Annotated in this window: 85 protein-coding genes; 52 read left to right on the top strand and 33 right to left on the bottom strand. The window is 70.9% G+C overall.

Annotated features, from left to right (window positions below):
- Nucleotides 1–84 precede the first annotated feature (84 nt).
- The 3 genes from AUV07_RS09490 (at nt 85) to thrC (ending at nt 3,356) form a co-directional block, all read left to right on the top strand.
- Nucleotides 85–1,278: a sensor histidine kinase gene (locus AUV07_RS09490; RefSeq protein ID WP_231868234.1), complete on the top strand. Its 1,194-nt coding sequence runs from the start codon at nt 85–87 to the stop codon at nt 1,276–1,278.
- Nucleotides 1,275–1,877 carry a response regulator transcription factor gene (locus AUV07_RS09495; protein ID WP_062635637.1) on the top strand — a complete coding sequence of 201 codons (603 nt, stop codon included), beginning with the start codon at nt 1,275–1,277 and terminating at the stop codon, nt 1,875–1,877. The genes AUV07_RS09490 and AUV07_RS09495 overlap by 4 nt, the downstream gene beginning before the upstream one ends.
- Before the next feature lie 75 nt (nt 1,878–1,952).
- Nucleotides 1,953–3,356: a threonine synthase gene (gene thrC / locus AUV07_RS09500; protein ID WP_062635639.1), complete on the top strand. Its 1,404-nt coding sequence runs from the start codon at nt 1,953–1,955 to the stop codon at nt 3,354–3,356.
- Between the two features lie 85 nt (nt 3,357–3,441).
- Here thrC and AUV07_RS09505 read toward each other — a convergent pair whose 3' ends face one another.
- The 6 genes from AUV07_RS09505 to AUV07_RS09530 form a co-directional block, all read right to left on the bottom strand.
- The gene (locus AUV07_RS09505; protein ID WP_062635641.1) at nt 3,442–3,852 is read right to left on the bottom strand and encodes a VOC family protein; all 411 of its coding nucleotides are present in this window, start codon (nt 3,850–3,852) and stop codon (nt 3,442–3,444) included.
- A gap of 44 nt (nt 3,853–3,896) precedes the next feature.
- The gene (locus AUV07_RS09510; protein WP_062635643.1) at nt 3,897–4,655 is read right to left on the bottom strand and encodes an SDR family oxidoreductase; all 759 of its coding nucleotides are present in this window, start codon (nt 4,653–4,655) and stop codon (nt 3,897–3,899) included.
- Nucleotides 4,656–4,665: 10 nt separating this feature from the next.
- Nucleotides 4,666–4,941 carry a hypothetical protein gene (locus tag AUV07_RS09515; RefSeq protein WP_062635645.1) on the bottom strand — a complete coding sequence of 92 codons (276 nt, stop codon included), beginning with the start codon at nt 4,939–4,941 and terminating at the stop codon, nt 4,666–4,668.
- A 145-nt stretch (nt 4,942–5,086) separates the two neighbouring features.
- Nucleotides 5,087–6,256: an RtcB family protein gene (locus AUV07_RS09520; protein ID WP_062635647.1), complete on the bottom strand. Its 1,170-nt coding sequence runs from the start codon at nt 6,254–6,256 to the stop codon at nt 5,087–5,089.
- A 274-nt stretch (nt 6,257–6,530) separates the two neighbouring features.
- Nucleotides 6,531–6,932, bottom strand: a complete 402-nt coding sequence (locus tag AUV07_RS09525; RefSeq protein ID WP_025104493.1) for a VOC family protein — start codon at nt 6,930–6,932, stop codon at nt 6,531–6,533.
- Between the two features lie 31 nt (nt 6,933–6,963).
- Nucleotides 6,964–7,731, bottom strand: a complete 768-nt coding sequence (locus tag AUV07_RS09530; protein WP_062635648.1) for a siderophore-interacting protein — start codon at nt 7,729–7,731, stop codon at nt 6,964–6,966.
- A gap of 100 nt (nt 7,732–7,831) precedes the next feature.
- On the opposite strand from AUV07_RS09530, the gene AUV07_RS09535 reads away from it, so the two are divergent.
- From AUV07_RS09535 to AUV07_RS09550, 4 genes are read left to right on the top strand one after another with little or no spacing between them, the layout of a single operon-like run.
- Nucleotides 7,832–8,827: a siderophore ABC transporter substrate-binding protein gene (locus AUV07_RS09535; protein WP_062635650.1), complete on the top strand. Its 996-nt coding sequence runs from the start codon at nt 7,832–7,834 to the stop codon at nt 8,825–8,827.
- Nucleotides 8,828–8,876: 49 nt separating this feature from the next.
- Entirely contained in the window at nt 8,877–9,863 is a 987-nt protein-coding gene (locus AUV07_RS09540; protein ID WP_062635652.1) for an ABC transporter permease, read from the top strand.
- 7 nt (nt 9,864–9,870) lie between these two features.
- Nucleotides 9,871–10,899 (top strand): iron chelate uptake ABC transporter family permease subunit, encoded by a 1,029-nt coding sequence (locus AUV07_RS09545; protein WP_062635653.1) that lies wholly within the window; start codon nt 9,871–9,873, stop codon nt 10,897–10,899.
- Nucleotides 10,896–11,651, top strand: coding sequence for an iron ABC transporter ATP-binding protein (locus AUV07_RS09550; RefSeq protein ID WP_062635655.1), 756 nt, complete (start codon nt 10,896–10,898; stop codon nt 11,649–11,651). Before AUV07_RS09545 ends, AUV07_RS09550 begins: the two co-directional genes overlap by 4 nt.
- A 6-nt stretch (nt 11,652–11,657) precedes the next feature.
- On the opposite strand, the gene AUV07_RS09555 is transcribed toward AUV07_RS09550, so the two are convergent.
- The 3 genes from AUV07_RS09555 to AUV07_RS09565 are packed head-to-tail and all read right to left on the bottom strand — an operon-like array spanning nt 11,658 to nt 13,620.
- Nucleotides 11,658–11,855, bottom strand: a complete 198-nt coding sequence (locus AUV07_RS09555) for a hypothetical protein (protein WP_025104487.1) — start codon at nt 11,853–11,855, stop codon at nt 11,658–11,660.
- A 38-nt stretch (nt 11,856–11,893) separates the two neighbouring features.
- A complete protein-coding gene (locus AUV07_RS09560; protein WP_062635657.1) occupies nt 11,894–12,853 on the bottom strand; it encodes a DNA-3-methyladenine glycosylase family protein in 960 nt (319 codons plus the stop codon).
- Between the two features lie 53 nt (nt 12,854–12,906).
- Entirely contained in the window at nt 12,907–13,620 is a 714-nt protein-coding gene (locus tag AUV07_RS09565) for a winged helix-turn-helix domain-containing protein (protein ID WP_060921402.1), read from the bottom strand.
- 330 nt (nt 13,621–13,950) lie between these two features.
- On the opposite strand from AUV07_RS09565, the gene AUV07_RS09570 reads away from it, so the two are divergent.
- From AUV07_RS09570 to AUV07_RS09585, 4 genes are all read left to right on the top strand, one after another.
- Nucleotides 13,951–14,259: a GNAT family N-acetyltransferase gene (locus AUV07_RS09570; RefSeq protein WP_025104484.1), complete on the top strand. Its 309-nt coding sequence runs from the start codon at nt 13,951–13,953 to the stop codon at nt 14,257–14,259.
- A gap of 52 nt (nt 14,260–14,311) precedes the next feature.
- A complete protein-coding gene (locus AUV07_RS09575) occupies nt 14,312–14,794 on the top strand; it encodes a DIP1984 family protein (RefSeq protein ID WP_062635659.1) in 483 nt (160 codons plus the stop codon).
- Between the two features lie 255 nt (nt 14,795–15,049).
- A complete protein-coding gene (locus AUV07_RS09580) occupies nt 15,050–16,219 on the top strand; it encodes an exonuclease SbcCD subunit D (protein WP_062635661.1) in 1,170 nt (389 codons plus the stop codon).
- Nucleotides 16,219–19,212 carry an AAA family ATPase gene (locus AUV07_RS09585; protein ID WP_062635663.1) on the top strand — a complete coding sequence of 998 codons (2,994 nt, stop codon included), beginning with the start codon at nt 16,219–16,221 and terminating at the stop codon, nt 19,210–19,212. The genes AUV07_RS09580 and AUV07_RS09585 overlap by 1 nt, the downstream gene beginning before the upstream one ends.
- A gap of 2 nt (nt 19,213–19,214) precedes the next feature.
- On the opposite strand, the gene AUV07_RS09590 is transcribed toward AUV07_RS09585, so the two are convergent.
- The gene (locus AUV07_RS09590) at nt 19,215–19,772 is read right to left on the bottom strand and encodes a phosphorylase family protein (RefSeq protein ID WP_062635665.1); all 558 of its coding nucleotides are present in this window, start codon (nt 19,770–19,772) and stop codon (nt 19,215–19,217) included.
- A 110-nt stretch (nt 19,773–19,882) separates the two neighbouring features.
- Between AUV07_RS09590 and nadE the strand changes: the two genes are divergently transcribed.
- The 3 genes from nadE (at nt 19,883) to AUV07_RS09605 (ending at nt 25,070) form a co-directional block, all read left to right on the top strand.
- Nucleotides 19,883–20,701 carry an ammonia-dependent NAD(+) synthetase gene (nadE, locus tag AUV07_RS09595; RefSeq protein WP_062635667.1) on the top strand — a complete coding sequence of 273 codons (819 nt, stop codon included), beginning with the start codon at nt 19,883–19,885 and terminating at the stop codon, nt 20,699–20,701.
- Nucleotides 20,702–20,787: 86 nt separating this feature from the next.
- Nucleotides 20,788–24,270: a TM0106 family RecB-like putative nuclease gene (locus tag AUV07_RS09600; RefSeq protein ID WP_062635669.1), complete on the top strand. Its 3,483-nt coding sequence runs from the start codon at nt 20,788–20,790 to the stop codon at nt 24,268–24,270.
- Nucleotides 24,267–25,070: a GNAT family N-acetyltransferase gene (locus AUV07_RS09605; RefSeq protein ID WP_102208041.1), complete on the top strand. Its 804-nt coding sequence runs from the start codon at nt 24,267–24,269 to the stop codon at nt 25,068–25,070. Before AUV07_RS09600 ends, AUV07_RS09605 begins: the two co-directional genes overlap by 4 nt.
- Nucleotides 25,071–25,094: 24 nt before the next feature.
- Here the strand turns inward: AUV07_RS09605 and upp are convergent, their stop codons facing one another.
- Nucleotides 25,095–25,727: a uracil phosphoribosyltransferase gene (gene upp, locus AUV07_RS09610; RefSeq protein ID WP_025104476.1), complete on the bottom strand. Its 633-nt coding sequence runs from the start codon at nt 25,725–25,727 to the stop codon at nt 25,095–25,097.
- Nucleotides 25,728–25,808: 81 nt separating this feature from the next.
- Here upp and AUV07_RS09615 point away from each other — a divergent pair, with 81 nt between their 5' ends.
- Nucleotides 25,809–26,264 carry a nucleoside deaminase gene (locus AUV07_RS09615; protein ID WP_062635671.1) on the top strand — a complete coding sequence of 152 codons (456 nt, stop codon included), beginning with the start codon at nt 25,809–25,811 and terminating at the stop codon, nt 26,262–26,264.
- Between the two features lie 4 nt (nt 26,265–26,268).
- Here the strand turns inward: AUV07_RS09615 and AUV07_RS09620 are convergent, their stop codons facing one another.
- The gene (locus AUV07_RS09620) at nt 26,269–27,240 is read right to left on the bottom strand and encodes a cation diffusion facilitator family transporter (protein ID WP_062635673.1); all 972 of its coding nucleotides are present in this window, start codon (nt 27,238–27,240) and stop codon (nt 26,269–26,271) included.
- A 59-nt stretch (nt 27,241–27,299) separates the two neighbouring features.
- On the opposite strand from AUV07_RS09620, the gene proC reads away from it, so the two are divergent.
- Entirely contained in the window at nt 27,300–28,139 is an 840-nt protein-coding gene (gene proC / locus AUV07_RS09625; protein WP_062635675.1) for a pyrroline-5-carboxylate reductase, read from the top strand.
- Between the two features lie 318 nt (nt 28,140–28,457).
- On the opposite strand, the gene AUV07_RS09630 is transcribed toward proC, so the two are convergent.
- The 4 genes from AUV07_RS09630 to AUV07_RS09645 are packed head-to-tail and all read right to left on the bottom strand — an operon-like array spanning nt 28,458 to nt 32,960.
- The gene (locus AUV07_RS09630; protein ID WP_062635677.1) at nt 28,458–30,050 is read right to left on the bottom strand and encodes a hypothetical protein; all 1,593 of its coding nucleotides are present in this window, start codon (nt 30,048–30,050) and stop codon (nt 28,458–28,460) included.
- Nucleotides 30,032–30,808, bottom strand: coding sequence for an ABC transporter ATP-binding protein (locus tag AUV07_RS09635; protein ID WP_062635679.1), 777 nt, complete (start codon nt 30,806–30,808; stop codon nt 30,032–30,034). Before AUV07_RS09635 ends, AUV07_RS09630 begins: the two co-directional genes overlap by 19 nt.
- Nucleotides 30,809–30,865: 57 nt before the next feature.
- Nucleotides 30,866–31,537: a potassium channel family protein gene (locus tag AUV07_RS09640; protein ID WP_062635680.1), complete on the bottom strand. Its 672-nt coding sequence runs from the start codon at nt 31,535–31,537 to the stop codon at nt 30,866–30,868.
- Nucleotides 31,530–32,960, bottom strand: coding sequence for a TrkH family potassium uptake protein (locus tag AUV07_RS09645; RefSeq protein WP_025104469.1), 1,431 nt, complete (start codon nt 32,958–32,960; stop codon nt 31,530–31,532). The genes AUV07_RS09640 and AUV07_RS09645 overlap by 8 nt, the downstream gene beginning before the upstream one ends.
- Before the next feature lie 104 nt (nt 32,961–33,064).
- Between AUV07_RS09645 and AUV07_RS09650 the strand changes: the two genes are divergently transcribed.
- On the top strand, nt 33,065–33,481 hold the full coding sequence (locus AUV07_RS09650) for an ArsR/SmtB family transcription factor (RefSeq protein ID WP_025104468.1): 417 nt from the start codon (nt 33,065–33,067) through the stop codon (nt 33,479–33,481).
- A 180-nt stretch (nt 33,482–33,661) separates the two neighbouring features.
- Here AUV07_RS09650 and AUV07_RS09655 read toward each other — a convergent pair whose 3' ends face one another.
- A complete protein-coding gene (locus AUV07_RS09655) occupies nt 33,662–34,489 on the bottom strand; it encodes an ABC transporter permease (RefSeq protein ID WP_082802904.1) in 828 nt (275 codons plus the stop codon).
- Nucleotides 34,486–35,388 (bottom strand): ATP-binding cassette domain-containing protein, encoded by a 903-nt coding sequence (locus AUV07_RS09660; RefSeq protein WP_062635682.1) that lies wholly within the window; start codon nt 35,386–35,388, stop codon nt 34,486–34,488. The genes AUV07_RS09655 and AUV07_RS09660 overlap by 4 nt, the downstream gene beginning before the upstream one ends.
- Nucleotides 35,389–35,490: 102 nt before the next feature.
- On the opposite strand from AUV07_RS09660, the gene AUV07_RS09665 reads away from it, so the two are divergent.
- The 10 genes from AUV07_RS09665 (at nt 35,491) to AUV07_RS09705 (ending at nt 41,247) form a co-directional block, all read left to right on the top strand.
- Nucleotides 35,491–36,423, top strand: coding sequence for a TetR/AcrR family transcriptional regulator (locus AUV07_RS09665; protein ID WP_062635684.1), 933 nt, complete (start codon nt 35,491–35,493; stop codon nt 36,421–36,423).
- A 26-nt stretch (nt 36,424–36,449) separates the two neighbouring features.
- Nucleotides 36,450–37,253 (top strand): cyclase family protein, encoded by an 804-nt coding sequence (locus AUV07_RS09670; RefSeq protein WP_062635686.1) that lies wholly within the window; start codon nt 36,450–36,452, stop codon nt 37,251–37,253.
- Between the two features lie 75 nt (nt 37,254–37,328).
- Complete coding sequence (locus tag AUV07_RS09675) at nt 37,329–37,520, top strand: helix-turn-helix domain-containing protein (protein WP_025104463.1); 192 nt, start codon at nt 37,329–37,331, stop codon at nt 37,518–37,520.
- A 114-nt stretch (nt 37,521–37,634) separates the two neighbouring features.
- Nucleotides 37,635–37,733, top strand: a complete 99-nt coding sequence (locus AUV07_RS17350; protein WP_003792170.1) for a 30S ribosomal protein bS22 — start codon at nt 37,635–37,637, stop codon at nt 37,731–37,733.
- 79 nt (nt 37,734–37,812) lie between these two features.
- On the top strand, nt 37,813–38,115 hold the full coding sequence (locus tag AUV07_RS09680) for a rhodanese-like domain-containing protein (protein WP_025104462.1): 303 nt from the start codon (nt 37,813–37,815) through the stop codon (nt 38,113–38,115).
- Complete coding sequence (locus AUV07_RS09685) at nt 38,112–38,408, top strand: glutaredoxin family protein (RefSeq protein ID WP_025104461.1); 297 nt, start codon at nt 38,112–38,114, stop codon at nt 38,406–38,408. Before AUV07_RS09680 ends, AUV07_RS09685 begins: the two co-directional genes overlap by 4 nt.
- Complete coding sequence (locus AUV07_RS09690; protein WP_062635688.1) at nt 38,405–38,707, top strand: Dabb family protein; 303 nt, start codon at nt 38,405–38,407, stop codon at nt 38,705–38,707. Before AUV07_RS09685 ends, AUV07_RS09690 begins: the two co-directional genes overlap by 4 nt.
- A gap of 143 nt (nt 38,708–38,850) precedes the next feature.
- The gene (locus tag AUV07_RS09695) at nt 38,851–39,663 is read left to right on the top strand and encodes a basic amino acid ABC transporter substrate-binding protein (protein ID WP_062635689.1); all 813 of its coding nucleotides are present in this window, start codon (nt 38,851–38,853) and stop codon (nt 39,661–39,663) included.
- 34 nt (nt 39,664–39,697) lie between these two features.
- Nucleotides 39,698–40,495, top strand: coding sequence for an amino acid ABC transporter permease (locus AUV07_RS09700; RefSeq protein ID WP_060921705.1), 798 nt, complete (start codon nt 39,698–39,700; stop codon nt 40,493–40,495).
- Nucleotides 40,492–41,247: an amino acid ABC transporter ATP-binding protein gene (locus tag AUV07_RS09705; RefSeq protein ID WP_025104457.1), complete on the top strand. Its 756-nt coding sequence runs from the start codon at nt 40,492–40,494 to the stop codon at nt 41,245–41,247. Before AUV07_RS09700 ends, AUV07_RS09705 begins: the two co-directional genes overlap by 4 nt.
- Before the next feature lie 99 nt (nt 41,248–41,346).
- On the opposite strand, the gene AUV07_RS09710 is transcribed toward AUV07_RS09705, so the two are convergent.
- The 5 genes from AUV07_RS09710 to AUV07_RS09730 form a co-directional block, all read right to left on the bottom strand.
- The gene (locus tag AUV07_RS09710; RefSeq protein ID WP_062635691.1) at nt 41,347–42,438 is read right to left on the bottom strand and encodes an ABC transporter ATP-binding protein; all 1,092 of its coding nucleotides are present in this window, start codon (nt 42,436–42,438) and stop codon (nt 41,347–41,349) included.
- Nucleotides 42,435–43,226 (bottom strand): ABC transporter permease, encoded by a 792-nt coding sequence (locus tag AUV07_RS09715; protein WP_062635693.1) that lies wholly within the window; start codon nt 43,224–43,226, stop codon nt 42,435–42,437. The genes AUV07_RS09710 and AUV07_RS09715 overlap by 4 nt, the downstream gene beginning before the upstream one ends.
- Nucleotides 43,223–44,161, bottom strand: coding sequence for an ABC transporter permease (locus tag AUV07_RS09720; RefSeq protein ID WP_082802905.1), 939 nt, complete (start codon nt 44,159–44,161; stop codon nt 43,223–43,225). Before AUV07_RS09720 ends, AUV07_RS09715 begins: the two co-directional genes overlap by 4 nt.
- Nucleotides 44,158–45,297, bottom strand: a complete 1,140-nt coding sequence (locus AUV07_RS09725; RefSeq protein WP_062635697.1) for an ABC transporter substrate-binding protein — start codon at nt 45,295–45,297, stop codon at nt 44,158–44,160. The genes AUV07_RS09720 and AUV07_RS09725 overlap by 4 nt, the downstream gene beginning before the upstream one ends.
- Nucleotides 45,298–45,432: 135 nt before the next feature.
- Entirely contained in the window at nt 45,433–45,948 is a 516-nt protein-coding gene (locus tag AUV07_RS09730; protein WP_062636062.1) for a GNAT family N-acetyltransferase, read from the bottom strand.
- 105 nt (nt 45,949–46,053) lie between these two features.
- On the opposite strand from AUV07_RS09730, the gene AUV07_RS09735 reads away from it, so the two are divergent.
- Nucleotides 46,054–46,827 carry a sulfite exporter TauE/SafE family protein gene (locus AUV07_RS09735; RefSeq protein WP_060921721.1) on the top strand — a complete coding sequence of 258 codons (774 nt, stop codon included), beginning with the start codon at nt 46,054–46,056 and terminating at the stop codon, nt 46,825–46,827.
- Nucleotides 46,828–46,928: 101 nt separating this feature from the next.
- On the opposite strand, the gene aspS is transcribed toward AUV07_RS09735, so the two are convergent.
- Complete coding sequence (gene aspS / locus AUV07_RS09740) at nt 46,929–48,707, bottom strand: aspartate--tRNA ligase (protein ID WP_060921711.1); 1,779 nt, start codon at nt 48,705–48,707, stop codon at nt 46,929–46,931.
- 132 nt (nt 48,708–48,839) lie between these two features.
- Between aspS and AUV07_RS09745 the strand changes: the two genes are divergently transcribed.
- The 6 genes from AUV07_RS09745 (at nt 48,840) to ccsB (ending at nt 54,221) form a co-directional block, all read left to right on the top strand.
- The gene (locus tag AUV07_RS09745; RefSeq protein WP_062635699.1) at nt 48,840–49,229 is read left to right on the top strand and encodes a DUF5684 domain-containing protein; all 390 of its coding nucleotides are present in this window, start codon (nt 48,840–48,842) and stop codon (nt 49,227–49,229) included.
- Between the two features lies 1 nt (nt 49,230).
- The gene (locus tag AUV07_RS09750) at nt 49,231–49,872 is read left to right on the top strand and encodes a histidine phosphatase family protein (RefSeq protein ID WP_025104448.1); all 642 of its coding nucleotides are present in this window, start codon (nt 49,231–49,233) and stop codon (nt 49,870–49,872) included.
- A gap of 126 nt (nt 49,873–49,998) precedes the next feature.
- Nucleotides 49,999–50,649, top strand: coding sequence for a TlpA family protein disulfide reductase (locus AUV07_RS09755; RefSeq protein ID WP_082802906.1), 651 nt, complete (start codon nt 49,999–50,001; stop codon nt 50,647–50,649).
- A 16-nt stretch (nt 50,650–50,665) separates the two neighbouring features.
- Nucleotides 50,666–51,433, top strand: a complete 768-nt coding sequence (locus AUV07_RS09760) for a cytochrome c biogenesis CcdA family protein (protein WP_062635703.1) — start codon at nt 50,666–50,668, stop codon at nt 51,431–51,433.
- A gap of 16 nt (nt 51,434–51,449) precedes the next feature.
- Nucleotides 51,450–53,231 carry a cytochrome c biogenesis protein ResB gene (resB, locus tag AUV07_RS09765; protein WP_062635705.1) on the top strand — a complete coding sequence of 594 codons (1,782 nt, stop codon included), beginning with the start codon at nt 51,450–51,452 and terminating at the stop codon, nt 53,229–53,231.
- Nucleotides 53,232–53,240: 9 nt separating this feature from the next.
- Complete coding sequence (gene ccsB, locus AUV07_RS09770; protein WP_062635707.1) at nt 53,241–54,221, top strand: c-type cytochrome biogenesis protein CcsB; 981 nt, start codon at nt 53,241–53,243, stop codon at nt 54,219–54,221.
- Between the two features lie 106 nt (nt 54,222–54,327).
- Here ccsB and AUV07_RS09775 read toward each other — a convergent pair whose 3' ends face one another.
- The 3 genes from AUV07_RS09775 to AUV07_RS09785 form a co-directional block, all read right to left on the bottom strand.
- Complete coding sequence (locus AUV07_RS09775) at nt 54,328–54,918, bottom strand: 2'-5' RNA ligase family protein (protein WP_231868235.1); 591 nt, start codon at nt 54,916–54,918, stop codon at nt 54,328–54,330.
- Nucleotides 54,919–55,042: 124 nt separating this feature from the next.
- Entirely contained in the window at nt 55,043–57,010 is a 1,968-nt protein-coding gene (locus tag AUV07_RS09780; RefSeq protein WP_062635709.1) for a YhgE/Pip domain-containing protein, read from the bottom strand.
- Nucleotides 57,007–59,793 carry an MMPL family transporter gene (locus AUV07_RS09785; protein WP_062635711.1) on the bottom strand — a complete coding sequence of 929 codons (2,787 nt, stop codon included), beginning with the start codon at nt 59,791–59,793 and terminating at the stop codon, nt 57,007–57,009. The genes AUV07_RS09780 and AUV07_RS09785 overlap by 4 nt, the downstream gene beginning before the upstream one ends.
- Nucleotides 59,794–59,922: 129 nt before the next feature.
- On the opposite strand from AUV07_RS09785, the gene AUV07_RS09790 reads away from it, so the two are divergent.
- Entirely contained in the window at nt 59,923–60,549 is a 627-nt protein-coding gene (locus tag AUV07_RS09790; protein WP_062635712.1) for a TetR/AcrR family transcriptional regulator, read from the top strand.
- On the opposite strand, the gene AUV07_RS09795 is transcribed toward AUV07_RS09790, so the two are convergent.
- Nucleotides 60,546–61,532 (bottom strand): o-succinylbenzoate synthase, encoded by a 987-nt coding sequence (locus tag AUV07_RS09795; protein WP_062636066.1) that lies wholly within the window; start codon nt 61,530–61,532, stop codon nt 60,546–60,548. The genes AUV07_RS09790 and AUV07_RS09795 overlap by 4 nt on opposite strands.
- Before the next feature lie 112 nt (nt 61,533–61,644).
- On the opposite strand from AUV07_RS09795, the gene AUV07_RS09800 reads away from it, so the two are divergent.
- The 12 genes from AUV07_RS09800 (at nt 61,645) to AUV07_RS18180 (ending at nt 72,844) form a co-directional block, all read left to right on the top strand.
- On the top strand, nt 61,645–62,883 hold the full coding sequence (locus tag AUV07_RS09800; protein ID WP_082802907.1) for a Fic family protein: 1,239 nt from the start codon (nt 61,645–61,647) through the stop codon (nt 62,881–62,883).
- A 142-nt stretch (nt 62,884–63,025) separates the two neighbouring features.
- Nucleotides 63,026–63,358 carry a PadR family transcriptional regulator gene (locus AUV07_RS09805; protein WP_029989612.1) on the top strand — a complete coding sequence of 111 codons (333 nt, stop codon included), beginning with the start codon at nt 63,026–63,028 and terminating at the stop codon, nt 63,356–63,358.
- Between the two features lies 1 nt (nt 63,359).
- On the top strand, nt 63,360–64,319 hold the full coding sequence (locus tag AUV07_RS09810) for a permease prefix domain 1-containing protein (RefSeq protein ID WP_062635717.1): 960 nt from the start codon (nt 63,360–63,362) through the stop codon (nt 64,317–64,319).
- 5 nt (nt 64,320–64,324) lie between these two features.
- On the top strand, nt 64,325–65,266 hold the full coding sequence (locus AUV07_RS09815; RefSeq protein WP_062635719.1) for a 1,4-dihydroxy-2-naphthoyl-CoA synthase: 942 nt from the start codon (nt 64,325–64,327) through the stop codon (nt 65,264–65,266).
- A gap of 15 nt (nt 65,267–65,281) precedes the next feature.
- On the top strand, nt 65,282–66,433 hold the full coding sequence (locus AUV07_RS09820) for an AMP-binding protein (RefSeq protein ID WP_062635721.1): 1,152 nt from the start codon (nt 65,282–65,284) through the stop codon (nt 66,431–66,433).
- A 105-nt stretch (nt 66,434–66,538) separates the two neighbouring features.
- On the top strand, nt 66,539–67,330 hold the full coding sequence (locus tag AUV07_RS09825; RefSeq protein WP_062635723.1) for a class I SAM-dependent methyltransferase: 792 nt from the start codon (nt 66,539–66,541) through the stop codon (nt 67,328–67,330).
- Nucleotides 67,331–67,384: 54 nt separating this feature from the next.
- The gene (locus AUV07_RS09830; RefSeq protein ID WP_062635725.1) at nt 67,385–68,566 is read left to right on the top strand and encodes a sensor histidine kinase; all 1,182 of its coding nucleotides are present in this window, start codon (nt 67,385–67,387) and stop codon (nt 68,564–68,566) included.
- Entirely contained in the window at nt 68,563–69,198 is a 636-nt protein-coding gene (locus tag AUV07_RS09835) for a response regulator (RefSeq protein ID WP_025104430.1), read from the top strand. The genes AUV07_RS09830 and AUV07_RS09835 overlap by 4 nt, the downstream gene beginning before the upstream one ends.
- 168 nt (nt 69,199–69,366) lie before the next feature.
- The gene (locus tag AUV07_RS09840) at nt 69,367–70,128 is read left to right on the top strand and encodes an ABC transporter ATP-binding protein (protein ID WP_025104429.1); all 762 of its coding nucleotides are present in this window, start codon (nt 69,367–69,369) and stop codon (nt 70,126–70,128) included.
- The gene (locus AUV07_RS09845; RefSeq protein WP_060922341.1) at nt 70,125–71,585 is read left to right on the top strand and encodes an ABC transporter permease; all 1,461 of its coding nucleotides are present in this window, start codon (nt 70,125–70,127) and stop codon (nt 71,583–71,585) included. Before AUV07_RS09840 ends, AUV07_RS09845 begins: the two co-directional genes overlap by 4 nt.
- Nucleotides 71,586–71,603: 18 nt before the next feature.
- Entirely contained in the window at nt 71,604–72,263 is a 660-nt protein-coding gene (locus tag AUV07_RS09850) for a 2-phosphosulfolactate phosphatase (RefSeq protein WP_062635727.1), read from the top strand.
- Nucleotides 72,264–72,289: 26 nt separating this feature from the next.
- Nucleotides 72,290–72,844, top strand: coding sequence for a DUF3054 domain-containing protein (locus AUV07_RS18180; RefSeq protein ID WP_082802908.1), 555 nt, complete (start codon nt 72,290–72,292; stop codon nt 72,842–72,844).
- Nucleotides 72,845–72,869: 25 nt separating this feature from the next.
- On the opposite strand, the gene AUV07_RS09860 is transcribed toward AUV07_RS18180, so the two are convergent.
- From AUV07_RS09860 to AUV07_RS09875, 4 genes are all read right to left on the bottom strand, one after another.
- The gene (locus AUV07_RS09860) at nt 72,870–73,358 is read right to left on the bottom strand and encodes a SprT-like domain-containing protein (RefSeq protein WP_062635729.1); all 489 of its coding nucleotides are present in this window, start codon (nt 73,356–73,358) and stop codon (nt 72,870–72,872) included.
- Nucleotides 73,359–73,402: 44 nt separating this feature from the next.
- Entirely contained in the window at nt 73,403–73,930 is a 528-nt protein-coding gene (locus tag AUV07_RS09865) for a hypothetical protein (protein WP_025104424.1), read from the bottom strand.
- Between the two features lie 81 nt (nt 73,931–74,011).
- Nucleotides 74,012–74,872 carry a spermidine synthase gene (locus AUV07_RS09870; RefSeq protein ID WP_062635731.1) on the bottom strand — a complete coding sequence of 287 codons (861 nt, stop codon included), beginning with the start codon at nt 74,870–74,872 and terminating at the stop codon, nt 74,012–74,014.
- A gap of 30 nt (nt 74,873–74,902) precedes the next feature.
- Complete coding sequence (locus AUV07_RS09875) at nt 74,903–76,168, bottom strand: LCP family protein (protein WP_062635733.1); 1,266 nt, start codon at nt 76,166–76,168, stop codon at nt 74,903–74,905.
- A 147-nt stretch (nt 76,169–76,315) separates the two neighbouring features.
- On the opposite strand from AUV07_RS09875, the gene AUV07_RS09880 reads away from it, so the two are divergent.
- Genes AUV07_RS09880 through AUV07_RS09900 form a run of 5 tightly spaced genes read left to right on the top strand, consistent with a single transcriptional unit; the run spans nt 76,316 to nt 81,820 of the window.
- A complete protein-coding gene (locus tag AUV07_RS09880; protein ID WP_025104421.1) occupies nt 76,316–77,605 on the top strand; it encodes a sugar ABC transporter substrate-binding protein in 1,290 nt (429 codons plus the stop codon).
- Nucleotides 77,606–77,620: 15 nt separating this feature from the next.
- Complete coding sequence (locus tag AUV07_RS09885) at nt 77,621–78,595, top strand: carbohydrate ABC transporter permease (protein ID WP_025104420.1); 975 nt, start codon at nt 77,621–77,623, stop codon at nt 78,593–78,595.
- Entirely contained in the window at nt 78,592–79,425 is an 834-nt protein-coding gene (locus AUV07_RS09890) for a carbohydrate ABC transporter permease (RefSeq protein ID WP_025104419.1), read from the top strand. Before AUV07_RS09885 ends, AUV07_RS09890 begins: the two co-directional genes overlap by 4 nt.
- Nucleotides 79,422–80,930 carry a glycoside hydrolase family 3 protein gene (locus AUV07_RS09895; protein WP_062635735.1) on the top strand — a complete coding sequence of 503 codons (1,509 nt, stop codon included), beginning with the start codon at nt 79,422–79,424 and terminating at the stop codon, nt 80,928–80,930. Before AUV07_RS09890 ends, AUV07_RS09895 begins: the two co-directional genes overlap by 4 nt.
- Nucleotides 80,931–80,944: 14 nt before the next feature.
- The gene (locus AUV07_RS09900) at nt 80,945–81,820 is read left to right on the top strand and encodes a MurR/RpiR family transcriptional regulator (protein ID WP_062635737.1); all 876 of its coding nucleotides are present in this window, start codon (nt 80,945–80,947) and stop codon (nt 81,818–81,820) included.
- 12 nt (nt 81,821–81,832) lie between these two features.
- Here AUV07_RS09900 and AUV07_RS09905 read toward each other — a convergent pair.
- Nucleotides 81,833–82,137, bottom strand: a 305-nt coding sequence (locus tag AUV07_RS09905) for a PfkB family carbohydrate kinase (protein ID WP_231868236.1), incomplete at its 5' end; no start/stop codon positions are given.

An 82,137-nucleotide genomic window follows, 5' to 3' on the forward strand; every position in this document is an offset into this window, starting at 1 on the left:
GACGGCAGTGCCGCCGCGTCACCGCTCTCCGTGCGGTTCGCACCCGGATCCCGTGACATGTGTCACGCCTCTATCGTGGGGAGCGTGAGCAGTCCTTCCCCCGCCCTCTCCGATCCCGGTCCCGGTGCCCGCCAGCTCGCGCGGGGCATCACCGCCACCTGGTGGTACACGGTGACGGCCATCCTCTTCATCGAGCTCATGCTGGTCGGGGCGTGGACTGGCATCGCGGTGGCCCGTGACTTCTCCGGCGTGTCACTCCTCGTCGTGGGCGTCGGCGGCATCGTCTGGACCGCATCCACCCTTCCGCTGCTGATCGACTACCGTCATCGTGTCGACGCCGGGCCGGGAGTGGCATGGCCTCGACTGCTCGTGGCGGTCGTGGTCGCGCTCGCATACGGCGGTGTCGCGGGTGCCATGATCGGCTCCTGGCAGCTCGCCGCGATGCCCGTGGTGCAGGTTTTCGTGCTGTTGAGCTGGCCGCGCGGGGTCCGCGTGCGGGTCGTCGTGGTCGCGACGGTCATCCTCGTCGCTCTCGCCCTGGTCGACTCGGCCATGGCCTTCGCCGCCGGCATCCCGTGGTGGGTCCCGGTGATATACGGCGCCATGCTCCCGGGGATCATCGTGAGCTCGCTGTGGTGGTGGGACGTGCTCGTGACCCTCGATCGGGCACGCGCCTCGGAGGCGCGACTGGCGGCGACGCAGGAGCGCCTGCGCGTGGCGACCGACGTGCACGATCTCCAGGGGCATCATCTCCAGGTGATCGCCCTGCAGCTCGAACTGGCGGAGCGCCTGCTGCCCACCGATCCGCAGGCGGGGATGGAGCAGCTCCGCGCCGCCAGGGCGAGTGTGGACGACGCGCGACAGGGCACCAGGGACCTCGCCACGCGGTTCCGGTCCGTGCCCCTCGGAGACGAGCTGGCGAACGCCCGAGACCTGCTCGCGGCGGCAGGGCTGACGGTGGAGGCGCGGATCCACCCGGATGCGGACGCGGCACCCGCGGCCGACCTCGGCCCGGTGATCCGGGAGACGACCACGAATGTCCTGCGGCACGGACGCGGCGGTCACGCGCGCCTGATCCTCGACCGGACGGCGGACGCCTGGCGGTACGAGGTCGCCAACGACGCCGACCCCGCGGCCGAGGACGGGGCGGGCGGCTCCGGGCTCGAGGGCGTCCGCCGACGGATCGGCGAGGCGGGCGGCACGTTCGAGCAGCGGCGGGACGCCGACGAGTTCGTCGTGACGGTCACCGTGCCCGCGCGGGCGGAGATCGTCCGATGATCCGGGTGCTGCTCGCCGACGACGAGGGCATGATCCGCTCCGCGCTCGCCGCCCTGCTGCGCCTCGAGGCCGACATCGACGTCGTCGCGGAGTGCGCGGACGGCGAGGAGGCCGTCGCCGCCGCCGTCCGGCTCGAACCCGACGTGTGCCTGCTCGATCTGGAGATGCCGGGACTCGACGGCGTGCAGGTCGCCGAGAGGCTCCACCGCACGATCGCGACCCGCTGCATCGTCGTCACCCGGCACGCCCGCCCCGGGGTGCTCCGGCGGGCGCTCGCCTCCGGCGTCTCCGGGTTCGTGCCCAAGTCGCGAGGAGCGGACGAGCTCGCCGCGATCATCCGCCGCGTCGCGGCCGGCGCCCGGTACGTCGATCCGGAGATCGCCGCGGATGCGCTGAGCGACGAGCGGTCGCCGCTCACCGATCGGGAGCTGGATGTGCTCCGCGCCGGGCGTCGAGGGGAGACCACGGGACAGATCGCGCGGGCGCTCGCGCTGGCGCCGGGGACGGTGCGCAACCACATCTCCGTCATCCTCGGGAAGCTCTCGGTGAGCACCCGTCAGCAGGCCGTGCTCGTCGCCGAGGAGCGCGGCTGGATCTGAGCATCGTCACGCGTCCGATTCGGTCGTCACGGCCTGCGAGAATGGAGGCGCCGAGTCCCGAGCCGAGGAGCACACGTGCCGTTCATCTCCACCCGCGGCGGCATGCAGCCGCAGTCGTTCAGCGAGACGCTGCTGGAGGGCCTGGCGCCCGACGGCGGCCTGGCCGTCCCCGACGTCATGCCCGAGGTCGACGGCGAGACGCTCGAGCGCTGGCGAGCCCTGACCTATCCGCAGTTGGCGACCGAGGTGCTCGGCCTCTTCGCGACCGACATCCCGCGGGAGGACCTCGCCCGGATGACGGCGGCGGCGTACGCGGACTTCCCGGACGGCGTCGTCCCGCTGCGTCGCGTGGACGATGACCTCACGCTGGTCGGTCTCTCCGAGGGCCCGACGCTGGCGTTCAAGGACATGGCCATGCAGTTCCTCGGGCAGGTGCTGGAGTACACGCTCGAGCGCCAGGGCTCGGTCCTCAACATCCTCGGGGCGACCTCGGGTGACACCGGCTCGGCCGCGGAGCACGCCCTGCGCGGCAAGGAGCGCGTCGCGGTGTTCATGCTGTCGCCGCAGGGCCGGATGAGCGCGTTCCAGCGGGCGCAGATGTTCTCGCTCGACGACGCGAACGTGCACAACATCGCGGTGGAGGGCGTCTTCGACGACTGCCAGAACCTCGTGAAGAAGCTCGCCGGCGACCTCGACTTCAAGCGCGCTCAGCACCTGGGCGCCGTGAACTCGATCAACCTCGCCCGCATCACCGCGCAGACGGTCTACTACTTCTGGGCGTGGCTGCGCGCGACCGACGCCGGCGGCTGGGCCGAGGTGTCGTTCACCGTCCCCTCGGGGAACTTCGGCAACATCCTCTCCGGATTCTTCGCGAAGCAGATGGGGCTGCCGATCCGGCGCCTCGTCTTGGCCGCGAACGAGAACAACGTGCTCGACGAGTTCTTCCGCACGGGGGTGTATCGCCCCCGCAGCGCCGCCCAGACGCTGGCGACCTCGAGCCCGTCGATGGACATCTCGAAGGCATCGAACCTCGAGCGCTTCATCTTCGAGCTCGTCGACCGCGATCCGGCGCGAGTGGTCGGTGCGTGGGACGACCTGGAGGCCCAGGGCTTCTTCGACTTCTCGGCCGAGCAGCCGCGCTTCGCGGAGGAGTTCGGCATCGTGAGCGGCACCTCGACGCACGAAGATCGGCTCGCGACCATCCGCGACGTGTACGAGGCCTCCGGCGAGGTGATCGACCCGCACACCGCCGACGGCGTGAAGGTCGCGCGGGAGTATGTCGAGCCCGGAGTGCCGATGCTGGTGCTGGAGACGGCCAAGCCCGAGAAGTTCGCCGAGACGATCCACGAGGCCATCGGGGTCGAGCTGGCGTACGCCCCCGAGCTGCGCGCCATGCTCGACGCCCCCCAGCACGTGACCGAGATGCCCGACGACGAGCACGCTCTCCGTGCCTTCATCGAGGAGAACGCCCTCCACTGACCCGCGAGACCCCGCTTTCGCGCCGAAACCCCCTGTCCCGGACGCCGGAGACAGGGGGTTTCGACGTGAACCCGGGGGCTCGGCGTCACTCGGGGTCGCCGTGCAGCATCCAGGCGATCCCGAAGCGGTCGACGAGCATCCCGAACGTCCCGCCCCACGGCGGCACATCGAGCGGCATCGTGATCGTGGCGCCCTCGGAGAGGCGGTCCCACACCTGCCGGGTCACCTCCTGGGTGTTGCCGCTCAGGGACACGGAGACGCCCTGCGGCTTCTCGTAGGTCATGCCCTCCGGGGTGTCCGAGGCCATGAGCACGAGGCCGTCGGGGGTCGTGAGCTGCGCATGCATCACGAGGTCCTTCTGGCTCGGATCCTGCACCATGTCGGGGAAGTCGCCGAAGACCGTGATGTCGAGATCTCCGCCGAGGACTCCCCGGTAGAACTCCATGGCATCGCGGGCCTCGGTGCGGAAGGACAGGTAGGGATTGAGGTTCGCCATGCGTGCTCCTGGTCGCTCGACTGCTGGAAGACCCCCGCCCCTCCTCAGTCTGCGCGCGCCGGCACCGCCTCGGCAAGCCATTCTGCGAACGTCTGCGTCCCGCGCACGGCCTCCGGTCCCGGCAGCGCCTTCCCCGCGCGCATCCCCGCCATCTGCGGGCCGGGCACGTTCAGCGCCGGGATCCAGCCGCGGTACCCGATGCGCCGCGCGTACGCCCGCACCATGTCGGCGAGCTGCTCTTCGCGGGGGCCGGCGAAATCAGGCACTCGACCCTGCGCGTCCCCGGTCGCGAGCGTGACGAGCCGTTCCGCGACCTCGCGGGCCGCCACCGGCTGCGTGCGCGCACGCGGAGCGAGATGCAGCGGCCCCGCCTTCGCGCGCGCGAACATCTGGGCGGCGAACTCGTGGAACTGCGTGGCGCGGAGGATCGTCGAGGGGACGGCGGCCGCGGAGACCAGTTTCTCCTGGGCCACCTTTCCCGCGTAGTAGTCGTAGGGGATCCGGTCGATGCCGACGATGGAGAGCAGGACGACGTGTCCCACGCCGGTGTCCGCGGCGGCGGCGAGGAGGTTCCCGGTGGCGGCGGTGAAGAACTCGATCGCCGTGCTCGCCTTCAGGGTCTCGACGCTCACGACATCGATCACGGCATCGGCTCCGGTCAGCGCCGCCTCCAGCCCGCGCCCGCTGACCAGGTCGACGCCGTGTGAACGACTGAGCACGACGGCCTCATGACCGGCGCTCCGGACGGCCTCCACCGTGGGCGTGCCGACGACGCCTGTCCCTCCTGCGACGACGATCCTCATGCGTCGATCCTCACTCCCGATCCAGCCCGAACGTGCGCTTCACGAGCGCCTGCACATGAAGGTCGAGCCCGTCGATGCGGGTGTTGACGCCGTCGATGCGTGTGCCGACCGCGTCGAAGCGGGTGTTGACCGCATCGAAGCGCGCGGTCATCTCGTTGCGCAGGCCGCCGATCTCGCTGCGGAGGACGCGGATGAACAGCGTCGAGACGACCGTGAGCATGCCCATCATCAGCGCCGTGAACGCGCCGATCATGGTCCAGACCTGCGCACCGTCCATGGTTTCCATCCCCTCATCGTGGCACCGGATCCTTCAGCCTGCCAGCATCCTGGCGGACGCCACGCCCGGCCACTCGCGCTCTGTGGAGACACCGGAGATCGCGGGGATCGGGGAGGAAGGGCCGGGTGAGGATCCCTCCTCACCCGGCCCTCGGTCAGTCGCCCTTCACGTTCACGAGCTGTCGCAGCGTGTGCCGGATCCGCACGAGGCTCGCCGCATCGTCCATCACCCGATCGATGGGCTTGTAGGCCTGAGGGATCTCGTCGATGAAGGCGTCGGTGTCCCGGAACTCGATGCCGGCCATGGCCTCCCGCAGCTGCGCGTGGGTGAACGTCTTCCGCGCCGCGGACCGCGAGTACTCCCGCCCGGCGCCGTGCGGGGAGGAGTTCAGCGACAGCGGGTCGCCGAGCCCCTCCACCACGTACGATGCCGTGCCCATCGACCCGGGGATGAGTCCGGGCCGACCCGCGTCCGCCTGGATCGCGCCCTTGCGGGACACCCAGACGCGCTTTCCGAAGTGCATCTCCGACTCCGTGAAGTTGTGGTGGCAGTTGATCCGCTCCTCCTCCTCGACCGGGGCGCCGAGGAAGTCGGAGAGCTGCCGGATGACGCGGTCCATCATCTCCTCGCGGTTCAGCAGCGCGAAGTGCTGCGCCCACCGGAGCTCGCGGATGTAGCGCGTGAACTCCGGCGTGCCCTCGACGAGGTAGGCCAGGTCGGCGTCGGGCAGGTCGATCCACCACTGCTTCGCCAGCCGCTGCGCGACCGCGATGTGGTGCCCGGCGATCTTGTTGCCCACGCCACGGGACCCGGAATGCAGGAACAGCCAGACCCGGTCGAGCTCGTCCACCGACACCTCGATGAAGTGGTTCCCCGAGCCGAGCGTGCCGAGCTGGAGCCGCCAGTTCTTCGCGTAGCCCTCGGGGTCGAACTCGGCCGCACGGGCTCGCTCCTCCAGCTCGGCGATGCGCGGTGCGGCCGTCGCCACGACCTTGTTGTTGTAGCGCCCGGCGGACAGCGGGATCGCGCGCTCGATCTGCTCCCGGAGCGCGGCGAGGTCGCGCCCGTCGAGGTCGTCCTTCGTGAACGGCGTGCGGACGGCGATCATGCCGCAGCCGATGTCGACGCCGACTGCCGCGGGGATGATCGCGCCGAGCGTCGGGATGACCGACCCGACGGTTGCGCCCTTGCCGAGGTGCGCATCCGGCATCAGCGCCAGGTGCGGGTGGATGAACGGCATGCGTGAGGTGGTGCGGGCCTGATCGAGGGTCTTCTCATCGATCAGGGACGCCCACGACAGCAGCCGCGCGGAGAGCCTCTCCATGATTCCCTTCCTTGTGGTGGTGTCCGGCCACAGGTCAGGGAGTCTTCCGACGGAAAACGCCCCGGACCTGACGGTGCGGGGCGTTGCGAGAGCGGATGCTGTCACACGGCGCGCGCCGGAGGGTACGACTCGTCGCGGTCATTGCGCTTCTGCGGAAGGGGCAATGCCACGTTCTGGGGAAGATTCCGCGGGGCGGTCATCCGTCGTCTCCTCGGCTGGTGTGCGGCGCCGGTCGGCGCAGCCTTGCCATCCTAGGCGGCGACACGCCCGGGCGTCAAGCGTCCTTCGGCGGGTTGTACATGAACTCGAGCCGGATGCCGTCGGCGTCCTCGACGAAGGAGGCGTAATACCGCTCGCTGTACCGCGGATACTCCTTCGGCTCGCGCACCGCGGTCCAGCCGGCGTCGAGAGCGAGGTCGTGGAGTCGGTCGACCTCGGCGCGCGACGGCACCGCGAAGGCCATGTGCTGCCAGCCGACGCGGCCGTGGCGGTGGGGGGTGGAGTCGTCGTCCCACGTGTAGAGGATGATCTCGGTTTCGTCGCCGGTGTGCCAGGAGATCGAGTGATCGTCCTCCCCGCCGAGCTCGTAGCCGAGCGCGGTGAGCACGGGATGGAACTGCGCGCGTCCGCGCTCCAGGTCGGCGACGGTGATGCCCAGGTGATCGAGGAGAGCCATGCGCCCAGTCTGTCAGCGCACCGGTCGCCTGTCAGTGCGGAGCATGGTATTCGGCTTCGCCGCGCTTCCAGTAGCCCTTCACGACGGCGTTCGCGCTGTCCACGCCCCAGCGTGCAAGCAGGGCACGGCCGGGCTTCACGATGGACTGCTCGGCGGCGATGAAGACGAACGGGTCGTCTCCGACGACTTCGTCCGCGGTCAGCGCGTCGAGGAAGGCGATCAGCGCGGAGCCGGCCGGCGCGTCGCCGCGGTGCAGCCACTCGACAGGCACCGGAGCGTCGATCTCGACCTCGCGGCCGGCCGACACCGTCTCGATGACGATGCGTGCGGGGGTGCCGGCGGGGATGAGGGCGGCGAAGCGACGGATCGCGGGGATGGCGGTCTCGTCGCCGACGAGGAGCCAGGATCCCGGCTCTCCGGTGAGGACGGCGGCGCCGCGTGGCCCGCCGACGCCGATGGTCGACCCGAGCGGGGCGTTCGCGGCCCACGGGGCGGCCACGCCCTGATCGCCGTGCACGGCGAACTCCACGTCGAGCCAGTCGTCACCCCAGGCGAGGGGCGTGTACTCGCGGCTCGGGGAGGCCCGCAGCTCCTCCACCGAGTCCACGGGGCCGCTCGGGAAGAAGAGCCGCATGTGGTCGTCGGAGCCCGGGGAGTCGAAGCCGGCGAGGTCGGGCCCGGACAGGCGGACGCGCACGAAATCCGGAGCGAGCCATTCGCGGGCGCTCAGCGTGACGTTGCGGAAGCGCAGCTCGAGGCCGCGACGCTCGATCGAGAAACCGGATTTCGTATCGCTCATAAAGTAAGGCTAACCTAAAAACCGACGCGGTCGGCTCGCCCGCCCGTCGGACCGGCGCCCCGCGAGGGCGCACACATCCCCGCAGAACAGGAGTCTCTCCATGTCCGTGCCCAGAACCCTCACCGCCACGAGCGTCGCTCTCGTCGGCCTGCTCGCCCTCTCCGGCTGCGCGTCCGGCGGCGAAGCCGAACCCGAAGAGACGACGGCGGAATCGGGGACCGTGACCATCGAGGACAACACCGGCACGCACGAGATCACCACGCCGCCGGCCTCGGTCGTCGCTCTGGACAACCGGACCTTCCAGACCCTCTCCGACTGGGGCATCGAGCTCTCCGCCGGCGCGGTCTCCCTCATGCCGGAGACCGTCTCCTACGTGAAGGACGAGGACATCGTCGACATCGGCCTGCACTCCGAGCCCGACCTCGAGGCCATCGTCGCCGCCGACCCCGACCTCATCATCAGCGGCCAGCGGTTCACGCAGCACAACGAGGCCATCGCCGAGCTCGTCCCTGACGCCACGATCATCGACCTGGAGCCGCGGGACGGCGAGCCCTTCGACGAGGAGCTCAAGCGGCAGACCATCGCCCTGGGCGAGATCTTCGGCAAGCAGGACGAGGCCCAGAAGCTCGTCGAGGAGTTCGACGCCGCTGTGGACCGCGCGAAGGCGGCCTACGACGACGCCGACACCGTCATGGCGGTGAACACCTCGGGCGGGCAGATCGGCTACCTCGCTCCGACCGTCGGCCGCTCGCTGGGACCGATCTACGACATGCTCGGCCTCACGCCGGCACTGCAGGTCGACGACGCGACCGACGACCACCAGGGCGACGAGATCTCGGTCGAGGCGATCGCCGCCTCGAACCCCGACTGGATCCTGGTGCTCGACCGGGATGCCGTGTTCGCCGCGGAGACGCCGGACTACGTGCAGGCGGCGGAGATCATCGAGAGCTCCGAGGCGCTCGCCGGCGTGACCGCCGTGAAGGACGACCAGATCGTCTACATGCCCACGGACACCTACCTCAACGAGAGCATCCAGACGTACACGACGTTCCTCAACGACCTCGCCGACGCGCTCGAGAAGGGCGCCGACAAGTAAGGGCTGTGCGGCGGCGTTTCGACCGGGGCGCCGCCGCCGGCATCCCCTCATGACCTCTCCTCTCCTCACATCGACACCGCGATCGTCCGCACGGCTGTTCGACCCGAAGCTGCTCATCGGTCTCCTCGTCGTGGCGGCACTCCTGGTGATCTCGCTCTTCACCGGCGTGTACGACATCGCCGGTGCGGACGACGGCGCGCAGATGTTCCAGATCACTCGCGTCCCCCGCACGATGGCGCTCGTGCTCGCCGGCGCGGCGATGGCGATGGCCGGCCTCGTGATGCAGCTGCTCACGCAGAACCGCTTCGTCGAGCCGACCACCACCGGGACCACGGAGTGGGCGGGACTCGGGCTCCTCGCCGTGATGGTCCTCGTGCCGCAGCCCTCCCTTCCGCTGCGCATGGCCGGAGCCGTGCTCGCCGCGTTCGTCGGCACGATGGTGTTCTTCGCGTTCCTCCGCCGCGTCGCGTTGAAGTCGTCGCTCATCGTGCCCATCGTCGGCATCATGCTGGGCGCGGTGGTCGGCGCCATCACGACCTACTTCGCCCTCGCCACGAACTCGCTGCAGATCATCGGCGTCTGGTTCGCGGGCAGCTTCACGTCGGTCATGCGCGGCCAGTACGAGATGCTGTGGATCGTCGCCATCATCGGCGTCATCGTCTTCCTCGTGGCCGACCGGCTGACCATCGCCGGGCTGGGGGAGGAGGTCGCCACCAACGTCGGGGTGAACTACAACCGGATGATCCTGCTCGGCACCGCCCTCATCGCGGTGACGACCGGCGTGGTCACCGTCGTCGTCGGCAACCTCCCCTTCCTGGGGCTCATCGTCCCGAACATCGTCTCGATGGTCCGCGGCGACGACCTGCGCAGCAACCTGCCGTGGGTGTGTCTTCTCGGCATCGCGATCGTCACCGTCTGCGACATCATCGGGCGGACGATCATCATGCCGTTCGAGGTGCCGGTGTCCCTGATCCTCGGTGTCGTCGGCGCCGTCGTGTTCGTGCTCCTCCTCCTTCGGCAGCGTCGTCGTGGCTGAGGCGACGATGACGGCGACCCCCGCCCCGCGGACGACGCGGTCGGCCGGGGCGTTCACGACCCCACGGGCGCGCCGCCGCTACATCGTCGTGCTGGTGGTGCTCGGCGTGATCGCCCTCGGTTCCGCCTTCGGTCTCCTCGCCTGGGACAACCCTCTCCCCGTCGGCACCCCCGGTTTCTGGCGCATCGCGCAGCACCGCGCGACCGCCGTGGTCGTGATGGCGCTCGTCGCGGTCGCCCAGGCCGTCGCCACGGTGAGCTTCCAGACCGTCACGAACAACCGGATCATCACTCCCTCGATCATGGGTTTCGAGTCGTTGTACCGCGTCGTGCAGACCACGACCGTGTACCTCTTCGGGGTCGCGGGGCTGGTGGCGATCCAGGGCGTCGGTCAGTTCGCCCTCCAGGTGCTCGTCATGGTCGGGCTCGCCGTCGTGCTCTACGGGTGGCTGCTCTCGGGCCGATACGGCAACCTCCAGATCATGCTGCTCGTGGGCATCGTGATCGGGGGAGGCCTCGGGGCGATCGCCACCTTCATGCAGCGTCTGCTCACCCCCAGCGAGTTCGATGTGCTCGCCGCGCGGCTGTTCGGCAACGTCTCCAACGCCGACCCGTCGTACCTCCCGCTCGCGGTCCCGCTCGTGATCGCAGCGTCCGCCCTCCTATGGCTGCGGTCCCGGCGGTTGAACGTGCTCGCGCTCGGTCCCGATGCCGCGCGATCGCTGGGGCTCGACCACCGCAGGGAGCAGTTCCTTGTCCTGACGCTCGTCGCGGTGCTGATGGCCACCTCCACCGCCCTGGTCGGACCGATGACGTTCCTGGGCTTCCTCGTGGCGACGCTCGCCTACCAGTTCGCCGACACGCACGACCATCGGCTGATCTTCCCGGTCGCCGTCCTCACCGCATTCTCGATCCTGGCGGGGGCGTACTTCGTCATGAAGAACGTCTTCTACGCGCAGGGCATGGTGTCGATCCTCATCGAGATCGTGGGCGGCACCGTGTTCCTCATCGTCATCCTCCGAAAGGGCAGACTGTGATCGCACTCGACGGCGTCCGCCGTGACTACAGCAGCGAGGTGGCGATCGGCCCCGTCGACCTCCGTATCCCGACCGGCGGCATCACCGCCCTCATCGGGCCGAACGGTGCGGGCAAGTCGACGCTCCTGACCATGATCGGCAGGCTGAACGGGATGGACGCCGGAGCCATCGAGATCGCCGGGCTCGACGTCGCCTCCACGAAGTCGAAGGATCTGGCCAAGGTGGTCTCGATCCTCCGCCAGGAGAACCACTTCGTGACCAGGCTCACCGTGCGCCAGCTCGTGGGCTTCGGCCGCTTCCCGCACTCCCAGGGGCGGTTGACGAGGGCCGACGAGGAGGTCATCAGCCAGGCGATCGACTTCCTCGATCTGGGGGCGCTCGAGGGGCGCTACCTCGACGAGCTCTCCGGAGGACAGCGGCAGCGGGCCTACGTGGCCATGGTCCTCGCGCAGGACACGGAGTTCGTGCTGCTGGACGAGCCCCTCAACAACCTCGACATGCGGCACGCCGTGCAGATGATGAAGCACCTGCGGCGGGCGGCGGAGGAGCTCGGGCGCACGATCGTCATCGTGCTGCACGACATCAATTTCGCCGGGCACTACGCCGACCACATCTGCGCCATGAAGGACGGCCGGGTGGTGGAGTTCGGCCCGCCGGCGGAGATCATGACGGACGACGTGCTGAGCCGGGTGTTCGACACCCCGGTACAGGTCGTGGAGGGCCCGTCCGGCCCCCTCGCCGTCTACTACTGACGGGCGTCAGAGCTCGACGCCGTGGTCCTCGTCGTTCACGCCCGCGTTGTGACCGCGGCGGGACTCGTAGCCGAGGAACCAGCCGAACCACACGATCGCGGCGAGCAGCACGCCCAGCCAGACGTTCTGGAAGATGAGGCCGAGGACGACACCGGCGATCAGCAGGCCGACCGTGACGAAGATGCGCAGGGCGGTACGGGACATGCGCTCAGCATACGTCGGTCGCTGTGATCACAGACCGATCAGCGTCGGCGGTGGTCCTCCGGGGCGAGCCGGGGTCCGCGCCGCGCCTCGGCGACGCCGCTCGCGAAGATGAGCCGGATGACGCGCTGCCGGTGGCCGGCCCAGGGGGCGAGCAGCTCGATCATGCCGGCATCGTCCGTGCGGTGCCCGGTCAGGGCATGCCCGACCTCGTGTGCCAGATGGTAGTCGCCGACACTGACGGCATCGGGGTCGCCCAGCGCGCGGATCCGGGTCTCCGCAGCGGTCCAGACGCCGACCCCGGGCAGGCTCGTGAGCACGCGGTCACGGTCAGCGCCGGTCGTGGCCGCTCGGACGGCAGCGGCGATGCGGTCGCCGCGCTCCGCCGCCCGCACGATGGTCTTCGACTGGGGCGGCTCCACTCCGGCGCGATGCCACGCCCAGGACGGGATGCGTCGCCACTGCGCCGCCGTGGGAGCGACGGCCATCGGTCGCGGCGTCGGCCCCGGTGCCGGGTCGCCGTAGCGCGACACGAGGTACCTCCAGGCGCCGAAGGCCTGCATGGAGGTGACCTTCTGCTCGAGGATGCCGCAGGCGAGGGCATCGAAGACCTCATCCGTCCGCGCGAGCCGGATGCCGGGGTGTCGCCGGGCCGCCTCGGCGATGAGGGGGTGCAGGGAGGGATCGAAGCCGGTCGGGTCGTCGCCGGCACCGCACAGCGCCGGCACGAGGGCGAGGGCGTGCTCGGCACCCGGACCCCAGGCGGTCGCCTTGACCTCGTTCCCCGACATCCGCAGGGCGAGCGTCGACGGACCCTGCGGCGTGCGGACCGCGCGCCAGATGACCGGGCCGTCGAAGACCGTCGTCGGATCGGTGCCGCCGCGGCGCAGCATGCCGACGGTGCGCCGGAGATCGAGCGGATGCGGCGGGCGGTACGTCGTCTCCCGCGGAGGGTCCGCGTGGACGGCGCCCGCCGTCGCGGGGGCGGCGGCGAGGGTCATGCGCCCACCCTACGCGCGGCTCCTGACACCGGCCTCCCGGCGAGGGGAGCGCGTCAGAAGCGGTCGGGCGACGGGGTTCCGTGGCCGTAGCGGATGACGACGTCGGCGTGACGGTCGAACCGGTAGCCGATGCCGCGCACGGTGCGGACGATGTCCTCGTACCGGCCGAGCTTCGCCCGCAGCCGGCGCACGTGCACGTCGATCGTGCGCTCGCCCGGCGTCTCGTCGTCCTGGGCCTGCCAGAGGGCGGCGACGAGCTCGCTGCGCTCGATCGTGCGGCCCTCGCGGAGGACGAGGTACTGCAGCAGCTCGAACTCCTTGTAGGTGAAGGCGGCGGATTCGCCGTCGATGAGCACGCGCTTGCGGGAGATGTCGACCGTGACGCCGGACTCCTCGGGCGTGGTCTCCTCCTCGGCAGCGGCCTTGGTGCGGGCGATCGCGCCGGGCTCCTGCAGGGCGAGACGCACGACGTCGAGGTCTCGGCCGCCGGAGCCGTGCGGGGCGAGGGCGACGGTGGCGTGGGTCTCGGCGCCGGGCGCGAGCTCGGCCAGCGTGCGGCGGAGGGCGTCGACGAGCAGCGGAAGGCTCACACCGGCTTCGGCGGCCTTGATCTCGTCCAGGCCGACGTAGAGGGCGAAGCCGCGGGGCGAGCGGACGGCGGGGAGATCGGCGCCGGCCGGGGCCAGCGGGGCCGACGACTCGGCGGGTCGGACGGTGCGGTTCGGGGCGGTGACGGCGGGACGCTCGAGAAGGGCGGAGTTCGACATGATGATGGGTCCTCAGGACGTGAGCCCGACGGGAGGGGGCTCGGATGCGTTGCACGAATGACCGGCGGAGCCGGGGAAGCGAGCACGGGTGTGTGCTCGGGACGCTGCTCTCGCAGATGGCGAGGAGTCAGGTCAGGCGAGGTGGCTGTTCGTTCAGCGACACATTCGGCAACACATGTCAACGCGACCGGGCATCATCATCCCGGCAGTCCCGTTCGCCTCCTGGGCGGACAAAGGGCGTGCGTTGATGGTCATGGGGGGATTATGTCCGATCGTGACGGGACATGTCAAAACGCCCGGGCGCGTCGCAAGAGGCGTAACGTGACACGGATGACGATCTCGCACACCGTCGGCGGCTTCATCCTGACCGACGAGAAGGACGCATCGCGGTACACCCTCACGCGCGACGGGAAGCTCGTCAGCGTGCTCGACTACCGGGACGACGGCCACACGGTCGCGCTCACCCGGGCCTACACGGTCCCGGCATTCCGCGGGAACGGGTACGCCGGGAAGGTGGTCGAGGGGGCGGTGGCCGACATCGCGGAGCGCGGCGACCGCAAGGTGGACGCCGTGTGCTGGTACGTGGCGGAGTGGTTCGCCGCGCACCCCGAGCAGTCGGGTCTGCTCCGCACGCGCTGACCTTCCGCCTGTATGACGAACTGTTACGGCCGCCGCCTGCGAGGATGAGGGCATGAGACTCGCCGAAGCCCTCGCAGCCCGCGCCGACCTGCAGCGCCGCATCGAGCAGCTGCGAGCGCGCATCGTCGGGAACGCCCGGTACCAGGAGGGCGAGGAGCCCGCCGAGGACGCGACGGCGTTGATCGAGGAGGCGGAGGCCGCGTTGACCCGGCTGCAGAGCCTCATCCGCCGCATCAACGTCACGAACGCCCGGCTCGACCTCGGCCCGGACGGGACGATGACCGATGCGCTGGCCGCCCGGGACGTGCTGCGCCTGCGTCACGCCGTGCTCACGGAAGCGGCGGCCGCGGCCTCGGGGGCGAACGAGCAGTACCTGCGGCAGATGCGCTCGGAGCTGCGGCAGGTGTCGGCGCTGCCCGTCGCCGCGCTGCGTGCGCGGGCGGATGCGGTCGCCCAGGAGCTCCGAGAGCTCGACAACCGGATCCAGCAGGCGAACTGGTCGCACGACCTCGAGGAGGAGAGCGGAAGTCGGTAGTCGCGACGGAGCGGGCACAACCCTCAGCCGGCGGGGCAAGCCCGGCTCCTGTGGGCGGAGGGCAGCCCTGATCTCGCATCGCGCAGCCCCGCACGCCGCACAGGTGAAGGTGCACAGCGCATCTCGCATCACCGCGTGCCGGTCGCCGCGACGAGGGTGGGTCAGGGGACCTTCCGCTTCCTCCTCATGACTCGGGAGATGGCGCTCCCGGCACGCCTCGGAGGGAATGTCCGAGGGTCTTCGTACCGTGGGGGTATGCGGATCCTGCACACCTCGGACTGGCACATCGGCCGGACGTTCCATGGCAACTCCACCATGGATGCGCTCGCCGAGGTGCTCGCCGCCCTGACCACGCAGGTCAGGGAGCACGAGGTGGACGTCGTCATCGTCGCGGGCGACGTGTTCGACTCCGCCACGCCCTCGGCCGCCGCCTACACCCTGCTCGGAGACGCTCTCGTCGGTCTGCACGAGACGGGCGCGCGGGTGGTCGTCACCAGTGGCAACCACGACTCCGCCGCGCGGCTCGGGTTCCAGGCCCGACTGCTGCGCGACGGCATCCACGTGCTCACCGATCCCCTCGCGGTCGGTACGCCCGTCACGATCGACGATGCCCACGGTCCCGTGCACTTCTTCGGTATCCCGTACCTGGAGCCCGCGATCGTCCGCCAGCACTGGCCGGAGGGCGACGCCGAGGGGCGGCAGCTGCGCACGCAGGCCCAGACCATGACGCACGCGATGACGCTCGTCCGCGCGGGCATGCAGGAGCACGAGGGCCGGTCGGTCGCCATCGCCCACTGCTTCGCCGCGGGCGTGGAGCCGACGGAGGGTCTGGAGCGCGAGGTGCGGCAGGGTGGCCTCGACGTCGTCCCCCTCCGCGCGTTCGACGGCCCCGACTACGTCGCACTGGGCCACATCCACGGTCGCCAGCAGGTGAGCGAGCGGGTGCGGTACGCCGGCGCTCCGCTGCACTACAGCTTCGGCGAACAGCACAAGCCGCGCGGCTCCTGGCTCGTCGACCTGGATGCCGACGGCCTTGCGGGCGTCGAGTGGCTCGAGCTTCCGGTTCCGCGGCGACTGGTCACGCTGACCGGCACCTTCGAGGAGATCCTCTCCGCAGGGAGCGTGGCCGCGCACGCCGACGCCTGGGTGTGCGCCGTCTATACCGACGCCGTGCCGCAGACCGAGCCCATGCGACGGCTCCGCGAGGCGTACCCGCACTGTGCCATGGTGCAGCATCAGCCCGCTGCGACGGGAGAGGAGCGCGAGCGCTCGTACGGTGAGCGGCTGCGGTCCGCGGTGACCGATGCCGACCGCATCGAGGCGTTCCTCGAGCACGTGCGCGCCGGCCAGGGAGCCACCGAGGTCGAACGCGAGCTGATCCGCGAGGTGCTCGACGACCGGGTCCGCGCGGAAGCTCTCGTCTAGTGCGGCTGCATCGTCTGGAGGTCGAGGGGTTCGGCCCGTTCCGTGCGCGGCAGACCGTGGACTTCGACGCCTTCGCCGACGACGGGATCTTCCTCATCGCCGGCCGCACCGGAGCGGGGAAGTCGAGCATCCTCGATGCGGTCTGCTTCGGGCTGTACGGCGGGGTGCCGCGGTACGACGGCGGGGAGAAGAGGCTCCGCAGCGACCACAGCGAACCGGACGACCCCTCCGAGGTCGTCGTCGAGTTCAGCACGCCGTCCGGCCGCTACCGGGTCACGCGTTCCCCCGAGTACCTCCGGCCGGCCCGGCGGGGAGGAGGCCTGACGAAGCAGGCGGCGGCGGTCTCCCTGGAGGAGCTCACGGATGACGGCTGGGTCGGGCGCGCGGCGCGGGCCGTCGACGTGGCGCACGAGCTCGACGACATCCTCCAGCTCAGCCGCGAGCAGTTCCTGCAGGTGATCCTGCTGGCCCAGAACCGGTTCTCGGAGTTCCTGCTCGCAGGCAGCAGGGACCGGCAGGCGCTGCTGCGCCGGCTCTTCGGCACCGAGCGTTTCGAAGACGTGCAGGCGCGGTTCGACGAGCGGCGGCGCCACGCCGAGCAGAGCCTCGGGGCGCGTCTCGCCACGGTGTCCGCCCGGCTGGACGAGGCCGAGCGCCTCGTGGCGGATGCCGACCTCGGGCGCGACGCCGGCGACGCCGACGGTGAGGTCGGACCGGAGGCGCAGGGGGATGGCGTCACGACGGCCGATCGCCTCGCGGAGCTGGAACGGGCGCAGGCTCGCGCTGCGTACCGGGCGGAACGGCGCGCTGCCGAGCGTCAGGAGGCGGAGAAGCGGTTCGAGGCCGCCGATGCGGTTCTGGCCGCCGCCCGGGAGGATCGACGTGCCCAGAGCGAGCGCGACCGTGCCCGTGCGGCGATGGCGCGTCTGGACGCCGAGGAGGAAGCCATCGCCGAGGCGAAGGCGGAGCTCGCCAGGGCGCGAGCGGCCGAGGTGCTGCGGTCCTCGATCACCGCGGCCGACCGTGCCCTGACAGCGGCTGATGACGCGGTGGCTGCGGAGAAGCGCGCACGCGCGGACTGGGATCAGCTCGGTGTCGAGACCGACGACCTCGATGCGTGGATCGCCGACCGGACACGGGCCTCCGGGGTCTGGGAGCGCGCCGTCGTGCTGGAGGCCGAGGCGCCGCGCCGCGCCGCCGAGCGCGTCAGCGCAGAGGAGGCCGTCGCCACCGCCGAGCGCCAGTGCGGCGACGGCGAGGCGGAGCGCGCGGCGCTGCCCGGACGGATCGCCGCCGTCACCGCGGAGCGGGATGACGCCCGTCGGCTCGGCGACCGGCTCCCCGCCATGGAGAGCGCGCGTGTCGCTGCCGAGCTCCGCCGGGAGGCGGCGGAAGAGGCGGCACGTCTGCAGCAGGAGTGCGCCGCGGCCGACCGGGTCCTCGCCGAGGCGACGTCCGCGCAGGCCGCCGCGCAATCGGCTCTAGCCGATCTGCGCCAGCGCCGGATCGACGGCATGGCCGGGGAGCTGGCGTCCGCTCTGATCGAGGATCACCCCTGCCCGGTGTGCGGGGCGCGGGAGCATCCGGCGCCGGCAGACCACAGCGCCGCGGTCTCCGTGGAGGACATCGCGGCTGCGGAGACCCGGAGGGACGAGGCGGCTCGCCGGGAGCAGCAGGCGAGCTCGACCTGCACGTCGCTGCAGGTCGAGCTCGCTGCGGCTCTGGCGCGCGCGGACGGACGAGACGTCGAGACGGCGAAGGCCGAGCTCGATGCCGCCGTGGCCGCCGAGAAGGAGGCGCTCGGCGCGGCCGAGGCCGCGCGGCTGCGCGACGGCGAGCTCGTCGAACTCGGTGCCCAGCAGGGCGCGCTCGACGGGCGGCGCGTCCAGGACGAGGCGGCCCTCGCCGAAGCCCGCGAGCAGCTCGCCCTGGTCGTCCAGCGCGACGAGGCCGCCCGTACGGCGATCAACGAGGCGCGAGGGAGCTACGCGTCGGTGGCTGAGCGCATGACGGAGGCCACCGCCCACCTCGCCGTCGCACGCCGCCTCCTCGACGCCGAAGCCGAACGGGCGCGGAGGCAGCAGGCGGCCGCGGAGGCGGCTGCCGAGAGGGATGCCGCCCTCGACGCCTCCGAGTTCTCCGACGTCGAGGCCGCCACCGCGGCGCTGCGTCCGCCGGCGGTGCAGACGGAGCTGGACGAGCGGGTGACGACGCACGCCGTGCAACGGGAGAAGGAGCGCGCCCTGCTCTTCGACCTCGAGCTGCGCACGCTGCCGGAGGAGCCGATCGACCTCGCGCCTCATGAGCAGGCGGCGCTCGACGCCAGAGCGGCGTGGTCCGCCGCCGTCGACGAGGCCACCAGGGCGGCGGGCGACGCGGTGCGGCTGGCCGGCCTCATCGACGCCGCGAAGGACGAGCACGCCCGCACGGCGGAGGATGCCGCGGCGTTCGAGGTCCTCCAGGCCCTCGCCGACACGATCGCCGGACGAGGGGCGAACACCCGCAAGATGACGCTGGAGACCTTCGTGCTGGCGGCGGAACTCGAGGAGATCGTCGATGCCGCCAACCGCCGCCTCCATGACATGTCGGAGGGGCGCTACCGCCTGCAGCACTCCGACGCCCTGGCTGCGCGCGGTGCCGCGTCCGGGCTGGGCATCGTGGTCGCCGACGCCTTCACCGGGCAGACCCGTCCGCCACAGTCGCTCTCGGGCGGCGAGACCTTCCTCACCTCCCTCGCGCTCGCCCTCGGACTGGCCGAGGTCGTGACGGCCCGCGCGGGGGGCATCCGCCTGGACACGCTGTTCATCGACGAGGGATTCGGGTCGCTCGACGGCGACACGCTCGACGTCGCGATGCGCACGCTCGACGAGCTGCGGCAGGGCGGTCGCACGGTCGGCGTCATCAGCCACGTCGAGGCGATGCAGGAGCAGATCCCGGCGCAGCTCACGGTCCGTGCGCTGCCGAACGGACCGAGCGTCATCGAGACGCGCTGAGGTCAGACCCCGTACTCGGCGCGGATCACCTCGCGCAGCTCGATGCTGCACCGGGCGATGGCCTCGCGGAAGTCGGCCAGGGCACCATCCTCCGCCTGGTCGGAAACGGCGCGGAAGGCGCGGATCGGCACGCCGAACTGCCCCGCCACCCAGATGTAGGCGTAGGTCTCCATGTCCACCAGGGCGGCACCCATCGGCCGGATCACGGCGGTGACCTCGGCGTCGTTCACGAAGTGGTCACCCGTGGCGATCACGACGCCCTCGCGGCCTGTGGTCACCTGCGGCGGAAGCGAGACGTGCCGTCCGACGACGCCGTCCAGGTCGATCACGTCGTGCTGAACCGCGGTCGCGATCTCGTGCACCGCGTACGCACGCCCCTTCTCGATGGAGCCCGCGGTGCCGACGACGACGACCTCCTCGTAGCTCTTCGCGTCGAGGGCGCGGGTCAGGGCGTACGTCGCCGGCAGCTTTCCCGGGCCGGTGACCAGCCGGTCGAAGCCGTCGAGCTCCTCGGGGAAGGCGGACAGTTCGGACTCGAGGGCGGCGACGAGGAGCTTCACCGCTTCAGTCTCTCAGGTCGCGGCCGGATACCGCGTCCCGGCGCAGTGGCGTGACCCGCACGAAACACGGAAGGGGGATACTGGAGCCGAACCGATGAGCGGAGGACAACGTGTCGTTGCAGAAGCAGATCGCGGAAGACCTGGGCGCCCGGCCCGACATCGATCCTGAAGCGGAGGTGGAGCGTCGCGTCGGCTTCCTCGCGGACTACCTGCGCACGACCGGCGCGAAGGGCTTCGTCCTCGGCATCTCCGGCGGACAGGACTCGACGCTCGCGGGGCGCCTCGCCCAGCTCGCGGTGGAGCGCGTGCGTGCGGAGGGCGGGGAGGCCACCTTCCTCGCGGTGCGCCTGCCCTACCGCGTCCAGCACGACGCCGACGATGCGCAGGCCGCGCTGGACTTCATCGCCCCGGACTCGTCGATCGAGGTGAACATCCAGAACGGCGTCGAGGGCGTAGAGAAAGACATCGAGTCCGCCGTCTCCAGCGACATCTCCGACTTCAACCGCGGCAACATCAAGGCTCGCCTCCGCATGGTTACCCAGTACGCCCTCGCGGGGCACGAGGGGCTCATCGTGATCGGCACCGACCACGCCGCCGAGGCCATCACCGGCTTCTACACGAAGTTCGGCGACGGAGCGGCTGACGTGCTCCCGCTGGCCGGTCTCACGAAGCGACAGGGCCGCGCCCTGCTCCAGTTCCTCGACGCTCCGGAGCGCCTGGCCTTCAAGGTCCCCACCGCCGACCTCCTCGACGACCAGCCGGGGCGCACCGACGAGGATGAGCTGGGGCTGACGTACGAGCAGATCGACGATTTCCTCGAAGGGCGGGAGGTCGACCCCGAGGTCGCCGGCCGCATCGAGGCGCGGTACCTCGCGACCCAGCACAAGCGTCACCTGCCGGTGACCCCCGACGACACCTGGTGGCGCTGACCGCGACCCCTGGTGCGGGACCGCCCGCTTTTCGCCGTGTCGGATGCCGCGGATAGTGTCGAAGCAGCCGACAGAACGGGAGAATCGTGCGGATCGACACAGAGGCGCAGCGGGTCATCTGGAGCGCGAGCGACCTCAAGGCGGCCGCCGAGTGCGAGTTCGCGTGGTCCCGGGCGATCGACGCGAAGCTGGGTCGGGTCCCCGCGGTCGAGGAGCCGGAGGACGCGACGCTCCTCCGCGCCGCCCAGCTGGGAGACGTGCACGAGCAGAACGTGCTCGACCGCTACATCCGTGAGCTCGGCGACGAACGGGTGCATCGGATCGCCAAGGTCTCCTCGAGCGATCCTGAGGCGCTCGCGGCCGCCGTCGACGAGACGCTGAGCGCTCTGCGGTCCGACGCGCTGGTCGTCTTCCAGGCGGCTTTCGCCACCGACGAGTTCGTCGGGTTCGCCGACTTCCTCCGCCGGGATGCGGACGGGCGCTGGCGGGTGCAGGACTCGAAGCTCGCGCGCAAGGCTCGGGTGATCGCGCTCATGCAGCTCGCGGCATATGTCGATCAGCTCGACCGACTCGGCATCCCCCGCGCGGACGAGGTCGACCTCATCCACGGCGACAACAGCGTCAGCACGCACGCGGTCGACGACCTCCTTCCGCTGTTCCGGGTGCGCCGGTCGCGGCTGCGCGCTCTCATCGCGGACCGCGCCGTGGCCGATGGCACCGCTGGGGCGCCCCTCGCGTGGGGTGACGACCGCGGCGACCTGCGCGTGGTCGCCTGCGGGCGCTGCGCCACCTGCGAGGAGCAGGTGCTGGCCCACCGGGACCTCCTCATGGTCGCCCGCATGCGTCCGGTGCAGCGGGCCCGTCTCCGCGCCGCCGGGATCCTCACGATCGACGACCTGGCTGCAGCGACGCAGGCCCCCGAGGGCATGAACGTCGACACCTTCGAGAACCTCCGCGCCCAGGCCCGCGTGCAGCTGCGGGCGGATGCCGAGGGCGCGGCGACGTACGACGTGCACTACGCCGCGGCGATCCACACCCTCCCGGTGCCCAGCCACGGCGACATCTTCTTCGACTTCGAGGGCGATCCGCTGTACACCGAGCCCGCCCCCGATGGCGAGGCGGAGTGGGGCATCGACTACCTGTTCGGCTGGGTCGACAACGCCGACCAGTACACCGCTCTCTGGGCGCACTCGTTCGCGGAGGAACGCCAGGCGCTGGAGACCTTCCTCGACTTCGTGAAGGTGCGTCGAGCCGCCCACCCCGGCATGCACATCTACCACTACGCCCCCTACGAGACCTCGCATCTGGTCGCGATGGCCGCCCGCCACGGCGTGCGCGAAGGCGAGGTAGACCGCCTCCTCCGCGAAGGCGTGTTCGTCGACCTGTACCCGCTGGTGCTGCGCACCGTGCGGGTCGGTTCGCGGTCCTACTCCATCAAGAAGCTCGAGCCGCTCTACATGGGGGAGGACGTGCGCACGAGCGACGTCCAGAAGGGCGACGACTCCATCGTGCAGTACGTTGCGGCGCGGGAGCTCGCCGCAGCGGGCGCGCAGGCCGAGGCCGACGCCGTGCTCGCCGACCTCGCCGACTACAACCGCTACGACTGCGTCTCGACCCGCCGGCTGCGCAACTGGCTCATCGAGATCGCGCGCGCAGAGGGCGTGACGCCGGCCCCACCGGACGATGCGGACGAAGTCATCTACGAGCCGTCGCCGCGTTCGCTCGCTCTGCTCGGCGATGCGGAGCGCGCGGTGGAGGCCGGTGACGACGGGCTCGTGCACCGGATCGCGGCGGCCGCCATCGACTACTTCCCGCGTGAGGCGAAGAGCTTCTGGGTCGCGCACTTCCAGCGGCTGCGGGAGCCGGTCACCATGTGGGACGGCACGCGCGATGTGGTGAAGGTCGATGCGACCCGCTCGCGGGTGCGCCGCGACTGGAGCATCGGCGAAGGCCGCCGGGTGCTGTCGCGGGAGCTCGAGATCCGCGGCGAGGTGTCCCCGGGCACGACGCTCGGCCCCGGCGCGCAGCCGTTCGCGCTCTACGACGTCCCGGCCCCGTTCGACACCGACGTCCCGTCGCGGGCCGTGCACGTGCCGCACGGGGTCACAGTCGTCGAGGTGCTGGACGACGGATACCTCGTGGTCGAGTCCGCCGTGCAGGGACAGACCTGGGACGACCTCCCCGTCGCGCTGACCCCTGCGGCGCCGCCTCGCGTGGTGTCGCTGCAGCAGGCGATCGACGAGTGGGCGGACGCGGTGCACGCGGCCGCCCCGGACTTCCCCGAGGACGCGGCCACCGACATCCTCCGCCGCCTGCCTCCGCGCACGGTGTCGGGGAACGCGCTTCCGGCCGCCGGTGACGATCCGATCGACGCGATCGTCCGCGGAGTCCTCGACCTCGACCGCAGCTACCTCGCGGTGCAGGGGCCTCCGGGCACGGGGAAGACCTACACCGGCTCGCAGGTGATCGCCCGGCTCGTCAACGAGCACGGCTTCCGCATCGGCGTCGTCGCGCAGTCCCACGCGATCATCGAGACGCTCCTGGAGCGCGTCGTCGCCGACGGTGTCGCCCCGGGTCAGGTGGCGAAGTGCCCCAAGGATGCCGATGCCGATCCCGGCTACACGGTGATCCCGAAGACCGGGATGGCCGCCTTCCTCGCCGAGCACGAGAACGAGGGTGCCGTCGTGGGCGGCACCGCGTGGGACTTCAGCAACACGCAGCGGGTCGCCAGGGGAGAGCTCGACCTGCTCGTGATCGACGAGGCCGGACAGTTCTCGCTCGCCTCCACCATCGCGGTGGCCGCCGGTGCGCAGCGGCTCCTGCTCCTCGGTGACCCTCAGCAGCTGCCCCAGGTCAGCCAGGGCGCCCACCCGGAGCCGGTGGATACCTCTGCGCTCGGCTGGGTGATGGACGGCGATCCCGTCGTGCGTCCGGAGTACGGCTACTTCCTCGCCCGCTCCTGGCGCATGCACCCGTATGTCGCGGCTCCGGTGTCGAAGCTCGCCTACGCCGGGAAGCTCGCGTCCGCTCCCGGTACCGAGCGGCGCGCGGTCGAGGGCATCGACCCGGGCCTGCACGTGGTGCCGCTGCGGCACCGCGGCAATGCGACCCAGTCCCCGGAGGAAGCCGCCGAGGTGGTGCGTATCGTCCGCGACCTCGTCGGCCGCACCTTCCACGACAACGACGCGGAGGGCACCGTCCGCCCGCTGACGCCGGAGGACATCATCGTGGTGGCGCCGTACAACGCGCAGCGGCAGCTCGTGCACGATGCGCTCGCGGCGGCCGGGTTCGGCGGGGTCCCGGTGGGGACCGTCGACAACTTCCAGGGCAAGGAGGCGGTCGTCTCTATCACGACGCTCGCCGCGTCGAGCGGTCGGGATGCCCCGCGGGGCCCGGAGTTCCTGCTGCTGCAGAACCGGCTCAACGTGGCGATCTCCCGCGCGCAGGTCGTGGCCTACCTCATCTACTCGCCGGCGCTGCTCGACGATCTGCCGTACACGCCCGAGGGCGTCGCGAGGCTCAGCGCCTTCGCCCGCCTGGTGGGCGCGGCTGAAGAGGAGGAATCATGATGTCGTCCGTCCCCCGGTCTGCTTCCGTCGAGACACCGACGGCCGATGAGATCCTGCGCGCCGCCGCCGCATGGGCGTGGTTTCCTCGCGGCAGCGAGGACGTCCGCGACGATCTGCTGCTCGTGCGCTACCCGGAGCGGTTCGGAGGCGGCGTCCGCGGCTCCCAGGTGACGTCGACGCGGCCCGCCGCCGAGGTGCTGGACGGAGCACTGGAACGCACCAGAGCCTGGGGCGAGAACGTCTTCACGTTCTGGACCAACCCTGCGGACGACCCGGACCTCGAGGACGAGCTCCAGCGCCGCGGTGCGGTGCACTTCGACACCGTCACGGTGTTCGCGCGTCCGACCATCGGAGCCGCGGTCGACGTGCCGCCCGGGGTCACCGCCGAGGTCGTGCGCACGAGGGACCAGCTCCGCGAGGTCGACGCGATCAACGTCCCCGTCTGGGAGCAGCAGCCGCTGGACGAGGACGGTCTGGACGCCGAGTTCGCCGAACTCACCGCAGCCCTGTCCGCGGGGGAGGGCTTCCGGGTGCTCGGCCGCATCGACGGCCGCGCGGTGAGCACCGGCGGCTGCACGATCGTCGACGGGTTCACCCGCCTGTGGGGAGCGGCGACACTCGAGGCCGACCGCGGGCGCGGTGTCTATCGGGCGGTCCTCGCGGAGCGCCTGCGACAGAGCGCCGCGCGCGGGGCCGCAACGGCGCTCGTCAAGGGCCGCGTCTCGACCTCGGCGCCGATCCTCGCGAGGGCCGGCTTCACGCGTTACGGCGAGGAGCGCGGCTACCGCCTGACCCTCTGACGCGAGTCGAGAGCGCGAGCGAGGTCAGACGGTGCCGTAGAGGCGGTCGCCCGCATCGCCGAGGCCGGGCACGATGTAGCCCTTCTCGTCGAGGCGCTCGTCGAGCGCTCCGAGGACGAGGGTCACATCGCGGTCGCCGGCCATCGCCTCGATCGCTGCCACGCCCTCCGGGGTGCCCAGCAGGCAGATCGCGGTGACGTCCTTCGCGCCGCGGTCGAACAGGAACTGGATGGCCGCGGCCAGCGAGCCGCCGGTCGCCAGCATCGGGTCGATCGCGAAGCACTGACGGTCGGAGAGGTCGTCCGGAAGCCGCTCGGCGTAGGTGGTGGGCTCGAAGGTCTCCTCGTCGCGGACCATGCCGAGGAAACCGACCTCCGCGGTGGGGAGGAGCTTGACGAGGCCTTCGAGCATGCCGAGACCGGCGCGCAGGATGGGGACGACGATGGGCCGCGGCTCGGAGATCTTCACGCCCGTGGTCGTGGTGACCGGCGTCGTGATCTCGATCGGCGTGACCTTCACATTCCGCGTCGCCTCGTACGCGAGGAGCGTCACGAGCTCTTCGGTCAGCTGGCGGAAGACCGGCGACGGGGTGCGCGCGTCGCGCAGCACCGAGAGCTTGTGGGTGATGAGAGGGTGGTCGGCGACGTGAACACGCATGGATACAGGCTAATGCGCGCCGCGTCCGCGCACGACATCGGGCGCCGTGGCGGCCGCCCCGCGCTGCCGTAGGCTCGGGGCATGACCGCCGCCGACCGTCTCGCGATGCAGCGCGCACTCGAGCTCGCCGCCGAGGCCGCGGACGCCGCGGAGATCCCCGTCGGCGCCGTCGTGCTCGACGCGGATGGCCGTGTCCTGGCCGAAGGGCGGAACACCCGGGAGGCCACGCACGACCCGACCGGGCACGCCGAGATCGAGGCGATCCGCGGCGCGGCATCGGTCCGCGGGTCGTGGAACCTCGACGGCTGTACGCTCGTCGTCACCCTCGAGCCCTGCGTGATGTGCGCCGGCGCGATCCTCCAGGCACGCATCGGCCGTGTGGTCTTCGGCGCGTGGGACGACAAGGCGGGAGCGGCCGGCTCGATGTACGACGTGCTGCGTGACCGCCGCCTGCCCTATCGCGCGGAGGTGATCGGCGGCGTGGACGAGCACGCGTCCATCGCTCTGTTGCGCGCCTTCTTCGAGGACCGTCGCTGAACGCTCAGTCCGAGGACTTGAGGACGAACACGTCCGTCGAGGGCTCCGGATCGATCGCGGGACGGTAGACGTCTGGCTCGATGTAGACGACCCGGGCGACCGGCACGGCGGCGCGGATGCGGGCCTCGATCTCGTCGATGTCGTCGGCGACCTCGCGCAGCGGCTTGTCGGCGTTGAGCGCGATCTTCGCGGCGACCATCAGCTCGTCCGGCCCGAGGTAGAGGGTCTTCATGTGGATGATCTTCTCGATCTCCGGACCGTCGTTGATCGCGTCCACGATGCGGTCGTAGTCGGCGGGGGTCGCGCCCTCGCCGACGAGCAGGCTCTTGGTCTCCACACCCAGCACGATCGCGATGAGCACGAGCAGGACGCCGATCATCACCGTGCCGAGGGCGTCGAAGACGGGGTTGCCGGTGAGGAGCGTGAGGCCGACGCCGAGCAGGGCGAAGGTGAGGCCGGTGAGGGCCCCGACGTCTTCGAGGAGGACCACGGGGAGCTCCGGCGCCTTGGACCGCCGGACGAAGGAGAACCAGGACTGGCCCTTCTCGCGGACGACGTTGCTCTCGCGCACGGCGGTGCGCAGCGAGAACGACTCCAGGCCGATCGCGATGAACAGCACGACGAGCGGGAGCCACCACCAGGTCTGGTCGATCTCATGCGGGTGGGTGAGCTTCTCCACGCCCTCGTAGATCGCGAAGAGCCCGCCGACGGAGAAGAGGATGATCGACACGACGAACGCGTAGACGTAGCGCTCGCGGCCGTAGCCGAACGGGTGCGCGCGGTCCGCGTGGCGCTTCGCCTTGCGGCCGCCGAGCATCAGCAGCAGCTGGTTCCCCGAGTCGGCGACGGAGTGGATCGCCTCGGCGAGCATCGAGGCCGAGCCGGAGAGGGCCCACGCGAGGAACTTCGCGAGAGCGATGCCCAGGTTCGCCAGGAACGCCGCGACGATGGCCTTGCTGCCTCCGGATGCACTCATGCGACGAGTCTAGGACGGGAGTCCGAGCGGCACAGGAGCGCCCGCCGTAGGATGACGACATGGCTGATGCGCTCCCGTCCCTCGCGTTCCTCGGTGCCGGATCCATGGGGGGAGCGATCCTCCGCGGCGTGCTCGCCTCCGGCGTCCCGGTGGACGGAGGGATCACCGCGACGAACCGCACGCCGGAGAAGGCGGAGGCGTTCGCGGGCCTCGACGGCGTCACCAGCATCGCGCTGTCCGAGCGGCCGGAGGGCAATGCCGAGGCCGTGGCCGGCGCACGGGTGGTCCTGGTCGGGGTGAAGCCGGCGATGGTCCCGGACCTGCTCCGCGAGATCGCGCCGCACCTCAGCCCGGAGACCGTCGTGGTGAGCCTCGCCGCGGGGGTCACGCTGCAGACCTTCGCGGATGTCCTCGGCCCGGAGACCCGCGTCATCCGCTCGATGCCGAACACCCCGTCGACGATCCGCAAGGGGGTCACCGGGCTCGCGGCCGGCGCCGCGGCGACCCCCGATGACCTCGCGCTCGTGCGCCGTCTGTTCGAGACGGTGGGGGCGGTGGTGGAGGTCCCCGAGTCGCAGATCGATGCGCTCTCGACGATCTCGGGCTCCGGTCCCGCCTACGTCTTCCTCCTCATCGAGGAGTTCACCGCGGCCGCGCGGGAGATGGGCTTCGCCGACGCGGACGCCCGGCTGCTGGCCGAGCAGACCTTCATCGGGGCGACCGCGCTGCTGGACTCGACGGGGGAGGACCCCGCCGAGCTGCGCCGCCGGGTGACGAGCCCGAAGGGGACGACGGAGCGCGCCGTCGCCGTGCTCCAGGACGCGCATCTGTCCGACACCTTCGCCGCCGCTGCCGCCGCCGCCCTCGCTCGCGCGAAGGAGCTCGCCGCCGGCGCCTGATCTCGCCTGTTCTCGCGCGCTTCCACCTCGCGGAAACAGGCGATCACGCGAGTTCAGGCAGCCAGCACCCCTGGAGCCTGAACGCGCGTGAGTGCCTGTTGCGGCGAGGTGTCGCGGGAGCAGGCGGCCACGCGGAGACAGGCGATCACGCGAGCTCAGGCAGCCCGTGCCCCCGGAACCTGAACGCGCGTGAGTGCCTGTTGCGGCGAGGTGTCGCGGGAGCAGGCGGTCACGCGGGAGCAGGCCGCCACGCGGGTTCAGGCAGCCCGTGCCCTTGGAGCCTGAGCGCGCGCGAGTGCCTGTCGCGGCGAGGTGCGGCTAGGCCTCGCTGGCGACCTCGGCGAGCACCTCGGGCCAGCGCCGCTGCAGGGTGCGACCGCCGAGCACCGTGCCGCCCCACAGCGCGACCCCACCGAGGACGACGGCGGCCGCGAGGCTCGCCCAGCCCAGGGGCGGGATCCAGATCGACGCGATCGCGAAGCCGAGGGCGGGGCCGCCGAGCAGCAGGGTGATCGGCGACATGATGAGCATCGCGAGGAAGGACTGCGCGCCCCCGGAGGAGCCGCGTCCGAACGGGTTGGCCTCCGGCGCCGGAGCTCGCCCCGGCAGGAACGCGCCCACCCAGGAGCCCGCGCCCGCCGACACCGCCATGAGTCCGAGAGCAGCGCCCAGGCTGCCCGGAAGCAGATCCGGACGCCCGGCCAGCAGACAGGTCACGACGCACAGGAGGATCGTGATCGGCACCGCCACCAGCGCGAACCCGAGCAGGCGTCCGACGCGGTCGGCCGTCCCGCTCACCCCGGTGAGGATGTGCAGTGCGACGGCGTCGTTGTCGTAGGCGATCGCCATCTGCACGATGCTGCCGGCGAGGAGGGCGTTGATCGCGGGGATGAGGGTGATCGCGGGCGCGAAGCCGGTACTGTCCTGCTGCAGTCCGTTCATGAGCGCGAGCCCGAGGAAGATCGCGGGGAGCAGCATGAGCATCACGATGTTGACGACCTGACGCGGGTCGCGGCGGAAGTAGCGGAGGGTCCGTCCCGCGATGGCGCCGACGGGCCCTGCGGGAAGAAGACGGTCGAGCACGCCTCCCGAGCGCACGCGTCCGCCCCCGCTCGACTGCAGCGGGGCGACGAGGCGCGCAGCGAGCATCCGGCGCGCGGCGACCCAGAAGACGACGAGGGTGGCGGCGGCGATGAGCAGCCGCAGGACGGCGGTGACGACGTCGCCCTGTGCCATGGCGGCGGGAACTCCGAACACGGCGGCGACCGGCGTCCATGCGGCGATCTCGGCGACCGCGGTGAAGGCGCCACCGACGTCGCGCACGGTCGACAGCGCCTGCAGCCCGATGTTGAGGAGGAGGCCGGAGGAGGCCAGCAGCACCACGCCGAGGGTGAGGACGAGGTCGCGCGTCCGCCGACGGGCGAGCCATCCCGCGAGCAGCCCGCTCACGACGCGGGCGCCGAGGACGCAGGTCGCGAGGGCCACCGGGACCATGAGCACCGCGACGAGGAGGGCCGGAACGCTGACCGACCATCCCACGAGCATGAGCAGCAGTGCCAGGGCGGTGCCGATGCCGCCGATCGTCGTCATCCCCGCCACGACCAGTCCGGGGAGGAGAGCCCGGGCGGTCACCGGGAGCAGGGCGAAGCGCTCGGGGGCCAGCGAGTCGTCCGCGCTGACGAGGATCGACCCGATCCACCACCCGAGCACGATGATGGCGCCGGTGAGCACCATCGCGGTCACGGCGGCGTCCGGAGCGCCCACCCGCAGCGCGATCAGACCCACGGTCAGCAGCCCCAGCATGCTCAGCGCGATGAGACCCACGATCACGAGGGTCACGATCATCCAGGGGTTGCGCCGGAGCTGATGTCCGAGCTGTCGCAGCCGCAGGCCTACGAGGAGCGCAACCACGCGAGCGTCTCCGTTCCGAGGTCGTGCGCGCCCACGAGGGTGAGGAAGCGCTCCTGCAGTGTGAGCCCGGCCCGCACCTCGTCGAGGGCGCCGTGGGCGAGCAGACGCCCCTCGGCGACGATGGCGACGCGGTCGCACAGCGACTCGACGAGCTCCATGACGTGGCTGGAGAGGACGACCGTGCCGCCGCCGTCCACGAAGGAGCGCAGGATCTGCCGGATCGTCTGTCCGGAGACCGGGTCGACGGCCTCGAGGGGCTCATCGAGGATCAGCAGCCGGGGCGCGTGGATGAGCGCGCAGGCCAGGCCGATCTTCTTCTTCATGCCGGCCGAGTAGTCGACGACGAGGGTGTCACCCGCCTCCGTCAGGCCGAGCGCGTCGAGGAGCTCGCCGGAGCGGGAGACGACCTCGGCCTCCGGCATCCCGCGCAACAGGCCGGTGTAGCGCAGCAGCTCGGCGCCGCTGAGCCGGTCGAGCATCCGGATGCCGTCGGGGAGCACACCCATCCGCGCCTTCGCGGCGGCAGGGTCCTGCCAGACGTCGGCGCCGAGCACCCAGGCCGTCCCGGCGTCCGGGCGCAGGAGCCCGGTGGTCATCGCGAGCGTCGTCGTCTTGCCGGCACCGTTCGGGCCGAGCAGCCCCAGCATCGAGCCCGCGGGGACGTCCAGCGACAGCGCGTCGACGGCGAGCTTCTGGCCGAACTGCTTCCGGAGCCCGCGGAGGGCGAGGACGGGCGGTGCGGGGGCGTGATCGCTCATGCCCCCATCCCACCACGCCCGCCGCGGCCGGCGCATCCGCCGCGGGGAGGACCCGGCTCAGCGGTCGAGGGCGGCGAAGCGCTCGATGTCGCTGTTCGTCCCGGAGACGATGATGAGGTCGTGGTTGGTCACGATCGTGTTGGCCTCCGCGTAGCGGAACGGCTTGCCCGGGCTCTTCACGCCGACGACGGTGACCTTGTACTTCGAGCGCACACCGGATTCGTTCAGGCCGACGCCGCGGATGAACTTCGGCGGGTACATCTTGGCCAGGACGAAGTCGTCGTCGAAGCGGATGAAGTCGAGCATGCGCCCGCTCACAAGGTGGGCGACGCGCTCGCCGGCCTCGCGCTCGGGGTAGATGACGTGGTTGGCGCCCACGCGGGCCAGGATCTTGCCGTGCGACTGGGAGACCGCCTTCGCCCAGATCTGCGGCACCTTGAGGTCGACGAGGTTCGCCGTGATGAGCACGGACGCCTCGATCGAGGAGCCGACGGCGACGACCGCGACCTGGAAGTCCTGGGCGCCGATCTGGCGGAGGGCGTCGATGTTGCGGGCGTCGGCCTGCACGGTGTGCGTGACGCGGTCCGACCACTTCTGCACGAGCTCGAGGTTGTCGTCGATCGCGAGCACCTCGCGGTCGAGGCGGTCGAGCTCGCCGGCGCACGCGGCGCCGAACCGGCCGAGACCGATGACGAGGACGGGAGCGTCCCCCCGAAAGACTTCAACCAACGATCGGCCTTTCCACGGGCAGTGAGTAGTACTGCGTGCGCGATGTCGCGGCGACTGCCGCAGCGAGAGTCACTGTACCAACGCGGCCCATGAAGATCGTCGCGGCCATGACGTACGAGGCGGAATCCGGCAGCTCCCCGGTGAGACCCGTCGAGAGCCCGACCGTGCCGAACGCGGAGATGACGTCGAAGAGCACGTGGCTGATGTCGGCCTTGGTGATCTGCGCGATCACGATGGTCGACAGCGCGACGATGGTGGCGCCCCAGGCGACGACGCTGAGGGCGACCCGCTGCACGTCGCTGGGGATGCGGCGGCCGAACGCCTCGACGGACTGGCGGCCCTTCGCCTCGGACCAGACGGCGATCGCGAGGACCGCGAGCGTGGTCACCTTGATGCCGCCCGCCGTCGACGCGGACCCGCCGCCGACGAACATGAGCATGCTGGCGGCGAGCAGCGACGAGCCGTTGAGGTCGTCCATCTCGATGACGTTGAAGCCGCCGGAGCGGGTCATCGCGGAGAGGAAGAACGCCTGGAAGGTCGTGTCGGCCGCGTCCATGGAGCCGAAGGTCTTGGGGTTGTCGTACTCGAGGATGAGGAAGGCGGCCGCGCCGAGGATGAAGAGCAGAACCGTGGTGACGATGGTCAGCTTCGAGTGCAGCGACCAGCGCTTGACGTGCCAGACGTGCTTCGCGAGCGTGTAGATCACCGGGAAGCCGATGCTCCCGAGGAACACGCCGACCATGAGCAGCGACAGCACGAGGTAGTCGTCGGCGAAGACGGCCACTCCGCCGTCGTTCGGGGCGAAGCCGGTGTTGGTGAACGCCATCGCCGAGAAGTACGGGGCCTCCCAGAGCGCGGCGATCGGGTCGACCCCCGCCATCACCAGCGCCGGATACAGGAGGGCGGCGAGGGCCGCTTCGATGAAGAGGGCGGAGAGGGCGACCGTGGTGAGCAGCTGGCCCACCTCGCCGAGGCGCACCGTCTGGCTCTCGTTGACCACGCCGCCGTGCGCGCGGAGCGGGTTCGTGTCGCCGGCCGCCATGAGCTTGGCCCGCAGCCCGAGGCGCTTCGAGATGAGCATCCCCATGAGGGAGGCGAGGGTCAGCACACCGAGGGCGCCGATGTTGACCCCGATGAACACGACGACGTGCCCGAACGGCGACCAGTGGTTGGCCATGTCGACGGTCGCCAGGCCCGTCACGCAGATCGTGGAGACGGCGGTGAAGAGCGCGTCGCTGAGCGGTGTCACCGTGCCGCTGGCGGACGCGATCGGCAGCGAGAACAGCACCGTGAACACGAGGATCAGTAGCGCGAAGACGGCGATGGCGAACCGGGACGGCGACGAGGTGATGAGGTGCTTCACCCGGCCGGCGGCTCCGGGAAGACCGGTGCGAGGAGACGACGCCGAAACGATGCCCGACATCGCTGCCCCCTTCTTCCGCGCCGTCCGTTCCACGGCCGCAGCACGGCGCCTCTCGCCGAGCCTTCGTCATGGTACTCCGTGCCGGGGCGCACTACCCTGATCACATGACGGACATCTTCGACGTGATCGCAGACGGTACGAGGCGCGACATCCTCCAGCTCCTGCTCCGACGCACGTCCGAAGGCGAGTCCGGGACGAGCGTGAGCCAGATCGTGGCCGACCTCGGCATCAGTCAGCCCACCGTCTCGAAGCACCTCAAGGTGCTCCGCGACGCCGAGCTCGTCACCGTCCGCGAAGACGGGCAGCGCCGCTTCTACAGCCTGTCCGTCGCGCCGCTGGAGGCCGTCGACGACTGGCTGGTCCCGTTCCTCGTCGATGCGTTCGGCGATGCGGCACCGGACATCGCCTATCCGGGCGCCCCGATCCCCGACGGTGCCGCGCACGCGGCCGAGGTCGTCGGGCGTGCGGCCGCCTCCGCCAAGCACGTGGTCACGAACGCGCTGAAACGTCTCGGCGCCTGATTCCGCGCCCCGCACAGACGGAGAACCGCCCCCGACGGCAGGGGGGATGCCGTCGGGGGCGGTGTGCGGACCCCAGATCCGCGCGGACTCGGCAGGTGCCGGCACGGGTCCTGCACCCGACCCTGGCAGGGCTGTCTGAGCGATCGGACAATGCGGGCTATGCGCGGGCTGGGTGTCGGCTCATCGTCGTCCGGCCTTTCGTCGAAACAGCCACGCGCCCCACAACGCCGCCACGAGGAGGATCGCCACGCACCAGCCGATCGCCCACCATGCCTCCGCCTGCATCGGGGTGTCCATCAGGAGAGCGCGGATGGTCTCCACGATGGGCGTGATCGGCTGGTGGGCGGCGATCGGCTGGAGCCAGTCGGGCATGCTCGCGACGGGGACGAAGGCACTGGAGAGGTACGGCAGGAACAGCAGGACGAAGCCATAGCCGCTCGCTGCTTCGGGGCTGCCGGCGGCGAGCCCGATCGCGGCGAACAGGTAGGTGATCGCGAGGATGTAGAGCGCGATCATGCCGGCCAGGGCGACCCACTCGAGCGGAGTGGCCGATGGGCGGAATCCGACCAGTACCCCGACGCCGATCACGACGGCGGTCGCCACGAGGTTGCGGAGGACACTGGCGACGACATGCCCGGTGAGCACGGCGCCGGCGCGCAGGGGCATGGTACGGAACCGGTCGATGATCCCCGTGCGCATGTCGTTCGCGACGTACACGGCGGTGGAGGAGGCGCCGAAACCGGCGCACGTCAGGATGATGCCGGGGACCACGTAGTCGACGTAGGCGCCGGAGGGATCGATGGCCCCGCCGAACACCCACGTGAACATCAGCATCAGCATGACGGGGAGCAGGATCGCCATGAGGAGGGACTCGCCGTCCCGGAGGGAGTGGCGGAGGCTGCGCCCGACGAGGACGGTCTCGGCGGTGAGGCCGCGGAGGGGTGGCCGCGGGGCGGGGGCGGCAGCGGGCCCGGAGGTTTCGGGCACAGTGGCGTGGGCGATGTTCATGCGAGCTCCTTCCCGGGCGCGGCGCCTGCGGTCGCGGCGTCGGGGGCGGTGACGGCGAGGAAGACGTCGTCCAGGGTGGGGCGACGGAGCGTGACGGTGCCGGCGCCGCCGTCCTCATCCAGGAGGTCGAGCGCTCGGCGGAGACCGCTCACCGAGCCGTCGGTCGGGATCTCCCGCTGAAGCTCCCCGCGGTCGTCGCGGAGCTCCACCGTGTCGCCGCCGACCCGGGCCTTCAGCGCCGGGGCCGTTCCGAGCGCCGCGATGCGACCGTCGTGGAGCACGGCGATGCGGTCGGCGAGCTGATCCGCCTCCTCGAGGTACTGCGTCGTGAGGAACACCGTCGTGCCGCCGTCCGCGAGGACCCGGATGATGTCCCAGAGCTCACGCCGACTGCGGGCGTCGAGCCCTGTCGTCGGCTCGTCGAGGAAGAGGACCTCCGGGGTCACGACGAAGCTGAGGGCGAGATCGAGACGCCGACGCATGCCGCCGGAGTAGGTGCGGACGGCGCGGCCGGCGGCCTCGCCGAGATGGAAGCGATCGATGAGATCCGCGGCGCGACGCCGCGCGCCGGCACGACCGAGTCCGGACAGACGGGCGAACATCACCACGTTCTCGGTCGCGCTGAGGGCGTCGTCCACGGCGGCCGACTGGCCGGTGAGGCTGATCCGTCGCTGCACCTCCCGCGGGTGAGTCCGCACATCCCAGCCGGCGACGCGCGCCGTGCCTCGATCCGCCACCGTGAGGGTGGTGAGGATATTGATCGTCGTCGTCTTGCCAGCGCCGTTGGGCCCGAGCAGAGCGAACACCTCGCCACGGGCGACGGTGAGGTCGAGATCACGAATGACGGTCTTCGCGCCGAAAGCCTTGTGCAGGTCGTGGACGTCGATGGCTCTGTCCATCAGGGTTCCCTTCTGTGTATCCCAAAAACTGTGTATGGGCAACGCAAGTGTGTATGACCGTAACACACTGTTTAAGGAATAAACAGAAGTAGGATGAAAGCCATGACCGAGAAGGAGCCGCCCGAGCTGCCGCGCGGGATCGCGCTCGCCTGGGGTGTCGCGGCCGATCCGCAGCGCGGCCCGAAGCGGGAGATGAGCGTCGAGAAGATCGTGGAGGCGGCGGTCGCCCTCGCCGACGCCGAGGGGCTCGGTGCCGTCTCGATGGCTGCGGTCGCCGCGCGTCTGGGATTCACGCCCATGTCGCTCTACCGGTACGTCTCCGCCAAGGACGACCTCCTGCTCCTCATGCAGGAGGAGGCGACGGGCCTGCCGCCGGAGAGCCATCTCGAGGTCGAGGGGTGGCGCGAGCGGCTGCTCGCCTTGTACGAGGCGCAGATCCTCGTGTATCTGCGGCATCCCTGGATGCTCTCGCTGCCGATCTCGGGTTCACCGATCACACCGAACAGCTCCGCCTGGCTGGATGCGGGCCTCGCCGCCCTCGATGGCACCCCGCTCACGGCAGAGGAGCGGATCGCCGTCGCACTCGCCGTCACCGGCCATGCCCGCTGGTGCGGGATCGTGCAGGCCGGATACACCGAGCAGTCGCGGTCGTCCGGTCTGAGTCCGGACGAGGTCGCGGCCCGTGAGGCCTCGCTGTTCGACCGGGTCATCACCGCTGACGAGTTTCCCGCCCTGCGGCGGGCTATCGAAGACGGCGTCTTCCTGTCGTCGGCCGACCCGTTCCGCTTCGCGGTGGAACGCACCCTCGACGGCGTCGCCGCGTACATGGCGGGCCTCGAACGCGGGGAGCGGCACATCGTCGCGGAGGAGTGGGTCGATCTCGACGTCGCCGAGCTCGCGGGAGACAAGCGGCTCAAAGAGGCGCAGAAGGCCAGCCGTGAGGCGGAGAAGGCCCTTCGCGCCGCGCGCAAGGTCGAGCGGCAGGCCCTACGGGATGCGCGCGAGCGGATCGCTAAGGCGAAGAGATCCGCCTGAGTCCTCCGGTCCGGCAGGATGGCTCCATGACGGACGAGTACCGCGCGCATTTCGACTTCGCGATCACCTTCGCCAACGGCGGCGGGCTGCAGGGGCAGGGGTTCCGACTCGATCTGCCACGGGAGGACGTGACCGCGGACGAGGTCGCAGCCCTGCTCATCGCCCATCTCGGCCTGGCGCTCGTGGGCGAGGTCGAGCTCAGTGATCTGCGGATCGTCGCCGAGCCGCACCGGGGCAGCCGTGGTGTCGCGGCTCCGGCTCGTGGAGACCGCACCGAACGGGTCGTGGACCTGAGCCACCCGATCGCGGAAGGCATGGTCACCTATCCCGGGCTGCCGGCGCCGACCATCACCCCGCACCTCACCCTGGCGTCGCTCGACCTCGACACCCTCGTGGACCTGCCCGCCGAGGTCTTCCACCTCCGCGACGCGTGGACGCCCGAACGGCGGGGTATCAGGGCGGCGACGCTCGCCGATCGCGAGCTCCGCGGCAGCGCGGTGCTCCTGGACACCGGCTGGAGCCGGCTGTTCGGCACGCCCGCCTACGGCACCGGCTCGCCCTTCCTCACCGAGGACGCGGCGCGCTTCCTCGTGGACGCCGGGGTGCGCCTGGTCGGCATCGACGCGCTCAACATCGACGACACGGAGAGCGGCGGGGAGCGACCGGCGCACAGCATCCTCCTCGCGGCGGGCGTGCACGTCGTCGAGCACCTCACCGCTCTCGATCGCCTCCCCGCGCGCGGGGCGCGGTTCACCGCGGCTCCTCCGGCGATCCGCGGGTTCGGGACGTTCCCGGTCCGGGCGTTCGCGATCGTGCCGACATCCCACTGATCACAACAGCCACGCGGGTTTACACGCGTCCCAGCGACCCCATAGAGTGTGCTCATCGAGAAAGGGGTACGTGGGATGCCCGAGGTTCCAGACGTCCGATTCCTGACGGTGGCCGAAGTCGCCGAGCTCATGCGCGTGTCCAAGATGACCGTGTACCGGCTCGTGCACGCCGGTGACCTCCCCGCCATCCGATTCGGACGGAGCTACCGCGTGCCGGAGTCCGCCGTCGCGGAGGCTCTGCAGCGGCCCATCGCCGACGCCGGCTGACGGAGGGCGCGGGGCACCCTCCTGAGTTTGCTAGGATGATCCGAGGCATTTTTCGTGCTCGTACCCGGGTGTCCGATTCCGGCGACACCCAGCCCCTGACTTAGTGAGGTTTCCGTGGGTTCTGTCATCAAGAAGCGCCGCAAGCGCATGGCGAAGAAGAAGCACCGCAAGCTGCTTCGCAAGACTCGCCACCAGCGCCGCAACAAGAAGTAAGCGGCCAGACACCGAGCGCCTGTCTTCGGACGGGCGCTTTGTGTCTCTGCCCGCCGTTCCGCACCGCCGAGAGGATGTCATGAAGTCGATCACCGTCGCCGAACTCGCCGAGCGCTCCGGCACGCCCCTCATCGATGTCCGGGAGGTGCACGAGTTCCAGGCCGGCCACGTCCCCGGCGCCGTGAACATCCCGATGTCCGAGATCGGCAACCGCCTGGACGAGCTCCCGGCCGAGTCGTTCGACGTGATCTGCCAGGCCGGCGGTCGCTCGGCCCGCGTGGTCGAGGCGCTCGAGGCCCGCGGCTACGACGCCACCAACGTCGAGGGCGGTACCGGCGAGTGGATCGCCCAGGGACGCGAGGTGGAGGTCCCGTCGTCGTGACGACGCTGACCCTCATCGGCAAGCCCGACTGCCATCTGTGCGCCGTGGCCTCCGAGGTCGTCGACGCGGTCGTCGCCGAACTGCCGGACGCCGCCGCAGAGCGCATCCAGATCGTCGAGGCGTCGATCCAGGACGACCCCGCCCTGTACGAGCAGTGGTGGGAGAAGATCCCCGTCGTCCTCATCGACGGACGACTGCATGCGCACTGGCGCGTGTCCCCCGACCGGCTGCGCGAGGCGCTGGAGGAAGCCGTCGACGCGGAGGCCCGTGCCGACCAGAAGGAGCTGCGATGACCATCCGCCATGTCGTGACCTGGAAGCTCGCCGCGGAGGACGCGGCGGAGCGGCAGGAGCAGGCGGCGGAGGTCGCCCGGCGACTGAATGCCCTCGACGGTGTCGTACCCCAGCTCCGCAGCATCTGGGCCGGTGCGAACGACGTGTACCCCGACGCGAACTGGGACGTGACCCTGGTCGCGGACTTCGACTCCGTCGCCGACCTCGAGCAGTATCAGGTGCACCCCGCGCATGAGGAGGTCGCCGGGTACATCCGCTCGGTCGTCTCCGGCCGTGTGGCGGTCGACGCCGAGCTCTGAGCATCGAGCGTCGTCCCCGCGGCACCGAAACACAAACGTAATGCGGCGCGAGGGGATGTCATTGGTCACGCGACGAGCCGCATGTTTAGATGAACTCCTACCCGTCCGTGGGCTCACCCGCCCCCCGACTCCCAGGAGCCGACATGTCCCGTCGTAACCTCTTCGCCGGCCTCGCGATCGCGGCCACCGCCACCCTCGCGCTCGCCGGATGCGCCACCGGCTCCTCCGACGCGGGCAGCGGCGGCGAGTCCGCTGCCGGTGACGAGTACGGACTCATCGAGGCGGGCAAGCTGACCGTCTGCTCCGACATCCCCTACCCGCCCTTCGAGTTCGAGGGCGACGACGGTGAGTACACCGGCTTCGACATCGACCTCCTCGGTGCGATCGCCGAGCAGCTCGACCTCGAGCTCTCCGTGCAGGATGTGGGCTTCGATGCGCTGCAGTCCGGCACGACTCTCGCCGCCGGCCAGTGCGACATCGGTGCCTCGGCCATGACGATCACCGACGAGCGCAAGGCCAACATCGACTTCTCCGACCCGTACTACGACTCGCTGCAGTCGCTCCTCGTGCGCACCGACTCGGGGATCAAGTCCATCGACGACCTCGACGGCAAGAACGTCGGCGTGCAGCAGGGCACGACCGGCGAGGCCTACGCGACCGAGAACGCGAAGGGCGCGCAGCTCGTGCAGTACCCGTCGGACGGCGAACTGTGGCCCGCGATGCAGGCCGGGCAGATCGACGCCATCCTGCAGGATCAGCCCGTCAACCTCGAGCACGAGAAGGCTGACTCCGCCTACGAGATCGTGGAGACCTACGAGACCGATGAGTCCTACGGCTTCGCCTTCGCCAAGGGGGAGAAGGACGAACTCCGCGAGGCCGTGAACGGGGCTCTGCAGGAGCTCCGGGACAACGGCGAGTACGACACCATCTACAACGAGTACTTCACGGCCAACTGAGTCGAGAGCTGAGTCGGTCGGGAGGACCTTGACAATGGCGTTGAGGCGCACCACGAAACAGAAGCTGTACCGGTACTCGATCTACGCGGTGCTGCTCGCGATCGTCGTCTGGGCGATCGTCAGCACCGACTGGGCGAGGATCGCGCAGCTCTACTTCAACCCCGAGGTCGCGGCGAAGATGCTCCCGGGCATCATCACCACGGCGCTCGTCAACACCCTGTGGTTCACGGCGGTGGCATTCGCCGGCGGCTTGCTGCTCGGCATCCTGCTGGCGCTGATGAAGCTCTCGGTGATCGCGCCGTTCCGGTGGATCGCGACGGCGTGGATCGAGCTGTTCCGCGGTCTGCCCGCGATCCTCACGATCTTCGCGATCGCGTTCATCCTGCCGATCGGTCTCGGTGTGCCGGCGACCCGCCTCGGCGGGCCGGTGGTCCTGGGCCTGATCGGTCTCATCCTCGTGGCCTCCGCCTACATGGCAGAGACCATCCGAGCCGGAATCCAGGCGGTCCCGAAGGGACAGACCGAGGCGGCGCGTTCGCTCGGTATGTCGCCCATGAAGACGACCTTCTGGATCGTGGTCCCGCAGGGCTTCCGGATCATCATCCCGCCGCTGACGAACGAGTTCGTGCTGCTGCTGAAGGACACCTCGCTGCTGTTCGTCGCCGGCTCCTTCATCTGGTCGAAGGAGCTCACGAACTTCGCGCGCGACGCAGCGACGCAGAACGCCAACGGAACGCCGCTCATCATGGCGGCGATCCTCTACCTGATCGTGACGATCCCGCTCACGCGTCTCAGCGCGTGGCTGGAGCGTCGGATGGCGAGGACACGATGAGCACCGACCTGATCGACGTGCAGGCCCCGGCGATCGCTATCCAGGACCTGCACAAGAGCTTCGGCGACAACGAGGTGCTCAAGGGCATCGACCTGACGGTTCTGGCCGGCGAGGTCGTCTGTGTGATCGGACCGTCCGGTTCCGGGAAGTCGACGCTGCTCCGCTCGGTGAACCTCCTGGAGGAGCCCACGGGCGGCAAGGTGCTCATCGAGGGCATCGACATCACCGATCCCGACATCGACATCGACCGCGTGCGCACCCGCATCGGGATGGTGTTCCAGAGCTTCAACCTCTTCCCGCACCTCAGCGTGCTCGGCAACCTCACGATCGCGCAGCAGCGGGTGAAGAAGCGCTCGAAGGCCGAGGCCGACAAGGTCGCGCGCGCCATGCTCGAGCGCGTCGGTCTCGCGGAGAAGGCCGACGCGTACCCCGGGCACCTCTCGGGTGGGCAGCAGCAGCGCGTGGCCATCGCCCGGGCGCTGTGCATGAACCCCGACATGATGCTGTTCGACGAGCCGACGTCGGCCCTCGACCCGGAGCTCGTCGGCGAGGTGCTGCAGGTCATGCGGTCGCTGGCCGACGAGGGCATGACGATGCTCGTGGTCACGCATGAGATGGGCTTCGCGCGCGAGGTCGGTTCGCGGCTGATCTTCATGGACGGTGGACACATCGTCGAGGAGGGCGACCCCCGCGAGGTGCTGGCGAATCCGCAGCACCAGCGCACGAAGGACTTCCTCTCCCGCGTCCTCTGACTCTCTCCTCCCGGTGTCGCCGAGACCCCGGGCATTCGCCGAGACCCCCGGCTGCAGACGTCTGCAGCCGGGGGTCTCGACGTGAACCCGGGGTCTCGGTCAGCCGCGGGGGCGCGCGACCACAGGGGCGGGGGTCACCGCGATGCGGACGCGGTCGCCGAACGACGGGTGCACGGTGGGATCGTGCTGCACGCGGACGAGCTCGCCCGACTCCGTGCGCACGAGGGTCCGCCGCATGCTGCCGAGGAACGTGCTCTCCTCCACGAGGGCATCGGTGGCGGCGTCCTCCGCGGAGGTGAAGCGGACGTTCTCCGGACGGAGGTACACGTCGACGGGGCCGTCGGCGGGGGTCTGCAACGGGAGACGCTGCCCCCACACGACGACGTGCTCGCCGTCCGCGACGCCGGACACGACGCTGGAGAGGCCCACGAACGCGGCGACCTCGGCGGTCGCGGGAGTCGTGTACAGCTCTTCCGGGGAGCCGATCTGCTCGATGCGACCGGAGTTCATGACCGCGATCCGGTCCGACACCGCGAGGGCCTCCTCCTGGTCGTGTGTGACGAAGACGGTCGTGATGCCCAGCCGCAGCTGGATGCGCCGGATCTCGTCGCGGAGCTGCACGCGCACCTTGGCGTCGAGAGCCGACAGGGGCTCGTCGAGCAGCAGCACCCGGGGTTCCGTGACGAGGGCGCGAGCCAGGGCGACTCGCTGCTGCTGTCCGCCGGAGAGCTGGTGCGGGAACCGGTCGGCGAGGTCGGCGAGGCCTACGAGGGCGAGCGCATCAAGGGCACGCCGCGCCGCCTCGGGCGTGCCGACACCCCGACGACGGAGCCCGAAGGCCGTGTTGTCGACGACGCGGAGGTGCGGGAACAGTGAGTACGACTGGAACACCATCCCGATGTCGCGCCGGTTCGTCGGCACCCGCGAGACGTCCCCGCCGCCGAGGAGCACCGTCCCCTCCTCGGCGCCCTCGAGTCCCGCGAGCACGCGGAGCAGTGTCGTCTTGCCGCAGCCGGAGGGACCGAGCAGCGAGACGAACTCCCCGCGGGCGATGTCGAGGTCGACGCCGTGCAGCACCCTCGTGCCGCCGTAGCTCTTGACGATGCCGTGGAGCTCGACCCGCGTGCCGTCGCCGGCCTGGGCGAGCAGCAGGTTGTCCTTGGTGCGCGGGAGCGCGTGATCGAGGGTCATGAGCGGGCCTTTCGCGGACCGCGGGCGACGCGGCCGATGAGCAGGAGCAGGAGGAAGACGAACGACAGGGCGAGCAGCGTGAAGATCGCGGGGGCATACGGGTCCTGCTTCTGCACCACGACCATCGCCGTCTGGAACACCTGCCGGTTGAGGAGGGACGCGATCGTGAACTCCCCGAGCACCACTGCGATGGAGATCAGCGAGGCGGCGAGCAGGCCCTGGCGGAGGTTCGGCGCGAGCACGCGGAGCACGACCGTCGGCCAGCCCGCCCCGAGCGAGCGCGCCGCTTCGGACAGCGTGCGCAGGTCTGCCGCATCGATCGACGCCTGGATCGAGCGGAAGGCGAAGGGGAGGACCGTGATGCCGTAGGCGAAGGCGAGGGTCCAGGTGCCGGTGCCCACGGTCCGACCGATCTGCAGGTAGATCGGCGTGAGCCCCACGACGAGCACGATCGCGGGGATCGAGATCGGCAGGAGCGCGACGAACTCGAAGGCCGCCTTCAGCCGCGGGAAGCGGAGGTTCACGAGGATCATCGTGGGGGCCAGGAGGAGCAGCACGATCGCCACGGTCACCACCGCGAGGATCAGCGAGTTCCCGAGCCCCGTCCAGAGAGGCTTCAGGGCCGCCGACGCCGCGGGGTCGAAGAGGGCGGTCCAGTGCGCGAACGAGAGGCCGTCGGTGTCGCGCAGCGTGAAGAGGAACGTCGACACGAGGGGCACCGCGAAGAACGCCCCGACGACGATGCCGATCACCGCACGGGTCGCGCGGGACGGGGCGAGGCCGTTCATGCCTGCCACCGCGAAGCCCGGCGCTGGATGAGGGAGTACAGCGCCATCACGACCCCGACCACGATGATCATGCCGAGGGCGAGAGCGCCGGCGAGGTTCTCCCGACCGAGCAGGGTCTCGCTCGTGAGCGCCGTGCGGATCTGCAGCGGGACGATCTGCGAGCCCTGACTCGCGAGCGCCGCGGCCGTGGCGTACGAGGAGAACGCGTTCGCGAAGAGCAGCAGCAGACTGGCGAGGAACGACGGCGCCAGCACCGGGAGGCCGATCCGCAGCCAGAAGCTCGCTCTGCTGCCCCCGAGGGTGAGGTTCGCCTCGACCCACTGCGGCTTCAGCGCGGCGAGGGCGGGCAGGAAGGTGATGACCATGAGCGGCACCTGGAAGTAGATGTACGGGAGGACGAGGCCGGGAAGCTCGTACAGCCACGTGCCCTCGGCGAAGATGTCGATGCCGAAGGTGTCGCGGAGGAAGACCGTGACCACGCCCTGGATGCCGATCGTGGCGATGAAGGCGAACGCGAGCATGACGCCGCCGAACTGCGCGAGGACCCCGGCGGCCGCGTCCACGGAGCGGCGTACGACACCGTCCGGGTTCATGCCGAGCAGGGCATAGGAGACGAGGGCGCCGACGAGGGCGCCGACCGCCGCGGTGAGCAGCGACAGCCCCGCCGAGTTCGCGAAGGTCGTCAGCACGACCGGGTCGCCGAGGGCGGCGACGTTCGTCCAGGTGAAAGCACCGTCGCCGTCGAAGAACCCGGAGCCGATCGCGAGCACGGTCGGCACGGCGAGGAAGAGCAGCACGTAGGCGGCGAACGGTATGAGCCCCAGCCACGCCACGGACGGCGCCGACCGCCGGGCCCGCGTGTGCGACGCGGGTCCGGCGGCGGTGGCGGGGGCGGACGCCGCGGCATCCACCCCCGGGGCGACGACGGTGGTCACTGGACCGCCGCTGCCCACTTCTCGCCGAGCAGCGTGCCGGCGTTCTCGGACTGCTCCTCGGTCGGCACGACCGTCTCCTCCGGGGCATCGGGGAGAGCGGCCGCGAGCTTCTCGTCGATCGTGCCGGCCTCGGTCATCGCCTCCATGCGCACCGGACGGGCGCCGCCCTTCAGCCACAGGTTCTGCACCTCGTCGCTGTAGAGGAACTCCTGCCACAGACGCGCGGCGGCCGGGTTCGGAGCGTCGACGTTGATGGCCTGGTTGTAGTAGCCCGCGTAGCCGGTGCCGTCGAAGACCACGACCTTCCAGTCCGGGTTGTCGGCCGTGTGCGCCGCGTTCAGGTAGTCCCAGTCGAAGACCACGGGGGTCTCGCCGCTGGCGACGGTCGCGGTCGTGACGTCGACCTTGAGGAGGTTCCCGGCCTTCTGCAGCTCGGAGAAGAAGTCGATGCCCGGCTGGAAGTCGTCGAGCGTGCCGTCCGACTGCACGGTCGCCAGGCCCACGGCGGCGAAGGCCGCTCCGGCCTGCGTCGGGTCGCCGTTGATGGCCACGGCGCCCTTGTAGTCGGCGGAGAGGAGATCGGACAGCTCGGCCGGCGCCTCGAAGGCCGAGGAGTCGTAGCCGATCGACATGTAGCCGCCGTAGTCGCCGACGAAGAGGCCGGTGGGCTCCTTCAGCTCGTCGGGGATGTCGTCCCAGGTCTGGACCTTGTACGGGGCGAAGGTGTCGGTGTTCTGCAGGGCGACGGTCAGGCCGAGGTCGAAGACGTCGGGAGCGGTGTCGAGGCCCTTGTTCGTCTCGGCCGCCTGGATCTCCTCGGCGCTGGAGACGTCGGGTGAGGCCTCGTTGATGGTGATCTCGGGGTACTTCTCCGCGAACAGGTCGAGGATCTCGCCGTAGTTCGCCCAGTCGCGGGGGAGGGCGATGACGTTGAGCTGACCCTCCTCCTTCGCGGCCGCCTCCAGGTCGGCGAACGAGCCGAAGTCCTCGACGGAGGTCGCGCTCGCCGCGTCCACGGCGTCGTCACCGGCGGCCGGGGTGTCGGTCGCGGAGGCGCAGGAGGTCAGAGCGATGACGGCCGTGGTGGCCAGGGCGATGCCGGCGCCGATGCGTGCGCGGCGGATGGAGCGTGCCATGAGTGTCCTCTCGGTGTCCGGCGCTGTGAGCCGGTGTCGGGTTGCGAGAGGACACTATGAGTCCGAGGTAGCCACGCGGAGCGGTGCGGGTGAACGGTCGGTGTCGGGCGGGTGGCGCGGGGATGCGCTCCGGATTCAGCGCTGCGGGACGGTGTACTTGAAGCCGCGGTGCGAGCCCACGTAGCCGAGGCGCTCATAGAACCGGTGCGCGTCGGTGCGGGCGGCGTCGGAGGTGAGCTGCACCATGGCCGCACCGAGGGCGGGCGCCGCGGTGTCGCCGACCCAGCGCATGACCGCGGAGCCGATGCCCGAGGACCGGAGGTCGCTGCGCACCCGGACCGCCTCGACGAGCAGCCGCCGAGCGCCGCGGCGCGCCATTCCGGGGATCGAGGTGAGCTGGAGGGTGCCGACCACGGCGCCGTCGAGCTCGACCACGAGGAGGTCGTTGGAAGGGTCGGCCAGGATCTCGCGGAGGCCGCGTTCATACGCCGGCCGGTCCTCATCGGACGCCACGTCGCCGCGGGCGGCGCTGATCGGGTCGTCGGCGAGCAGCGCGATGACGGCGTCGGCGTCGGCCTCGGTCGCACGCCGGAGCACGGCGTCCCCGCTCCTCGACGCGAACGGATGCGGAAGCGGGAGAGCGGCGAGCATGAGCCCAGTCTGCCAGCGGAGGATGCGGGACGGCGCCCGCGGGTCTGGAATCATGGCGGAGTGGATATCGGCAGCCTCCTCGGACTCGAGCAGCTCACCTGGGGGATGCTGATCCTCATCATCGTGGCGGCGTTCAGTGCCGGGTGGATCGACGCGGTCGTCGGCGGCGGAGGGCTGCTGCAGCTCCCGGCGCTGCTCCTCATCCCCGGTATCGCCCCGGTCCAGGCGCTCGCGACGAACAAGCTCGCCTCCGTGTTCGGGACCGCGACCAGCAGCATCACCTACTACCGCCGGGCCAAGCCCGATCTCCGCACAGCTCTGCCGATGGCGGTGATCGCGTTGATCGGCTCGTTCGGGGGCGCGGCGGTCGCCACGGTGCTGCCCCCGGCCGCCTTCAAGCCCATCATCGTGATCGCGCTGCTGGCGGTGGCCCTGTTCACGGCGCTCCGGCCGCAGCTCGGGGCGGCGACGCAGCTGCGCTTCCACGGGCACAAGCACCACATCATGGCCGGGCTGGCCGGGCTCGGCATCGGGTTCTACGATGGGATGATCGGTCCGGGCACGGGCACCTTCCTCGTGATCACCCTCGTCGCGCTGCTGGGCTACGACTTCCTGCAGGCGAGCGCGAAGGCCAAGATCGTCAATCTCGCGACGAACGCGGGGGCGCTGCTCCTCTTCATCCCGCACGGCTCGGTGCTGTGGCTGCTCGGGGGCATCCTCGCGGTCGCGAACGTCGGCGGCAGCTACCTGGGCTCGCGGATGGCCATCTCCCGCGGCACGACGTTCATCCGCGTGGTGTTCCTCGTCGTCGTGGTGGCTCTCATCGCGAAGCTCGGCGTCGACGTGTGGAACGAGAACCTCGCCCCCCTCTTCGCCTGATTCTCATTCTTTCTTCGCCGAGACCCCGGGTACGCGACGAGACCCCGGGCTGCCGGCGGCAGTGTCCCGGGGTCTCGGCGGAAAGACGGGGTCTCGGCGGGTCAGGCCTCGTCTTCAGGAGTGAAGTCCACACCGGCCTCGGCGCGCTGCTCGGGGGTGATCGGCGCGGGAGCGGAGGTGAGGGGATCGAAACCGTTCCCGGACTTCGGGAAGGCGATGACGTCGCGGATGGACTCGGTCTTCGTCAGGTGCTGGAGCACGCGGTCCATGCCGAGTGCGATGCCGCCGTGCGGCGGAGCGCCGAACTTGAACGCGTCGAGGAGGAAGCCGAACTGCTCCTGCGCCACCTCGTCGCTGATGCCCATGACCTCGAAGACCCGCTTCTGGATGTCCTCGCGGTGGATGCGGATGGACCCGCCGCCGAGCTCCGAGCCGTTGCACACGATGTCGTACGCGTAGGCGAGGGCCGATCCAGGGTCGGTGTCGAACGTGTCCTCGAACTCGGGCTTCGGGCCCGTGAACGCGTGGTGCACGGCCGTCCAGGCACCCGCGCCGACCGCGACGTCTCCGGAGGCGACCGCGTCGGCGGCCGGCTCGAACATGGGGGCGTCGACGACCCAGGTGAAGGCGAACTCGTCCGGGTTCAGGTACCCGAGGCGACGGCCGATCTCGACCCGCGCGGCGCCGAGCAGCGCCCGGCTCTCCTTGGTGGCACCGGCGGCGAAGAACACGCAGTCGCCCGGCTCGGCGCCCACGAACTCCGCCAGGCCCGCCTGCTCGGCCTCGGACAGGTTCTTCGCGGCGGGCCCGCCCAGGGTGCCGTCCTCGTTGAACAGCACGTAGGCGAGACCACGGGCGCCGCGCTGCTTGGCCCAGTCCTGCCAGGCGTCGAGCTGCTTGCGTGGCTGGCTCGCACCGCCGGGCATGCGCACCGCACCGACGTACTCGGCCTGGAACACGCGGAACGGGGTGTCCTTGAAGTACTCGGTCGCCTCGACGAGCTCGAGTCCGAAGCGGAGGTCGGGCTTGTCGGAGCCGTACTTCGCCATGGCGTCGGCGTACGTCATCCGCGGCAGCGGGGTCTGCACCTCGACGCCGATCGTCTTCCACATCGCCACGATGAGCGACTCCATGAGGGCGATCACGTCCTCCTGGTCGACGAAGCTCATCTCGATGTCGAGCTGCGTGAACTCGGGCTGACGGTCGGCGCGGAAGTCCTCATCGCGGTAGCAGCGGGCGATCTGGAAGTACTTCTCCACACCGCCGACCATGAGCAGCTGCTTGAAGAGCTGCGGCGACTGGGGCAGGGCGTACCAGCTGCCCGGGTGCAGACGGGCCGGGACGACGAAGTCGCGGGCGCCCTCCGGCGTGGAACGGGTGAGGGTCGGGGTCTCGACCTCGGTGAAGTCCTCGGCGTGCAGCACGTCCCGGATCGCCTTGTAGACGTCGGACCGCAGGCGCAGCGCGGAGGCGGCGGCCGGGCGGCGGAGGTCGAGGTAGCGATACTTCAGGCGCGCCTCCTCCCCGACGGTCTCGGTGTCGGCCAGAGCGGTCGAGACCTGGAACGGCAGCGGCGCCGACTCGTTCAGCACCTCGACGTCGGCCGCGATGACCTCGATCTCGCCGGAGGGGAGGTTCGGGTTCGCGTTGCCCTCGGGGCGCCGCGACACCTCGCCGGTGACCTTGAGGACGAACTCGTTACGCAGCGGGTGGGCGATCTCCTCGTCGCGGATGACGACCTGGGCGATGCCCGACGCGTCCCGCAGATCGATGAAAGCGACGCCTCCGTGGTCACGACGACGATCGACCCACCCGGTGAGGGTGACGGTCTGACCGATGTTCTCGGCGCGCAGGGAGCCTGCGGAGTGGGTGCGCAGCACGGAGGATTCCTCCTGATCCGGGGAAAGATGAACCCGCCCAGTCTACGCGGGCCTCCCGGCCCTTCCCGGCCGGGTCGCCAGCGCGGAGCAGCGGCACCTCAGTAGGATCGCCACGACGAAAGGCGGACCCCCATGCACCTCTCCATCTCGGACGGCAACGGCCTTCCCGACCTGTTCGCCGCGATCTTCTCCGGCACGACCGGACTCATCGCCCTCATCTTCTACATCCTCGTCGTGGTCGGACTGTGGAAGGTCTTCACGAAGGCGGGGTACCCCGGCATCCTCGCGATCATCCCGATCGTGAACGTCGTGTTCCTCGTGAAGATCGCCGGGATGTCGGGCTGGTTCGCCCTGCTCTACCTCGTGCCGATCGCGAACTTCATCCTCGGGGTCATCGTCGCGTTCAAGCTCGGCGCGCGCTTCGGCAAGGGCGGGGTGTTCTCCTTCTTCCTCCTGTTCCTGTTCCCCTACATCGGCTATCTGATCCTCGGGTTCGGCGACTCCCGCTACCGCGAGGTCTGACGTGGCGGCATCACTTCTGCACCTCGTTCGCCACGGTGAGGTGCACAATCCGTCCCGTGTGCTCTACGGACGGCTGCCCGACTACCACCTCAGCACCGCGGGGGAGGAGATGGCCCAGGCGGCGGCGGAGCACGTGGCGGGGCTCGGCGATCCGGTGACCGCGCTGTTCGCGTCGCCGCTGGAGCGTGCGCAGGAGTCGGCCGCCCCGTTCGCGGAGGTGTTCGACCTCGAACCCGAGACGGACATCCGTCTGATCGAGCCGACGAACGTGTTCGAGGGCACCCGGATGCGGCGGTCGCTCATGAACCCGATGAACTGGTGGCACCTGCGTCAGCCGTCGCTCCCGAGCTGGGGGGAGCCGTACGCCTCGATCGCGGAGCGCATGCTCGGGGTGATGGACGAGGCATGGACGGCCGCGGCCGAGATCCCGACCGCGGGGGACATCGTGATGGTGTCGCATCAGGCGCCGATCTGGATCACGCACCTCCGCGTCGCCGGCCTGCCGCTGCAGCACGACCCGCGGACCCGCCGCTGCGCCTTGTCGAGTGTGACCTCGTTCGCGCGCGTCGGCGACGTCTGGCGCGAGGTCTCGTACGCCGAGCCCGCTGCGACCGGCGGTGCTGTCGACGTCGGGGCCGTCTGACCCCCGTTCGAATCGCCTGAATGGCCCCATCCGGCCCGGAAATGGGACCAATCGGCCGATTCGAAGTCTGACTCCCCCCGGGGGTACCCGGCCGATGCATAGGAAGCTCTGCGTAAACTCGGAGACGTGTCCCGCGCTTCCAGGATTCACCCGATCCGCAACGGCCGCCCCTCCCGTCTTCGGCCCCTCGGCCGCCTGGGCGGAGCCGCGCTCGCTGCGGTGCTCGCCGTCGGTCTGAGCGCCTGCGCCCCCGATGCCGTGAGCGAGTCGTTCCTGAACGGCGAGAACACCGGCTACGTCGCCGCCGACGGCGCGATCGTCGAGATCCCCGTCGCCGAGCGCGGGGAGCCGGTCGAGTTCGCCGGGGTCACGGAGCACGGCGAGGACTTCGACAGCGCCGACATCGCCGGGAAGGTCGCGGTCGTCAACTTCTGGTACGCCGGCTGCGCCCCGTGCCGCGTCGAGGCCCCCGACCTGGAGGCCGTCTGGCAGGCGCACAGCGACGCGGACGTGCAGTTCATCGGCATCAACACGCGCGACCAGGCCGACACGGCTGTCGCGTTCGCCGACGAGTTCGGGATCACGTACCCGAGCCTCATCGACGTCGACACCGCCCAGGCCAAGCTCGCCTTCGCCAAGGTCGTGCCGATCTCGGCCACCCCCACCACGCTCGTGCTCGACAAGCAGGGCCGCGTCGCCGCGAAGATCATCGGGCCGATCGACGGCACTTCCGTGCTCTCCACGCTCGTCAAGGACGCGCTGGCGGAGGACTCCTGATGTCCGCGAGGTCGTCGTGAACCCCGACGCGATCATCGGATCCGGAGCCCTCTGGATCGCGGTCCCGGTGGCGATGCTCGCCGGACTCGTCTCGTTCCTCTCGCCGTGCGTGCTCCCGCTCGTTCCGGGCTACCTCGGCTTCCTCGGGGGAGCCGTCACGCCGCGGAACAGCTCGACGACCGGCGACGGCGCCACCCAGACCGCGACGCGCAGCCGCCTGGTCCTCGGCGTGCTGCTGTTCATCCTCGGCTTCACCGTGGTCTTCATCCTCTACACGGTGCTCGGCGGCACCGCCGGCGTGTTCCTGCTCCAGTGGGGCGACCTCATCACCCGCATCCTCGGCGTCGTCATCATCGCGATGGGCCTGGTCTTCCTCGGGCTCTTCGGGTTCGCGCAGAAGGAACTCCGCTTCCACGTCGACTCGAAGGCCGGGATGGTCGGGGCTCCGCTCCTCGGCGTCGCGCTCGGCATCGGCTGGGCGCCCTGCATGGGCCCCACGCTGGCCGCCATCCTCGCGCTCTCCTTCAACGCGGGCGACCCCGTGCGCGCGGGCTTCCTCGGCCTCGCGTACTCCCTGGGCCTCGGCATCCCGTTCCTGCTCGTCGCCCTCGGCTTCGGCTGGGCGACCAAGGCGATCGGGTTCCTGCGCCGCCACATCCGGGTCGTGAACATCCTCGGCGGCGTGCTGCTGATCCTCCTCGGTGTCCTGATGGTCACCGGCCTGTGGACCGACATCATGTCGCGACTGACGGCGGTGATCGGCAGTGTCATCCTCCCGCTCTGACCGCTCCGAGACGACCATGACGAAGAACAAGAGTGCCGTGACCACCGACTCCAGCGATCCGCTCCGCCCGTCCGACCACGTCGACGGCGACGACACGATCACCCAGCCGCGGCTCGGGTTCGTCGGCTGGCTCCGATGGGGGTGGCGTCAGCTCACCTCGATGCGCACGGCGCTCGTCCTGCTGCTCGTGCTGGCGATCGCGGCCATCCCCGGATCGATCTTCCCGCAGCGGATGGCCGACCCGAACGGCGTGACGCAGTGGGAGCGCGACAACCCCGACCTGTTCCCGGTGCTCGACGCGCTCAAGCTCTTCGACGTGTACCTGTCGCCCTGGTTCTCGGCGATCTACCTGCTGCTGTTCACCTCGCTCGTGGGCTGCGTCATCCCGCGCATCAAGCACCACGCCAAGGCGCTGCAGGCCCGCCCGCCGCGCACGCCCGCGCGGCTGCGCCGCCTGGAGGACTACCGCGCCGTCACCCGCGACACCGTCGCCGACTCCGGCACGCGCACGGGGGACGCCGCCGCGGAGGCCGCCGCCTCGATCGACGTCGCCACGAAGCAGCTCAAGGCTCTCGGCTACCGCGTGGAGCGCTACGACCGCGGCCGCACGTACTCGGTGTCCGCCGAGCGCGGCTACTGGCGGGAGACGGGCAACCTGCTCTTCCACCTCGCCCTCGTCGGCGTGCTCGTGACGATCGGCGTCGGCGGCGGCTTCGCGTACACGGGCCAGCGCGTGCTCGTCGAGGGGGAGACCTTCGCCAACACGCTGCTCGACTACGACTCCATGAACCGCGGGCGCTTCGTGGCCGACGACTCCTTTGCGCCGTACTCGATGCGGCTGGACTCCTTCGACGTCACGTATCAGCCGTTCGGTGAGCCCGGCTCCGGCCAGGCCGGGAACTTCTCCGCGAACATGACCATCCAGGAGAACGGCGAGGAGCGCGAGGGCGCCGTCAAGGTCAACGAGCCGCTGGGCGTGGCCGACGACGACGTGTTCCTGCTCGGCAACGGGTACGCCCCGACGGTCACCGTGCGCGACCCCGAGGGCAACGTGGTGTTCCACAACAGCACGCCGTTCCTCCCGCAGGACAACAACATGACCTCGCTCGGCGTGCTCAAGGTGCCGGACGGCCTGGCCGAGCAGGTGGGCCTCGTCGGCTTCTTCTACCCGACCACCGGCGTGCTCGACACGGGCGCCTTCTTCTCCGCCTACCCCGACCTCACCAACCCGACGCTCACGCTCGACGTGTACACGGGCGACCTCGGGATCAACGACGGCGTGCCGCGCTCGGTCTACGTGCTCGACACCTCCGACATGACCAAGCTCACCGGACGCAGCACCGACGTCGAGTCGATCGAGCTGTCCCCGGGTGAGACCGCGCAGCTGCCGAACGGCCTGGGCTCGGTCACCTTCGACGACGAGTCGCCCGAGGGCGCCACCGACGCCTCGGAGTCCGTCAAGCGCTTCGCCTCCCTGCAGATCCACCGCGACGAGTCCGGGGTGTTCGTGCTCGGGTTCGCACTGCTGGCGCTCGGCGGCCTCATGCTCGCCCTGTTCGTGCCGCGTCGGCGCGTGTGGGTGAAGGCCACCGCGGCGGACGGCGCGGTCGACCTCGAGTACGCGGCCCTGGCCCGAGGGGAAGACCCCACGCTCGCCCGCGCCGTCGACGACCTCCGTGCCGGCCACGCCCGGCTGCTCGACGCCGCGGGCGGCACGATCGCCCGTACCCCTGAAGACGCCGACGAGGATGCCGCGGACGCCGCCGCGGACCCTGCGGCCCCGGCACCCGGAAAGTAGACTGACACCATGCTCGAGCTCACCGTGATCTCGCCCGTCCTGCTGTGGACGGCGATCGCGATCTACGCGGCGGCCTTCGTGGCCTACGCCTTCGATCTCGCGCGCCGCTCGCAGGCGACGGCCGACGCCCACACCGTCCGCGAGGGCGAGCTCGTGGCCGCCGGTCGTTCCGGTGGCGTCTCCGCTCCGCTCGATGCGACCGGAGCACCGACGGCGGCGCCGCAGCGGTTCGTCATGGCGCGAATCGGCACCTCGCTCACGGTGCTCGGCTTCGTGTTCCACCTCGCGGCGACCCTCACCCGCGGTATCGCCGCGGGACGGGTGCCCTGGGCGAACCTGTACGAGTTCGCGATGGTGGGGACGCTCCTCATCATCGCCGTCTACCTCGTGGTGCTGACCCGCCTCGACCTGCGCTTCCTCGGCACCTTCATCACGGGCCTCGTAGTGGTCCTCCTGGGCCTCGGCGCGACGAACTTCTACGTCGAGGTCTCCCCGCTGATGGACCCGCTGAAGAGCGTCTGGCTCATCATCCACGTGTTCGTCGCCTCGCTCGCGACCGCGTTCTTCGCCCTCGCCTTCGCGCTCTCGGTGATCCAGCTCATGCAGGCGCGACGCGAGCGGCTGCTCGGCGAGGGCGCGGCGAAGACCGGCCCCGGATTCCTGCGCACCTTCCCGCCGGCGGAGCGCCTGGAGAGCCTGGCGTACCTGTTCACGATCATCGGCTTCATCCTCTGGACCTTCACGCTCATCGCCGGGTCCATCTGGGCGTACTACGCGTGGAGCCGCTTCTGGGGCTTCGACGTGAAGGAGACCTGGACCTTCGTGATCTGGGTGCTCTACGCCGGGTACATCCACGCCAGGGCGACGCGCGGCTGGCGCGGCAACCCCTCGGCCTGGCTGTCGATCGTCGGCTTCACCGCCGTGATCTTCAACTTCACCATCGTCAACGTCTTCTTCAAGGGCCTGCACGCCTACTCCGGCCTGAGCTGAGCCCGCCGAGCACAGCTTCGGAGATCGCGAGGGACACGCCGACGGGCGGGGCTCGGTCACGGCGTGCTGTCCGCCATCTCCGAAGTCGTGCCCGCCGGAGCAGGGCTCAGCCGCCGAGGGGGATGACCTCGGCGTGCTCGACGCCGCCCTCGTACCAGACGAACTCGACCTCGGTGACGACCTCCGTCGGGGCGGGTGTGAGCGGACGAGCCTCGGTGGCGGCGAGCTGCTGCCATGTCTCGGGATTCAGCGTCTTGCCGTAGAGCACCGAGAGGTGGAAGGTCCAGTCCTCGACGGAGAGCTCGTCGAGGCGGCGGAAGTCCGTCGGCCGGAGCACCTCCGTCAGCGAGGCGTAGGCCTGCACGAGCGCGGGCGTGCGGGCGAGGCGCAGGATCACGATCTGCCACGGCGCGGGGAAGACGTCCACGGCGTCGGCGGTGAGCTCGAGAGGACCCTGTTCCGTGGCCCAGGCCCGGATCACGGCCCGCAGCTCCTCCCGACGCTCCGGCTCGAAGAAGCCCCGAAGCGTCACGTGCTCCGTGTGCGGATGCCGGAGCGGCGTGTCCAGACGACCGAGCGCGGCCTCCTGGATGGCCCGGTATGCTGCGGCGACGGCCCCGGTCGGCCGGAGGACGAGATACTGCTGCCCGTCGAGGCTCGCGAGCTGGTCCGGAGTGTCCATGAACGGTCGGCGCATGGCACGAGGGTACGGGGTACCGTCGTCGCGTCCGGGCACTCTTTCGGAGATCGCCACACGACACGCCGCCGGAGCGGGGTGCCCGGCGGCGTGTCGTGCGTGATCTCCGCAGCTGTGCCCGGGGTCAGGCGGTGACGACGGCGCGGGCCGTGGTCGTGCGGCGGACCGCGACGACCACCGTCGTGGCGACGAGCGACAGCACGCCCCAGACGACGAGGGCGGCGACGGCGGCCCCGCTCGCCTCCACGAGACCCGCGAAGGCCGGTGCGGTCGGGAGGGCGGCCCCGATGCTCGCGAGCCAGTCGGGCACGGTCGAGATGAGTCCCGTCGCGACGGCGATGACACCGATCAGTGCGGCGATCCAGCGTCCGATGCCACCGAACACCGCGACGAGGGCCTGGTTCACGGCCGCGAACACCATCCCGGCGAGGACGGCGGTCCCCGCGAACGCCCACCACTCCGCCACGTCGTAGTCGGCCACGATCTGCACGATGAGCGAGACGAGCAGGCCCTGTGCCGCGCCGATCGCCGCGGCCGGCCAGAACGCGCGGAGGGTGAGGGAGGCGGAGGAGCGTCGCGAGGTGAGCGTGCGCGCCGTGTGGGCACGGAGCACGAGGAACGACGCGAGACCGCCGAACCACAGCACCACCGCGGTGAGCAGCGGGATCGCGGTGGGGCCGAAGAGCGAGCCCATCGAGGAGTCGGTCGCCACCGGGTCGGCGATCACCGACGCCAGCGATGTCGACTCCTCGTCGGTGAAGGAGGGAAGGGAGTCCGCCGCGGTGCGCAGTCCGCCCGCGAGGTCGCCGGTGCCGGTCGCGAGGGTGTCGAGGCCGGTGGCGAGCTCCGTGCTGCCGTCGGCGAGCTGGGTCGCGCCGTCGGCGAGCTGCGCCGCGCCGGACGACAGCGCCCGCGCTCCCGCGGCCGACTGATCCACACCCTCGGTCGCGAGACGGTTGAGCCCGCCGGCGAGCTCGGTCGCCCCGGCACCCGCCTCGCCGAGCTGGGTGGCCAGCGTGGAGAAGGATCCGGGAAGTGCGGCGATTCCGCCCGCGACCTGGGGGCTGTTGAGGATGCCGGAGGCGGTCCCCGCAGACTTCGCCGCTGCTTCGGCCTTCGAGGCGAGGTCGGAGAGCTGCCTGCACTCCGACGAGTACTGATCGGCGGTGCACGCGGTGGTCGCCATCTTGCCGAGCGTCTGCGCGACCGCGGCCGAGTCCGTTGCGGCCGATCCCGCCGACGCGGCTGCCGACTGGATCCCGCCCGTGAGCTGCTGCACGCCCGCGACCCGGCCCTGGAGCTCGGTCGCCCCGGAGCTGAGTCCCGCCCCGATGGTGCCGGCCCCGGTCGCCGCCTGCCGCGTCTGCCCCGCGATCGTGTCGAGGCCGGACGCGAGGGTCGAGGCCCCGGTGCCCAGCTCTCCGGCACCCGCGGCGAGCTGCGTCGCACCCTCCGGGAGGGCCGCGGCGCCGGTCGCCGCGTCACGCGCCCCCTTTGCCAGCTCCAGGGCCCCGTCCGCCGCATCGCCGATCTGATCGCCGATGGTGGTGAAGCCGACGAGGATGTTCTCGGTCGTGGCCTCGGACAGCGTGGTGCCGAGCGTCGAGGCCGCCACATCGGCGATCTGCCCGGTGATGAGGTCGTCGGCCACGAGGCCGTCGTCGGGCGTCGTCACCTGGATCGTCGCCTGCTCCGCGTCCCCGCCGCCGTCCGCGACCGCCTGACCCGCGGAGGTCGCCGCGGCCGAGAAGTCCTCGGGGATCGTGATGACGGCCTGGTAGGTGCCGTCGGCGAGCCCGTCGGCGGCGTCCTCCTCGTTGGAGATGACCCACGTGAGGTTCGAGTCGAGATCGTCCGAGCCCTCGACGAGCCCGGAGGCGAGCTGCCGCCCGAGGGGAGCGGTCTGGCCGTCGATCTCGACGGGTTCGTCGAGGTTCACGATCGCCGCGGTCATGGAGTCGAGACGCTCGGTCGGGTTGTAGAGCGCCGCCATGAGGATGCCGCCGATCGCCGCCGGCAGCAGCAGCACGCCGAGGACGGTGAGCCAGGTGATGGGCTTGCGTGAGCGGGCACGCTCGAGGGGGAGGGTCATGCGGGCACCTCGGTCGTTTCTGCGGCGCTCGGGCGGGGCGCGCGCGTGTCGAGTACGTCGGCGGACGGCCATCCGGCGTCCGCGAGGAGGGAACGGGCCGCGTCGGCGTCGACGGCGGTGGCGAAGACGGCGAGCTCTCGGCGCGCCTTCGCGTCGCGCAGCATCGCGGCGACCTGGTCGCGCTCGCCGCCGCGGAGCCGGTCCGCGCCGTCGATCACCACGAGCTCGGAACGACCGCGGAGGGCTTCGCGGAGGTCGGCGAGCACCGGGGCGTCGTCTTCCGCGAGCACGCAGCCCACGTGGGAACGGACCCAGGCCGCACGACCGGGGAGCAGGTGTCCGGCGACGCGGAGGCGTCCGTCGGTCGGGGGGATGCGGGCGCCGACGGTGAGAGCGAGGGCCCGCAGCGTCCCGGCGTCCGCGCCGCTCGCGACCAGGGCTGCGCCGGGAGCGAGCCGCAGCGACAGTCGCTCCGTCGCCGCGGCGCCCGCGCCGAGCTCCAGGTCATCGGCCGCGACGAGCGAGCCGTCGCCCGGCCACGCCTCGAGGTGCCGTTCGCGTTCCACCGCCTCGCCTTCGATGTCCACCCGGGGGAGGATCCGCTCGAGCCAGGACGGGATCTCCCAGGCGCGCTCGCCGAGGATCGCCATGAGCGCCGGGATCAGCGTCATGCGCACGAGGAAGGCGTCGAAAGCGATGCCGGCGGCGAGTCCGAGGGCGATGGGCTTGAGGGAGGAATCGCCCTCCGGCACGAAGGCGACGAACACCGCGAACATGATGAGGCCGGCGGCCGTGACGACCTTCGCCGAACCGGTGAACCCGCTCCGTACGGCGCGCAGAGCTGCGGCCCGCCGGGTGGCGCGGTTCACCGATCCCGCACCCGGGCGGAGGTCGGGATCGTGCACGAAGTCCTCGCGCATCCGCGACACGAGGAACACCTGGTAGTCCATCGCCAGGCCGAAGAGCACGCCCATGAGGATGATCGGCATGAAGCTGATGATCGGGCCGACCTTTGCAACGTGCAGGAGGTCGGCGAACCAGCCCCACTCGAAGACCGCCCCGACAACGCCGAAGGCGGCGACGATCGACAGCAGGTAGCCTGCCGCGGCGGTGATCGGCACCCAGAGGGAGCGGAACACGATGGTGAGGAGGATCAGCGAGAGGCCGATCACGAAGATCCCGAACGGCAGCAGAGCCGCCCCGAGCTGATCCGAGATGTCGATGCCGACGGCGGTGAAGCCGGTGACCTTGAGGTCGATGCCGAACTCGTCCAGCCACTCGTCGTGGTGGCTGCGGAGCTCGCGCACGAGGTCGGCCGTCGCGGGGTCGTCGGGAGCCGTCTCCGGGATGATCTGGACGATGCCGGTGTCGGCGGTCTCGTTCGGCGTCGCGAGGGCGACCTCCTTCACGCCGGGAACCTCGGCCACCGCGTCTCCGAGGTCTTCCATGAGACCGAGCGGGTCGGTGGAGGTGACGATGGTGCCGGTGAGGATGAGGGGGCCGTTGAAGCCGGGGCCGAACTGCTCGCCGACGAGGTCGTAGTTCTGTCGCGCCTCGGAGTCCTTCGGCAGGACGCCGGCGTTCGGCAGGGCGAGGTCGAGGCTGAGAGCGGGGACGGCGACGATGCCGAGGCCGAGGACGACCGCGAGGGAGACGAGGACGGGGTGCTTCGTCACGCCCTCCACCCACCGACGGCTGCCGCGGGGCTTCGTGACGGCGTCCTTCGCGGCCGCCTTCTTCGGGGCCTTCGCGCTCTTCGGCCGTCCGGCCACGCGGCCCTTGAGGAATCCGAGCAGCGCAGGGGTCAGGGTCACCGCGATCGCCACGGCGACCGCGACGGCCACCGACGCCGCGACGCCCATGGTGGTGAGGAACGGGATGCCCGCGAAGCCCAGGCCGATCAGTGCGATGAGCACGGTGACGCCGGCGAAGACGACCGCCGATCCGGCGGTGCCGACCGCGCGGGCGGCCGACTCCTCGGGCTCCACGCCGTCCCGGACCTGGTCCTGGTGGCGCGCGACGATGAAGAGCGCATAGTCGATCCCGACCGCGAGCCCGAGCATCAGGGCGAGCAGCGGCGTGGTGGAGGAGACGGTCGCGAAGGCGGTCGCCGTGAAGATCCCGGCCATGGAGATGCCGACGCCGAGGATGGCGGTGAGCAGGGGGAGCCCGGCGACGACGAACGAGCGGAACGTGACGATGAGCACGAGGAGCGCGATGAGCAGGCCCACGGCCTCGGTGAGCGTGACGCCGGGGATCGAGATCGCGAAGAGGTCGCCGCCGAGAGAGGCCTGCGCACCGTCGGGGAGGTCGGCCGCGAGCTCGTCGACGGTGGAGCGCAGGGCGTCCTTCGTCTCCTCGGAGACGTCGGTGGACTCGCCGTCGAACTGCAGGCGCACGATGGCCGCCGTGTCGTCGTCGTTGATCATGCCGTTGACCATCTCGTCGTACGGCGAGGTGGCGGCGAGGACCTCGTCGAGGTCGCCGAGCTCCGACACGGCATCCTCGATGGGCTCGCGGTACGCGTCATCGGTGATCTCGTCGCCGTCCGCGGCTACGACGATGAACTGGGCGTTCGTGCCGCTCACCTGGGGGAAGGAGCGGGAGAGCTGCTCGAGGCCGGCCTGGGACTCGGTCCCGGGAATGGAGAACGTGTTGTCGGTGCCGGCGCCGAGGACCACGGCTCCGGCTCCGGCGATGCCGAGGGCGAGGAGCCAGGAGACGAGGACGCGCCACGGGTGGCGGAAGGACCAGCGTCCGAGGGACGAGAGGAGTGTGGACACGCGAATCTCCGTGAGGTGCCGGGTGGATACACAGGTGTATCCGATACATAGATGTATCGTAAGGTCATCCGCTATCCGGAGTCTGTGCACCGGGTGTGAATCATCGAGAGGGAAGGCCAGGAGGTTCCGATGTCGACAACCGCCACCCGCAGCCGGGAGAACACGAAGGCGCGGCTGCTCGAGGCCGCCGCGCAGGTGTTCGCCGAGGTCGGCCTGGACGGGGCCTCGGTCGAGGCGGTCTGCGAGCGCGCCGGGTTCACGCGCGGGGCGTTCTACTCGAACTTCGACTCGAAGGACGAGCTGTTCCTGACCCTCGCGGCCGGGGTCGCCGACGCGAGGGTGGCAGCCGTGCGGACTCGCGTGGAGCAGATGCGGGCGGACGGCGAGCTCGCCGATGACTGCGACCCGAAGGATCTCGTCCAGCAGATCATGGAGCTCGGCAGCGACGACCGCCTGGGCGTGATGCTGATGAGCGAGATCCGGATCCGCGCCCTGCGCGACCCGCAGTTCGGCGAGGCCTACCTCACCCAGGAGCGCGAGATGGTGGCGAGCATCGCGCGCATCGTGGAGGACATCGTGGAGGCGGCGGGCACGCTGCGTCTCCGGCTGCCCGCGACCGATGCGGCGCGCATGCTCATGATCCTCTGGGAGGGCATGACGGTCCGCGGTGCCATGGCCGGTCGTGACGACGCGGCCCTGCGGCACTCCGGCGGCGAGGAGCTCGGGCGGCTCGTGGAACTCCTCGTCGAGTCCTAGGCGCTGCGGGCTGCGAGCAGCTCGTGGTGGCAGCGGGCCAGTCGGGCCAGCCACCACTCCCGACGCTCGTCCGCGGCGGCGAGACGGGTGAGCGCTGCCGGGTCGGGGGACAGGCGCCCCACCGGGATCTCTCCGTCCACGGGGCGGAGGTCGGCGACGTCGTCCTGGAACAGGGAGGCCGTGCCCAGACCGCAGTCGTAGTCGAGGGTGGGGAGCGCGGCGGCCAGCGCGGCCCCCTGCGACAGGCCGATCGCGGTGTCCAGGGCGCTGGAGACGACCGCCGGGAGGCCGGCCGCGGTGACGATCTGCAGGGCGTGGGTGAGGCCGCCCAGCGGCTGGGCCTTGATGACGACGATGTCCGCCGCGCCCGCGCGTGCGACGGCGAGGGGGTCGCCGGACTTCCGGATGCTCTCGTCCGCCGCGACCGGGATGCCCATGTAGGCGATGCGCCCGCGCAGCTCGACGAGCTCGGGCACCGACGCGCAGGGCTGCTCGACGTACTCCAGGTCGAAGGCGGCGAGGGCGTGCACGGCGTGCTCGGCCTCGTCGACGTTCCAGAGACCGTTCGCGTCGATCCGGATGCGACCCTCCGGTCCGAGCGCCTCGCGGACGGCCTGGACCCGGGCGACGTCGTCCGCCAGCACCTGTCCCGGCTCGGCGACCTTGACCTTCGCGGTCCGGCACCCCGAGAACCGCGCGAGGACCTCGGGCACGCGGGCGGCGTCGACGGCGGGCACGGTGGCGTTGACGCCGACCCGCTCCCGCAGCGGCGCGGGCTGCGGCGCGTAGGCGTAGTCGATCGCGGCGGCCAGCCAGGTCGCGGCCTCGGCATCGTCGTACTCGACGAACGGCGAGAACTCCGCCCAGCCCTCCGGCCCCTCGAACAGCAGGGCCTCCCGGGTGTCGACGCCGCGGAAGCGGGTCTGCATCGGCAGGGCAACGACGCGGGCGGAATCGAGGAGCTCCGTGACGGCGGGGATCATGACCCCATTGTGCGCCACGACCACCGTGATGATGCCGCACGCGGGTTTCGTCCCGATGGTTCGACGTCGCGCAACCAACAGATAGTGCAGTAAGCGTTGGTAAGCTTGGTGAATGGCAACAGAAGCTGCCCCTGCACCCATTGTGATTGAACCCGTCTCGCACGAGCCCTTCGAGTGGGTGCCGCGCGCCCCTGAGATGTTCTCCCGCGCCGAGGTGTCGCGCCAGACGGGTCGGTACGACGCCACCGTCACGGCGCCGATCGCTCAGTGGCATCCCCTGCTATCCGGTGAAGACTCGGCCGACGTCGAGGATGCCACCCGTCAACTGGTCGAGTTCGATCAGCACGCGCAGAAGAAGCTCGGTACGGACCACCCCGCTCTCGGCCCGATGACGGCGATACTGCTTCGCACAGAGTCGGCCTCGAGCTCGCAGATCGAGCAGCTGACGACCTCGGCGAAGCAGCTCGCCCTGGCCGAGATCGAAGAGGGCGACAAGGCGAACGCGCTGACAGTCATCGGCAACGTCCGCGCCATGGAAGCCGCGCTCCAGATGGCTGACGACATCAACGAGGACTCCATCCTCGCCATGCATCGCGCGCTGCTCACGCATCAGCGCGGTCTCGAGCACGAAGCCGGCCGCTACCGCCAGGAGCAGGTCTGGATCGGGACCGGGAACGCCGGCCCCCGCTTCGCGACGTTCGTCGCTCCACACCATGACCGCATCCCCGGTGCGATCGCGGATCTGGTCTCCTTCATCGACCGTGAAGACGTGTCGGTTCTGGTGCAGGTGGCCGTCGCACACGCCCAGTTCGAGACCATCCATCCGTTCGTCGACGGCAACGGTCGCACCGGGCGCGCCCTGGCGCAGTCGATCCTGCGCAACAAGAAGCTCGTCGGGTCCACCGCGGTGCCGATCTCCGCGGGACTTCTCGTGGATACCGAGCGCTACTTCGCAGCCCTCGGAGCGTTCCGCGACGGCGACGCCGGCCCGATCGTCCGCGAGTTCGCGATGGCCAGCCGCATCGCTGCGAAGACGGGCACCTGGCTGGTCGATGGCCTGGTGGAGCAGCTCGACGAGTCGCGTCAGGAGATGAAGGGCATCCGTGCGGATGCCGCGGCGTGGAAGGTGCTCCCCTACCTCGTCGGCCAGCCCGCCGTGAACACGAAGTACCTCATGGCGGAGCTCGGTCTCGGAGAGATGGCGGCGCTGCGCGCGCTCGACGCGCTGACGGAGCGAGGAGTCCTGACCGAGACCTCGGGAAAGAGCCGAAACCGCGTCTGGCAGCACCGCGGCATCTTCGGCGTGCTCGACGCCTACGCCGCCGAGATCCGCCGCATGACCGTCCGCTGAATCGAGAGGCAGCGCTGAAGCTCGTCGACTACCCCGGTCGCGCAACAGGACCAGTGCACGCGGGCGCTCGGGGCGGGTGAAAGACGTGTCGCGCGATATGTGTCGTTGACAATGGTGTGTGACGCACACTACTGTGATCGACATGAACGAGACGCTCGACACGCATCTGCAGGAACTGCGCCGCGGCACCGTGGTGCTCGCCTGCCTGCAGCTGCTGCGCACGCCGGAGTACGGGTACGCGCTGCTCGAGCAACTCGAGAGCCGCGGGTTCGCCACCGACGCGAACACGCTCTATCCGCTGCTCCGCCGTCTGGAGAAGCAGGAGTACCTGACGAGCGAGTGGAACACCGACGAGGCCCGGCCCCGCAAGTTCTACCGCACCTCGGAGGCCGGGACCCGGCTGGCCGACACCCTCACCGACGAATGGCGCGCGCTCACCACCGCGATCGCCTCCCTCACCCCCGAGGAGAACTGACATGACCGCGAGCACCCTCACCGAGCGCTACATCAGCGCCACGATCCGCAGCCTCGCGCCGGAGGCGCAGAGCGAGGTCCGCGCCGAACTCGAAGCCGCCATCGCCGATGCCGTCGACGCGCGGCGGGAACAGGGCGAGAGCCAGGAGGAGGCGGAGCGCGCCGTCCTCACCGACCTCGGTGACCCGGGCATCCTCGCCGCCGGATACGCCGACCGCCCGCTGCACCTCATCGGCCCTCGGTACTACCTCACCTGGTGGCGGCTGCTGAAGCTGCTCCTGTTCATCGTGCCGCCGTTCGCCGCGGTGGGCGTCGCGATCGGGCAGCTGATCAACGGCGGCGGACCCGGTGAGGTCATCGGCGCGGTCGTCTCGGTCACGCTGTCGGTGATCGTGCACCTGTGCTTCTGGGTCACGCTCGTCTTCGTCGTGCTGGAGCGCACCGGCGCGGACACCGGCGTGCGATGGAACGTGGATCAGCTTCCGGAGCCGACGGAGCACGGGGCCGCCCGCGCCGACGTGATCGCCTCGCTCGTGTTCCTCCTCGCCGGCATCGGCGCGATCGTGTGGGACGCGACGCTCGGATTCTTCCCGACGGGCGGCGACTCCATCCCGATCCTGGCGCCCGCGCTCTGGCCGGTGGGCATCGGCATCCTCCTCGCGCTCATGATCGCGGAGGCCGTCCTGGCCGTCGCCGTGTACGCGCGTCGGCGGTGGACCGTCGCCGCCGCCGTCGTGAACACCGTCCTCGCCGTCGCCTTCGCGGTGTGGGCCCTCACCCTGCTCCTGCAGGGCGAGCTCCTCAACCCGGCCTTCCTGGAGTTCGTGTTCACGGACAACGGGGTGGATGCCGGCACGATGCGCGTGCTCACGGTGATCACCGGCATCGGCCTCGTGGCCTTCCCGGCCTGGGACATCGTCGACGGGTGGATGAAGACGGCGCGTGCCCGGGGAATAGGCTGAAGACCGTGACCGATGCCTTCGTCTCCGACCTGTTCGATCCCGCCGAGTGGGAGCTGGCGCCCGGCGCCGAGCACTACACCGACATCACGGCGCACGTGAGCCGCGACGGCGGGGTCGCCCGCATCGCCTTCCACCGGCCCGAGGTGCGCAACGCCTTCCGCCCGCACACGGTCGACGAGCTCTACCGGGCGCTCGACATCGCGCGACAGGACGCGCGGATCGGGGCGGTGCTGTTGACCGGCAACGGACCGAGCCCGAAGGACGGCGGGTGGGCGTTCTGCTCCGGAGGGGATCAGCGCATCCGCGGCCGGGACGGGTACCAATATGCTTCGACAGGCTCAGCAACCCAGGGGAAAGGCTCAGCAACCCAGGGGGAAGGGGCCGCGGCGGCTGTCGGGCGGCTGCACATCCTCGAGGTGCAGCGGCTCATCCGGTTCATGCCGAAGGTCGTCATCGCCGTGGTCCCGGGATGGGCGGCGGGTGGCGGGCACTCGCTGCACGTGGTGTGCGATCTGACCATCGCGTCGGCCGAGCACGCGCGCTTCAAGCAGACGGACGCCGACGTCGGCAGCTTCGATGCCGGGTACGGCTCCGCCTACATGGCCCGGCAGACAGGACAGAAGTTCGCGCGGGAGGTGTTCTTCCTCGCCGAGGAGTACTCGGCGCAGCGGGCCTACGAGGCGGGAGCCGTGAACCGCGTGGTGCCGCACGCCGAACTCGAGCGTGAGGCGCTGAAGATGGCGCGCACCGTGCTGACGAAGTCGCCGACGGCGATCCGGATGCTCAAGTTCGCCTTCAACGCCGTCGACGACGGGCTCGTGGGGCAGCAGGTGTTCGCGGGCGAGGCCACCCGTCTCGCCTACGGCACGGACGAGGCGGTGGAGGGGCGGGATTCGTTCCTCGAGAAGCGCGCCCCCGACTGGTCGTCCTTCCCCTGGCACTACTGAGCCGGAGAGACGATCGTGACCGCCCTCATCCCGACCGACGCGGAAGACACCGTGCTCCTGCGGGAGGCGCTGCTCCGAGCTCTCGACGAGGGACCGGCTCTCGGCTTCGGCATGCTCGCCGACGCTCCGGCGGAGGTGGACGACGGCATCGCCGCAGTGATCGCGACCTCCGGATCCAGCGGCGTCCCGAAGCGGGTGGCGCTGAGCGGCGAGGCACTGCGGGCGAGTGCGGAGGCCACCTGCGCCCGGATCGGCAGCGGTCGCTGGCTGCTCGCCCTGCCGGCCGGCTACGTCGCGGGGCTGCAGGTGATGGTGCGCTCGATCCTCGCGGGCACGGAGCCGACCCGGATCGAGGGACGGTTCACACCGCGGGCGTTCGCCGAGGCCACGCGGAGCATGCGGCACGCCACGACCGCGGGCGTCCTCCCCGCCCTGTACACCTCCCTCGTCCCGGCGCAGATCGCGACGCTGCTCGACGCGAGTGCCGAGCCGGGAGTGCTCGCGGCGCTGCAGGCGTATGAGGCCATCCTCGTCGGGGGCCAGGCGCTCCCGGAGCCGCTGCGGGAGCGGGCGGCTGACCTCGGGGTGCGTCTCGTCCGCACCTACGGCTCGACGGAGACCAGCGGCGGCTGCGTGTACGACGGCGTCCCGCTCGACACCGTGAACGTCCGGGCGGTCGACGGCGAGCTGCGGATCGCCGGCCCCATGCTCGCGGAGGGCTATCTGGGCGACCCGGCGCTGACCGCGCGCACCTTCGCGCGGGACGAGCACGGAATCCGCTGGTACCGGACGGGCGACCTCGGGCTCCTCGAGGACGGCGTGGTGCGCGTGCACGGTCGCGCGGACAACGTGATCGTGTCGGGCGGCATCAACATCTCGCTCGACCGGGTGGAGCGCATCGTCCGCGCTGTGCCCGGGCTGCATCAGGCCGTGGTCGTGGCTGTCGACGATGAGCGCTGGGGGGAGGCCTCGGTCATCGTCGCGGCGCGCGGCGAGGCCCTGCGGCGCAGCGAGTCCGAGCAGCTCGCCCAGGCCAGGGAGGCGGTGGCCGGCGAGATCGGCGTCCACGCGCGTCCGTCCCGCCTGATCCTCGTGGACGAACTCGCCGCCCTCTCCTCCGGCAAGCCCGACCGCGAGGCGATCCGCCGCATGGTCGCCTCGCTCTAGCCCGTCGACCCACCCCTTTCGCGCAGACCCGGCCCTTTGCGGGCGTCCGGAAGGGGCCGGGACACACGGAAAGGGGTGGGTCGGCGGGAGTGCCAGACTGAGCGCATGGCCTCGTACACGCATGGACACCACGAATCCGTCCTCCGCTCGCACAGTGTGCGGGACATCGCGAACTCGGCGGCCTACCTTCGACCGCACCTCACGGCAGAGACCCGGCTCCTCGACGTGGGAGCGGGACCCGGATCGATCACGGTGGACTTCGCGGGAGTGGTCGCGCACGTCACGGCGACCGAGATCGACGACGCCGCGCTGTCCCTCTCCCGCGACCTCGCCGCCGCGCGAGGCGTCACGAACATCGCCTTCTCCGTCGAGGACGTGCACGCGCTGAGCTTCGCCGACGACTCCTTCGACGTCGTGCACGCGCACCAGGTGCTGCAGCACGTCGCCGATCCGGTGCAGGCACTGCGGGAGATGCGCCGGGTCGCGAAGCCCGGGGGACTCATCGCCGCCCGCGACGCCGACTACGCGGGCTTCCTGTGGTTCCCGGTGCTCCCGGAGCTCGACCGGTGGCTCGCGCTGTACCGCGCCGCCGCCCGGGCGAACGGCGGAGAGCCGGATGCCGGCCGCCGCCTCCTGGCCTGGGCACGCGCCGCGGGCTTCGAAGACGTCACGGCGACCGCGTCGACCTGGTGCTATGCGACGCCGTCCGAGCGCGCCTGGTGGGGCGGGATGTGGGCCGACCGCATCCTGGAGTCGGCGCTCGCCCGGCAGCTCGTGGACGAGGGGATGGCATCGGCGGCCGACCTGCAGGAGATCAGCGACGCCTGGAAGCGCTGGGCCGACGACGGCGACGGCTGGTTCCTCGTGCCGCACGGGGAGATCCTCGCCCGCGCCTGACGGATACATCCCGCGACGGATGCCGCGCCCGAGTTGCTCGCGTAGCGTGGGGGAGTGATCCGTCCGCTGTCCCGTACCGGCCTCGTCCTCGACATCGTCGGGGCGGTGCTGCTGTTCGCGCTCCTCACGCCGCTCGGTGTCGTGTTCTATGCGCCCCAGCCGGACGTGGCCGGGTCCTCCGCGGTCAACGTCATCGGTCTGATCTCGTCGTCGGTGTTCCTGTTCGGCGGTGTCGCGATCGGACGTCTGGCCCCCGGCCTCGCGCTCGCCGCGGCCTGGGCCGGAGCCATCGTGCAGATGCTCGCCGGATTCGGGCCGCTGCCGACCGACTTCGCGATCCTCCTCGTGCTGTACGCGACCTCCGCGTGGGGATCGCGTCGCGTGCTCTGGTGGGGTTTCGGGTCGGTGATCGTCGGCGGCATCGTCGCCTCGCTGTACATGGTCGTCATCGGGGGCGTCATGTTCGGCTCCGGCAGCGGCTGGGAGCTCGTGACCGGAGGCACCCTGCTCGTCGCGGCCTCCATCATGGCGCTGGGGTTCGCGTGGGTGTGCGGCCTCCTCTGGCGGGTCGTGCTGCGCAACCGGCGCACGCGTTCGGCGCAGCTGCAGGCCGAGGCCCTGGCCGCCGAGGAGCAGGAACGGGTGCGCATCGCGCGGGACATGCATGACGTCGTGGCCCACTCGCTCGCGGTCGTCATCGCCCAGGCCGACGGTGCCCGCTATGCCGCGGCCGTGAAGCCGGAGATCGCGACGGAGGCCCTCGGCACGATCGCGCAGACCGCCCGCGGAGCACTGAGCGACGTGCGGATGCTCCTCACCCAGCTCCGTCATCGGCAGGGCGACGGTCCGCAGCCGACCCTCGCCGATCTCGAGACGCTGTTCGCCCAGGTGCGCCAGGCCGGCATCGAGCCGCGGGTCACGGTCGACCCGATGCCGCCGGGGGAGCCGCCGGGGGCCATCCAGCTCGCCGTCTACCGGATCCTCCAGGAGGCGCTGACGAACGCGATCCGCCACGGCGACGGCGCGGTGGACGTGCATCTCGCGTGGCTGCCCGATCGCGTCGACATCGAGGTCCGCAACACCGTCTCGCCGGAGTCGACGCCGGGGACCCCCGGGGGACACGGGCTCATCGGCATGCGCGAGCGGGCCCAGCTCGTGGGCGGTAGTCTGCAAGCCGAGCGCCGTGGTGCGCAGTTCGTCGTCCAGAGCAGCCTTCCGATCGGAGCCCCGCAGTGATCAGAGTCGTGCTGGTGGACGACCAGGCGCTGTTCCGGGCGGGGATCCGCATGCTCGTGGCCTCCCAGCCGGACCTCGAGGTCGTGGGGGAGGCGGGCAACGGGCGCGAGGCTCTCGACGTGGTCGCCGCGACCCGGCCGGACGTGGTGCTCATGGACATCCGGATGCCGGTGATGGACGGGCTGACCGCGACCGCGGAGATCCTGTCCCGCCCGGAACCCCCGCGCATCGTCATGCTCACGACGTTCGACCTCGACGAGGCGGCGGCGCGGGCGATCCGGCAGGGGGCGAGCGGCTTCCTCCTCAAGGACGCCGATCCGGAGTTCCTGCTCGCCGCGATCCGGACCGTGCACGCGGGGTCGAGCGTGATCGCGGCCTCGGCGACCCGGGAGCTGTTCGAGCACTTCGCGGAGGCTCCGAAGCCCGTGCCGCCGCAGTACGCCGAGCTGACGGAGCGGGAGCGGGAGATCTTCGCGCTCGCCGCCCGGGGGCTCTCGAACGCCGAGATCGCCGCGCGGGAGTTCCTCAGCGAGGCCACGGTGAAGACCCACATCAGCCGCATCCTCACGAAGCTCGCCCTCCGCGACCGCGTGCAGCTCGTCGTGTTCGCTTTCGAGCACGGCCTCGCCTGACGCCGACCCACCCCCTTCCGTTCGACCCGGCCCCTTGCGGCGGTCCGTAGAGGGGTGGGAGGAACGCAAGGGGGTGGGTCGGGAGGACGCGGGATCATCCTCCCGATGTAGCGGGATGCTCCGGGCGGGCGACGCGACGAGCGGGGGCGCGGAAATAGCGTCGTGGACATGGAGATCACGACCACCGACCTCGGGCTCGCCGCCCGCGTCCAGCACCTGAAGAAGACCTACGGCTCGGGCGAGGGCACCGTCCGCGCGCTCGACGACGTGAGCGTCGGCATCCGCCGCGGACAGTTCACCGCCATCATGGGTCCGTCCGGCTCGGGCAAGTCCACCCTCATGCACATCATGGCCGGCCTCGACAGCCCGACGGAGGGGCGGGCGTGGATCGGCGACACCGAGATCACGGGTCTCGGCGACCTCGACCTGACCATCCTGCGCCGCCGCCGGGTCGGGTTCATCTTCCAGGCGTTCAACCTCGTCCCCACGCTCGACGCCCTCGGCAACATCCTGCTGCCGTTCGAGCTGGACGGCCGCCGCCCCAGCGCCATCGAGCGGGCACGGATCGACGGGCTCATCGAGACGCTCGGCCTCGGCAAGCGCCTCGGGCACCGGCCGCACCAGCTCTCGGGCGGGCAGCAGCAGCGGGTCGCGATCGCCAGAGCCCTCGCCACCGCCCCCGACCTCGTGTTCGCGGACGAGCCCACCGGCAACCTCGACTCCCAGACCGGACGGGAGGTGCTGCGCCTGCTCGCGGCCGCCAGTCGGGAGCACGGCCAGTCCATCGCGATGGTCACGCATGACGCGATCGCGGCGAGCCACGCCGACCGGGTGCTCTACCTCGGCGACGGCCGGATCGTGGCGGATCACCCGCGGCAGACCGCGGAGCAGATCTCGGCCTACATGCTCGCCGCGGAGGTGTCGGCATGACCGCGCTCGCCACGGTCGTCCCGGAGACGCGGACGACCGGACCCCGGCTGGCGTGGCTCCGCGACCGCGGCATGGGCGCGAGCGTCCTCGTCGCCGCGCTCTCGTCCGCGTTCGGCGTCTTCCTCGTCGAGATCACGGCCTACATCGGCGCCGTGCTCCAGGCCGATCCGTTCATCGGCGACAGCGGCACGCTCGCGGTCGTCGTCGCGATCCTGTCGGTGCTGCTCACCGCCGTCGCGATGTACGTGGCCGCGATCGTCACGGCGAACACCTTCTCGACGATCATCGCGGGGCGCACCCGGCAGATCGCGCTCATGCGTCTCATCGGGGCGACCGCGCGCTCGCAGCGGGCGCAGGTCGGCCGGCAGGGGCTCGTCGTCGGGCTCCTCGGCGCGGGCCTCGGCCTGCTCGCCGGGCTCCTCCTCTCCGCGGCAGCCGTCCAGCTCGGCGGACAGCTCGTCGCCACCTCGCCGTCGTCCTTCTCGCTCGCCCAGCCCGCTCTCGCCCTTCCGGCGGTCGGTGTCGCGCTCACCACCTGGGCGGCCGCCTGGGTGGGGTCGCGTCGCGTACTCGCGGTGACGCCGCTGCAGGCTCTGGGCGGCGCCGTCGAGCGCACCCGTGACGAGGTCTCCGGGCGCAAGGGTCGCCATGTCGGGGCCTGGGTGCTGCTGATCTCCGGCGCGGCTCTGCTCGCGGGCGGCGTCGTCCTCGGACTCGTCACACCGCTCGGTGTCGTGGTCGCATTCTTCGGCGGCATCCTCTCCTTCACCGGGCTCGCCCTGGGGTCCGTGCTGTTCATGCCGCCGGTGCTCCGGCTCGTGGGGCGCCTGTTCGGTTCGAGCGCGACCGCACGCCTCGCGGCCGAGAACGCCCTGCGCTACCCGGAGCGGTCGTCGCGGATGGCCATCGGCGTCGTGATGGGCGTGACCCTGGTGACCATGTTCGCGGTGGCGCTGGAGTCGTCGAAGCGCCTGATGACCAGCCAGACCACGGAGGAGATCCCGGCGGAGTTCTTCGCGCCGTACGACGCCTTCGCGGCCATCATGATGGTGCTCGTCGCGGTGTCGGCCGTGATCGCGGCCGTCGGCCTCGTCAACCTCCTCACCATCGGCGTCGTGCAGCGGCGCCGCGAGCTCGGACTGCTGCGCTCGATCGGTCTGTCCAACCGCCAGGTGCGCCGCATGGTGTTGCTGGAGGCGACGCACATCACGGTGGCGGCGACCCTCACCGGTCTCGTGCTCGGGGTGCTCTACGGGTGGATCGCTGCCCAGTCGCTGCTCGGCTCCGTTCCGGTCCTGCCGGAGTTCACGCCCGCCGGTCTGATCGCCCCGCAGGTGCCGTGGCTTCCCGTGGTGATCATCGTCGCCGCGACCGCGCTGCTCACGCTCGTGGCCGCCGCGACGCCGACCCGGCTGGCGACCAGGGTGGCTCCGGTCGAGGCACTCGCGGCGGACTGACGGCTCTAGGCTGGACGGATGCCGTCGCCGTTCGATCAGTCCCCGTATCAGGTCCGACTCGACTGGGGGATGTCCGGGCTCGCCCGCCTCGCCCCGGCCGACGTCGTCGTGGTGATCGACGTCCTCCGGTTCTCCTCGACGGTCGCCGATGCGGTGGCCGCGGGAGCGGAGGTCGAGCTGGCCGGAGCGCTCGACTGGTCGCGGAACGGGGCGGCGGTGGCAGCCGCCGCCCCGACCGGGGCCACGGTCCTGCTGGGCTCGATCCGCAACGCCGGTGCCGTGGCCAGGGCCGTGCAGGTGGAGCAGGAACGCCGCCAGGGCCGCACCTCGGTGGCGCTCGTCCCGGCCGGCGAGCTCGATGCCGCGGGGGAGCTGCGCGTCGCCGTGGAGGACCAGCTCGGGGCCGGAGCGATCGCGGCGGCGCTCACCGATCTCGGCATCGACCACACGGCCCCGGACGCCGCCGTGGCCGCAGAGGGCTTCCGCGCGCTGCGGCGTGCACTGAAGCACCTGATCGGGGCGACGGGCTCCGGACGCGAGCTGCAGGCCGGGGTCTCCGCGACCGATCGCATCCGGGCCGCCGGACTGGTGCCGACCAGCACCGCGGACGCCGCCGTCCTGGACGCGGTGGACGCCGTCCCCGTTCTGCGCGACGGGCGGTTCACGCGCTTCGAGTGAGCACGCGATCCGCGTAGGGTCGAGGAATGAGGTTCCTCCCCGCTCTCCTCGTCGACGCCGTCCTCGTCCTCGTCTTCGCCGCCATCGGTCGCGCCTCCCACCAGGAGGACCCGGCAGGGTTCCTCCTCACGGCGTGGCCGTTCCTCGTGGCCCTGCTGCTGGGGCACGCCGCTGCGCTGCTGCTCCCCGCACGGCCGCGGCGGCCGTGGTCGCTGCCGTGGGGCGCGGTGGTGTGGGTGGTGACGGTCGTCGTCGGCATGCTGCTGCGTCTGCTCAGCGGAGACACCGCGGAGGTGCCCTTCGTCATCGTGGCGACGCTCGTGCTTGGCGTGTTCCTGCTCGGCTGGCGGGGTCTCACCGCGCTCGTTCGTCGACGCCGCCGTCACCACGAGACCGCAGCCGAGTCGGAGTCCGGGCTGACCCCGTCGACCGAACCCGCGGCACATCGCGACGCGGCCGCCGGTCAGGCACCCTCGGACGCGGAGGAGGACGCCGCGCCTGCTGCGGAGGACGCCGGGCCGGCCGAGGAGGACGCCTCCGCGTCCGAAGAGCAGCCGCGCTCCGGCGGTTCAGCGGTCTGAGCGGGCGACCCCGCTCCCTCGGCCCTCAGCGCGGGGCCTGCGCGGCGAGGCGGGCGTCGGTCGTGATCTCGCGACGCGTCCAGGCGAAGAGGTGCTGGGCATCGAACGTGCGGGAGCAGCGGGCGCAGGACGTGGCCCGGCTCGGGCGGCGGTGTCGATACGTGACATGACCGGCCGGGCAGCGGCCCACCCACGGAGCGAGCTCGACGGCGGTCTCCCCGTGGTGCGTCGTGCCGCCGACGTAGCCCAGGTCGCGCGCCACGCGCTTCCAGGCGGGGCCGTGGGCGGCCTGGTGCCCGGCGAGGGCGTGGGCCACCTCGTGCAGGAGCACCTGGTGGATCTCGTCGTCCTCGAAGCGTGCGGCGAGATACCGCGACACGGTGATGCGCTTGCGCGTGTAGTCGCACTGGCCGGCGCGACGCTTGGCATGGTCGAAGTCGAACGACCAGCTGTCGTCGAGATGCAACCGGATCAGTGCCTCGCCCCAGACGCGCACGCGGTCAAGTTCCGCCATGCGCTCAGGCTAAGGCATGCCGCGGACACTCGGGCGCAACGACGTCAGCCGGCGACGAGCTGCGCCGGACGACGGCGCTCCACGGCCTCGATGGCGAGGAGCACGGTCTCCAGCTCCCGGTCCTCCGCGCCGGACTCGCGCCGCAGGAACAGCGACTGCTTGAAGCTCTCCCGCGCGGTCTCGTAGTCCTCGGCGTCGTAGGCGTTCTTGCCGTGGTGCTGATAGGCGAAAGCGGCGATCGACAGCCAGCGCTGCCCCTCCGCCTCCGCGGCGCAGGTCGCCAGCTCCTGCTCGGCGGCGGCGTATGCGCCCCGGTACTGCAGGATCGTCGCGTGCAGCACACGGGCGCGGAGCACGTCCTTGCGGGTACCGGCCATCCGGGCCTGCCGTACGGCTTCGTCGGCGAGCGCGAGGGCGTCGTCGAGGCGTCCCAGCACCTTCAGCAGCCAGACCCGCTCCAGCAGGGCGGGAAGGCTGCGCTGCTCCTCGATCTCGGCCAGGCGTGCCGCGCACTCGTCGAGATCGACCTGTTCGCGGAGGCTCTCCCGGTCGTATCCCCGGATCAAACTCATTGCTCTCCTTCCGCGCGTCCCCGCACCTGTCCCCGTCCAGTCTGCCTGTCGCTTCCGCGCTCCTCGGGGCGGCGCGCCCGATCAGCGCAGGAACAGCGAGGCATCGGGTCGCGGGGACGCGACGGCGTCGGCGTCCGTGACGATCCGGGCGCCCTGGAGGAAGGCGCGAGCCTCGTCCCCCTGGGCGATCTTCGCGGGATGCGGACCCGCGGCGAGCATCCGCGGCAGCCACTCCGTCGGGAGAGGAGCGGCGGACGCCGCGACCACGAGGTTGCCGAAGCGGCGGCCCTTGAGCACCTGGGTGTCGGCGAGGATCCCGATCTCCGGGAGCACCTCGGCGATGGTCGCGGCCTGTCGACGGGCGAATGCGAGACCGGGGCCGTCGGCGACGTTGACGAGCAGGACGCCGCCGGGGGCGAGCAGCGCGGCGAGCTCCCGGTAGAACTCGACGCTCGTGAGGTGGGCGGGTGTCTGCGCGCCCGAGTACACATCCGAGACGACGAGGTCGCAGGCGCCGTGCAGGGCCGCCGGAAGCTTCCGGACCCCCTCCCTCGCATCGCCGATGCGCAGCCGGACGGCCGCTCCCTTCGGCAGGGGGAGGTGCTCGCGGACGAGCTGCACCAGCGGGGCCTCCAACTCGATGACCTGCTGGCGTGACCCGGGGCGGGTCGCGTCGATGTAGCGGGGGATGGTGAGGGCCCCGGCGCCGAGGTGCACCGCGGTGAGCGGCCCGGGGCGGAGCTGATCGATCACCGCGCCCATCCGCACGATGTACTCGAAGTGCAGGTGCGTGGGGTCGTCGAGATCGACGTGCGACTGCGGGGTGTCGTCGACCACGAGCTCGAAGCCGCTCGTGAACTCCGAGGGGACGATGCGGGCGAGGCCGCCATGGTCGAGGCGGGTCTGCGGGTGCTCGGCGTCCCGTGATCGCGTCCGTCCCATGCCGTCGAGCCTACGCCGCGGCCGCGGTGGTCAGCGCTGGTTGCCCACTGCGCAGGTCTCCTGCTCGAGGGTCTGCCCCGACACCTCCGGCGGGAGCGTCGCGCGCGCGTCCGGCGTGGCGCTCGCCTCGGGAGTGGATTCCGTCTCCGGCGTCTCCGGCGCCGTGGGCGCGGGGGTGACCAGCTTCACGCCGCGGTGCGTCGTCACGTCGCCGGTGAGCTGGAGCGGCTGTCCGGCCCGCACCGCATCCCACAGCGCGGCCGCGGCCTCCTCGTCCGGCACGACCTTGTCGTCGTCGAACGGATCGGCGATGTTCGGGTACTGCACGAACACGAAGTCGCTGAAGTTCACATCCTTGAGGGCGAGTGCGAGCTGGGCCAGGCGCAGCGGGTCGGCGAGCTCGTCGCTGGGATCGATGTTGTCGGCGATGGCGTTCGTCAGTCGCAGCACCTTGGGGATGTCGGTCAGGGTGTCTTCGCTGAGCACCTTCTTGGCCAGCCGTGACATGTACTGCTGCTGGTTGGAGATGCGCGCGAGGTCGCTCTCGTCCCCCACACCGTGCCGGGTGCGGATGAACTGGAGGGCCTCCACGCCCGAGACCGTCCGCAGGCCCGCCGGCCAGTCGATGCCCGTGTGGCGATCGCGGATTCCGTCCCCGGCGATGCAGACCTCGACGCCGCCGATCGCGTCGGTGACGGCCATGACGCCGTCGAAGCTGATCTTGGCGGCGAACTCGATGGGGATGTCGCCCAGTTCGCTCACGGTCTTCGCGATGCAGGAGAGGCCGGCGTGCTCGAACAGCGAGTTCATCGACGCCTTCTCCATCACGGATGCGACGGAGCCGTCCTCACGGGTGCACTCCGGTACGGGGACGCCGAGGTCGCGGGGGAGCGAGACGACGGTCACGTTCCGGGGTGCGGCGGAGACGTGCACGAGGAGGTTCACGTCGTTCCGGCTGAGTCCGTCCGCCTCGGCGCAGCGTTCGTCGAAGAGTGCGGTGGCCTTCGGGCCGCACTCGTCCGTCCCCACGATGAGGAGGCTGAACGCCTTGTCGTCGGGGTAGGCGCCGACCGTGGGCGGGTCGACCTTCGGGGCGCCCTCCAGGGTGACGGCCCCGTCCCCCACGCGGTTGAACACGTCCCAGACGAGGAATCCCGCGACCGCCACGGCGGAGACGAGGACGACGGCGAGCCCGATCCCGAGGCCTCGCAGGACCCGGGAGGTCCGGCCACGCGTCGACGCCGGTGCGTGCCGGGGGAGCGGAGGGCGGTCGACGTCTGATCCTCGGCGGGGCATGCGGGGAGCCTACCCCGGAGGCCCGATGTTACGGGGGTATGACGATTCTGGGAGCAACTTGCAGGGAATTAGTTAGTCGTGAATACTTTTTCCTATCCCCGGTACGCACCCGATGCACACCTGGACTTTCAAAGAGGAGATCCCCCCATGCACAAGCGCATTCTTCCGGCGGTGGCGCTCGGCGCCGCTGCCACGATCGCTCTGGCCGGCTGCGCCGGCGGCAGCGGCGACAACGGCTCGACCAACGGCGAGGGCCAGGAGCTGACGGTCTGGATCATGAAGGGGACCAACCCCGACGCGACCGCCTTCTACGACAAGGTCTCGGACGCCTTCGAGGAGGAGACCGGCGCGAAGGTCACCATCGAGGAGATCCAGTGGGCCGACGCCCACGACCGCTTCGTCACCTCGATCGCCGGCGGCACCACCCCGGACATCGCTGAGACCGGCACCACCTGGACCGCGGAGTTCGCCGACGCCGGCGCGCTCCTTCCGCTCGACGAGTACGTCGACGCCGAAGACGGCCTGCGTGACGACCTCGTCGAGGGCCTCGCCGTCGCCGGCACCTACGAGGACGAGCTCTACGGCATGCCGTGGTACGCGGGTGTCCGCTCCATCGTCTACCGCACCGACGTCTTCGAGGAGCTCGGTCTCGAGGCTCCGAAGACCTGGGACGACATCGTCGCCGCGGGTGAGGCCATCAAGGCCGCCAAGCCCGACATGCTGCCCTTCCCCGTCGCGGGTGACGCCGAGTTCCAGGTCTACCCCTGGGTCTGGGGCGCCGGCGGCGAGATCGCCACGAAGGACGGCGACACCTGGACCAGCGAGCTCGACAGCGCCGAGTCGCAGGCCGGCATCGAGTTCTACACGGGCCTGGCCACCGAGCACGGCTTCTCGTCGGCCGGCGCGACCACGTGGAAGGAGACCGACCTCCGGGACGCCTTCACGCAGGGCAACGTCGCGATGATGCTCTCCGGCTCCTGGACGCCGAACGCCCTCATCGAGGCCAACCCCGAGCTCGAGGGCAAGATCGGCGCGGCCGTGATCCCCGGCCAGGACGGCGGCATCGCTCCGTCCGTGCTCGGCGGCTCGCACCTGTCGGTGTTCAACACCACGAAGAACGCCGACCTCGCGTGGGAGTTCGTCAAGCTCATGACCACCGGTGAGTTCGCCGAGCAGTGGTCCGACGAGACCGGCTACTTCCCGGGCGTCCAGTCCGCGATGGAGGAGGCCCTCGCCTCGACCGACCCGCTCGTCGCTCCGTTCGCCGAGCAGATGGTCGACGGCGGCGCGTCCGTCCCGGTCACGCCGAACTTCGGCGCCGTGCAGGCGAAGAAGACCACCAACGCCATGATCCAGGCCATCCTCAGCGGGCAGAAGGACGTCGCGACCGCGACGAAGGACGCCGCCGCCGAGATGACCGAACTGCTCAACCAGTAAGGAACCATTCCTTCCATGTCGATGGTGCAAGCGCCACTGCCGGCCACGAAGGCGGAGCCCTCCTCCGCCTCCGTGGCCGGCGGCCGGAAGCGTCGCGGTCTCTCGATCGTCACGGCCCGCCCCTGGCTCCTCCTCGCCCCCGGGCTGATCATCCTCGCGGGGCTTATGCTCTGGCCGCTCGTGCAGGTGTTCCTCTATTCGCTGCAGGACTACGGTCTGCGCGAGATCAACACCGGTGAGAGCAACTGGATCGGGCTGGCCAACTACGCCGAGGCGCTCACCAATCCGACCCTGTGGACGGTGGTGCTCCCCAACACGGTCGGCTTCGCGGCCGTCGCGGTGTTCACCACCGTCGCACTCGGAACCCTCGTCGCGCTGCTGCTGGCGCGCCTGGGCACCGTGTGGCGCACCATCGTCTCCAGCTGCATCATGGTCGCGTGGGCGATGCCCGCGGTGACCGGCACCTACGTCTGGACCTTCATCTTCGATGCCGACCGCGGCATCTTCAACAGCGTCCTGCAGGACCTCGGCCTCATCGACGGTCAGGTCAACTGGTTCACCAACCAGTGGTCGTTCTACGCGATCGTGCTGCTGAACGTCGTCCACCACGGCTTCCCGTTCGTGGCCATCACCGTGCTCGCCGGGCTCCTGGGCGTCTCGAAGGAGATGCTCGAGGCGGCGGCGCTCGACGGGGCCGGCGCATGGCGCCGCTTCTGGAAGATCATCTTCCCGACGCTGAAGCCCGTCTTCTCCGTCGTCATCATCCTGTCGACGATCTGGGACTTCAAGGTCTTCGCGCAGGTGTACCTCATGCCCGGCGGCAGCGGCGGCAACCGTCAGGTGCTCAACCTCGGCGTGTGGTCGTACGTGGAGTCGTTCGGTCAGAACCGCTACGGATTCGGTGCCGCGCTCGCGGTGCTGCTGACCCTCGTCCTGATCGGCATCACGATCGTCTACATCCGCTCCCTCATGAAGGAGGACGAGCTGTGAACCCCCGCCCCAGGCTCCGGTCGCGGATCGGACTCGGCATCGGCGTCGCCGCCGTCCTCGTCTTCACGCTGTTCCCCGTCTACTGGATGGTCTCCAGCGCCTTCGACGCCAAGGCGTCCAGCGGCGGGCAGTCGCTCCTGCCGCAGGAGTTCACGTGGGACAACTTCGCCTTCGTGCTCACGGAGGGCGGCTTCGGCACGTACCTGCGCAACTCGGCGATCGTGGCCCTCGTCACGGTGCTCGTCAGCGCCATCGTCTGCCTGCTCGCGGCGGTCGCCGTCGCGCGCTTCCGCTTCAAGTTCCGCACCACGGTGCTGATGATGATCCTCGTGGTGCAGATGGTGCCGCTCGAGGCACTCGTCATCCCGCTGTTCCTCCAGGTGAAGAGCCTCGGTCTGCTCAACAGCATCATCGGCCTGATGGTCGTCTACGTGGCGCTGTCGCTCGCGTTCGGCATCTGGATGCTGCGCGGCTTCGTCGCGGCCGTCCCGGTCGAGCTCGAAGAGGCCGCCTACATCGACGGCGCGAGCTGGTGGCGGATGTTCCGGTCGATCCTCCTGCCGCTCGTGATGCCCGGTCTCGTCGCGACGAGCATCTTCAGCTTCATCACGGCGTGGAACGAGTTCATCTTCGCCATGACGATCCTCGGCGCGCAGACCGACCAGTACACGGTCTCGATCGGTCTGAAGTCGTTCTTCGGTCTGTACTCGAACGACTGGGGCAGCATCATGGCCGCCTCGACGATCATCACCGTGCCCGTCATGATCTTCTTCGTCATCGTGCAGCGCCGGCTCTCCGCCGGCATGGTCGCGGGGGCGGTGAAGGGATGACCGACGAGCTCGAGCGCCTCGCGAACGGCGTGCTCTGGCCCGGATTCCTCGGCACCACGGCCCCCGCCTGGCTCGTGGAGGAGCTGCGCGACGGCCTGGCCGGTGTCGTGTACTTCGGCCAGAACGTCGGCGAGGGACTGCCGGCGCTGAGCGCGCAGATCCTGGACGCGAACCCGGACGCCCTGATCGGCGTCGACGAGGAGGGCGGCAGCGTCACGCGCCTGGAGTCCAGGAGCGGCTCCACCCTCCCCGGTGCCGCGCAGCTCGGCGCCCTCGACGACGTCGTCGCATCGGAGCGGACCGGGTCGGAACTCGCCCGCCGCGTGCGCGCCGTCGGTGCGAACGTCGTGCTCGGTCCGGTCGCCGACGTCAACACCGACCCGCGCAACCCCGTCATCGGCGTGCGCTCGTTCGGGTCCGAGGAGGCGCTGGTGACGCGCCATGTCGTCGCCACGGTCGACGGCATCCAGGACGGCGGGGCGGCCGCGTGCGTCAAGCACTTCCCTGGTCACGGCGACACCCACCTCGACTCCCACCACGCGCTGCCCGAGATCGCGCTCGACGTGGCCGAGTACGAGCGCGTGCACCTCGAGCCGTTCCGCGCCGCCGTGGAGGCGGGGGTGGACGCGATCATGACCGCGCACATCGTCGTCCCCGCGTGGGGCGCGCAGCCGGCCACCCTCAACCCGCGCGTGCTCGGCATGCTGCGGGAGTGGGGCTTCCAGGGCGTCATCATCACCGACGCGCTGGACATGGCCGCGATCCGCGAGACCGTCGGACTCGGCGGGGGCGCCGCCCTCGCTCTGGCCGCCGGCGCCGACCTGCTGTGCATCGGCAACCCCACCAACCCCGGCGAGGCCGCTCTTCCCGACCAGGACCGTCGCGACTTCCTCGCCGCCCGCGACGGGATCGTCGCCGCGCTGCGGGACGGCTCGCTCTCCCGGGAGCGCGTCGAGGAGGCCGCCGCGCGGGTGTCGGCCCTCGCCACCCGGCTGCGCACGAGCGCGACCTCGGACGAGGAGGCCGCGGCGTTCGACGCCGCCGAGATCGTCCGCCGGTCCGTGTCGCTCGCCGGTGATGCCCCCGAGGCTGCGGAGGCCCTGGCGGTGATCGATGCGCGACGTCGCTCGACGCTCGCGGTGGACAGCGCCGCCTCGTACGTCGCGGAGGCGCTCGCGGGAGACGGCATCCGCGTGCGGCTCGACGTGGCCGCACGGCCCGTGGCCGAGCAGGACGCCGTGATCGACGAGGTCGCCGCGGCGACCGGCACGACGGTCGTCCTCGTGGATCGACCGGATGCCGAGCCGGCGCAGCGGGCGCTGATCGAGCGGACCGCGCTCCGGGACCCGGGTGCGGTCGTGGTGAACGTCGGCCTGCCCGTGCAGGAGCCGCTGCCGCTGCCCACCGTCGAGGTCGGCGCCGCCAGCCGGCTCGGTTCCCAGACCGCGCGGGACGCGCTGCTCGGCCGGTTCCGGCCGCGACAGAGGACGACCGCCGCCGGTTGAGACGGGATCAGCGCATGGACGACGACGTTCTGGCCGTGGTGCGGCGCTCCCTCCCCAAGCTCAGCGCGGCGGAGGGACGCGTCGCCGAGAGGATCCTCGGAGACCCCACCCTCGTGGTGGACCTCGCGATCAACGATCTCGCGCAGCTCTGCCAGACCTCGCTGTCGACCGTCGCCCGCTTCGCGCAGTCGCTCGGCTACAGCGGCTACCGGGAGCTGAGGGTCGCCGTCGCGCGGGCGGTCACCCTGGCCCAGGCGCAGCAGGCCCGGTTCGGACTCGACTCCACGGCGATCGGCCGCGACGACGGCCCGGCCGCGATCGCCGCGAAGCTCGCGGCCCAGGAGATCGACGCGATCGAGAAGACGGCCAGGGCTCTGGATGCGGACGCCCTCGACCGGGTGGCGCGGGCGGTGGTCGTGGCGCGGCACATCGACCTGTTCGGGCAGGCGGCGTCGTCGCTGACGGCCCAGGACCTGCAGCTCAAGCTCTCCCGGATCGGCTGCTCCGTGAGCCACTCGGCCGACCCGCACCTCGCGATGACCGCGGCCGCGCTGCGATCCTCCGCGGATGTGGCGATCGCCTTCTCGCACGGGGGTGAGACGGCCGAGACCGTCCGCGCTCTGGAGGTCGCGCGGGCGACGGGTGCACTCGCGGTGGCCGTGACGAGCGCCGCCGACTCCCCGCTCGCGGCCCTCGCCGACGTCGTGCTCCTCAGCCAGGCCCAGGAATCGCCGTTCCGGATGGCCGCCATGTCGAGCCGGATCGCGCAGCTCGCGCTCATCGACGTGCTGTTCGTGCGCATCGTGCAGCACCGGGGCGAGCACGTCGCGGTGTCCCTGCAGCGCACGCACGACGCGGTCCCGCCACGGCGCGGGCACCCCGCGGACTGAGCCGCCGCCTGCTCAGTCGACGTGGTCGCGCGTGCTGGCGATCGCGCGCGTCGCGATGCGGTGGGCGCGGGCCAGGCTCCCGTGCAGCGTCAGGCCGGTGAGGACGCCGGCGAGGAAGCCGGCGGCGAAGGCGTCGCCCGCGCCGATCGTCTCCACGACGGGTGCATCGAGAGCCTCGCTGCCCACCCGGTCCGCGCCGTCGAACGCCACGGCGCCGGCGGGCTCGGTCACGACCAGGTAGCGCGGCTCGGGGAACAGTGCCCGCAGCTCGTCCGGTGCGCTCGTGCCGAACACGGCCTCGGCGTCGGGGCGGGTGC

The sequence above is a fragment of the Microbacterium sp. CH1 genome (assembly GCF_001595495.1).
In the GTDB taxonomy this organism is placed as follows: Bacteria; Actinomycetota; Actinomycetes; order Actinomycetales; family Microbacteriaceae; genus Microbacterium.

Excerpts from the sequence above, each read along its gene's own strand:
- AUV07_RS09495 (WP_062635637.1), top strand. The coding sequence starts at position 1,275 with ATGATCCGGGTGCTGCTCGCCGACGACGAGGGCATGATCCGCTCCGCG.
- AUV07_RS09505 (WP_062635641.1), bottom strand. The coding sequence starts at position 3,852 with ATGGCGAACCTCAATCCCTACCTGTCCTTCCGCACCGAGGCCCGCGAT.
- AUV07_RS09510 (WP_062635643.1), bottom strand. The coding sequence starts at position 4,655 with ATGAGGATCGTCGTCGCAGGAGGGACAGGCGTCGTCGGCACGCCCACG.
- AUV07_RS09515 (WP_062635645.1), bottom strand. The coding sequence starts at position 4,941 with ATGGAAACCATGGACGGTGCGCAGGTCTGGACCATGATCGGCGCGTTC.
- AUV07_RS09520 (WP_062635647.1), bottom strand. The coding sequence starts at position 6,256 with ATGGAGAGGCTCTCCGCGCGGCTGCTGTCGTGGGCGTCCCTGATCGAT.
- AUV07_RS09525 (WP_025104493.1), bottom strand. The coding sequence starts at position 6,932 with ATGGCTCTCCTCGATCACCTGGGCATCACCGTCGCCGACCTGGAGCGC.
- AUV07_RS09530 (WP_062635648.1), bottom strand. The coding sequence starts at position 7,731 with ATGAGCGATACGAAATCCGGTTTCTCGATCGAGCGTCGCGGCCTCGAG.
- AUV07_RS09535 (WP_062635650.1), top strand. The coding sequence starts at position 7,832 with ATGTCCGTGCCCAGAACCCTCACCGCCACGAGCGTCGCTCTCGTCGGC.
- AUV07_RS09540 (WP_062635652.1), top strand. The coding sequence starts at position 8,877 with ATGACCTCTCCTCTCCTCACATCGACACCGCGATCGTCCGCACGGCTG.
- AUV07_RS09545 (WP_062635653.1), top strand. The coding sequence starts at position 9,871 with ATGACGGCGACCCCCGCCCCGCGGACGACGCGGTCGGCCGGGGCGTTC.
- AUV07_RS09555 (WP_025104487.1), bottom strand. The coding sequence starts at position 11,855 with ATGTCCCGTACCGCCCTGCGCATCTTCGTCACGGTCGGCCTGCTGATC.
- AUV07_RS09560 (WP_062635657.1), bottom strand. The coding sequence starts at position 12,853 with ATGACCCTCGCCGCCGCCCCCGCGACGGCGGGCGCCGTCCACGCGGAC.
- AUV07_RS09565 (WP_060921402.1), bottom strand. The coding sequence starts at position 13,620 with ATGTCGAACTCCGCCCTTCTCGAGCGTCCCGCCGTCACCGCCCCGAAC.
- AUV07_RS09570 (WP_025104484.1), top strand. The coding sequence starts at position 13,951 with ATGACGATCTCGCACACCGTCGGCGGCTTCATCCTGACCGACGAGAAG.
- AUV07_RS09575 (WP_062635659.1), top strand. The coding sequence starts at position 14,312 with ATGAGACTCGCCGAAGCCCTCGCAGCCCGCGCCGACCTGCAGCGCCGC.
- AUV07_RS09580 (WP_062635661.1), top strand. The coding sequence starts at position 15,050 with ATGCGGATCCTGCACACCTCGGACTGGCACATCGGCCGGACGTTCCAT.
- AUV07_RS09605 (WP_102208041.1), top strand. The coding sequence starts at position 24,267 with ATGATGTCGTCCGTCCCCCGGTCTGCTTCCGTCGAGACACCGACGGCC.
- upp (WP_025104476.1), bottom strand. The coding sequence starts at position 25,727 with ATGCGTGTTCACGTCGCCGACCACCCTCTCATCACCCACAAGCTCTCG.
- AUV07_RS09615 (WP_062635671.1), top strand. The coding sequence starts at position 25,809 with ATGACCGCCGCCGACCGTCTCGCGATGCAGCGCGCACTCGAGCTCGCC.
- AUV07_RS09620 (WP_062635673.1), bottom strand. The coding sequence starts at position 27,240 with ATGAGTGCATCCGGAGGCAGCAAGGCCATCGTCGCGGCGTTCCTGGCG.
- proC (WP_062635675.1), top strand. The coding sequence starts at position 27,300 with ATGGCTGATGCGCTCCCGTCCCTCGCGTTCCTCGGTGCCGGATCCATG.
- AUV07_RS09635 (WP_062635679.1), bottom strand. The coding sequence starts at position 30,808 with ATGAGCGATCACGCCCCCGCACCGCCCGTCCTCGCCCTCCGCGGGCTC.
- AUV07_RS09645 (WP_025104469.1), bottom strand. The coding sequence starts at position 32,960 with ATGTCGGGCATCGTTTCGGCGTCGTCTCCTCGCACCGGTCTTCCCGGA.
- AUV07_RS09650 (WP_025104468.1), top strand. The coding sequence starts at position 33,065 with ATGACGGACATCTTCGACGTGATCGCAGACGGTACGAGGCGCGACATC.
- AUV07_RS09655 (WP_082802904.1), bottom strand. The coding sequence starts at position 34,489 with ATGAACATCGCCCACGCCACTGTGCCCGAAACCTCCGGGCCCGCTGCC.
- AUV07_RS09660 (WP_062635682.1), bottom strand. The coding sequence starts at position 35,388 with ATGGACAGAGCCATCGACGTCCACGACCTGCACAAGGCTTTCGGCGCG.
- AUV07_RS09665 (WP_062635684.1), top strand. The coding sequence starts at position 35,491 with ATGACCGAGAAGGAGCCGCCCGAGCTGCCGCGCGGGATCGCGCTCGCC.
- AUV07_RS09670 (WP_062635686.1), top strand. The coding sequence starts at position 36,450 with ATGACGGACGAGTACCGCGCGCATTTCGACTTCGCGATCACCTTCGCC.
- AUV07_RS09675 (WP_025104463.1), top strand. The coding sequence starts at position 37,329 with ATGCCCGAGGTTCCAGACGTCCGATTCCTGACGGTGGCCGAAGTCGCC.
- AUV07_RS09680 (WP_025104462.1), top strand. The coding sequence starts at position 37,813 with ATGAAGTCGATCACCGTCGCCGAACTCGCCGAGCGCTCCGGCACGCCC.
- AUV07_RS09690 (WP_062635688.1), top strand. The coding sequence starts at position 38,405 with ATGACCATCCGCCATGTCGTGACCTGGAAGCTCGCCGCGGAGGACGCG.
- AUV07_RS09695 (WP_062635689.1), top strand. The coding sequence starts at position 38,851 with ATGTCCCGTCGTAACCTCTTCGCCGGCCTCGCGATCGCGGCCACCGCC.
- AUV07_RS09700 (WP_060921705.1), top strand. The coding sequence starts at position 39,698 with ATGGCGTTGAGGCGCACCACGAAACAGAAGCTGTACCGGTACTCGATC.
- AUV07_RS09705 (WP_025104457.1), top strand. The coding sequence starts at position 40,492 with ATGAGCACCGACCTGATCGACGTGCAGGCCCCGGCGATCGCTATCCAG.
- AUV07_RS09710 (WP_062635691.1), bottom strand. The coding sequence starts at position 42,438 with ATGACCCTCGATCACGCGCTCCCGCGCACCAAGGACAACCTGCTGCTC.
- AUV07_RS09715 (WP_062635693.1), bottom strand. The coding sequence starts at position 43,226 with ATGAACGGCCTCGCCCCGTCCCGCGCGACCCGTGCGGTGATCGGCATC.
- AUV07_RS09725 (WP_062635697.1), bottom strand. The coding sequence starts at position 45,297 with ATGGCACGCTCCATCCGCCGCGCACGCATCGGCGCCGGCATCGCCCTG.
- AUV07_RS09730 (WP_062636062.1), bottom strand. The coding sequence starts at position 45,948 with ATGCTCGCCGCTCTCCCGCTTCCGCATCCGTTCGCGTCGAGGAGCGGG.
- AUV07_RS09735 (WP_060921721.1), top strand. The coding sequence starts at position 46,054 with ATGCTGATCCTCATCATCGTGGCGGCGTTCAGTGCCGGGTGGATCGAC.
- AUV07_RS09745 (WP_062635699.1), top strand. The coding sequence starts at position 48,840 with ATGCACCTCTCCATCTCGGACGGCAACGGCCTTCCCGACCTGTTCGCC.
- resB (WP_062635705.1), top strand. The coding sequence starts at position 51,450 with ATGACGAAGAACAAGAGTGCCGTGACCACCGACTCCAGCGATCCGCTC.
- ccsB (WP_062635707.1), top strand. The coding sequence starts at position 53,241 with ATGCTCGAGCTCACCGTGATCTCGCCCGTCCTGCTGTGGACGGCGATC.
- AUV07_RS09775 (WP_231868235.1), bottom strand. The coding sequence starts at position 54,918 with ATGCGCCGACCGTTCATGGACACTCCGGACCAGCTCGCGAGCCTCGAC.
- AUV07_RS09780 (WP_062635709.1), bottom strand. The coding sequence starts at position 57,010 with ATGACCCTCCCCCTCGAGCGTGCCCGCTCACGCAAGCCCATCACCTGG.
- AUV07_RS09790 (WP_062635712.1), top strand. The coding sequence starts at position 59,923 with ATGTCGACAACCGCCACCCGCAGCCGGGAGAACACGAAGGCGCGGCTG.
- AUV07_RS09795 (WP_062636066.1), bottom strand. The coding sequence starts at position 61,532 with ATGATCCCCGCCGTCACGGAGCTCCTCGATTCCGCCCGCGTCGTTGCC.
- AUV07_RS09800 (WP_082802907.1), top strand. The coding sequence starts at position 61,645 with ATGGCAACAGAAGCTGCCCCTGCACCCATTGTGATTGAACCCGTCTCG.
- AUV07_RS09805 (WP_029989612.1), top strand. The coding sequence starts at position 63,026 with ATGAACGAGACGCTCGACACGCATCTGCAGGAACTGCGCCGCGGCACC.
- AUV07_RS09810 (WP_062635717.1), top strand. The coding sequence starts at position 63,360 with ATGACCGCGAGCACCCTCACCGAGCGCTACATCAGCGCCACGATCCGC.
- AUV07_RS09825 (WP_062635723.1), top strand. The coding sequence starts at position 66,539 with ATGGCCTCGTACACGCATGGACACCACGAATCCGTCCTCCGCTCGCAC.
- AUV07_RS09840 (WP_025104429.1), top strand. The coding sequence starts at position 69,367 with ATGGAGATCACGACCACCGACCTCGGGCTCGCCGCCCGCGTCCAGCAC.
- AUV07_RS09845 (WP_060922341.1), top strand. The coding sequence starts at position 70,125 with ATGACCGCGCTCGCCACGGTCGTCCCGGAGACGCGGACGACCGGACCC.
- AUV07_RS09850 (WP_062635727.1), top strand. The coding sequence starts at position 71,604 with ATGCCGTCGCCGTTCGATCAGTCCCCGTATCAGGTCCGACTCGACTGG.
- AUV07_RS18180 (WP_082802908.1), top strand. The coding sequence starts at position 72,290 with ATGAGGTTCCTCCCCGCTCTCCTCGTCGACGCCGTCCTCGTCCTCGTC.
- AUV07_RS09860 (WP_062635729.1), bottom strand. The coding sequence starts at position 73,358 with ATGGCGGAACTTGACCGCGTGCGCGTCTGGGGCGAGGCACTGATCCGG.
- AUV07_RS09865 (WP_025104424.1), bottom strand. The coding sequence starts at position 73,930 with ATGAGTTTGATCCGGGGATACGACCGGGAGAGCCTCCGCGAACAGGTC.
- AUV07_RS09870 (WP_062635731.1), bottom strand. The coding sequence starts at position 74,872 with ATGGGACGGACGCGATCACGGGACGCCGAGCACCCGCAGACCCGCCTC.
- AUV07_RS09875 (WP_062635733.1), bottom strand. The coding sequence starts at position 76,168 with ATGCCCCGCCGAGGATCAGACGTCGACCGCCCTCCGCTCCCCCGGCAC.
- AUV07_RS09880 (WP_025104421.1), top strand. The coding sequence starts at position 76,316 with ATGCACAAGCGCATTCTTCCGGCGGTGGCGCTCGGCGCCGCTGCCACG.
- AUV07_RS09885 (WP_025104420.1), top strand. The coding sequence starts at position 77,621 with ATGTCGATGGTGCAAGCGCCACTGCCGGCCACGAAGGCGGAGCCCTCC.
- AUV07_RS09895 (WP_062635735.1), top strand. The coding sequence starts at position 79,422 with ATGACCGACGAGCTCGAGCGCCTCGCGAACGGCGTGCTCTGGCCCGGA.
- AUV07_RS09900 (WP_062635737.1), top strand. The coding sequence starts at position 80,945 with ATGGACGACGACGTTCTGGCCGTGGTGCGGCGCTCCCTCCCCAAGCTC.